General features: G+C 36.9%; 107 protein-coding genes and 14 tRNA genes (2 of these 121 cut by a window edge). 52 read left to right on the top strand and 69 right to left on the bottom strand.

All coding sequences use genetic code 11. The features are described from left to right. Together ODE14_RS00820 and ODE14_RS00815 are read left to right on the top strand one after the other, a co-directional pair. Positions 1-521, top strand: the 3' portion of a protein-coding gene (locus tag ODE14_RS00820) for a patatin-like phospholipase family protein (RefSeq protein WP_263602578.1). The gene continues 1,066 nt to the left of window position 1, outside the view; 521 of the gene's 1,587 nt are visible here — the last part of the coding sequence; the start codon falls outside the window, past its left edge; the stop codon is at positions 519-521. Positions 522-537: 16 nt separating this feature from the next. Continuing rightward, positions 538-912 carry a glyoxalase gene (locus tag ODE14_RS00815; RefSeq protein WP_263602577.1) on the top strand — a complete coding sequence of 125 codons (375 nt, stop codon included), beginning with the start codon at positions 538-540 and terminating at the stop codon, positions 910-912. 160 nt (positions 913-1,072) lie between these two features. On the opposite strand, the gene ODE14_RS00810 is transcribed toward ODE14_RS00815, so the two are convergent. From ODE14_RS00810 to ODE14_RS00780, 7 genes are all read right to left on the bottom strand, one after another. Then, the gene (locus ODE14_RS00810) at positions 1,073-1,621 is read right to left on the bottom strand and encodes a DNA-3-methyladenine glycosylase I (RefSeq protein ID WP_263602576.1); all 549 of its coding nucleotides are present in this window, start codon (positions 1,619-1,621) and stop codon (positions 1,073-1,075) included. A 455-nt stretch (positions 1,622-2,076) separates the two neighbouring features. Beyond that, positions 2,077-3,654 carry a DHA2 family efflux MFS transporter permease subunit gene (locus ODE14_RS00805; protein ID WP_263602575.1) on the bottom strand — a complete coding sequence of 526 codons (1,578 nt, stop codon included), beginning with the start codon at positions 3,652-3,654 and terminating at the stop codon, positions 2,077-2,079. A 565-nt stretch (positions 3,655-4,219) separates the two neighbouring features. Then, a complete protein-coding gene (locus tag ODE14_RS00800) occupies positions 4,220-5,323 on the bottom strand; it encodes an HlyD family secretion protein (protein ID WP_263602574.1) in 1,104 nt (367 codons plus the stop codon). Positions 5,324-5,342: 19 nt separating this feature from the next. Further along, complete coding sequence (locus ODE14_RS00795) at positions 5,343-6,656, bottom strand: TolC family protein (protein WP_263602573.1); 1,314 nt, start codon at positions 6,654-6,656, stop codon at positions 5,343-5,345. Next, complete coding sequence (locus ODE14_RS00790; RefSeq protein ID WP_248394272.1) at positions 6,640-7,266, bottom strand: TetR/AcrR family transcriptional regulator; 627 nt, start codon at positions 7,264-7,266, stop codon at positions 6,640-6,642. The genes ODE14_RS00795 and ODE14_RS00790 overlap by 17 nt, the downstream gene beginning before the upstream one ends. Before the next feature lie 215 nt (positions 7,267-7,481). Next, complete coding sequence (locus ODE14_RS00785) at positions 7,482-7,766, bottom strand: hypothetical protein (RefSeq protein ID WP_263602572.1); 285 nt, start codon at positions 7,764-7,766, stop codon at positions 7,482-7,484. A gap of 60 nt (positions 7,767-7,826) precedes the next feature. Next, a complete protein-coding gene (locus ODE14_RS00780) occupies positions 7,827-8,942 on the bottom strand; it encodes an ATP-binding protein (RefSeq protein ID WP_263602571.1) in 1,116 nt (371 codons plus the stop codon). A gap of 256 nt (positions 8,943-9,198) precedes the next feature. On the opposite strand from ODE14_RS00780, the gene ODE14_RS00775 reads away from it, so the two are divergent. From ODE14_RS00775 to ODE14_RS00765, 3 genes are read left to right on the top strand one after another with little or no spacing between them, the layout of a single operon-like run. Further along, a complete protein-coding gene (locus tag ODE14_RS00775) occupies positions 9,199-10,497 on the top strand; it encodes a hypothetical protein (protein ID WP_248394276.1) in 1,299 nt (432 codons plus the stop codon). A 1-nt stretch (position 10,498) separates the two neighbouring features. Continuing rightward, complete coding sequence (gene lptC / locus ODE14_RS00770) at positions 10,499-11,092, top strand: LPS export ABC transporter periplasmic protein LptC (protein WP_248394277.1); 594 nt, start codon at positions 10,499-10,501, stop codon at positions 11,090-11,092. Positions 11,093-11,096: 4 nt separating this feature from the next. Further along, positions 11,097-12,140, top strand: a complete 1,044-nt coding sequence (locus ODE14_RS00765; protein WP_263602570.1) for an anhydro-N-acetylmuramic acid kinase — start codon at positions 11,097-11,099, stop codon at positions 12,138-12,140. Between the two features lie 26 nt (positions 12,141-12,166). Here the strand turns inward: ODE14_RS00765 and ODE14_RS00760 are convergent, their stop codons facing one another. After that, on the bottom strand, positions 12,167-12,556 hold the full coding sequence (locus ODE14_RS00760) for an SRPBCC family protein (RefSeq protein WP_263602569.1): 390 nt from the start codon (positions 12,554-12,556) through the stop codon (positions 12,167-12,169). 75 nt (positions 12,557-12,631) lie between these two features. Between ODE14_RS00760 and ODE14_RS00755 the strand changes: the two genes are divergently transcribed. After that, positions 12,632-13,207, top strand: a complete 576-nt coding sequence (locus tag ODE14_RS00755; protein WP_263602568.1) for an NUDIX hydrolase — start codon at positions 12,632-12,634, stop codon at positions 13,205-13,207. Here ODE14_RS00755 and ODE14_RS00750 read toward each other — a convergent pair. Further along, positions 13,200-14,471 (bottom strand): UDP-N-acetylmuramoyl-tripeptide--D-alanyl-D-alanine ligase, encoded by a 1,272-nt coding sequence (locus ODE14_RS00750; protein ID WP_263602567.1) that lies wholly within the window; start codon positions 14,469-14,471, stop codon positions 13,200-13,202. The genes ODE14_RS00755 and ODE14_RS00750 overlap by 8 nt on opposite strands. A gap of 63 nt (positions 14,472-14,534) precedes the next feature. Then, positions 14,535-16,130 carry a gliding motility lipoprotein GldJ gene (gene gldJ / locus ODE14_RS00745; protein ID WP_248394281.1) on the bottom strand — a complete coding sequence of 532 codons (1,596 nt, stop codon included), beginning with the start codon at positions 16,128-16,130 and terminating at the stop codon, positions 14,535-14,537. Between the two features lie 164 nt (positions 16,131-16,294). Between gldJ and porU the strand changes: the two genes are divergently transcribed. The 3 genes from porU (at position 16,295) to ODE14_RS00730 (ending at position 24,246) form a co-directional block, all read left to right on the top strand. After that, a complete protein-coding gene (gene porU / locus ODE14_RS00740; RefSeq protein ID WP_263602566.1) occupies positions 16,295-20,191 on the top strand; it encodes a type IX secretion system sortase PorU in 3,897 nt (1,298 codons plus the stop codon). 60 nt (positions 20,192-20,251) lie between these two features. Next, positions 20,252-21,415, top strand: coding sequence for a type IX secretion system outer membrane channel protein PorV (gene porV / locus ODE14_RS00735; RefSeq protein ID WP_263602565.1), 1,164 nt, complete (start codon positions 20,252-20,254; stop codon positions 21,413-21,415). A 548-nt stretch (positions 21,416-21,963) separates the two neighbouring features. Then, the gene (locus ODE14_RS00730; protein WP_263602564.1) at positions 21,964-24,246 is read left to right on the top strand and encodes an FUSC family protein; all 2,283 of its coding nucleotides are present in this window, start codon (positions 21,964-21,966) and stop codon (positions 24,244-24,246) included. Here the strand turns inward: ODE14_RS00730 and ODE14_RS00725 are convergent. Then, positions 24,227-24,841, bottom strand: a complete 615-nt coding sequence (locus ODE14_RS00725; protein WP_248394289.1) for a 4'-phosphopantetheinyl transferase family protein — start codon at positions 24,839-24,841, stop codon at positions 24,227-24,229. The two genes, ODE14_RS00730 and ODE14_RS00725, sit on opposite strands and share 20 nt — an antisense overlap. Before the next feature lie 179 nt (positions 24,842-25,020). Here ODE14_RS00725 and ahcY point away from each other — a divergent pair, with 179 nt between their 5' ends. The 5 genes from ahcY (at position 25,021) to ODE14_RS00700 (ending at position 31,619) form a co-directional block, all read left to right on the top strand. After that, positions 25,021-26,334 carry an adenosylhomocysteinase gene (gene ahcY / locus ODE14_RS00720; RefSeq protein ID WP_248394291.1) on the top strand — a complete coding sequence of 438 codons (1,314 nt, stop codon included), beginning with the start codon at positions 25,021-25,023 and terminating at the stop codon, positions 26,332-26,334. Between the two features lie 204 nt (positions 26,335-26,538). Beyond that, complete coding sequence (yiaA, locus tag ODE14_RS00715; RefSeq protein WP_263602563.1) at positions 26,539-26,931, top strand: inner membrane protein YiaA; 393 nt, start codon at positions 26,539-26,541, stop codon at positions 26,929-26,931. A 228-nt stretch (positions 26,932-27,159) separates the two neighbouring features. Continuing rightward, positions 27,160-28,713: a BspA family leucine-rich repeat surface protein gene (locus ODE14_RS00710; protein WP_263602562.1), complete on the top strand. Its 1,554-nt coding sequence runs from the start codon at positions 27,160-27,162 to the stop codon at positions 28,711-28,713. Positions 28,714-28,734: 21 nt separating this feature from the next. Continuing rightward, positions 28,735-30,117 (top strand): BspA family leucine-rich repeat surface protein, encoded by a 1,383-nt coding sequence (locus ODE14_RS00705; protein ID WP_263602561.1) that lies wholly within the window; start codon positions 28,735-28,737, stop codon positions 30,115-30,117. A gap of 2 nt (positions 30,118-30,119) precedes the next feature. Further along, complete coding sequence (locus ODE14_RS00700; RefSeq protein ID WP_263602560.1) at positions 30,120-31,619, top strand: BspA family leucine-rich repeat surface protein; 1,500 nt, start codon at positions 30,120-30,122, stop codon at positions 31,617-31,619. A 52-nt stretch (positions 31,620-31,671) separates the two neighbouring features. Here the strand turns inward: ODE14_RS00700 and purE are convergent, their stop codons facing one another. Next, on the bottom strand, positions 31,672-32,175 hold the full coding sequence (purE, locus tag ODE14_RS00695; RefSeq protein ID WP_248394300.1) for a 5-(carboxyamino)imidazole ribonucleotide mutase: 504 nt from the start codon (positions 32,173-32,175) through the stop codon (positions 31,672-31,674). 146 nt (positions 32,176-32,321) lie between these two features. Here purE and ODE14_RS00690 point away from each other — a divergent pair, with 146 nt between their 5' ends. From ODE14_RS00690 to ODE14_RS00680, 3 genes are all read left to right on the top strand, one after another. Next, a complete protein-coding gene (locus ODE14_RS00690; RefSeq protein ID WP_263602559.1) occupies positions 32,322-33,230 on the top strand; it encodes a DMT family transporter in 909 nt (302 codons plus the stop codon). A gap of 94 nt (positions 33,231-33,324) precedes the next feature. Continuing rightward, positions 33,325-33,888: a hypothetical protein gene (locus ODE14_RS00685; protein WP_263602558.1), complete on the top strand. Its 564-nt coding sequence runs from the start codon at positions 33,325-33,327 to the stop codon at positions 33,886-33,888. A gap of 6 nt (positions 33,889-33,894) precedes the next feature. Next, positions 33,895-36,018 (top strand): cation:proton antiporter, encoded by a 2,124-nt coding sequence (locus tag ODE14_RS00680; protein WP_263602557.1) that lies wholly within the window; start codon positions 33,895-33,897, stop codon positions 36,016-36,018. A 53-nt stretch (positions 36,019-36,071) separates the two neighbouring features. Here the strand turns inward: ODE14_RS00680 and ODE14_RS00675 are convergent, their stop codons facing one another. Further along, the gene (locus tag ODE14_RS00675) at positions 36,072-37,184 is read right to left on the bottom strand and encodes a 5-(carboxyamino)imidazole ribonucleotide synthase (protein WP_263602556.1); all 1,113 of its coding nucleotides are present in this window, start codon (positions 37,182-37,184) and stop codon (positions 36,072-36,074) included. A gap of 85 nt (positions 37,185-37,269) precedes the next feature. Continuing rightward, on the bottom strand, positions 37,270-37,821 hold the full coding sequence (locus tag ODE14_RS00670; RefSeq protein ID WP_263602555.1) for a DUF1543 domain-containing protein: 552 nt from the start codon (positions 37,819-37,821) through the stop codon (positions 37,270-37,272). A gap of 87 nt (positions 37,822-37,908) precedes the next feature. On the opposite strand from ODE14_RS00670, the gene ODE14_RS00665 reads away from it, so the two are divergent. Then, entirely contained in the window at positions 37,909-38,739 is an 831-nt protein-coding gene (locus ODE14_RS00665) for a sulfite exporter TauE/SafE family protein (RefSeq protein ID WP_248394309.1), read from the top strand. Then, complete coding sequence (locus ODE14_RS00660) at positions 38,739-39,122, top strand: DUF1634 domain-containing protein (protein WP_248394311.1); 384 nt, start codon at positions 38,739-38,741, stop codon at positions 39,120-39,122. The genes ODE14_RS00665 and ODE14_RS00660 overlap by 1 nt, the downstream gene beginning before the upstream one ends. On the opposite strand, the gene bla is transcribed toward ODE14_RS00660, so the two are convergent. The 3 genes from bla to ODE14_RS00645 are packed head-to-tail and all read right to left on the bottom strand — an operon-like array spanning position 39,103 to position 40,814. Continuing rightward, positions 39,103-39,981 carry a subclass B3 metallo-beta-lactamase gene (bla, locus tag ODE14_RS00655; RefSeq protein ID WP_263602554.1) on the bottom strand — a complete coding sequence of 293 codons (879 nt, stop codon included), beginning with the start codon at positions 39,979-39,981 and terminating at the stop codon, positions 39,103-39,105. The genes ODE14_RS00660 and bla overlap by 20 nt on opposite strands. Positions 39,982-39,990: 9 nt before the next feature. Further along, positions 39,991-40,368, bottom strand: coding sequence for a VOC family protein (locus tag ODE14_RS00650; RefSeq protein WP_263602553.1), 378 nt, complete (start codon positions 40,366-40,368; stop codon positions 39,991-39,993). Between the two features lie 8 nt (positions 40,369-40,376). Next, on the bottom strand, positions 40,377-40,814 hold the full coding sequence (locus ODE14_RS00645) for a nuclear transport factor 2 family protein (protein WP_248394317.1): 438 nt from the start codon (positions 40,812-40,814) through the stop codon (positions 40,377-40,379). 109 nt (positions 40,815-40,923) lie between these two features. On the opposite strand from ODE14_RS00645, the gene ODE14_RS00640 reads away from it, so the two are divergent. After that, positions 40,924-42,012, top strand: a complete 1,089-nt coding sequence (locus ODE14_RS00640) for an endonuclease/exonuclease/phosphatase family protein (RefSeq protein ID WP_263602552.1) — start codon at positions 40,924-40,926, stop codon at positions 42,010-42,012. 22 nt (positions 42,013-42,034) lie between these two features. Here the strand turns inward: ODE14_RS00640 and mutY are convergent, their stop codons facing one another. The 7 genes from mutY to ODE14_RS00605 all read right to left on the bottom strand — a co-directional run bounded on the left by mutY (position 42,035) and on the right by ODE14_RS00605 (position 51,415). After that, the gene (mutY, locus tag ODE14_RS00635) at positions 42,035-43,078 is read right to left on the bottom strand and encodes an A/G-specific adenine glycosylase (RefSeq protein ID WP_263602551.1); all 1,044 of its coding nucleotides are present in this window, start codon (positions 43,076-43,078) and stop codon (positions 42,035-42,037) included. A 57-nt stretch (positions 43,079-43,135) separates the two neighbouring features. Beyond that, complete coding sequence (locus tag ODE14_RS00630; RefSeq protein ID WP_263602550.1) at positions 43,136-43,585, bottom strand: hypothetical protein; 450 nt, start codon at positions 43,583-43,585, stop codon at positions 43,136-43,138. A gap of 66 nt (positions 43,586-43,651) precedes the next feature. Next, positions 43,652-45,013, bottom strand: a complete 1,362-nt coding sequence (locus ODE14_RS00625; protein ID WP_248394325.1) for a DUF5458 family protein — start codon at positions 45,011-45,013, stop codon at positions 43,652-43,654. 21 nt (positions 45,014-45,034) lie between these two features. Then, a complete protein-coding gene (locus ODE14_RS00620; protein ID WP_083573216.1) occupies positions 45,035-45,583 on the bottom strand; it encodes a type VI secretion system contractile sheath small subunit in 549 nt (182 codons plus the stop codon). A gap of 155 nt (positions 45,584-45,738) precedes the next feature. Then, positions 45,739-47,838: a M13 family metallopeptidase gene (locus tag ODE14_RS00615; protein WP_263602549.1), complete on the bottom strand. Its 2,100-nt coding sequence runs from the start codon at positions 47,836-47,838 to the stop codon at positions 45,739-45,741. Positions 47,839-48,040: 202 nt separating this feature from the next. Continuing rightward, positions 48,041-50,068 (bottom strand): M13 family metallopeptidase, encoded by a 2,028-nt coding sequence (locus ODE14_RS00610; RefSeq protein WP_263602548.1) that lies wholly within the window; start codon positions 50,066-50,068, stop codon positions 48,041-48,043. Between the two features lie 93 nt (positions 50,069-50,161). Next, positions 50,162-51,415, bottom strand: a complete 1,254-nt coding sequence (locus tag ODE14_RS00605) for a CinA family nicotinamide mononucleotide deamidase-related protein (RefSeq protein WP_248394331.1) — start codon at positions 51,413-51,415, stop codon at positions 50,162-50,164. 114 nt (positions 51,416-51,529) lie between these two features. On the opposite strand from ODE14_RS00605, the gene ODE14_RS00600 reads away from it, so the two are divergent. Beyond that, positions 51,530-52,006 (top strand): hypothetical protein, encoded by a 477-nt coding sequence (locus tag ODE14_RS00600; protein WP_263602547.1) that lies wholly within the window; start codon positions 51,530-51,532, stop codon positions 52,004-52,006. A 57-nt stretch (positions 52,007-52,063) separates the two neighbouring features. Here ODE14_RS00600 and ODE14_RS00595 read toward each other — a convergent pair whose 3' ends face one another. From ODE14_RS00595 to ODE14_RS00585, 3 genes are all read right to left on the bottom strand, one after another. Further along, positions 52,064-52,603, bottom strand: coding sequence for a lipocalin family protein (locus ODE14_RS00595; RefSeq protein WP_263602546.1), 540 nt, complete (start codon positions 52,601-52,603; stop codon positions 52,064-52,066). Between the two features lie 168 nt (positions 52,604-52,771). Then, complete coding sequence (locus tag ODE14_RS00590) at positions 52,772-53,506, bottom strand: LytR/AlgR family response regulator transcription factor (protein ID WP_263602545.1); 735 nt, start codon at positions 53,504-53,506, stop codon at positions 52,772-52,774. After that, positions 53,503-55,278 carry a histidine kinase gene (locus ODE14_RS00585; RefSeq protein WP_263602544.1) on the bottom strand — a complete coding sequence of 592 codons (1,776 nt, stop codon included), beginning with the start codon at positions 55,276-55,278 and terminating at the stop codon, positions 53,503-53,505. Before ODE14_RS00585 ends, ODE14_RS00590 begins: the two co-directional genes overlap by 4 nt. A 136-nt stretch (positions 55,279-55,414) precedes the next feature. On the opposite strand from ODE14_RS00585, the gene ODE14_RS00580 reads away from it, so the two are divergent. The 5 genes from ODE14_RS00580 (at position 55,415) to ODE14_RS00560 (ending at position 60,076) form a co-directional block, all read left to right on the top strand. Beyond that, complete coding sequence (locus ODE14_RS00580; protein ID WP_263602543.1) at positions 55,415-56,800, top strand: vWA domain-containing protein; 1,386 nt, start codon at positions 55,415-55,417, stop codon at positions 56,798-56,800. 113 nt (positions 56,801-56,913) lie between these two features. Next, the gene (locus ODE14_RS00575; RefSeq protein WP_248394340.1) at positions 56,914-57,267 is read left to right on the top strand and encodes a hypothetical protein; all 354 of its coding nucleotides are present in this window, start codon (positions 56,914-56,916) and stop codon (positions 57,265-57,267) included. Between the two features lie 256 nt (positions 57,268-57,523). Continuing rightward, a complete protein-coding gene (locus ODE14_RS00570; protein ID WP_263602542.1) occupies positions 57,524-58,198 on the top strand; it encodes an SIMPL domain-containing protein in 675 nt (224 codons plus the stop codon). A 12-nt stretch (positions 58,199-58,210) separates the two neighbouring features. Further along, positions 58,211-59,407, top strand: a complete 1,197-nt coding sequence (locus ODE14_RS00565; protein ID WP_263602541.1) for a VWA domain-containing protein — start codon at positions 58,211-58,213, stop codon at positions 59,405-59,407. Between the two features lie 288 nt (positions 59,408-59,695). Continuing rightward, the gene (locus tag ODE14_RS00560; RefSeq protein WP_029296622.1) at positions 59,696-60,076 is read left to right on the top strand and encodes an STAS/SEC14 domain-containing protein; all 381 of its coding nucleotides are present in this window, start codon (positions 59,696-59,698) and stop codon (positions 60,074-60,076) included. A 57-nt stretch (positions 60,077-60,133) separates the two neighbouring features. Here the strand turns inward: ODE14_RS00560 and ODE14_RS00555 are convergent, their stop codons facing one another. Together ODE14_RS00555 and lipA are read right to left on the bottom strand one after the other, a co-directional pair. Continuing rightward, on the bottom strand, positions 60,134-61,327 hold the full coding sequence (locus tag ODE14_RS00555; RefSeq protein WP_263602540.1) for an MFS transporter: 1,194 nt from the start codon (positions 61,325-61,327) through the stop codon (positions 60,134-60,136). Between the two features lie 287 nt (positions 61,328-61,614). Next, a complete protein-coding gene (lipA, locus tag ODE14_RS00550) occupies positions 61,615-62,481 on the bottom strand; it encodes a lipoyl synthase (RefSeq protein WP_248394344.1) in 867 nt (288 codons plus the stop codon). Between the two features lie 109 nt (positions 62,482-62,590). Between lipA and ODE14_RS00545 the strand changes: the two genes are divergently transcribed. Beyond that, positions 62,591-63,223, top strand: coding sequence for a hypothetical protein (locus ODE14_RS00545; RefSeq protein ID WP_263602539.1), 633 nt, complete (start codon positions 62,591-62,593; stop codon positions 63,221-63,223). A gap of 84 nt (positions 63,224-63,307) precedes the next feature. Here the strand turns inward: ODE14_RS00545 and ODE14_RS00540 are convergent, their stop codons facing one another. Further along, positions 63,308-63,868, bottom strand: a complete 561-nt coding sequence (locus tag ODE14_RS00540) for an RNA polymerase sigma factor (RefSeq protein ID WP_263602538.1) — start codon at positions 63,866-63,868, stop codon at positions 63,308-63,310. A 300-nt stretch (positions 63,869-64,168) separates the two neighbouring features. Between ODE14_RS00540 and tyrS the strand changes: the two genes are divergently transcribed. Beyond that, positions 64,169-65,464, top strand: coding sequence for a tyrosine--tRNA ligase (tyrS, locus tag ODE14_RS00535; protein ID WP_248394350.1), 1,296 nt, complete (start codon positions 64,169-64,171; stop codon positions 65,462-65,464). Positions 65,465-65,602: 138 nt separating this feature from the next. On the opposite strand, the gene ODE14_RS00530 is transcribed toward tyrS, so the two are convergent. Continuing rightward, positions 65,603-66,055, bottom strand: a complete 453-nt coding sequence (locus ODE14_RS00530; RefSeq protein ID WP_248394352.1) for a hypothetical protein — start codon at positions 66,053-66,055, stop codon at positions 65,603-65,605. A 210-nt stretch (positions 66,056-66,265) separates the two neighbouring features. On the opposite strand from ODE14_RS00530, the gene ODE14_RS00525 reads away from it, so the two are divergent. The 3 genes from ODE14_RS00525 (at position 66,266) to ODE14_RS00515 (ending at position 68,867) form a co-directional block, all read left to right on the top strand. Next, positions 66,266-66,904 carry an alpha/beta hydrolase gene (locus tag ODE14_RS00525; RefSeq protein ID WP_263602537.1) on the top strand — a complete coding sequence of 213 codons (639 nt, stop codon included), beginning with the start codon at positions 66,266-66,268 and terminating at the stop codon, positions 66,902-66,904. Between the two features lie 111 nt (positions 66,905-67,015). Further along, positions 67,016-68,341, top strand: coding sequence for a PDZ domain-containing protein (locus ODE14_RS00520; protein WP_263602536.1), 1,326 nt, complete (start codon positions 67,016-67,018; stop codon positions 68,339-68,341). 1 nt (position 68,342) lies between these two features. Then, positions 68,343-68,867: a hypothetical protein gene (locus tag ODE14_RS00515; protein ID WP_263602535.1), complete on the top strand. Its 525-nt coding sequence runs from the start codon at positions 68,343-68,345 to the stop codon at positions 68,865-68,867. A 213-nt stretch (positions 68,868-69,080) separates the two neighbouring features. Here ODE14_RS00515 and ODE14_RS00510 read toward each other — a convergent pair whose 3' ends face one another. The 22 genes from ODE14_RS00510 to ODE14_RS00405 form a co-directional block, all read right to left on the bottom strand. Continuing rightward, on the bottom strand, positions 69,081-70,106 hold the full coding sequence (locus tag ODE14_RS00510) for a L,D-transpeptidase (protein ID WP_263602534.1): 1,026 nt from the start codon (positions 70,104-70,106) through the stop codon (positions 69,081-69,083). A 306-nt stretch (positions 70,107-70,412) separates the two neighbouring features. Further along, a tRNA-Asp gene (locus ODE14_RS00505) sits at positions 70,413-70,486 on the bottom strand. A 30-nt stretch (positions 70,487-70,516) separates the two neighbouring features. Beyond that, positions 70,517-70,590: transfer RNA gene (locus ODE14_RS00500), tRNA-Asp, on the bottom strand. Between the two features lie 30 nt (positions 70,591-70,620). Beyond that, a tRNA-Asp gene (locus ODE14_RS00495) sits at positions 70,621-70,694 on the bottom strand. A gap of 125 nt (positions 70,695-70,819) precedes the next feature. Beyond that, positions 70,820-71,137 carry a thioredoxin gene (gene trxA / locus ODE14_RS00490; RefSeq protein WP_029296722.1) on the bottom strand — a complete coding sequence of 106 codons (318 nt, stop codon included), beginning with the start codon at positions 71,135-71,137 and terminating at the stop codon, positions 70,820-70,822. Between the two features lie 83 nt (positions 71,138-71,220). Continuing rightward, the gene (locus tag ODE14_RS00485; RefSeq protein ID WP_263602533.1) at positions 71,221-72,396 is read right to left on the bottom strand and encodes a cysteine desulfurase family protein; all 1,176 of its coding nucleotides are present in this window, start codon (positions 72,394-72,396) and stop codon (positions 71,221-71,223) included. A gap of 114 nt (positions 72,397-72,510) precedes the next feature. Next, entirely contained in the window at positions 72,511-73,098 is a 588-nt protein-coding gene (locus tag ODE14_RS00480) for an HAD family hydrolase (RefSeq protein WP_263602532.1), read from the bottom strand. Between the two features lie 61 nt (positions 73,099-73,159). Continuing rightward, on the bottom strand, positions 73,160-73,885 hold the full coding sequence (locus ODE14_RS00475; protein ID WP_263602531.1) for an SDR family NAD(P)-dependent oxidoreductase: 726 nt from the start codon (positions 73,883-73,885) through the stop codon (positions 73,160-73,162). A 5-nt stretch (positions 73,886-73,890) separates the two neighbouring features. Next, positions 73,891-75,207 (bottom strand): FAD-binding oxidoreductase, encoded by a 1,317-nt coding sequence (locus ODE14_RS00470; RefSeq protein WP_263602530.1) that lies wholly within the window; start codon positions 75,205-75,207, stop codon positions 73,891-73,893. Beyond that, positions 75,204-76,091 carry a decaprenyl-phosphate phosphoribosyltransferase gene (locus ODE14_RS00465; protein WP_248394386.1) on the bottom strand — a complete coding sequence of 296 codons (888 nt, stop codon included), beginning with the start codon at positions 76,089-76,091 and terminating at the stop codon, positions 75,204-75,206. The genes ODE14_RS00470 and ODE14_RS00465 overlap by 4 nt, the downstream gene beginning before the upstream one ends. 105 nt (positions 76,092-76,196) lie before the next feature. Continuing rightward, positions 76,197-76,886 carry an OmpA family protein gene (locus ODE14_RS00460; protein WP_248394388.1) on the bottom strand — a complete coding sequence of 230 codons (690 nt, stop codon included), beginning with the start codon at positions 76,884-76,886 and terminating at the stop codon, positions 76,197-76,199. A gap of 41 nt (positions 76,887-76,927) precedes the next feature. Further along, positions 76,928-77,422: a hypothetical protein gene (locus tag ODE14_RS00455; RefSeq protein WP_248394391.1), complete on the bottom strand. Its 495-nt coding sequence runs from the start codon at positions 77,420-77,422 to the stop codon at positions 76,928-76,930. A gap of 127 nt (positions 77,423-77,549) precedes the next feature. Further along, the gene (locus ODE14_RS00450) at positions 77,550-79,226 is read right to left on the bottom strand and encodes a S8 family serine peptidase (protein WP_263602529.1); all 1,677 of its coding nucleotides are present in this window, start codon (positions 79,224-79,226) and stop codon (positions 77,550-77,552) included. A 1-nt stretch (position 79,227) separates the two neighbouring features. Next, positions 79,228-79,845, bottom strand: coding sequence for a WbqC family protein (locus ODE14_RS00445; protein WP_248394395.1), 618 nt, complete (start codon positions 79,843-79,845; stop codon positions 79,228-79,230). Between the two features lie 4 nt (positions 79,846-79,849). Further along, positions 79,850-80,527, bottom strand: coding sequence for a signal peptidase I (gene lepB / locus ODE14_RS00440; protein WP_263602528.1), 678 nt, complete (start codon positions 80,525-80,527; stop codon positions 79,850-79,852). Between the two features lie 5 nt (positions 80,528-80,532). Continuing rightward, a complete protein-coding gene (gene lepB, locus ODE14_RS00435; RefSeq protein WP_248394399.1) occupies positions 80,533-82,206 on the bottom strand; it encodes a signal peptidase I in 1,674 nt (557 codons plus the stop codon). Between the two features lie 267 nt (positions 82,207-82,473). Continuing rightward, positions 82,474-83,175 carry a 4-hydroxy-tetrahydrodipicolinate reductase gene (dapB, locus tag ODE14_RS00430; RefSeq protein ID WP_263602527.1) on the bottom strand — a complete coding sequence of 234 codons (702 nt, stop codon included), beginning with the start codon at positions 83,173-83,175 and terminating at the stop codon, positions 82,474-82,476. 138 nt (positions 83,176-83,313) lie between these two features. Further along, positions 83,314-83,955, bottom strand: a complete 642-nt coding sequence (locus tag ODE14_RS00425) for a DUF5683 domain-containing protein (protein WP_248394403.1) — start codon at positions 83,953-83,955, stop codon at positions 83,314-83,316. Beyond that, positions 83,955-84,845: a ParB/RepB/Spo0J family partition protein gene (locus ODE14_RS00420; RefSeq protein ID WP_263602526.1), complete on the bottom strand. Its 891-nt coding sequence runs from the start codon at positions 84,843-84,845 to the stop codon at positions 83,955-83,957. Before ODE14_RS00420 ends, ODE14_RS00425 begins: the two co-directional genes overlap by 1 nt. A 37-nt stretch (positions 84,846-84,882) precedes the next feature. Beyond that, entirely contained in the window at positions 84,883-85,656 is a 774-nt protein-coding gene (locus ODE14_RS00415) for a ParA family protein (protein ID WP_169232622.1), read from the bottom strand. Between the two features lie 163 nt (positions 85,657-85,819). After that, entirely contained in the window at positions 85,820-86,650 is an 831-nt protein-coding gene (locus tag ODE14_RS00410; protein ID WP_263602525.1) for an energy transducer TonB, read from the bottom strand. A gap of 265 nt (positions 86,651-86,915) precedes the next feature. Next, entirely contained in the window at positions 86,916-88,202 is a 1,287-nt protein-coding gene (locus ODE14_RS00405; RefSeq protein WP_248394410.1) for an adenylosuccinate synthase, read from the bottom strand. A gap of 477 nt (positions 88,203-88,679) precedes the next feature. Between ODE14_RS00405 and ODE14_RS00400 the strand changes: the two genes are divergently transcribed. Both ODE14_RS00400 and ODE14_RS00395 read left to right on the top strand, forming a co-directional pair. Then, positions 88,680-89,267: a hypothetical protein gene (locus tag ODE14_RS00400; RefSeq protein ID WP_263602524.1), complete on the top strand. Its 588-nt coding sequence runs from the start codon at positions 88,680-88,682 to the stop codon at positions 89,265-89,267. Positions 89,268-89,298: 31 nt separating this feature from the next. Further along, a complete protein-coding gene (locus tag ODE14_RS00395; RefSeq protein ID WP_263602523.1) occupies positions 89,299-89,691 on the top strand; it encodes a hypothetical protein in 393 nt (130 codons plus the stop codon). Between the two features lie 172 nt (positions 89,692-89,863). On the opposite strand, the gene ODE14_RS00390 is transcribed toward ODE14_RS00395, so the two are convergent. Further along, a complete protein-coding gene (locus ODE14_RS00390) occupies positions 89,864-91,456 on the bottom strand; it encodes an ABC-F family ATP-binding cassette domain-containing protein (protein ID WP_263602522.1) in 1,593 nt (530 codons plus the stop codon). 252 nt (positions 91,457-91,708) lie between these two features. On the opposite strand from ODE14_RS00390, the gene ODE14_RS00385 reads away from it, so the two are divergent. The 5 genes from ODE14_RS00385 to ODE14_RS00365 all read left to right on the top strand — a co-directional run bounded on the left by ODE14_RS00385 (position 91,709) and on the right by ODE14_RS00365 (position 96,148). Beyond that, complete coding sequence (locus ODE14_RS00385) at positions 91,709-92,263, top strand: phosphoribosyltransferase (protein WP_072884752.1); 555 nt, start codon at positions 91,709-91,711, stop codon at positions 92,261-92,263. A gap of 126 nt (positions 92,264-92,389) precedes the next feature. After that, positions 92,390-92,971, top strand: a complete 582-nt coding sequence (locus ODE14_RS00380) for an adenylate kinase (RefSeq protein WP_123851084.1) — start codon at positions 92,390-92,392, stop codon at positions 92,969-92,971. A gap of 80 nt (positions 92,972-93,051) precedes the next feature. Then, positions 93,052-94,035 carry a GTPase ObgE gene (gene obgE, locus ODE14_RS00375; protein WP_248394419.1) on the top strand — a complete coding sequence of 328 codons (984 nt, stop codon included), beginning with the start codon at positions 93,052-93,054 and terminating at the stop codon, positions 94,033-94,035. Between the two features lie 223 nt (positions 94,036-94,258). After that, complete coding sequence (locus ODE14_RS00370; RefSeq protein WP_248394420.1) at positions 94,259-94,747, top strand: DUF6438 domain-containing protein; 489 nt, start codon at positions 94,259-94,261, stop codon at positions 94,745-94,747. A gap of 90 nt (positions 94,748-94,837) precedes the next feature. Next, positions 94,838-96,148, top strand: coding sequence for a DEAD/DEAH box helicase (locus ODE14_RS00365; protein WP_263602521.1), 1,311 nt, complete (start codon positions 94,838-94,840; stop codon positions 96,146-96,148). Positions 96,149-96,194: 46 nt separating this feature from the next. Here the strand turns inward: ODE14_RS00365 and ODE14_RS00360 are convergent, their stop codons facing one another. The 7 genes from ODE14_RS00360 to ODE14_RS00330 form a co-directional block, all read right to left on the bottom strand. Next, the gene (locus ODE14_RS00360; protein WP_263602520.1) at positions 96,195-96,962 is read right to left on the bottom strand and encodes a TatD family hydrolase; all 768 of its coding nucleotides are present in this window, start codon (positions 96,960-96,962) and stop codon (positions 96,195-96,197) included. Positions 96,963-96,968: 6 nt separating this feature from the next. Continuing rightward, complete coding sequence (locus tag ODE14_RS00355; protein ID WP_263602519.1) at positions 96,969-97,490, bottom strand: DUF4269 domain-containing protein; 522 nt, start codon at positions 97,488-97,490, stop codon at positions 96,969-96,971. Beyond that, positions 97,483-98,442 (bottom strand): GSCFA domain-containing protein, encoded by a 960-nt coding sequence (locus tag ODE14_RS00350; protein WP_263602518.1) that lies wholly within the window; start codon positions 98,440-98,442, stop codon positions 97,483-97,485. Before ODE14_RS00350 ends, ODE14_RS00355 begins: the two co-directional genes overlap by 8 nt. 74 nt (positions 98,443-98,516) lie before the next feature. Next, complete coding sequence (locus tag ODE14_RS00345) at positions 98,517-99,488, bottom strand: polyprenyl synthetase family protein (protein WP_248394426.1); 972 nt, start codon at positions 99,486-99,488, stop codon at positions 98,517-98,519. Between the two features lie 484 nt (positions 99,489-99,972). After that, positions 99,973-101,115 (bottom strand): inorganic phosphate transporter, encoded by a 1,143-nt coding sequence (locus tag ODE14_RS00340; RefSeq protein ID WP_248394427.1) that lies wholly within the window; start codon positions 101,113-101,115, stop codon positions 99,973-99,975. 20 nt (positions 101,116-101,135) lie between these two features. Next, the gene (locus ODE14_RS00335) at positions 101,136-101,774 is read right to left on the bottom strand and encodes a DUF47 domain-containing protein (RefSeq protein ID WP_072884742.1); all 639 of its coding nucleotides are present in this window, start codon (positions 101,772-101,774) and stop codon (positions 101,136-101,138) included. Between the two features lie 151 nt (positions 101,775-101,925). Beyond that, complete coding sequence (locus ODE14_RS00330) at positions 101,926-103,614, bottom strand: DEAD/DEAH box helicase (protein ID WP_248394428.1); 1,689 nt, start codon at positions 103,612-103,614, stop codon at positions 101,926-101,928. A gap of 240 nt (positions 103,615-103,854) precedes the next feature. Between ODE14_RS00330 and ODE14_RS00325 the strand changes: the two genes are divergently transcribed. From ODE14_RS00325 to ODE14_RS00315, 3 genes are all read left to right on the top strand, one after another. Beyond that, positions 103,855-104,520, top strand: coding sequence for a DUF2461 domain-containing protein (locus tag ODE14_RS00325; RefSeq protein WP_248394430.1), 666 nt, complete (start codon positions 103,855-103,857; stop codon positions 104,518-104,520). A gap of 100 nt (positions 104,521-104,620) precedes the next feature. Continuing rightward, a complete protein-coding gene (locus tag ODE14_RS00320) occupies positions 104,621-105,415 on the top strand; it encodes an FkbM family methyltransferase (RefSeq protein WP_248394431.1) in 795 nt (264 codons plus the stop codon). Positions 105,416-105,417: 2 nt separating this feature from the next. Beyond that, the gene (locus ODE14_RS00315; protein ID WP_263602517.1) at positions 105,418-106,896 is read left to right on the top strand and encodes a lipopolysaccharide biosynthesis protein; all 1,479 of its coding nucleotides are present in this window, start codon (positions 105,418-105,420) and stop codon (positions 106,894-106,896) included. On the opposite strand, the gene ODE14_RS00310 is transcribed toward ODE14_RS00315, so the two are convergent. The 4 genes from ODE14_RS00310 to ODE14_RS00295 all read right to left on the bottom strand — a co-directional run bounded on the left by ODE14_RS00310 (position 106,889) and on the right by ODE14_RS00295 (position 111,495). After that, positions 106,889-107,956 carry a hypothetical protein gene (locus ODE14_RS00310; protein ID WP_263602516.1) on the bottom strand — a complete coding sequence of 356 codons (1,068 nt, stop codon included), beginning with the start codon at positions 107,954-107,956 and terminating at the stop codon, positions 106,889-106,891. The two genes, ODE14_RS00315 and ODE14_RS00310, sit on opposite strands and share 8 nt — an antisense overlap. Positions 107,957-108,024: 68 nt before the next feature. Next, positions 108,025-108,879 carry a glycosyltransferase gene (locus ODE14_RS00305; protein WP_263602515.1) on the bottom strand — a complete coding sequence of 285 codons (855 nt, stop codon included), beginning with the start codon at positions 108,877-108,879 and terminating at the stop codon, positions 108,025-108,027. 91 nt (positions 108,880-108,970) lie between these two features. Next, a complete protein-coding gene (aspA, locus tag ODE14_RS00300; RefSeq protein WP_248394438.1) occupies positions 108,971-110,371 on the bottom strand; it encodes an aspartate ammonia-lyase in 1,401 nt (466 codons plus the stop codon). 98 nt (positions 110,372-110,469) lie between these two features. Beyond that, complete coding sequence (locus tag ODE14_RS00295; RefSeq protein ID WP_263602514.1) at positions 110,470-111,495, bottom strand: N-acetylmuramoyl-L-alanine amidase; 1,026 nt, start codon at positions 111,493-111,495, stop codon at positions 110,470-110,472. 137 nt (positions 111,496-111,632) lie between these two features. Between ODE14_RS00295 and ODE14_RS00290 the strand changes: the two genes are divergently transcribed. From ODE14_RS00290 to ODE14_RS00280, 3 genes are all read left to right on the top strand, one after another. Beyond that, positions 111,633-111,717 (top strand) — tRNA-Ser (locus ODE14_RS00290). A 19-nt stretch (positions 111,718-111,736) separates the two neighbouring features. Further along, positions 111,737-111,811, top strand: a tRNA-Pro gene (locus tag ODE14_RS00285). 46 nt (positions 111,812-111,857) lie between these two features. Then, a tRNA-Arg gene (locus ODE14_RS00280) sits at positions 111,858-111,931 on the top strand. A gap of 62 nt (positions 111,932-111,993) precedes the next feature. Here the strand turns inward: ODE14_RS00280 and ODE14_RS00275 are convergent. Next, complete coding sequence (locus tag ODE14_RS00275; RefSeq protein WP_263602513.1) at positions 111,994-112,362, bottom strand: hypothetical protein; 369 nt, start codon at positions 112,360-112,362, stop codon at positions 111,994-111,996. A gap of 151 nt (positions 112,363-112,513) precedes the next feature. Between ODE14_RS00275 and ODE14_RS00270 the strand changes: the two genes are divergently transcribed. The 8 genes from ODE14_RS00270 (at position 112,514) to ODE14_RS00235 (ending at position 113,632) form a co-directional block, all read left to right on the top strand. Continuing rightward, a tRNA-Pro gene (locus tag ODE14_RS00270) sits at positions 112,514-112,588 on the top strand. 16 nt (positions 112,589-112,604) lie between these two features. Then, positions 112,605-112,678 (top strand) — tRNA-Arg (locus tag ODE14_RS00265). A 95-nt stretch (positions 112,679-112,773) separates the two neighbouring features. After that, positions 112,774-112,839 (top strand) — tRNA-OTHER (locus tag ODE14_RS00260). A 92-nt stretch (positions 112,840-112,931) separates the two neighbouring features. Further along, a tRNA-OTHER gene (locus ODE14_RS00255) sits at positions 112,932-112,997 on the top strand. Positions 112,998-113,089: 92 nt separating this feature from the next. Further along, positions 113,090-113,155, top strand: a tRNA-OTHER gene (locus ODE14_RS00250). 95 nt (positions 113,156-113,250) lie between these two features. Beyond that, positions 113,251-113,316: transfer RNA gene (locus tag ODE14_RS00245), tRNA-OTHER, on the top strand. 92 nt (positions 113,317-113,408) lie between these two features. After that, a tRNA-OTHER gene (locus ODE14_RS00240) sits at positions 113,409-113,474 on the top strand. Positions 113,475-113,566: 92 nt separating this feature from the next. Beyond that, positions 113,567-113,632: transfer RNA gene (locus tag ODE14_RS00235), tRNA-OTHER, on the top strand. Positions 113,633-113,790: 158 nt separating this feature from the next. Here the strand turns inward: ODE14_RS00235 and ODE14_RS18705 are convergent. The 3 genes from ODE14_RS18705 to prmA all read right to left on the bottom strand — a co-directional run. After that, positions 113,791-113,943, bottom strand: a complete 153-nt coding sequence (locus ODE14_RS18705; RefSeq protein WP_412059343.1) for a bacteriocin-like protein — start codon at positions 113,941-113,943, stop codon at positions 113,791-113,793. A gap of 220 nt (positions 113,944-114,163) precedes the next feature. Beyond that, the gene (locus tag ODE14_RS00230; protein ID WP_263602512.1) at positions 114,164-115,006 is read right to left on the bottom strand and encodes an SH3 domain-containing protein; all 843 of its coding nucleotides are present in this window, start codon (positions 115,004-115,006) and stop codon (positions 114,164-114,166) included. An 18-nt stretch (positions 115,007-115,024) separates the two neighbouring features. Beyond that, positions 115,025-115,343, bottom strand: the 3' end of a protein-coding gene (gene prmA / locus ODE14_RS00225) for a 50S ribosomal protein L11 methyltransferase (protein WP_263602511.1). It continues 509 nt past the right edge of the window; the window shows 319 of its 828 coding nt (coding positions 510-828); its start codon lies off the right edge, out of view — the gene reads right to left on this strand; the stop codon is at positions 115,025-115,027.

Genomic DNA, 115,343 nt, shown 5'->3' with positions numbered 1-115,343 from the left:
CTGTAAAATATGCCTGGAAATTCTGGATGAATACTACCCCGGAAAATATTAATCCTGCCGGTGTTTTCATTGATGGCGGAAGTATTTCCAATTTCCCGATTGACCTTTTCCATTCCTCAGATATTTTTTATCCGAGAATGCCTTTATTCGGAGTACAGCTTACCAGCGATTCTGATCTTCTTTCAGAAAAAGGAAAAACGGCAGCAGAGGTACTGAAATCTCCCCTCACCTATTCCGGAAATATCATCAGCACTTTAAAAGGGTTTAATGATAAAACATTTCTTACCAAACATACGTTCTATCATCTGTTCAGCATCCAGACCGTGAACTGCGGAAGCAGCAGCTGGCTGAATTTCTTTATGAAAAAGGAGGAAAAAGAAGAGCTTTTTAACCGCGGTTTTCAGGCTGCCCTCGATTTTCTAAGCAATTTCGACTGGAACACCTACAAATGCGAACGCATGATGCTTTCCATGAAAGAAAAAAAGATTCTGAAGGAAGAGGATACAAAAACGGTGGGGTAATATTAAAAATAAAAAAATGCCAGACAAAACAGACCTTAGAGAAAGCTTATCAATTCCAGCATCAGACGATACAGGCCCAATTGAAGTATTTCAGAATCAAACTTTACGACCGATCCTGAAATTACAGAATGAAATTTATCTTATGCTGTTTCAGGATTATGCGGGGTCTAAAATACCAGATTTTAATTCTTTAACAACAGATAAGAAAATAAATTTCATTGAACAGAGTCTCCGGAAGGATCACGCATTGAGAAATATTTTCATCGGAATGACCATCGGAATGTTTACTGCTGATGAGATGAAAACCTATATTTCAGACAAGAATGTTTTTAACAAAAGAATTATGAAGATGCTCACCGAGCGGCTGAAAAGTCAAATGAAATTGATGTAACGTCAGTTCGAGTGTTTTTCGCAGCGCAGCGGAGAAAAATGTATCGAGAACCTCGGATTGGTGCTTTAATTTCTCGATATGCTTTTTTCAAAAGCTACTCGAAACGACGTTACGCAAACATTTATTTAAACCATTAAGGTTTTATGAAGAAGTTAAATTCTCATTCCAGCCACTTCGGATTTTGCTGTAGTACTTTTTCATAAACCGGACATTCTTCCGTGTGAGAACCTTTTAAATATCCGATACTCATCAAAAATTCATTCACAATTTCACCACCTGTAAATTTGAAGGTTTTCTTGAAAAGCTTCATCCATTCCGGCAGTGTTTTCGGGTGATGATATTCCAGCCAATTTTCAAATGAACCAAATTCTTTTTGCAATTCGATAATGGTTTTTGCGTTTTCTATCGCGGCATTGACCTTTAATTTATTTCGGATAATTCCGGGGTCATTCAAGAGTTTTTCACGATCTTCTTCTGTATATGCCGCTACTTTTTGAATATTAAAATTATCATACGCCTTCCTGAAGCCTTCTTCTTTTTTCAGGATCGTTTCCCAGCTCAATCCCGCCTGGTTAATTTCCATCACCAGTCTTCCGAACAATTCATTGTCATCATGTATCGGGAAACCGTAATGGTTGTCGTGATATTTTTTATGCAGTTCCTTCCTGCTTTCGGGCTGCATTCTGTCTATGGCTGCGCAATAACTCATTTACAAATAATTTCGTTTGGTTAAAATTCTATTTACTCTGTAAATATACAACCTGACTGTGACAGATGCATGTCAGGAGACGTTATTTATCACTTCAAACCTTTCAACACAAATTGGAATACGCTTAAGATATATTGTTATACGCCTAACTGTTATATTTATACGCTTTAATATTATAGATATACGCATAAAATATATAGAGATGCGTTTTAGATTAATATATATACATATAAGATATATAATTATACACATAAGACGTCAAATCATATGTCTTAAATATATAAATACCTATCCGGAACGTGAACAGAGGTATCTGCCGGAGATCTTTCGGGGTGAAATAAGCTTCCGTACTGTAAACAATGCAGAGGATCTCATTATAACCGACAATATACCGCTGCAAAACCCGGCCGGATATGAAAAAACCTCCGCGAAGGAGGTTTTTATAAGGTATATACTTAATGCATGGCTTCACTCAGATCAATCTTCTGTTTGCTTTTTCTTTCTTTAATGAAAAGAATAAATGGAATACAGATTAGGAAAATCACACCCAGATAGAGGAATACATCCATATAGGAAAGGACCGTAGCCTGTTTTGTTACTGAAAGATCAAGCATTTTGTAGGCGGCATTCATGGCGGCATCAGGCGTCATTCCTTTTGCCATGAAACTTCCTTTTAAAGCCTGGAGTCGTTGCTGAACAGCAAAATCATTTTCATCAAGATGCGAAATCAGGTTCAGTCTGTATTTTTGTCCGGCATTGGCAATGAAAGTCGTTATCGCTGCAATCCCGAATGATCCTCCGAGCTGCCTCATCATCCCGGTAAAAGCTGCTCCCTGCCCGATTTCCTGTCCTTTCAGTGTACTTAGAGAGAGCGATGTAATCGGGATAAATAATAATCCCAGACCGGCTCCTCTTACAATCAGCATCCAGAAAAAGGCGTCTTTACTTGTATCTGGCGTTAATATTTTGTATCCCCAGAAACTGTAGACAAAGAAGATGAATAATCCTAAAGAAACCAAAATCTGCTGTTTCGCCCCTTTCGATAATAACCTTCCGATGATCGGCATCATAAAAGCGGTGGTAAGTGCTGCAGGAATCATTAATGCTCCTGATTGAAGTGCCGTCCAGCCCAAAATACTTTGTGTATACAACGGAACGATAAAGGTAGAGCCATATAAACCGAATCCTAGTACAAAGGACATGACTGTACCGATCCTTAGGTTGCTGTTTTTCAAAACCCTTAATTCTACAATAGGATATTTGAAGGTAAGTTCCCGCCAGAGGAATAGTATAAACCCTAAAACTGCTGATACGGTAAAGAGTACAATCCATCCGCTTGCAAACCAGTCTTCTTCATGCCCTCTTTCCAAAATATACTGTAACGACCCAACGGTAACAGCCAAGAGAGCGATCCCGATCCAGTCGACATCCGAAACTTTTCTTTTTTCGGCATATTTCGGACTTCTTACAAACTGCAGGGTCATTAAAGTTGCTGCAATCCCGATTGGAATATTGATATAAAAAATATAAGGCCAGCTGAAGTTATCTACAATATACCCTCCAAGCGGTGGTCCCAGTGTAGGACCGATAATTACTCCCAGACCGTAAATGGCCTGTGCCATACTTCTTTTTTCGATGGGATAAGATTCCGTGATGATGGTTTGTGAAGTTACCAGCAAAGCGCCTCCTCCAATTCCCTGCATCAGCCTGAAGAATACCAGTTCCCAAATGTTGGTGGCATTTCCGCACAGGAATGAGAATACGGTAAATATAATAATGGATGCCGCAAAGTAATTTCTTCGTCCGAACTGCTGCGAAAGCCAGCTCGTCATCGGTACAATGATCACGTTCCCGATCGCATATGCCGTAATGACCCATCCTACCTCAGAAAGTGTGGCTCCGAGGTTACCCTTCATCTCGTTGAGGGCTACATTTACAATCGTGGAGTCCACAATTTCAAGCAAAGCACAAAGAATAGCTGTAATCGTGATGATTACTCTTCGGGCTCCATATTCTACTAATGAATCTTGCATGTTTGTTTTAATAGTATTAAAAAAGAGATTATGAGATCCAGAAACTTTATTGAAATCAGAACAAGTTTTAACGAACTAACTTTATTCTTTATTATTAATTTCCGGTTTAATGAAAAAAAAACATCCTTCATTAAACATAATTCTGAATCCCAAAAAATCTTAATTTAAAAAGTGAATTGTCAATAATCTTCTTCATTGTTGTCTGGTGTACAGCTTCATTTCAACATTCATGTTGATCTTCGTCTTCATACAGTGCCACTTCATCATCAGCCTGATTTACATTTCCACAAGGTGGCTGATTTTCATCTTCAAACTTTCACCAGCATGATGATCAAACCTCTTCTATCTTCCTCATCACCAACTGCTCTTGCATACATTGACAATTCTCTTATATTATTTTTTGAAAAGTGAATTGTCAATTGCCTGTCGTCATTATCGCCTTCGCTTTAATTTCTGCATCATAGTCGATCACCTCTACATATACTTTCTTCATTGTGATCGGCAGCGTCTTCATATCTTTCCGTTCCGGCTGCCTCCGCGATTATTGACAATCCACTTTATATTTTTATTTCAGTGAAACTTCTGCTTTTACGTTCATTCCCGTTCTTAATCTTTTGGCAACATCTTTATCAAGATTTACAAAATCAATTTTTACAGGAAGCCTCTGCACCACTTTTACGAAGTTACCGCTTGCATTATCCGGAGGAAGGATAGAGAATGTAGCACCGGTGGCTGGAGAGAAAGAGCTTACTACCCCTTCAAATTCCCTGTCCGGGAAGGCATCAATTTCAATTTTCACTTTCTGCCCTTCTACCATTTTATCAACCTGGGTTTCTTTGAAGTTGGCCACTACCCATTTCTGATCATTTTTAACCAAAGCAAACAACTGTGATCCGGCCTGTAAATACTGTCCGGCCTGAATAGGAACTTTACCCACATATCCGTTTTCAGGAGCTACAATTACCGTATAAGAAAGATTTAATCTTGCATTTTCCACATCCACTTCTCTTTGTTTGGCAACAGAACCTGCCACGCTGATCTGCTGGGAGCTTGCTGCTGTCTGGGAAGAAGCGATATTGGTTTGCTGTGCAATCTGGTTTCTCTGATCGATGAGTACCTGCAACTGTTTGTCCGCAGTTTGTTTTGCTGCCAAAGCCTGCTCGTATTGCTGTTCTGTAATAGAATGGTCTTTTACAAGATTTGCGTATCTTTTTAGATCCTGGGTAGTTTTCCAGACGTTTACTTTTGCAGCTTCAATCTGTGCATTGGCTGTAGTAACCGCGGCCTGAGAAGAGCCAATATTTTTAGAGGTGGCTGTAGTGGATGCCTGCGCATTTGAAATATTACTTTTTGCTGTAGCCAAAGCTGCTTCTGCCTGTTCAAGCACCATTTTCTGATCTCTGTTATCCAAAATAACCAGAGTATCCCCTTTTTTTACGAACTGGTTATCCTTTACTTTTACTTCCGCTACATATCCAGAAATTTTTGAGATTACGGGAGCCATGTTGGAAGCAATCTGTGCATCATCTGTCTCTTCGTGCACCTGTCCGTATGAATAAGTTCTGTATCCATAGATTCCGCCGCCGATTAAAACAACTGCTAAGATAATAGGGAATACTAAACTTTTTTTCTTTTTAGTTTCGGTTACTTGTGTAGTATTATTTTCCATTTTCGGTATCGCTCTTAATTTATTTTGTTGTTAAAGTTCCTGTAGTTTGTAATAGTTTTCTGTAAGCCAGTGCCGCATCTGCCTTTGCATTGATAACGCCTACATTGGCTGCAATCTGGGCTGCATCAGCATCAAGAAGTTCGGTCATCGTGGCAAGACCGTTGTCGTATTTATTTTTTGTTATTCTGTAGTTTTCATTCGCCTGTTCAGCAGATTTTTCAAATACCGCGATTCTTTTTTTGGAATAATCTGTGTTCTGATATTCTCTGTTGACATCCAGTTTGATGTTATCATTTAATAACTCATTGGTGGCTGTAAGCTGCATTTCTCTTGCTCTGGACTGTTTCAGTGAAGAGTTTTCTTTCCAGAGATTTGATAAATTATAGGAAATCCCGACTCCGACATTCACTGCATTATAAATCGTTAAAAACTTAGGAATATCCGCCGCAACATATCCGCCTGTAAAAGCAATAGAAGGAAGATTTTCCGCTTTTGCCGCCTTCGTTCCCAATGCTGCAGCCTGTCTCTGCTTATCCAGCGCCTGAAGATCTTTACGGTTTTCTCTTGCCGTGTTGATATAATAATCTACTGTTCTTATGTCCTCTCCTTCTTCAATATAGTTTTCATCCACTTCAATTTCCGTTGTTTCCGGAATACCGAGCAAAAGATCCATGTTGATATTGGCGATATTGTAATTATTTTTGGCTTCAAGGAGCTGCAGTTCTATGTTTGAGGTCTGAAGATTGGCTTTTAACCTGTCATTTCTTGCGATAAGGCCATTGTTTTCCATTTTAAGGAAAGTTTCATCCCTTTTTTGAGAGGCAGAAAGATTTTCTTCTAATACTTTAATCGACTGATTGGCCTTGAAAAGATTATTGTAAGCCTGTGCAACATTGTAGGCAATGGCTACTTTATCATTTTCAGTGCTTAATTTTGACGCTTCCACCAGATATTTTGCAGATTCGATACCATATTTTATTCTTCCTCCATTGTAGATAGGAACGCTGAGGTTGGCAGATCCGTAAGCCACCTGATGTACTTCAGGACCACCATCTCCGGAAACTCCCGGAAGTTTGATGTTGATATTAGGTTTTAGCGGAAGGTACATATAGCTTCCGGAAACTTTCAGCTCCGGTAACTGTCTGTTTTTTGCTTCCAGAAGGTCTGCCGTGGCCTCTTCGATCTTAGCGGCATCAATCTTCAGATTTTTGCTGTTCTGAATACCCAACTGCACAGCTTCATCAAGAGTGAGTGTTCTTTTCTCCTGTGCATTTGCCTGTGCAATTCCTATGAATAATGCCAGTGCAACAACTGAGTTATTTATTTTCTTCATACCCTAGAAGGTCTTTTAATAAGTATTTTATATGTGTATTAAGCTCTGTGTAATATGTATCGTCAAAAATTTCTTCTTCATCCGTATTATTCAGGAATTCTTTGTACATTTCCTTTGCATTGGATGCATAAAATAAAGTCCCGCTTACGGTGGAATGGAGAAGATAAATTGGCGGATTTTTTGTAAAAATTCCTTTCTTCAGCCCGCTTTCCAATATTTTTGAATACATGGAAATAAATCCCATTTTTGTCTGTTTCAGGAAATCCACAATATGAGGATTCTGCGTATGCAGCTGCTCTCTCTGCATGATTCTATAGAAACATTTCTGATGTCTTACTTTTCCTGCAAACTGGTCTACAATCTTTTCTATTTTCTCCCAATCATTAATATCGGTTCTTTCCAGAATATCTTTTGAAAAAAACTGTCCTTCATTCATCCTGTATTCCACAAGTTTTTCGTACAGCTTTTCTTTTGAACCGAAATAATAGGAGATCATCGAAATATTCACATTGGCTGCTTTGGCAATCTCCCGGATGGAAGTTCCCTCGAATCCTTTTTCAGCGAAAAGCTTCTCGGCAGCAAACAGTATATTTTCTTCTTTTGAAATCATTCTTATGTCCTCATTTTGATGGTGCAAATGTACAACCGTTTTTTAATAAATCAAACGATTGATTGATTTTTATGTTAAATTTAATTTATTTTTAATATTGGTTAATCTAACATGTTGAATTTAGACTTGTTTAGGATAAATAAATAGTCCGTCTCACAATAGTGAAACGGACTATTTTATCCTTTTACCGACCTCAGATCTGAGGCCAATTCTTTTTATTTGTCTTTTTTAAAGAGCATTATTAGCAATATTATTATCCATATTGTTAATATGAAATATCTGAAATAGTCAATATATTTTGTTGATTCATCGATAACAATAGAATTATTTAAAATTAAAAATATAATTAACAGTAGAGAAAAAACTACAATAATTATCATGATTATCTTAAACCATCTATTATTCTTATCTATTTCATTATGCTTTTTCTTTTTTCTGAATAATAATAAAAATGTTATTAATGCTAAAACTGTTTGTAAGTATATTAAATATTTTTCCATTTTTACATCTTACCGCTGTAGTAATAGTTGCTGTGAGAGATAATTATTTACAATTTCCTATTAACCTTTATGAATATAGCGTGATAATTTTATTCCCAGATCGGTCCACACGATTTTCGGGTTTCCGTTTCTGGTGAGATGGAGATCGGCAGTACTGATTTCTTCAAGAATGCTTTCGATATTGGCTCCGCTGATGAATTTTGAAAACCCGAGCCAGTTGAATCCATTGGCATCAATTTTTTTATAAACCAGATCTTCCGACTGGTAATTCTGCAACATGGCAAGCCTGAAAATTTCTGAACAGTAATTGAGGAAGTTTTTTTGCTTTTCCCGGTTCCAGCCGGCAATTTCCCTTGCCCACAAAATAATGCTTTTCAGGAACTCCGGTTTTTTCTTAACCATAAAAGCGTCCCTCACCCACTGAATAAAAAGCTTTTCAAATTCATCACTTTTATTCCCCGATTGCATCAGCTTCAGAGCAGCATTAAGATCTCCTTGTGCCTGATGGATAATCTCTCCTGTTTTATCCTGAGAAATATTGAAATTCTTTTTCAGATATGCTTCGAGATCTTCATTGTTGATTCTCGGAACTTCCACAATCTGGGTTCTGGAAAGAATGGTAGGAAGAATATCGTTGGTACTTTCTGCGGTAAGAATAATAACGGTTTTTGCAGGAGGTTCTTCTAAAAACTTCAGGAATTTGTTGGCTGCTGCAATGTTCATTTTATCGGCACGCCAAACGATGAGGATTTTGGTTCCTCCTTCAAAACTTTTTAACGAAAATTTCTGGTTTTGGTCATCAACTTCATCGGCAGAAATAAAAAGCTGCTTATTTTCTGATTCCAGAAAGGCAGTCCAGTCATCATAGCTCGAATACGGAGAATTGATAATCATCTCCCGGAATTCTTCAAATTTGTTTTTGCTTAAAGAATTTCTGTTATCGGTAAAAACCGGAAAGCTGAAATGAAGATCAAGGTGGTTGAGATGTTCTACTTTTGAAGCAGCATGTTCATTTTCACTGCTTAAAATTTCTTTTGCATATGCCAAAGCCATGGGCAAGGTTCCGTACCCCTCTTTCCCTACAAAAAGCTGGGCATGGCTCACTCTGTTTTCGGCAATACTTTCTCTCAGAAGTTTTTTCAGATTTTCCTGTCCGGCAATGTTCTCCCAATTCATGGCTCAAAGATAAAGAAATTTGTAATTTGTAGAATGTGAATTTTTTACTTCGTAAGCGAATTTTGCGTCGTAAATCAATTCTGAATTTTTATCATGTATATATAAATAATCTACAAAAATCATAAGCACAGCGAATTCACGATTGACCATTCATCATAATTATGTCTATTAATCGTCCTTAACAAACTTTAACCTCTTATAATTTTTACAATTCATTAATATTTAAGATATTTGCGCATTGTTTTAAAAATAAAGAATGAAAAAAATCTTTGTACTATCATTAATATCAGTCGGATACTTCCTAAACGCGCAGAATCTGAGTAATTCACCTTATGCGACCTACGGAATCGGGGATATTAAATATGATAATACGATCGAAACTTCCTCAATGGGAGGTATATCTACAGCTTTTATAAGCGATTTTACCAGTAATTTCAACTTTGCAAACCCTGCAAACAATGCTAATTTCGAGCTTACAAGTATTAAGCTGGAAGCTACCAACGAAAACAATTACTTTAAAACAGATTATAACAATACGAAGTCTACCAAACATTCTACGTATTTATCCAATATTTCCCTGGCTTTTCCATTATCTCCGAAACTGAAAATGGGGCTTTCTTATCAGCCTTACAGTTCCAAGAGCTATGAAATTGTTCATATCGATGACATTACAGACGAAAATGGTGTAGTATACGATAAAAGAGCCAACAGATTTAAAGGAAGCGGAACATTAAATACCGCTCAGATTGCATTAGGCTATAAAGTTAATGATAAATTTGCCGTTGGAGCCAGAGCCAACTACTATTTTGGTAACCTTTATGACCTGAATGAGCTTACTTATGCCAGCGCAGAGCTTATTAACGGTTATGAAACCAAAAACAGCATCAAAAATTTTAACTTTACGCTGGGAGCAAGCTATCAGAACCTAAATACAAGTACCGACAGAAAACTTACGATTGGTGCAACCACTACTTTTGGTAATACCAGTAACATGGCCACTGATTATGTAAACAGTACTTATTTCTATTCTGATGCCGGGCAAACTATAAAAGCCAATGAAAGTATTATTGAGAAAAGAAGTACGGATTCTAAAAATCTTATGCCGTTACAAGCCTCTTTAGGAGTAGGATACGGAGAAGAAAACAAATGGTTCTTATCCCTTCAGGGAGATTATAAAAAGGGAGAAAGCATTGCTTATTTCGGACAGTCCTTGGATCTTCAGGATTCTTACAGAATTTCTGCCGGAGGTTGGTATTTGCCTAATTACAATAACTTCAGAAGTTATTTTTCCAGAATCGTATACCGTTACGGAGCTTTTTATGAAAAGGGAAGCTTACAGATTGCTGGACAAAATATCAATAAATTTGGGGTTTCCGGAGGAGTTCTTCTGCCATTTAAGAACAGCAGCATCACAAGGATGAGCGGTCTTGAACTGGGCCTTGAAGTCGGAAAAAGAGGAACACTTAAAAATAACCTCATCAACCAAAACTATATTAACCTGAGAGTTGGTTTTAATTTTGCAGATAAGTGGTTCAGAAAGACTCTATACAACTAAAATGAAGTTCTTCAGAAACATATCATATAAAAAAAATATAGCATACCTTTTTAGTTGTGCTATATTTTTTATGGTAACATCCTGTGAGGAAGACCTTACCAATAACAAAGGTAAAAACAATAAAAACTTTGCTTCACAGATTATCAATAACGCCAATATTATTCAGCGGGATTCCGGTTTTGTAACGATGCGGGCCAAAGCTCCCATTATTGAAAAATATGAGCTTATCGACAGTCCGTATACCGTGGCAAGAAAAGGAGTGAATATTCTTTTTTTCGATAAAAAAAAGCCAAAAGTACCCGGAACAATAAAAGCAAAATATGCAAAATTCTACGATTACAAGCAATTCTACGAAGCCAGAGGTGATGTAAGAATTACAACGAATGAAAATGAAAGGTTTGCCATGCAGACCGTTTTCTGGGATCAGCGAAAGAAAAGAATCTATACCCGTGATACGGTATATGTAACGATGAAAGACGGATCAACACTGATCGGGGCACACGGAATGACCGCTAAGGATGATTTTTCCGAATATGTTTTTTACCAGAATTCGGGAGATTTTACTACCGACAAACTATCTGAAAAACAAAAATAGCATTATGACTTTCCATGCGATAGGACTGATGTCCGGAACGAGTTTAGATGGTCTGGATATTTGTTTTGTAAAATTTGAAAAAGTTCATTCCTGGAGTTTCAAAATTATAAAAGCTGAAACGGTTTCTTATTCTGAAAATCTTTACAATGACTTAAAGCATGCGATAGATCTTTCCGCAGAAAAACTGCTGGAATTGCACTCTGCATACGGATTTTTTTTAGGACAAACCGTAAAAAGCTTTATTGAAAAGCATGGGCTTAAAAACATAGATCTTATTGCTTCTCACGGCCACACGGTTTATCATCAGCCTCAAAAAAAATTTACCCTTCAGATCGGTGACGGCCGTGCTATCAGGCTGGAAACAGGTATTCCTGTTGTTTATGATTTCCGGAGCCAGGATGTATTAATGGGTGGTAACGGAGCTCCACTGGTGCCAATTGGTGACAGGCTTCTTTTTTCTGAATATCATGCATGCCTTAATCTCGGAGGTTTTTCCAATATTTCATTACAGTCTGAAGGCAGGAGAATTGCTTTTGATATTGCCCCAGTAAATATTGTTCTCAATAAACTGGCTCAATATTTAGGTAAAGATTTTGATGAAAACGGAGATTTGGCAAAAAAAGGAACTATTCATGCAAGCCTTCTTTCATCATTAAATTCATTAGAATTTTACCATCAGCCCCATCCTAAATCTTTAGGAATTGAATGGTGTAATGAAAATATATTTCCATTATTTGAAAACGTGGACCATATTGATGCTATAGCGACATTTACCGAACATACTGCTTACCAGATTGCAGAGGTGATTAATAAAAATCATCTTAAAAATGTCCTTTTTACAGGCGGTGGAACGTACAATCACTATTTAATTGAAAAAATCCGGGATAAAACACAGGCTGAAATTATCATTCCTGAAAAAGAAATTATCGATTATAAAGAAGCCCTGATTTTTGCTTTGATGGGAATTTTAAGGTTGAATAATGAAATTAACGTACTTGCTTCCGCAACGGGAAGCCCGAATGATCACAGTTCAGGAATTATTGCATAAAAAAACCTCCGTTTGCGGAGGTGCTGTTATTTATAAGCTTCGATCTTATCGGTAAGGGTGTTGATAAAGTTCTGAAGAGGTTTTTCCACCATCATTTTAATAAACGGATTAAACTTTCCTTCAAACAACATCTGTACTTCCGTCTGGTTTTCATTAACAGGATGCAAAGCTGCTGTCAGTGAAAAATCAAGACTGGAGCTTGCCGATTTCAAGACTGCCTTATCACTGGTGACTTCATCTATTTTAAGAGCAATTTCCGGCATGCCCTGCAGCCCGAATTTAAATCCGTCTTCTCTCGTTTCAAACTTCTGTAAACCATCCGGCATGAAATCTTTGTAATTTTCAGGAGATTTCAGGATTTCTACCAGGTCTTTAGATGATTTATTCACAATAATCTTTCGTCCTTCTAAATTCATTTTTTATTTTTGTATTAAATTCTTAATTCTTACAAATATATGTATAAAGTTTTTGTGAACGAAAAAAAATTACTGTTGTCTAAGCAATCTGAAAACTTAGAAAAAACGCTTGGATACGAAAACGTCACAAGCCTGGAGATCGCTCTTGATCTTCTTGAAAATACATCTGTAAAGGAATTAAACGTTTTCGGGGAAAATATCGATGAGATCTGGTCAGAATTTCAGAAACTTTTCAGGATAATAGAAGCTGCTGGCGGTATTGTAAGTAATCCTGAAGGAGATATCCTTTTTATCAAAAGACTTGGAAAATGGGATCTTCCGAAAGGAAAAATGGAAAAGGGAGAATCCCGTGAAGAATCTGCGGTAAGGGAAATTGAAGAAGAAACAGGATTGCAGAATGTGGAACTGCTAAGCTTCATCAACACTACTTATCATATTTATATTGAAAGAAACGGTGATAAAGTACTGAAATGCACGCATTGGTTCGAAATGAACTTTGATGGTGAAGATACTTCAAAACCTCAGATTGAAGAAGGCATTACTGAAGTTGCCTGGAAAAATACCCTCCAGATCGAAGAAGAAGTTTTCCCAAGCACATTTAAAAATATCAGACTTATTATCAGAGAATTTTGGAATACAAAGATTAAATAAACTCTATTGCTTTTTCCAGAGCGATGCCTCTTGAGCCTTTCAGTAAAATATTTTTCGAGAAAATTATATTCTTTTTCAGGTATTCCGTTAAAGATGATGTTTCTTCAAAACTTAATGGCGAATGATTGACCGTTCTGAAAATTTTGCCTACCGTGATGATTGCATCAAATCCCAGATCCTGAGCAAGTTTCAAAATTGCCAGATGTTCTCTTTCACTTTCGTCTCCCAGCTCAAGCATATCCCCTATGATGATTGTTTTTGAGCCTTCGAAAGTAATAAAGTTTTTGAGGGAAGCAGCCATCGAACTCGGGTTAGCATTATAAGTATCTAAAACCAGAGTTTTATTTCCTTTTTCAACAACCTGAGAACGCATATTGGTAGGAGTATAATTTTCAATAGCATGAATGACTTTATCAAAGTCAATTCCAAAATAAAGCCCCAGACTTGCCGCTGCACATAAATTGGTAAAATTATATTCCCCCGTAAGTTTTGAAACAGCTTTTTGGTTTTTATATATTAAACCTACAAAATTCTGTTCTGAAACCAATTCAAACTGATAATCCGATTCTGCATTTCCGAATGTAATTTTTCCTGAATACTCTTTTGTTTTCTCAACCTGGATGGGATCATTATCATTCACAAGAATTGTTTTGCCATTATTTTTAAGATAGTCGTATAGTTCAGATTTCCCTTTAATTACACCCTCAACTCCTCCGAATCCTTCCAGGTGCGCCTTTCCGAAATTGGTAATATATCCGAAATCAGGCATTGAGATTGTACATAAAAAATCAATTTCTTTCTGATGATTGGCTCCCATTTCTACTACCGCCATTTCATGCTCAGGTTTAATTGAAAGAATGGTTAAAGGAACGCCAATATGATTGTTTAAATTTCCACGGGTATACTGCACGTTGAATTTTTCGGAAAGTACGGCATGGATAATTTCTTTTGTTGTGGTCTTCCCATTGCTTCCCGTTAACCCGATTACAGAAATCTGAAGCTTTTTTCTATGGTATCTTGCAAGCTCCTGTAAAAACTCTAAGGTTGAAGGAACATAAAAGATATTCTTTTCAGGGTTTTCGTAATCCTGCCGCTCTACAATAACAGCCAATGCCCCTTTGTCGACGGCCTCTTCAGCTAATGTGGCTGCATTGAAATTTTCTCCCGAAAAGGCAAAGAAAATATCATTTTTTTCAATTTTTCTGCTGTCTATTACAACATGTGCAGCTTTTAAAAACAAAGGATAAAACTGTTCTGTATTCATGGTTCAAAAATAAAAAACCTTCCAGAATTCCGGAAGGTTTTTTGAAAATTATTTTGATAAATATTATCTTCTTGTTCTACTCTTATCGTTTGCTCTTGCATCCTGAGCCACACGGAATCCAATCCATCCGTATGCTTTGTTTTGATCTTTATATCTTCTTTGTCCCGGATCCAACCAGTATGCTGTATCCTGCCAAGAACCACCTTTTACAACTCTGACATCATTTGAAACTCCAGAAGTTCTTTCTTTTCTGTCTTTCTGTAATACTACTCTACCGTTCCCATCTACAATAAATCTTGATTTAGGAGAGTTGTACATATCGTATGTTGAAGCAGAATCAGAAGCATTTCTGTAGTCTAAAGAGGACATTCTGTCGCCATCTCTGTAGTTTCTGTAATCAGCAATGGTTTCTCTTTCAAAATGACCCGGAAGGTTTTTGTAAACCAATCTTCCGTCTGCCAAAGTATCATACTTGATGCTGTTTTCATCTACCATCTTGTAAGTACCGTCTCCGTTTCTTACAATAGCCTGAGGCATATTTCCTCTGTAATAGTTGAAGTCGCTGAAGTCTTCGTCAATAATTGGTCTGTATACATCTGCTGTCCATTCTGCAACGTTTCCGTACATACCATAAATTCCTAAATCATTGGAAGGGAATTGTCTAACATCAGAAGTCTGTGCAGAACCGTCGTTTTTCCAACCTGCGATACCGGAATAATCACCAGCACCCATTTTGAAGTTTTCAAGGAACATACCTCTTTCTCTTCCTTTGGTACCTCTTAGTTTTTCAATCTGAGGTGTTTTACCCATGTATTGATTGTACTCTCTGTTTTTAGCCATTCCCAGAGCTGCATATTCCCATTCTACTTCTGTAGGAAGTCTGAATTTTGTTACCATCGCAGCGTTCGGAGCTCTGTTGGCAGCAAGCAATCTTTGGTTTGTTGTTTTCAAACCTGTTTTCTGCTGCATTCTTTTTTCGTTGATATAGCCCTGCATTTCAGGATCATTCGATTTGAATTTATCCATATTGAATGCAGTTCCGCCTTGGTTATTAGATTCGTTGATATACAAATCTTTTGCGATAATACCTGCCTGCATCAAAGCTTTTTCATTAGCTCTGTCTGACAACCATTCGCAATATCTGTTTGCCTGAGTCCAAGATACTCCCACTACAGGATAGTAATCAAACTCCGGAGAACGGAAATACGTCTCGTTGTAATCATTTCTAGATAATTTGTTGTCCCACAATAAGGTATCCGGCAAAGCACCGTTGTAGATTTCCTTAAAGCTTGGATCGCTTGGAGGGAATACATACTTCAACCATGTAAGGTATTCGCGGTATTCGTAGTTAGTAATTTCAGTTTCCCCGATAAAGAAGGAACTTACCTGCATTCTGCGCGGTGAGTTATTCCAATCGTGCATAACATCATCTTTCACTAATCCCATTGTAAAAGTTCCACCTTCTACATATACCATTCCCGGCCAACCCTTTTGTTTTTGTTGCTTTCCTGCAAAAAACCAACCTTGTTTCTCGTTTGGTTTCCAACCTGTTTTGCTGACAAATTTTTTAGTACCGCCGCCATTATTAGATCCTCCGCAACTGGTTAATGCAAGTGTAGAACTTAATGCTATTAATGAAAACAACTTTAGTTTTTTCATAGTCGATATAAATATTTTCAAAGTACAAAGAAAAAATAAATTATTCAATAAATCAAGTAAAGAGTTGATTTTTTTGAAAAACGTTAACAAATTAATTTTATTGTATCACAATTTAATTATAAAATTTTCATTTATTTTGTAATTCAGAAATTTCAACAATAAACATGAAACAAAAAATTTCGCTTTTATTTTTATTAGGCTTCGTATCAACATTCTGGGCTCAGAGAATCTCCATAGAATGGGATGGCTCTAAAATCCGGGATTATGGTGATACCAAACTCAATCTTCCCAATTTTAAAAATCAGGGATTTTCATTCAGCCAAAATAACATTTTTATAACAACCAGACAACAGGTTGGTGAAAAGCAGTTAAAAGTTTCCAATCCTGTATGGGAAAATATCCCTGCAAAAGATTTATATGAGATAAGCAAAGATCTTCTTCCTGATTATGAAATTAAAGACGTTGCCTATTATAATTCTGAAGGAGAGCGTTATGCAAATATTAACGTAGCATTATTTAAAAGAGAAAAAGGACAGGTAAAACGTTTGTCTTCATTTGAAATTTCAGAAACAAATACCTCCAACAGCCTCGGAAACACTTTAAAAGTAGGAACCACTACCAACCCTTTATCAACCGGAAATTTTTATAAGATTAAAGTTGACAAATCCGGGATTTTTAAAATTACGAAACAGTTTTTGCAGGACAACGGCATCAATCCTTCTTCTGTAAATCCTAAAAACTTCAGAATCTACGGAAACGGAGGCATCATGCTTCCCGAATTTAATCAGAATGTGAAATACAGTGCGCTTCAGGAAAATGCCATCCAGGTTGTGGGAGAAGATGATGGTGTGTGGCATGATAGTGATTATGCATTGTTCTATGCACAAGGACCGGATGGGTATAATCTTTACAATACTTCCAACGGAAACGGATTTAAAAGAACAGATACCAGAAGTGACAGAAGTGAGAATGTGAAAAACATTTATGAAGATTATTCTTATTATTATATCAATTTTGATAAAGGTCCGGGAAAAAGGGTTCAGAATGTGGACGTTAACCTTCCTGCTACTCCACTTATTACGAGATTTGATAATTATCAGGTAGTAAATAAAGACCAGAAAAATCTGATGAAAGTAGGGAGATTATGGGTTGAAGACACTCCGTTTACAACCGATAAAGCAGTAACTTTTACTACAGCCTCAGCCATTCAGGGTGGTGATGAGATACGATACAGAGTGCAGGTAATCGGATATAAATCACAGCAAAACAGCATATCCTTTGATATTAATACGCAAAATCCTTTAAACACGGCTATCCCATCTGCAAACTCCGGAGGAACCAATGAGTTTTTCCCATTGAGATATTCCGGGCTAATAACAGGACTGAGCGGAAATCAGATCACATTTAACCTAAAACCGAACATTACGGTAAATCCCAACGGAAATTTTTATGTAGATTATCTCGAAGTACAATATAAGGATAACCTTAGCTTCAACGGTACACAAATGAATTTCAGAGATTTCTCTTTGGTAAGCGGCAGCAATACTACTTACGGTTTCAGCTTATCCAATGCCTCTTCTGCAGAACAGATATGGGACGTTACGGACATCACCAATGCCAACAGAAGAGTGAATAAAGCAGCAGGAAATACAACATTTAATTTTGCTTATACTGCGGCAGACCAAAATTTTAATAATGAATTTGTAGCTTTTAAAGCAGATGCTGCCTATTCTCCACAATTTGTAGGACGTATCAATAACCAGAATCTTTCCGCACTTCAGAATATAGATTATCTGATCATTACCGTTCCGGAAATGATGGGACAGGCGCAGAGACTGGCTAATTATCATCAGACCAAAAACAATTATAATGTACAGATTGTTGATACGGACAAAATATATAATGAATTCGGGAGCGGAAGCAGAGATCTTACGGCAATCAGGGACTTTGTAACAAAGCTTAACACGCCTTTAGGAACCTTAAAATATGTATTTATTTTAGGAGACACTTCATATGATTTTAAAAACAGAGTCTCCAATAATTCCAATGTTGTGACAAGTTATCAAAGTGAAGAATCTTCTGATGTGATAAGATCTTTCGTTACAGATGATTATATTGTAATGACGAAGCCACAAACAACCGAATTTATTACCAACAATCTGCCAGATCTCCCTGTTGGAAGACTTCCTGCTGCTAATGTGACGGAGGCTGCCAATATGATGGATAAAACCCTGGCTTATTACAACAATTTATCAGGACAGTCTACTCCATTCGGAGAATGGAAAATGAAGCTCGACTTTATCGTAGATGATGATAATGACGGCGGAACACCTTTCCATACCGTTATGAATAATTCTTTGGCCACGGTTTTTGAGCAGCCAACGCAGGTACTCAAAGAATACAATGTAAGGAAATTATATCTTGATGCTTTTCAGGCACAGAGTACCGCAGGAGGACAAAGGTATCCTCAGGTAAACCAGGCTATCTCAAATGACATAGGAAACAGTCTGTATATGTTCTATTTCGGACATGGAGGAATCAACGGATGGGCACAGGAAAGAGTTTTAACCTTATCTGAAATTCAGAATGCCAACAATTTTTCTAATGTTTACAGCAGATTTCCTTTTGTGTCGACCATTACCTGTGAGTTTACGCTTTGGGATGAGCCTGATACCTCTTCGGCAGGTGAGCAGTTCCTTAAAATGAAACAGGGCGGTCCTGCCGCTATGATTACTTCAAGCCGTGCCATTGATGTAGGATACGGGGTGGATTTTACCAATCTGTACACCCAGAATATTTTTAAACTAAATAATGATGATTTTCAGACACTCGGAATTGCACATCTGAATGCCAAAAAGCAAAAAGGTTCAGCAACAGACCACCTGAAAGTTAATTTTCTGGGAGATCCTGCGATGAAACTGAGCAGACCACAACGATTACTTGTCATTGATAATATTGACACTCCGGTTCCGGGACTTATCAGAGGTTTGGATTTTGTTAAAGTAACAGGACACATCAATAATCCGAACGGAACGATTAATACAACTTTCAACGGGCGTGTGGTCATTAATATTTTTGACAAAAGATTAAATAAAACCACATTGAATAACGACGGCGGCCTAACCCCTGTTTTACAATACACAGAAGAAGGAAGTGCTATTGTAAAAGCTTCGGGAACTGCAGTAAACGGAGTATTCACGGTAGAATTTTATGTACCTAAAGATATTAACTATGCTGTGGGACAAGGAAGAATTCTTGGGTATGCAGATAATAAAGCAAGCGATGTATTCAATAATCAGGCAGTACAGGTAGGAGATATCAATCCAAACGGGATTAATGACAACGAGCCGCCGAAAGTGAAACTTTATATGAATAACACCAACTTTGCCGATGGTGGTATTACAGATCAAAACCCAATGCTGCTTGCATGTATTACGGATGACAAGGGAATTAATTCTACAGGGTCTGGTATCGGTCACGATATTACTGTATATTTGGACGGCCAAATTATCAATACCGTTGTATTAAATGATTTTTTTGCTTCCGGAGAAGGAAACGGATGCCTGAATCCAAGTCTGGCAGACTATCAGAAAGGGAATGTTACTTATCCTTTCAGGAATCTTTCCACAGGGCAGCATCAATTGACATTTAAAGTTTGGGATATAAACAATAATTCTACAACTGCAACGTTAAATTTTGAAGTTAAGGATGAAGCAGACCAGCATCTGGTGATTAACAGACCGTTAAACTGGCCGAATCCTTTTACCAACAAGACATACATTCAGTTTGAACATAACTGTGATGATATGCTGGATGTAAATGTTCAGATATATACCATTACCGGAAAATTGGTAAGAACTTTATCTCAGCCGGTAGTTGCAGAACCGTTCCTGCAGGGCTTTAGAACGCCGCGTCAGGCTATAGAATGGGACGGAAGAGATGATTTTGGTGCCACAGTAGCAAAAGGTACGTATATTTTTAAGATATTTGCAAAAAGTCAAAATCAAGAAAAATGCAAAGGAAGTGCTACAGCTGTAGAAAAAATGGTACTTTTGAAATAATTTTAAAACAATAACAATAATAATATCAATAAAAAACTGATAATATATAAAAGACAACATATGAATTTAACTACTAAACTGCTTTTAGGAATTGGGTTAAGTGCTGGCTTTTTAGGCTATTCTCAAGATTTAAGCCTTGTAAGACCTGTATTAACCGGAGCTCCTTTCTTAAGAATCGCGCCAGATGCAAGAGCTGGAGGTATGGGGGATCAGGGTGTCGTTACCTCTCCGGATGCTTTTTCTCAATTCTGGAATGCTGCAAAATATCCTTTCAGCAGAACAAGTTCTTCTGTGGGATTAAATTACACTCCGTACATGGGAAAACTTACCAATGATGTGTTTTTATTGTATGGAGCGTTCCATAAATTTTTAGGGCAGGAAGAGCGATCTACCATTTCAGCAAGTATTTATTACTTTAATATGGGTGAAGTGGATCTTACTCAGTTAGTAGGAAATGAAGTAACTTCATTGGGTACTTCCAAGCCAAACGAATTCTCAATTGACGTTGCTTATGCTTTGAAACTATCTGATTCATTCTCCGGTGCTGTTACCGGTAGATTCATCCGTTCAGACTTAGCTGGAGGATTCAATACAGATACGACTTTGAAACCAGCTAATAGCTTTGCTGTAGATGTTTCCGCGTACTATACTTCTCCAAGATTCTCAAGTTTTGGGAATATGGACGGAAAAATAAACGCAGGTTTTACTATTCAGAACGTAGGTCCAAAATTAGACTATACAGGAAACGAAGAATCAAGATCCTACCTTCCTACCATGGCAAGATTAGGACTTGGTTACGACATGTATCTTGATGATATGAACAGAGTAGGCATTAGCTTTGAAGGTTCTAAAATCCTGGTTCCGGGGTCGGAATATGTAGGAACAGATCCCAATACAAGACAACCGATCTATGAAGTTCCAAACGTGGGGCCAATTGCTGGTATCGGAAAATCCTTTAAAAATCCGAATTCTATCATGATGAGTGGAGCCTTGGAGTATTCTTATGACAATGCATTTTCAGTAAGAACAGGTTATTTCCACGAAAGTGAAGAGCAGGGAGCAAGACAATTTGCTACTGCAGGTATCGGATTAAAATACCGTTCTTTCGGTCTTGATATTTCCTACCTTATCAATATGTCGAAAATCAATACTGCATTGGACAACACCCTGCGTTTCGGACTTACCTGGAACATCGGTGAAGAAACATCAAATGTAGATTATTAAGAAATACCATATATCAAACAAAAGTCTCATAAAAATATGAGACTTTTTTATTTTCAGAAGCTTTTTGACTTCGTCGAATTGTAATTAATATTTTTTAAGGAGCAATTTGATTACATCGAAAAGCAATGTATATATTTTATTGGAAGCTTTTTCCCGCTCTCCGCACTTGCTATTTTATTTTTCGGATTGCGGCGGCTTCGCCGCCGCAATCCGAAAAATAAAATGAGCTCAGACAATTGCTGCGATCGGTGCTATATTGCAGGACTGGTGACTTCGAGAACCTCAGTCACCATTGAAAATTCAGACTTTCTTAGCCAGCAATGAGCATTAAAATGTTGAAACTATAAATTCTATAGGTTTTTCATAGGTTTACACTTCTTAAAAATTTATTCAGATGGTTTAAAATTTGCTGATGAATTTCTCAGTATAAAAGAACAGTCATTATACCTATTAATATCTGAGCCGTATGATGAATAAGATCTAAAAAAATTCATATTTACCTTACCAACTAAAACCTGCAATTCACATTTAACTCTTATTTTTGTAGTATGAACTATTCTGCGGAACTCAAAAAATTTGTTACCAGTCAATATGTATATTCTGCCATCAGGATTACGCTGGCTACTGTGCTTCCGTGTCTTGTTCTCGCCCATTTCGGCATTCTTAAAGAATACTTTCTCTTCCCTTTAGGAACAAGCTTTGTAGCACTTACAGATCAGCCGGGTCCTTTTATAAGAAGAAGAAACGCCTTAACATTTGCCATCATTTGCTTTGTATTTGTAGCATTGATAGCAAGTCTTGTGATGAATATCAAAATTCTGGTTTTTGCAGAAATTATAGTTTTCGGAATATTCTTTTCACTTATTGGCGTATACGGACAGAGACTTGCGGCAGTCGGTTCATTATCACTGGTTGTTCTTGCCATCTTTATTGACGGACATTTAACCGGCGCCAACATTCTTAAAAGCCTTTTGATTTTTGCATCAGGATGCATCTGGTTTTTACTGATTTTTTTAATTGTAACAACCATTCAGCCGTATAAGCTGGCCAGCCAGATGATCGGGGAAAATTATCTTCAGCTGGCAGAATTTTTAAAAATCAAGGCCAATTATTATCAGAAAAACCCGGATTTCGATAAACTGACAACACAGGTTATTGCCAAGCAGATTGAAATAAAAAACCTTCAGGAAGAAACCCGTGAAACCGTTTTTAAAACAAGAACTATTGTTAACGAATCTACTACGACGAGCCGGCTGTTAATGCTGATGTTCCTCAATTCCATGGATCTTCATGAAAAGCTGATGACTTCGGAAAGTAACTATCAGAAATTGCAGCAAAGTTTCGAAGACACTACGATTTTAGTAAAGATTCATGATTACCTCAACCTTCTTTCCGAGGAGATTACCAATATAGGGATATCGCTTCAGATTGGCACGAGGGCAAGACCTATTTCCAATCTTGAAGAAGAATTAAAATATCTGAATAATGACTATTTCGAACTGAGAAACAAGCGGATCTCCCCTGAAAACTTTGAAAACTTCATGGTTCTCAGACAGATCCTGATGCGCATTAATGAAATTACCAAAGAAATCAATGAAATTTATAAAGTTTTTTCCCAGAACGTTAAACTGGCCAAGAGTCTTTCTACAGGATTAGACCTCAAAAAGTTTATGCCTAATGAGGAAAAACTCAATATTAAAGTTTTAAAAAATAATATTTCATTGTCTTCATCTCATTTCAGACATGCCCTCAGGATTACGATTGCTTTGTTGATCGGATATCTGTTTTCTCTCTTTCAGCTATTAGGAATCGGGCATACTTACTGGATTTTGATTACTATTGTGGCAATTTTAAAACCGGCCTACTCTATTACCAAGAAAAGAAACCTGCTGAGATTGTACGGTACTATTGCCGGCGCAGTGATTGCTTATGCCATTCTGCATTATATCCAGGTGAACGAATTTCTTTTTGCCATTCTTTTAATGAGCATGATTATGTGCTTCAGCTTCCTGAAAGGTAAGTATTTCTGGGCTGTTTTATTTATGACGATTTATGTGTTTCTGAGCTTCAACTTCCTGAGCCCGGGCAATGTTAATATTATTTTCAGGGACAGGATTGTTGACACCATTGTTGCAGCGGTCATTACTTCACTAGTTGCTTATGTCGTACTTCCGGTATGGGAACATACCCAGAATCTGGATTTAATGAAAAAATCTGCAGAATGTAATCTGATTTATTTTCAAAGCGTAATTTCAAAATTCCTAGAAGAAGGTTTTGATATTCAGGATTATAAAGTAAAACGAAAAAATGCGATTATTTCGCTCGCCAATCTCTCTGATAATTTCCAGAGAATGATTTCCGAACCCAAAAACCAGCAGAAAAAACTGGAAGTTGTCCATCAGTTTGTTGCGACTTCCCATCTTATCACAGCCTACACAGCATCACTTTCACAATATGTAAAGGATGATGAAAAATATCCTGAAATCGATGCCGAAGGATGGAGCCGTAAAATTGAAGCGGAAATGCAGAAAGTCTGCAACCTTTTAAACGGCGATACAATAACGGAAATCCTGAAGATGGAGAGCAGAATCGAACCGGAAGATTCTTCTCTTGATGATCTTATTATGAAAAGAAAAACACAGCTCATAGAAAATGAAACCTATGATCTGAGGGATCCTGATAAGATTTCGCATCTTACAGAGCTTAAAAATATTCATGATATTCTTGAACTGATTTTTGATGTTGCCAAAGAACAGCGAAAAGTAATTGAGAAATATCAGAATGAGACTGAAAATAAAGAAACGCGTAAGATTATTCCTCAACAATCGTAAAGCAATATTCATCGAAAAATTCTACTCTGGCCTTCAACTCATCAGACATTGTATCATCATGCACTCTGCATTTGATATTATGGAGATGCTTCAGTTCAAAAGGTTTTACTTCATAATGCTTTTTTAGTGACCAGTGCTTGGAATGATGGATTTTATACATGCTTTCCTTTACGCTCCAGATAATGGTATAAAACGTTACTTCATTATCAAAAGGAATAAACCCTCTTTCATTTTCATAGGTGAATTTATCAATTACCCTGAGAATTTTAGGATTGAATTTCTCAATATCAATTCCTATTTTATTTTTGGAAATGGCTATAGCTGCAAACGGAAAAGAATGGGTAATGGAGATTTCAGCATCCTTCGGAGAAAGAAACGGCTCTCTTTCCTTATATAAAATTTTAGAGTTGGGTTTAAGGCCTTTCAGGAGTTTTCGGACCATTAAAACTTCTAGCAGTTTTTTGGGATGATAGTCTTTTACTTTCTCTGCATTTTCAGGTTCCAGAAGTTTATGAATATCAAGATCCTCTGTTTCATCATATTTCCATACGAGAATTGTAGCATTATCATCAGAAAAGTCGCGGTAAAGTGGCATTGATTAATTTATTGGTGTAAAATTAATGAAAATTTCTACGCTGAAATACCCTATAATGAATTTCAAAACAAATATGATATTTAGCACTTATTTCAAGTTCGGAAGATGCCGTTTTTATATATTAATTATTAGTTGTAATTTTGCATATTATTATTGAATTAAAACTTATTCATTTACATATGAGTACTACAACACAATATCTTCCTTACAAAGTTAAGGATATCTCCCTGGCAGAATGGGGAAGAAAAGAAATAAATCTTGCAGAAGCTGAAATGCCCGGTCTTATGGCAATCCGTGAAGAATACGGACCCTCTCAGCCGCTAAAAGGAGCAAGAATTGCAGGATGTCTTCACATGACCATCCAGACCGCTGTGCTTATTGAGACACTGGTTGCTTTAGGAGCTGAAGTTACCTGGTCTTCTTGTAATATTTTTTCTACTCAGGATCACGCTGCTGCGGCTATCGCTGCTGCCGGAATTCCTGTATATGCATGGAAAGGTATGAATGCAGAAGAATTCGACTGGTGTATTGAGCAGACTATATTCTTCGGCGAAGACAGAAAGCCATTGAATATGATCCTTGATGACGGTGGAGATTTAACAAATATGGTTTTTGATAAATATCCTGAATTAACCAAAGAAATCAAAGGTCTTTCCGAAGAAACCACAACAGGTGTTCACAGACTTTACGAGAGAATGAAGAACGGAACATTAGTAATGCCTGCGATCAACGTAAATGATTCTGTAACGAAATCTAAATTTGACAACAAATACGGATGTAAAGAATCTGCAGTAGATGCTGTAAGAAGAGCTACAGATATTATGCTGGCTGGTAAGAGAGTTGTAGTTTGCGGATACGGAGACGTTGGAAAAGGTACTGCCGCATCTTTCAGAGGAGCAGGATCTATCGTTACTGTAACTGAAATCGACCCGATCTGTGCGCTTCAGGCTGCAATGGACGGATATGAAGTTAAAAGACTGGATACGGTAGTGGATAACGCAGATATCGTAATCACTACTACAGGTAACTTTAACATTGTAAGAAAAGAACATTTCTTAAAATTAAAGGATAAAGCAATCGTTTGTAACATCGGCCACTTCGATAACGAAATCGATATGGCTTGGCTGAACGAAAACTATGGTCACACAAAATCTGAAGTAAAACCACAGGTGGATATTTATACCATTGAAGGTAAAGAAGTAATCATTCTTGCGGAAGGAAGACTTGTAAATCTAGGATGTGCTACAGGACACCCAAGCTTTGTAATGTCCAATTCTTTCTCAAACCAGACACTGGCTCAGATCGAGCTTTGGAACAATTCTGCAGCATACAAAAATGAAGTATACATGCTTCCAAAACATCTTGATGAAAAAGTAGCCGCCCTTCACCTTAAGAAATTAAGTGTTGAGCTTGAAACTCTTTCCCAGGAACAGGCTGATTATATCGGGGTAAATGTTGAAGGACCTTTCAAACCGGAATATTACAGATATTAATAAGCTCATTGCTTTTAGATATAAAACTCTCCTTTTCAGGAGAGTTTTTTGTTTCAGCGGCGGCTTCGCCGCCGCTGAAACAAAAAACTCTATAAATCAGACTGTTCTTCTTTTTATCATTTTAAACAATAAAATTTCAGAAATTAAGTTATGGTTTGCATTAAATTTAAATTAATATCTTTAGCCTTCTATTAAAACATTAACATGAAAAAACAAAAAGTATCGACTGCATTTGTAGCAGCGTCGTGGATCGCCTTGGGAGCAGGAATGATCGGATTTATTACGGGGCTGGTCAGAGCAGAAATGGAACTTAATGAGAAAGGATATTATTTCACCATTCTTTTATACGGATTATTTGCTGTAGTTTCTTTACAGAAAGCCGTTCGTGACAGAATGGAAAATATTAAAGTTACCGATATTTATTACGGGATATGTTGGTTTGCGACCTTATCATCAATTGTTTTACTGACGGTCGGTTTATTTAATGCAACCATTTTACCCAGTGAAAAAGGGTTCTACGCATTTGCTTTTTTGCTCGCCCTTTTCGGTGCTATTGCCGTACAAAAGAATACACGGGACAATATGATGGAAGATTAAGCAGTCTGTCCATTCAATCATAAGATGCTCATCAAATTTGATGAGCATTTTATTTTACAGTATTTAATTCACAAATTAAAGATATTTATAGAAAAACACTATATTTGCTTTTAATAAGAAATATTCAATAATAACACATTAATTTTAAAAATAAATCAACAATATTTATCCAAATATTTAGATTAATAAAATTATACTTCGTTATTTCTCACTCCAAACTATATAACTATGAAAAAACTATTACTCATTACAATTTGTATTTTTTTCTTTCAGATTACAAAAGCACAGAATGAGTTTATTACTATTTGGCAGCCTGGCCTTGTTTCAAATCCCAGTGTTAATGTAGACGCTCCTTTTCAGGCAAATTCAAATCAAATCTGGTTTCCCGGTAATGGAGAAAATTATACAATCGAGTGGGAAGAAATTGGTTATCCGCTTCACAACGGAATTATGACGAACGTAACCTCTGCCAATCAGGTTTTGATTGATTTCGGAACATCAAGCGGAGATTCTTCCGGTGCAACTTACAGAGTAAAAGTCTCCAACGGAAACGGTGTTTTCAGACAAATAAAATTTGGAACAGCACAATTATTTAATGCTGCAGAACTGGTTATACCAATCTGGCAAATGTTTGGCAGCGCTGATAAAATAACAGAAATAGAGCAATGGGGAAACATCTCATGGATCTCTATGAATTCGGCTTTTAACAATTGCCAGTCCCTGCAACTTACTGCAACAGACAGCCCGAATCTTAACGCTGTTACAGATGTATCTTTTATGTTTTATGGAACTCCGCAATTTACAGGAGCTCCTTCTATGCAAAACTGGAATACGTCCAAAGTTAAGAACTTCAGCTTTATGTTTTCTTGTCTTACAAGCACTTCTGCTATTCCTCACCAGTTCAATTCACCTTTTATAGGAAACTGGAATACTTCTTCAGCTACAGATATGAGCTATATGTTAGCCGGAAGAGCAGTATTCAATCAAAGTGTAAACAATTGGGACGTTTCAAAAGTTACCAATATGGCCTGGATGTTTGGTCAATGTGTAAGCTTCAATCAGCGATTGGACAATTGGAACACTTCAAGTCTTCAGGATATGCATTTTATGTTTCATATGATTCCTGTATTCAATCAGCCTTTAAATATGTGGAACACATCCAATGTTACAAATATGGCACACGTATTTCATGGCTGTATTTCATTCAATCAAAACTTAAACTCCTGGAATGTAAGTAACGTTACAACGATAAATACTTTTTTAACAGAGGCATCAAGCTATAATCAATCATTCGAAAACTGGAATTTATCATCAGTGAGCGATGCTTCAAGTATGATTGTAAATACTGCTATTGATTGCAACAATTACAGTAAAACACTTGTAGCCTGGGCAAACAATCCCAATACGGCAAACAATGTCAATCTGGGGTCTACAACGCCGGCAAAATACGCCTCCAATATTGTCAATGAAAGAGACTTTCTCATTAATAACAAAAACTGGATTATTTCAGGAGACTCAGTTGGAAGCTGTTTTCTTGCAACTTCTGAAATTAAAACCACAAAAGCAGCTTCAATTTATCCTAATCCCGCGAAAGATAATATCCATACAGAACACTTACATGGCGCTGAAAAATACAGAATTGTTGATGCATCCGGAAGACTACTAAAGGAAGGAAAGATAGAAAATGAAATCATCAACATCAGCACTTTATCAAAAGGAAATTACATTTTACAGATCGTAACAAAAGATAAAGTTCAAACTCATAAATTCATTAAAGAATAAAGAACATTGAAAATATTGCTCATGTTAAGATATATCGTAACTTTTTTATGCCTGATTTTTTGTCAAACATTAGAAGCCCAGAATGAGTTTATCACCATCTGGAAACCCAGCAACCAAAGTACTACTGTTTTTTCGGGATCCGGTTCTACGGTTAATCAGATCTGGTTTCCGGGATCTGGAAATAATTTTAACGTATCTTGGGAAGAAATAGGATTTCCTAACCATAACAGTAGCTTTACCGTAACTTCCGCAGATCATTTTCTCATCGATTTCGGAGCTCCTCTTAATCCAAACCCGGGTAGCGCCACTTATAAAGTTAAAATAAGCAATGGCAACGGAAATTTCCAGGCTGTAAAATTCCCTAATGAGGCATTCATTTCTCCAAGCCTTCGTATTCCCACCATTACTTCTTTCAATGGAGATACAAAAAAAATATTAGAAGTTTCGCAATGGGGAAATATCCAGTGGGCCAATATGGAATGGGCATTTTCAGAGTGTACAAATCTTGATGTAACAGCAACCGACATTCCTGATTTATCCTCTGTAAACAGCATGGTAGCCATGTTCTACAATTGCTCATCCCTTATCGGAAATCCTACGTTCAATCTTTGGAACACCTCTTCCGTAAACAATATGAGCCACTTATTTGCCAGCGCAGGAAATTTCAACCAGCCGATTGGAAACTGGAATGTTTCGAATGTAACCAATATGGACTGGATGTTCCACTATCTCCCTAAATTTAATCAGCCTATCGGAAACTGGAATACTTCAAAGGTTACCAGCATGACGCATATGCTTCATATTTGTCTGGAGTTCAACCAGGATATTACGGATTGGGATACTTCAAAAGTTACGGATATGAGGTCTATATTAGAACAGGCCTTTGCCTTTAACTATAGCTTGGGAAAATGGAATTTAAGCGTACTCTCCATGGCTGCAAGAATGATTGCCAGTTCGGGAATTGATTGTACCAACTACGGAGATACTCTGGAAGGATGGGCCAATAACCCTGCTACTCCTTCGGGAATCAATTTATACAGTGTGGCGCCGCTTGTGTACAGTTCATCGGCATCTTTAGCGGCCAGGGATTTTTTAATAAATAATAAAGGTTGGTTAATATCAGGAGATAATTATATCATGGAATGTGAAGGTTTGCTATCTGCTTCAGAAAATCCTTTAAAAAATCAGATCAGTATTTATCCGAATCCTGCGACAGATTTTATTTATCTTAAAAATGAAAAAAATGCTACAGGATATATCATTGTGGATGCATCAGGAAGAATCGTTCTTCAGAATACTTTACGTGATCATAAAATAGATATCAGCTCTCTGACAAAGGGAAATTATGTTTTACAAGTCATGGTAAAAAATCAACTTTTGAATTTCAAATTCATTAAAAAATAAAGATGCTGAAAAAACTATCTTTTTTAATTCTTTTGATAAGTTTAGCCCAATTCCTAAAGGCTCAGAATGAATTTATTACGGTATGGAAGCCGTCTAATATCCAGACTTCTGCTTTACAAACCGGAGTTGTTTCTACAGATACTCAGATTTTCTTTCCAATGAGAGGAACTAATTTCGATGTTGCATGGGAAGAAATCGGATATCCGTCTCATAATGGAAACTTAACCAGCCTTTCTTCGAATCTTAATATCCTGATCGACTTCGGAATGCCATTAAATCCTAATCCGGCTAATGCAACCTACAGATTAAAGGTAACGGGAAGCTACAGCAATATCAGATTTGCCGATACAGATTTATTTCCTCAGACACCTGCAGTTGTAGGCGACACTCAAAAAATCATTAGTGTAGAACAGTGGGGAAATAATCAATGGACAACAATGAAGGAAGCCTTTACTGTATGCAGCAACCTGGATGTTCCGGCAACTGACATCCCGGATTTGTCGAATGTTAACAGTATGGCTAAAATGTTTTCTCAATGTTTTAATTTACTGTTAAATCCAACCATCAATAACTGGAATATCTCTCATGTTACAGATATTTCAAATGCATTTTTCGCCTGTTATATATTCAACCGCTCCGTTGAAAACTGGGATACTTCCAATGTCACCAAAATGGAAGGTACTTTTGGGTTTTGCAATCTTTTCAATCAGCCTCTTGCAAACTGGGATACCTCTAAAGTAACAACCACATCAAGCATGTTTCAGCATGCAACAAACTTCAATCGGCCCATCGGAAACTGGGATATGTCAAAAAATACGGATATGGAATTTATGTTTTTTATGGCTGACTCCTTTAACCAGCCTATCGGAAACTGGGATACTTCTAATGTAATTACCTCTCATTTCATGTTCTTTAGTGCGATAAATTTTAATCAGGACATCGGAAACTGGGATATGGGCAAGATAATACGTACGGAATCGATATTTCAAAATGCAACCAGCTTTAACCAGGATCTTGGAAACTGGAACCTTCAGGCTTTGGTGATGGCATCTTCCATGCTTAACAATTCCGGTTTAAACTGTGTCAATTACAGCAAGACATTAAAAGGCTGGGGAATGAACAACAACACAGCAAATAATGTAAATATAGGCTCTGTTGCACCTCTGTCCTACTCTTCAGATATAATTAGTTATAGAAGCGCTCTTATTGCCAAAGGATGGCAAATTACTGGAGATAATCTCGGAGAATGCAGAATTCTGGCAACTTCAGAAGCAGCTCTTAACAATACTTTTTCTATTTATCCGAATCCGACAAAAGATATTATTTACCTTAAGAATATCAAAGGGATTAAGTGTATCATTTTCGATGCATCAGGAAGAATTGTTCTCCGGCAAGAGTTAAATGACAATAAAATTGATGTTAAATATTTAGCAACAGGAAATTACACAATACAAATTATCACTAAAGATAAAAGGCATCATTTCAAATTTATCAAGCAATAATCATTTGGGGCTCACGATAATCGTGAGCCCCAAATGACTTATCTACCGTATTTTACTGGTCAAAATGATTAGGATGCTTTGCTTTAATATCATCAACTGTTCCCAAAACTTTATCTTTAAGTGCGTCCTGATATTTCTGAAGATTTTCAGCCACCAGATGGTCTGAAGCCGCAATAATTTTTGCTGCTAAGATTCCTGCGTTCAAAGCACCATTCAAAGCAACAGTTGCCACAGGAATTCCTCCGGGCATCTGAAGAATTGACAAGACAGAATCCCATCCGTCGATAGAATTACTTGATAAAATAGGAACTCCAATCACGGGTAATGTTGTACAGCTTGCAACCATTCCCGGAAGATGTGCTGCTCCGCCTGCTCCGGCTACAATTACTTTCAGACCTCTTTCCCTGGCTGTTTTAGCATAATCGAACATCCTTTCCGGCGTTCTGTGTGCGGAAACTACCGTCAGCTCATACGGAATATCCAAAGATTTTAAAAAATTTGCAGCCTGTTCCATGATCGGCAAGTCGCTCTGACTTCCCATAATAATTCCTACCATTCTTCTGTTTATTAGATCCTCAAAGATAAAAAATTAATAAGCTCCATGCAAAAAGGCGCAAAAGTTGTTCCTATCAACGGCATGCGCTGTCTTTAGACGACATTCAATTTTAAATTAAGTATTTTTGCTAACCATACAACCACATTTTGAAAGATTATAAACTTACGCTCGCAATCCTGACTGTTGCCATTGTCTGGGGAACTACTTTTTTATCCATCCGGGTCGCTGTTGAAACTATCCCTGCCTGGTTTGTAGCGGGAATCCGTCAGTTTCTGGCTTCCATCATCATGCTTATGATCCTTTTATACAGAAGACAATTTCAGTGGATCGGCTGGAAAAATCTGGGTTATCAGCTTGTTTTTTCATCATTGATGCTGATTGTTGCCAACGGATTAACAACGGTTGCAGAAGAAACACTTACCAGTAGCCTTACATCTTTAATCAGTGCAACATCACCCATTATCGTATTTCTTGGAAGCGTGGCATTAGGTTTACAGAAGTTTACTTTCAGAGCACTTATCGGCGTATCATTGTGTTTCGGAGGAATAACATTTATTTTCTGGGACGGCATCCATGATCTTGCTATTCCGGAGTATAGATTGGGGATTTTCCTTCTGTTTTGTGGCATTCTGGGTTGGGCCTCCGGAACTATTTTCACAAAAAAGATGAATATTCAGAGTAAAAATATTTCATTAAACCTTTTTTACCAGTTTGCTTTTGCCGGAATTATTCAGATCATCTTCGCATTTTTATTCACCAAAGATTATAACTTCGGGAACTGGTCGCTGAAAAGTGTTTCGGCCATGTTATATTTATCCCTATTCGGTTCCGTAGCAGCTTTTTTTGCTTATCATTATGCCTTAACAAGAGTTTCACCGGTTCAGGTTTCCATCCTGGCGTATGTGAATACTATTATTTCCATATTCTTAAGCTGGTTGCTTCTTAAAGAAGACATTTCTGCTAAATTTATCATTGCTGCAGGTCTGATCATCCTTGGAGTGTTCGTCATCAATTACAACCGGGAAATGTTTAAAAGGCACAAATTGGTTAAATAAAGACTAATGATAAAGATCCCGACGAGTATTTTGAACCTTTAGAATTTCTTATTATCATCATTTTTTATTATATTGTTTAATCCAAAATTACAATATGCTTAAAAACGTACTATTTATTATCATTACGATTTCATTTCTTTTAGTTGCCTGTGACGATAAAAAAAAGGAAACTGATCTTATGATGAGAGAAAAACAGCTGCTGGAAAAAGAGAAGATATTTGCACAGAAAGAATCTGAATATCAATCTCTTTTAAAGATGAAAGACAGTATTTTCTCAAAGAAAGATTCCATAAAAATTACAGTCTGGCCAAAAGAGGTTGCCGGCGCATGGACAGGAAAAGTAATTTGCACAGAATCCAACTGTAACGATTATGTGGTTGGAGATCAGCGTACCGATACCTGGGAATTCGACAGCGATTCTTTACAGCTTTCAACGAAAATTATCAATAATAACAATCTGGTGAGGGTATACTCCGGGAAATTTGAAAACAACGAGATCAAACTCAATTACAAAACAGATTCCACATCAAAAAAACGGGTGGAAATGAATGTCTTGCTGAATGAAATTTCACCAAACAAAATCAGAGGTACAAGAACAATAGCTGTAGATAACTGTATGGCAAAATTCTCTGTAGAACTTATCCGTTCAACCAAATAAACACTTATGAACTTACTGAGCATACATAATCTGAGTTTCCCCATCGAAGATCCGGTGCTGAAGTTTCTTCTTGTGCTGATTATCATTCTGGCAGCTCCCCTTCTTCTGAATAAAATAAAAGTCCCGCATCTTCTGGGCCTCATTATTGCCGGCGCCGTAATCGGCCCGAATGGTTTCAATATTCTGGCAAGAGACAGCAGCATTGTGGTTACCGGAACTACCGGACTTTTATACATTATGTTTCTGGCAGGCCTGGAAATTGATATGGGTGATTTCAAAAAAAACAAGTGGAAAAGTCTTACATTCGGCATTTATACCTTTACGGTTCCTTTTGTATTAGGATATTTAGGTGCTTTCTATATTCTTGGTTTTTCCATGCTCACCTCAATACTTTTTGCCAGCTTGTTTTCATCACATACACTTATTGCCTATCCTCTAGTGAGCAAACTGGGAATTGCAAAAAACCCTGCCGTAAACATTACCGTTGGCGGGACCATGATCACAGATATTCTTGCCTTATTGGTCCTTGCTGTTATCGTTGGCATGTCGCAGGGTGAGGTAGGAACTGAATTCTGGGTAAAACTTTCGGTTTCATTTATTATTTTCGGACTGATTGTATTGTTTATTTTCCCAATAATCGGACGATGGTTTTTCAAAAAGGTTGATGATAAAATTTCACAGTATATTTTTGTACTGGTTATGATATATCTTGCAGCCTTACTTGCTGAATTAGCAGGTGTTGAAGCCATTATCGGTGCTTTTTTTGCAGGTCTAGCCTTAAACAGATTAATCCCGCACACTTCTTCTCTTATGAACCGAGTAGAATTTGTAGGAAATGCCATTTTTATTCCTTTCTTTTTGATAAGTGTAGGTATGCTGATTGATTTTAAAGTCTTTTTTAAAAGTTGGGAAACGCTGGAAGTTGCAGGAATTATGCTCGTTGCATCCATAGGTGGAAAATATCTTTCGGCAGTTGCTACCCAAAAAACTTTCAGACTTTCCGGTGAAGAAGGGAAACTCATTTTTGGTTTAAGCTCAGCCTCCGCAGCGGCAACATTAGCTTCTGTTATGGTAGGATATAATATTATTCTCTCCGAAACTGAAACCGGTGAACCTGTTCGTTTACTCAATGAACATGTTTTGAACGGAAGTATTCTGCTCATCCTTATTTCCTGTACGATTTCCTCCTTTATTTCAATGTCCAGTGCACAAAAAATTGCAGAGCAGGATAATGAAGATACTGTTTCCGGAAACAGTCATGAAGAAGAAAATATTCTTTTAGCTTTAAATTATGAAACTACTGTGGAAAGAATGGTGAATTTGGGAATTCTGATTAAAGCCCATTCCAATACAGAAGATTTATTTGCTTTAAATGTCATTAATGAAGATAAAAATGAATCTTCGGTAAAGAATGCAGAAAAGCTTCTTCACCAGGCGGCAGATACGGCAGCGGCTTCAGACGTGAAAATGCAGACACTAAAGAGATATGATAATGATGTGGTAAACGGAATCAATAATGTTATAAAGGAACAGAATATCACGGATCTTATTATCGGGTTGGAGGATGAAAAAGGCTTCTCCCCCGCTTTTGTGTATAACCTTTATAATGGCTATCTTCAAAACGACGATGCCAATGTGCTTGTTTACCACGCAGCACAACCTTTGTCAACCATTAAGAAATACGCCGTAATGATTCCTGAAAATGCCCATAAGGAAGCCGGATTTTTCCATGCGCTTTTAAGAGTCTGGAATATTGCCAGAAATTCAGGGGCAACTGTTGTTTTTTATGCTGCCGAAAATATTCTGAGCATCCTTCAGAGAATTCTTAAAAAAGCCAATATTGAGGCCGAATTTATCATTATGAAAACCTGGAAAGACGGCGAAGAAACCGCTTCACAGCTGAAGGAAGATGAGGCATTAATCCTTTTTATGGCAAAACGCGGAATGCATTCTTATATTCCAAGAATGAGATTAATTCCGGAGCTGCTGAACAAAAACCTGCCAGATAAAAATTATTTGCTGATTTTCCCTTATTCCGAATTTAATGAAAATAACTCTGAAAAAAGATCGGTAGGGAATCATGATGATTTTATGGAAATCGGGAATATTATTAAAAAGATTTTTAAGTAGATGCTGGAAAGCCCTGACAGAGTTTGGAACTCTGTCAGGGCTCTAGCATAGCATTATTCTGCAATCACTCTTACCATTCCTTTTACCATCACCAGTTTTTCCATCAGCTCTTCTCGGGACTCTGCCAGAACATTGATGTGCCCCATTTTTCTTCCGGGTTTGGTTTCGGTTTTTCCGTACAGGTGAACGTAGGTTTCAGGCAATCTCAAGACTTCTTCCATTCCTTCATAGATTACTTTTCCGGAATAACCTTCCGCACCAACAAGATTCAGCATTCCACTGTAGATGATGGCGTCGGTATCTGCCAAAGGCAAATTTTTCACAACACGATACATCTGCTCAAACTGCGAATTGGCATTTCCTTCCTGGCTTTGATGACCCGAATTATGTAATCTGGGAGCCGTTTCATTTACCCATACTTTTCCTTCTTTATCCAAAAATAACTCAATAGCGAAAAGCCCCGGAGAATTGATGGCATTTAAAAATTTTTCTGTGATGGAATTGATCTGCTCTTCAATATCATCTGATAAAATAACAGGACAAATATTGAAATCAAGAAGATTCAGTTTGGGGTCTGCCACCATTTCCGTTACAGGAAAAGTTTTGGTTTCGCCGTTTTCATTTCTGGCTACAATAACGGAAAGTTCTTTATCGATATCCACCAGCTTTTCAATTACTGAATCCTGTGTCCACAGATTTTTCATATCTTCTGCAGTGCGGATTACCTGTACTCCCTTCCCGTCGTAGCCGCCTGTATTCATTTTCTGTACGAAAGGCAGCGGCATTTTTATTTCGTCGGAACTTCCGTCCATCACTTCAAATTCCGGGCTCGGAATATCGTGGGCTTTATAGAATTGTTTCTGAAGAATTTTCTGCTGAATGGTTTTAATGATATTAGAATTCGGAACTACTTTTATTCCCTGGTTTTCCAGTTCGGACAGTGCATCTGCATTCACATGCTCGATTTCAATAGTCACCACGTCTTTATCCTTACCAAAATTCAGAACCGTTTCATAATCGTTGAAATTCCCTTGTGTAAAGTAAGAAATATTGTGGCATGGCGCATCGGGAGCCGGATCAAGTGTATAAAATTCATCGTCGTATTTTAACGCTTCCTGAATCAGCATTCTTCCAAGCTGTCCGCCACCTAAAATTCCTATTTTCATTTTTACCTTTTATTTTTTCTGTTAGATTTTATTTTATTGAATATTTTAAATAAAGCCCGAAAACTTTCATTTAAAAATATATTATTTACTGGATTTTATCGATCTTCAGATAGCCCAGACTTACGAAATTTTCCTGATTTTCAGCATCTGATCTTACCAGGGAAATTGCATATTTCTGCTTCATTTCCGAAGGAAGAATTTCTTTTACCGGGAAAATATCATCGATATCCACCCCGAGTTTTTCATCAATATGGCTGGTTGCTCCTTTGAAACCCATAGTTTTGTAAAACTCCGTTGCTTTTGCTCTTTTTACAGCTTCTGCCATTGACGTTCCCACTACAAGATGCTGCTCATGAAACTCTTCAAAAAATCCTCTTTTATATCCTCCGAGATTGATGAAATAGAGCTGCTCTTCGGAAGTTTCCTGCCCTCTTTCAACAATCTTCACTTCATATCCGTCTACAAATTTCACTTCCTGATAACAGTCGATATGAATTTTCCCTTTTGCTTCTTTCCAGAAAGCTTTCATATCTTCCACAAGATCTTTCAGGTTCTCTGCGATTCCGAAAAACACATCGTGCTGCTCAATATTTCTTCCGGGTGGTGTCGCTCCGAGAATGACATAAAAAAGTTTCATATTTCAATTTTTGTTTAGGCAAAAATACATCAAATTTATCTTTTTTAAACGTTTGGCAGACTAACGCAATAGTTTTATATTTGTAGCATGTCAGAAATCATTATTCTCTTCCTTGGAGCAATTTCGGCAGGACTTCTTGGGTCACTGACCGGCTTGGGAGGAGGAGTTATTATTATTCCTTTGTTAACACTGGGTTTTGGTGTTCCTATGCATTATGCTATCGGTGCTTCTCTTATTTCTGTGATCGGAACTTCCTCTGGTGCTGCAGTTGCTTTTGTGAAAGAAGGTTTCACCAATATGCGGATCGGGATGTTTCTGGAAATTGCCACAACGGCGGGAGCAATCGTTGGAGCACTGGTTTCCGGAATGCTGAATCCCAATACCATCGGCATCATTTTCGCAAGCATCCTTCTTTTAACGGTTATTTTAAATTTAAAAGGCAAGCCTGACCATCAGGAACCCGTAATTAAGGGAAGCCTTGAAGAAAAACTGAAACTGTATGGAACGTTTCCTGATAAAGGTATTTTGAAAAGCTATTCTGCAAGAAATACGGTTCCGGGATTTTTTATGATGATGTTTGCCGGTGCTATGTCCGGACTTTTGGGAATAGGATCCGGAGCATTGAAAGTTCTGGCGATGGATAATATGATGAAACTGCCTTTTAAAGTTTCCACTACTACAAGTAATTTTATGATTGGTGTTACAGCAGTTGCCAGTGCTCTGATCTATTTTCAGAGGGGAGAAATCGTTCCTGTGATTGTAGCTCCGGTTCTGATCGGGGTTGTGGTAGGCAGCTTTATCGGATCAAAAACACTGATGGTTTCAAAAACAAAAAAGTTAAAGGTATTTTTTGCGATTGTGATTACAATCCTTTCTGTATATATGATGTATAACGGTATCAATAAAAGCTTCAGATAATGAAAAAGAACTTCACAGATGTTGATCTGAACCGTTCGGTGGGAAATTTGCTGAGATTAGGCGTTATTCTTTCTGTTATTACATCATTGATCGGTTTTGTAAAGCTTTTTACAGAGGGTTTTAAAATGCCTAAAAAATACACTTCACTCGATATGGGAAGTTCCTCGGAAAAAGTCTGGGGACATTTTTGGAATTCGCTTTGCAAAGGCGAAGGAATGGCCATCATTCAGCTGGGGATTTTGCTTCTGATCTTCACCCCTTTAATGAGGATTATTTTTGCACTGATCGGGTATTTAAAAGAAAAAGACTACGTCTATGTAGTCATTTCTTCCATCGTTCTAGCTATCATGGCGATCAGCTTCTTTACAGGTTATGCCCATTAAGCTCTTCTGATTTTTTTTCAAGATAATCTTTCTCCAGCTCATCAAGCTGATCAAAATATTCTTTTTTATTCATAAATGCGCCCGGATTGTAAGGATCTTTCGGCTTACGTTTTTCATGAAGGTCAAACTGGCTTGCGTGGGAAGCTACCCAAATATCGAAATTCAGCTTTCTCATTTGCTGTAAAGTGTATTGATAATCTTTTTCAATAGAAGGATAAGCAGCAACTTCCGAGAATTTTTTATCAATAATAATGGTCGGCATATTGGCAATTAAAACCTTATAACTTCTTTTGTTATCTTTAGTTTCAAATATAAAACTGCAGGAACCTTTTGTATGTCCGGGATGATGAAGCATGGTGAGGGTGGTGTTTCCAAGCTTTACAATGTCTTTATTTTTTAAAATATAATCCGGGGTAACCGGTTTAAACGTTACGCCATATTTTCCCATTTCATAATCCGTTTTCCCTCCGCTTTTTAAGACTCCAGCATCTGCGGCATCAACATATAATCTTGCTCCTGTTTCTTTTTTAATAGCTGCCATTGCTCCTAAATGATCGTAATGCGCCTGTGTAAGCAGCAATACCTTGATATCATTATATGTAAAACCCAGCTTTTTAATATTGTTCTTAATTACCGGAAGTGAATCTGCCAATCCTGTGTTAATAAGGATATTTCCTTTATCCGTCACAATGAGATAAGAGGCTAAATCATATGTTCCTACATAATAAAGATTTCCGGCAATCCGGAAGGGCTCATAAGATTGCGACCATTCTTTAGGATGGTTTTGGGGTTCATGGACAATCTGTGCACTATACTGAACTATCATTAGCAGTCCTAAAATGATTACATATTTTTTCATGGTAAATTTTTAAACTTCATAGAATTCTAATGGCAATTGGTCCGGATCCTGGGTAAAGAAGAATGCTTTCTCCGTAAATTCATCAATCCTGATTTCTTCACAATGTAGTCCTTTTTGAATTAATTCTTCCCTTTTTTCATTAATATTTTCTACCGAAAAAGCCAAATGTCTCAGCCCACATGCTTCAGGTCTGGAAGGCCTTGCCGGAGGATCGGGAAATGAAAAAAGTTCAATCATATAATGGTCTCCTATGGCAAGATCCAGCTTGAAAGACTGTCTTTCTTCACGGTATACTTCACGGATGATATTTAATCCTAAAACTTCAGTATAGAATTTTTTTGAAATTTCATAATCTGAACAGATGATGGCGATATGGTGGATTTTCATTTAAAAGTTTATTTTATTTCCTTACAGTTGTCTTTTCTTCTTGTATCAATTAAATACTGGATTTTCCACTCCCCGCTCTGTTGTTTTACCAGTTGAAAGCTGTTTGCTCCGCAATGGGAAAATTTGCCTTTAAAATAAAAAGAATAGGGCGTAAAAACACTCGCCAGGTTTCCGTCGGTATGGATAGCTTCAATAATGATTCTTTCATCAAGATCATTTTTCTGCATCTTTGAAACGGAGGCTATAAAATCATTGATGTCTTCATTTTTCACACCGTCTTTGGTGATGGTCTGCAGAACAGCTGTTTCAGAAAAAACGGATTTCAGCAGCTCGGCATCTGCATTTTTCATCGCAGTAAATAAAGTCCTTACAGGCTGTTCAATTTCCTGACTTTGCCCGAAACATAAACTTCCTGAAAGAAAGAGGAATGCAAAAATTTTGTTCATGGTAAAATGTATTTCGAAAGCTTTAATTGTTGTTAAGAATATGCTTTAAAGATAATTTGATTTGAGCAATAATAAAAAATAAATTAAATTTATAGAATTATTTTAATATATGTGGACAGCTTATCTGATTCTGACTGTATTGTTGTTAATTGTAACCATACTGCCAAAAATTCAACATTCTCACTGGATATTCCGGGTTCCGGAATTTGGTAAAATACAGATCACGGTATTTATACTTTTGACTATTATTCTCGGTTTCGCCGCTCCCGGTAAATCTGAATATTTCTGGTATTATCAGGGACTTTTATTAGTCATGCTCATCCATCACAGCATCATTCTCATTAAATATACTCCGCTGTACCCTGTTAAAAAGTACACGCAAAAATATCAGTCTTCTAATAAACTGCATTTTATCTCTGCCAATGTTTATCAGTTTAATAAAGAATATGAACGCTTTATTCAATTGGTTAAAAAATATAAGCCTGATATGTTCCTTACTATGGAAAGTAACGGCGACTGGGAACAGGCGTTGAAACCTTTGGAAAAAGACTATCCGTACCATCATAAAGTAACGCTAGAAAACACCTACGGAATGCATTTTTATTCGAAAATTAAAATTGAAAGTTCCAGAACGCATTATTTTGTGGCAGATGATATTCCCAGCATTGAAGCGCATTTAAAAACCGAAGACGGATTTTCTTTTGTATTTTTCGGAGTTCATCCTCCACCTCCAAGTCCAACCGAAGAAGAAACCTCGAAAGAACGTGACGGTGACCTGCTAAGTACCGCAAAAAGAGTAAGGGAAATAAAAAAACCTCTTATTGTTGTCGGTGATTTTAATAATGTAGCATGGTCCAAATCCTCCATATTATTTAGAAAAACCAGTCACCTCATCGATCCCAGGATCGGACGCTCATTTGTCTCAACTTTTCACGCAAAATACCGTCTGCTGAGATTCCCGATTGACCTGATGTTCCACAGTGAAGAAATCTTTATTGAAGACCTGAAAACCCTTGAAAATTTTGGTTCCGACCATCTTCCGGTATACTGTGAATTTTTTATTGATCACGAGCAGGATAAAAAGCAGGAAGAACGCATCGACCATGCTACAAAAGAAGAAAAAGAAGAAGCCGAAGAAATGATTGAAGAAGGAAAAGAGGAAGACGGAAACAGAGATGCCATAGTTACGGAAGGGTAACGAATACAGGATTTAATTTTACTTATAAAATCCTGTAAGCTGTGTGATAATTTCCGATATAATTTTCCAGTGGTTTCGGGAAAGATTTTTGGTGAGAGCTTTCATAATCACTGATCATATAATCATTTTCGGCGATAAAATTATTCCAGGCCTCTTCCGAATCCACTTCGACGTTGTAAATTTCAATGCTGAGGTTTTTATGCGTCAGTTTATGATGCACTGTTTTTACACTTTTAATAAAAGGTAATAGTTCATCGGAAATCTGAGGAGGAAATTCAAACAGTTTTTTCCATATAAAATCCTCTTTTCTCTGCTGAATTAAAAATTCTCCGTTCCGGTGTACGAAGTAATATTTCAACTCGAGACCTTCTGCTTTTACTTTTTTTGTTTTAACAGGAAAATTATAGATTTTATTGGTTAAAAAAGCAATACAATCCTGATTTAAAGGACATTCTCCGCAAAGAGGATTTTTAGGTTTACAGACTTCCGAACCCAAATCCATCATGGCTTGATTAAAATCTCCCACATTGTCAGGTAAGATTAAATGAGCCAGATCGGAGAAATAATTAAACGCCTTGGAACTGGAAACATCAAAATCATCCGCAAAAACACGGCTTAAAACCCGGTAAAAATTACCGTCAACTGCAGGAATCTTTCCATTGAAACAGATGCTTGAAACTGCCGCCGCCGTATATTTCCCCACTCCTTTCAGCTTTAGGATTTCTTCATATTCGTCAGGAAATATTCCATCATAATCATTCATGATCTGCTGTGCCGCCTTGTGAACGTTGATTGCTCTTGAATAATACCCCAATCCTTTCCAGTAAAGTAAAACTTCATTTTCATCGGCTTCTGCAAGCGTTTTTACGTCGGGAAACCGTTCAGTAAAATTGGTATAATGACCGAGCCCCTGACTGATTCGTGTCTGCTGAAAAACAATTTCGCAGATCCATATTTTATACGGATCTTTTGTCTGTCGGAAAGGAAGATCTCTGGCATTTTTTCCGTACCAGGTCAGAAGTTTGCGACCAATGTGTTTGAAGTCTGGAGTGACCGTATTTTTCAAACTTTTATTATTTATTTTAATTAAACCTTCAGGATTGTATATTTGGCAAAGGTAAAATTATTTATCCGCTTTTACAGAATAAACCGGCGCCGCTTTCAGCCATTGATATTTTAACTTCATATCCTTTGCGATAAAACGGTAACCTTCCAGTTTTTTAAGATAAATATATGACAAAGAATCTTTCTTAAATGCAAGCTGTTGGTCAGAAACAAACTGAAAAGGGAAATTCACTATTGAATCTCTTGTTGTCTTCAGCACTTCACCCGAAGTAACCCTGTAAATAAAAATAGATTTTCCGCGTCCTGACGACTGATCTATCAGCTTTAAATTTCCGGAAGCAACTACCATATCACTTTCATCAAAACATTCCTGAGGTTTCATGACATACGCTTTTCCTTCCTGTCTTTCATCTGCGAAAAGATCAACTATCTGCTTACCCTTAATCTGTTTTTCTTCACAGCTTAAAACCAAAAAAATCAATGGCAAAAATAATAATCTGCCTTTCATAATAAATATTTTACTGATTTTGATAAAAAAAACCGATGAACAAGCACCGGTTTTATCTTAATATTTTTACTCCTGGGCGTATTCTGCATCCCATTCATTTCCGTCGTCTCCTTTATGACCGTCCAATTTGATTACAAAACTTTTCGTAGGGAAATACGGTGTTAGGCGGATGTCCAGCCAAACCCGGTCTTTATTAACCCTGTCCTGTTCAAAACGAACGATTTTAAATTTTTCAATCAACTTATCCGGGCCTTTAATATTATCCAGGAACTGAACAATTTGTCTTCTCAGATCATCTTCATTCTTGGCATTCCAGTTTTCAAAAGCTCTTCTGTTGAGGAAGTCCAATAAAACTTTGGTTACATAGTCGAATACACGAACTACAGAATACGTCTGTAATCCGATATTGTCTCCCGTGAAAAGGGTTTTTGCGGAGAATGCCATGATCTTTCCATATTCATTGACCATCGGAACAAGCCCCATTTTTTCAAGCTGTGAAATCTCGCTTTTCTTCAATTCAAATTTTACGGCATCCACTTCGTTGATATTTCCGTGTTTTTTTCCTGCTGCCACCTGAGACATGAGGGTTTTGTGGATCTTTCCTGCGAGTGAAGTGGACGGTGGAAGTTCTACATTTTCTTCCTCTCCCACTTCTTCAGCTTTGCCACGGCCAACCAACCAGTTACACGTCATAATGACATTACTTCTGTGCAGTTCTCCACCGGTAAGATTTGCGGAATGAAAAAGATCTACCACATCATCCGGTTTGTCGAGGTTGGCGAAATCGGTAACCATCATTACTTTATTTTCATTACAGATTTTTGCCCATTTCTCAATTACTTTATTAGAACCGAGATATCCCGGAATTGCTAAAATAGAATAATTGTCGCGAAGATCCAGACGGTCATAATAATTCTTGAACTCTTCTGCAATAGCATCGATGAATAAAGGATTATCAAGATCTGAAACCTGGTCTAAACTGGCATTAACAATACTTACATTGTCTACTTTATCAAGTTCCGTATTTTTATAAAACTGAGCGACTGTTCTGTAGTTCGTTTCCAGCTGGCGTACGGCATCCAGTGTATTTTTCAGGTTTGATTTTAAACTCTGATCCGCAGACTGCGCTTTTGATTTGCAGGTTTCAGCCATTTTATCAGCTGAATCGTTGCTTTCAAGAAGATTCACCCATAGGTTTATTTTCTGAAGAAGCTCTTTCCGTTCTTCTTCTTTGTTGCTGTCATTAAGGAATATTTCTTTCCTTGCTTTTCTTGTAGGGTTCATGTTGGCAATACCGTCTACAACGGATTCTACAAAACCGAAACCTCCTATTTTATTAAGTTCGGCAAGCGGATTACCTTTCGGCTGACCTGCATGTTGCTGCTGCCCCTGGTGTTGGTTTTCAGCTGGCTGTAATTTACTATCCATGATACGTGTAAAGTCTTTAGATTATTTTTCAAGTTCCTGTGCCACTTCCTTCAATACCTCGATAAACGCAGCTCTGGTCTGATCGTTTTCCAGCATATTGCGCAGAATTTTATTGGTTTTCAGCTGGCGTACAATTTTGTTGTATTGCTCCTGCTCCATGCTTAGTTGCTGGAGGTATGCTGATTTCTGGGTAAGGTTTTTGGGGGTAAAATCTGCAAGATTCTGAAAACGGAATTCTTCTTCTACTACAGTGCCATCTTCTGTCTCGTGCTGTACGTTTACAGAAGGCTGGAAATGCCTGAAGACGTCTTCCACCGTTTTTAATCCTGTTACAATTTCAGGAACATAAGACTCTTCTGAAGTAAGCTGGCTCACAATCAATGACTTATTCTCCTGTATGTTCTGGATAGCTTCATTGGCATCCACTTTCACTTCGTTTCCGCCAACGCCATAATTAAACATTGCCATATTATTGTTATTTTGAGATTTTTTATTTTGGTGTGAATCGTATTTATCAGCATCAAATAGCTGACCAATCCAATGTTTAAATTTAAAAAAAAACTGTAACATACAAAATTTTGTTAAGAATTTTCTTTAATATTTAACTTAAACAATTAAATATTAATCAAAAATCAACATTTTACGATATCACTAAGCTATGAAAAAATAAATAAAAAAACGCATCATTTCTGATGCGTTTCTCTTTTCTAACAATTTTTGGCTGTTTACCAAATTTTTATTCTTTCTTCCGGAGCTTTATACATTTTGTCGCCCGGTTTGATATCAAAAGCTTTAATGAATGCATGCTGATTTACCAACGGACCAAAAGCCCTGAAAACACCCGGAGAATGCGGATCTGTTTTTACCTGATTGATCATATACTGATCAGTAGATTTTGTTCTCCATACTGTTGCCCAGCTCATAAAAAACCGCTGATCCTGTGTGAAACCGCTGATCAGTCCCGGATTTCCATGATCTTTAAGGTACATCTGAAGCGCATCATAAGCAACTGCCACGCCTCCAAGATCTCCGATATTTTCGCCGCTTGTAAATTTACCGTTTACGAAACTTCCTTTCACCGGTTCGTAGGCACTGTACTGTGCACCAAGCTGTGCCACTTTCGCATCAAAGTTTTTACGGTCTTCATCTGTCCACCAGTTATTAAGATTCCCGTCACCGTCAAATCTTGAACCGCTGTCATCGAATCCGTGGGAAATCTCATGACCGATTACGGCTCCGATTCCGCCGAAGTTTACTGCCGGATCGGCCTTCGGGTTATAGAAAGGAGGCTGAAGAATTGCTGCCGGGAAAACAATTTCGTTATTAGAACCGCTGTAATAGGCATTTACCGTTTGCGGAGTCATTCCCCATTCTGTTTTATCAACCGGTTTCCCGATTTTATCAAGACTTCTCTGATATTGCCATGCAGAAACATTCTGAAGATTAGAATATAGTGTAGCACCGGCTTTCGGAGATTCTACTTTCATTTGAGAATAATCTTTCCATTTATCCGGATAAGCAATTTTCACTGTGAATTTAGACAGTTTTTCCTGTGCTTTTACTTTTGTAGCCGGAGACATCCAGTCCATATCATTGATGTGTTGCTTGAAGGATTTCAGGATATAATCAATGTATGTTTCCATCTGAGCTTTGGATTCCGGGGTGAAATATTTTTCAACATACAATTTTCCAAAGGCTTCGCCTAAAACACCATTCACTAGGGAAAGGCCGCGCTTATTCATCGGGCGCTGTTCTTTTTGTCCCTGAAGATATTTTGAATAAAAATCAAATCTGATCTGTTCCAGATTTTCATCCAAATTGCTTGCATTTCCATTAATCAGATGATATTTCAGATAATCTTTTAACAGTGGAAGATTTTTCTGGGTAAGAAAAGAATCCATATTCTGATAATATTTCAGCTCTCCGATGATGACTCTGTCTGTGTTGACACCTGCATTCTTAAGATAAGTCTGAAGATTTACGTTTTTAACAAGAGCCGGAAGCTCGGAAACATTTTTCGGATTGTATCTTAGATTGGCATCTCTGTTCTGTTCCAGGGTTAATAAATAATTAGCCAGCTGTTTTTCAAAATCAACTACATTTTTTGCAGCTCCCTCAGAATTTTTATAACCTAAAACTCCGAACAATTTACCTACATAAGATTGATATTCTGCAAGTGTTTTGGTGTTGGCCTCATTTACTTTTTGATAATAATCTCTTCCCAGCCCGAGATCCGGACCGCCAAGATACACGGCATTCATTTTAGAATTTTTCAGATCTGCACCTACTCTCCAGCCATAAAATGAGTTATCACCCAACTTTGTGGCTTCAAGAAGATATTTCTGGAGGTCATTCAGGTTTTTGATCGCATCAATTTTAGCCAGATCCCCTTTTATGGGAGCCAGCCCTTCTGCATTTCTTTTATCCGTATCCATAAAAGAAGCATATAGATTCTGGATTTTTTCACCTTCTGAACCTGCAGAATATGATTCTGATAAGATTTTATTTAAAATATCTAAAGAAGCATCATCTACATTTTCTCTCAGTGCATTGAAAGATCCCCAGCTCGCTTTATCTGAAGGGATCTGAGTGGTTTTCACCCAGTTTCCGTTTACGTAGCTAAAAAAATCATCCTGCGGACGCACCGATTTATCCATGTATGCTAAATTGATTCCTTCTTCTTTCATTTCCTCTTTTTTCACCGGTTCTGCAGCAACCTCTCTCACTGTTTCGGGTTTCTGAGTATCTGCTGTTTTAGCCGTACCACACGAATTTAAAAATACAAACCCAGAAAAGGCAAGTATTCCGATATTTAGCTTTTTCATTAAAAATATTTTTTGATTGTACACAAACTTACCAAATATACATAATTTATTCATAAATGTTTATGGTTTGAAATGCAAAGTTGGTGAGAAGTAAAATGTGAGAAGTGAAAAGTGAGAAGTAAGAGGTGAGAGGTGAGAAGAGAGTTCTTTAATAAAAAAACCGCTCATTGCTGAACGGTTTCTATTTGAATAAAAATATTTATTACCAGATTTTGATTCTTTCTTCCGGTTTTTTGTAAAGCTTGTCACCTTCTTTCACGTCGAATGCTTTGTAGAATGCATCAACATTGGTAAGAGGTCCGAAACTTCTGAAATATCCAGGAGAGTGCGGGTCTGTTTTCACCTGATTGATCATGTATTTCTCGCTTGATAATGTTCTCCAAACGGTTGCCCAGCTCAGGAAGAATCTCTGATCCTGTGTGTAACCACTGATAGGCCCAGGATTTCCTTTGTCTTTCAGATACATTTGTAGTGCATCATAAGCAATATTTACCCCACCTAAGTCGGCGATGTTTTCACCATTGGTAAAGGTTCCGTTTACGAACGTTCCTTTTACCGGCTCATATTTATCGTATTGTGCAGCAAGAGCTTTTGTTGCTTTTTCAAAATTAGCTTTATCCTCCGGAGTCCACCAGTCTACAAGATTTCCGTCTGCATCAAACTGTGCTCCCGAGTCATCAAATCCGTGGCTCATTTCGTGACCGATCACAGCTCCGATTCCACCAAAATTAACAGCTGCATCTGCATTAGGATTAAAGAAAGGTGGCTGAAGAATGGCTGCCGGGAATACAATCTCGTTGTTTACAGGGTTGTAATAAGCATTCACCGTCTGCGGAGTCATTCCCCATTCTGATTTGTCAACAGGTTTTCCGATTTTAGCTAAATCTTTATTGTACTGCCATTCTGTAATATTCTGAAGGTTTGAATATAGATTTCCTCCTTTAGATTCCGGAATGATTGTTAACTTAGAATAGTCTTTCCATTTATCCGGATAAGCAACTTTTACCGTGAATTTGTTTAATTTCTGCATTGCCTTTTCCTTTGTAGTAGAAGACATCCATGCTAAATTATTGATATGTACGGCAAAACTTTTCTTCAGATAATCGATCAGTTCCACCATTTGGGCTTTGGCTTCTGCAGGGAAATATTTTTCAACATATAATTTCCCGAAAGCTTCTCCTAAAGTTCCGTTAATCAACTCATATCCTCTTTTGTTTAAAGCTCTCTGCTCCTGCTGACCTCTTAAGTATTTACCATAGAAAGCAAACCTCATGTCTCCCAGTTTTTCACTTAAATAAGAAGCGCTTCCGTTGATCATGTGGAATTTAAGATAATCTTTTATTACAGGAAGATTTTTCTCATTTACCAATTTATCGAAATCTTTATAATAACCGATTTCTCCGATGATTACTTTATCCGTATTTACGCCCACCGCTTTAAGATAAGCAGGAAGATCAACCCCTTTTACCAATGTCTTCAATTCAGCCATTGTTCTTGGGTTGTACTGTAGCGTATTGTCACGGCTCTGCTCATTGGTAAGATAGGTTTTAGCAATGCTTTTTTCGTATTCTACAATACTTTTTGCAGCTGCATCAGCATTTTTATATCCTAATTCTTTCAACATAGAAGCTACATATTTTGTGTATTCTGTAATAGCTTCCGTGTTTTTGTCATTCACTTTCTGATAGTAGTCTCTACCTAATCCAAGTGATGCATTTCCTAAATAAACGGCATTCATTTTAGAATCTTTCAGATCTGCATCCACTCCCCAACCGTACATAGTATTTTCACCTTCTTTCGTTACGGAAGTTAAATAATTTTGAAGATCTTTAAGATTTTTAATCGCGTCGATTTTGTTAATATTAGCCTGGATTGGCTTGATTCCGTCTGCATTTCTTTTCTGGATATTCATATAAGTTGCATACAGATCCTGGATTTTTCTACCTTCTGTTCCATCTGCAAATTTATCTTTCAAAAGAGAATTCAGAATAGTCATTGAATTATTGTCGGTATCTTCCGCCAGCTTGTTGAAACTTCCCCAAGTCGGCTTATCGGAAGGAATTTTAGCGGTTTTCATCCATGTTCCGCTCACATAGCTGTAAAAATCGTCCTGAGGACGTACTGATTTATCCATCAGGCTAAGGTCTAAGCCTTTATCTGTCGCCTGAGCGTTCACCATCTGTGAACATATTCCTCCTAATAAAAGCAGAGAAAGCGTTAATTTTTTCATTATAATTACAATTTATACAATAGGTATATTTTATTTACAATTTGTTACTTAAAAATTTACTATTTTTAATAGTCCCGATTTATTTTTTAGAGCTTATTTTTCTGAAATTAAGATTGCTACCACATCCTGAATAACTTTCTGTGAAACGAAATGCATAAAATCAAGTCTTTCGAGATGCGGCATGTATAATTTTGAAGTAACCGCCTGATTTCCTACTCTAATGGTGTAAAAAACTGTTCCCACTTCTTTTCCGTCCTCGCCTTTTCCAGGCCCGGCCACACCGGTTGTTGATAAAGCAATATCCGTATTAAATAATTTCTGACAACCTGCCGCCATTTCACCGGCAACCTGCTCGCTGACCACTGTAAATTCTTCTACCGTTTCTGATTTAACTTTCAAAATATCAATCTTTTTCTCCGTTGCATAAGAAACAATTCCACCCGGAAAATACGCTGAACTTCCCGAAACAGAAGTAATCATTTTGGCCAATTCTCCACCGGTGCAGCTTTCTGCTGTTGAAATTGTCAGTTTTCGTTCCGTTAAAATTTCCGCAAGAATTTTTTCAATTTTATCTTCGGAAGTTGCAATAACATGATCTTTAATCAAAGGCAACAATTTCTGTATTTCATCTTCCAACTGCTGCTGAAGGAATGTCTCATTTTCTCCGGTTGCAGTCAGCCTCAACTTTACCCTAGTCCCGACAGGGAGATAAGATAATGCTAAATTTCCAGGTAAAGCCAGTTCCCAGTCTTCTATCATATCTGCTAAGATACTTTCGGGAATTCCAACTACAGAAACAATTCTTGTGGTGATATAATTCAGGCTGAATTTTTCATGCAGATACGGTACAATCTGGTCTTTGATCAATGGTTTTACTTCATAAGGAACTCCGGGAAGACTGAAAAGCAGTTTGCCGTTTTCTTCCATCATCATACAGGGCGCAGTTCCGTAATGGTTCTGAAAAACTTTTGATTTGGTGGGAACAAATGCCTGCTCTCGATTTCTTTCAAGAATTTCCAGCCGGCCCCGCCTTTCCATATATGCTTTCAGATGATTAAATGTCACCTCATCCAGCGCAATTTCGTCATTAAAAAATTCTGCAATAGCCTTTTTGGTTTTATCATCCCGGGTTGGTCCCAAACCTCCTGTGGTAATGATAAGATCCCCGATTTGAAAAGCAGAATCAATGGCCTTTTTAATGGTTTCAATCTCATCTGAAATGGTAAGAATCTGAGAGACTTTAATCCCTATATTTTTAAGTTCGGTTGCTATGAAATTAGAATTGGTGTCTACGGTGTTTCCGGATAGGATTTCGTCACCAATGGTAATCAGAACGGCATTTTTCATAAAATAATTGTCGAAAAAATTTCTACGCAAATGACGGAAAATTCTCTCTTCCGGGCAATATAAATTGATTTTTTCTATTTTTGACTGAAATTGTTTAAAACTATAATTATAAATATGTCTAAATACGACGATGCTTCATGGCATTACGGCAGCGATTTCCCTGAAGGGCTTCCTGAGAAAAACGGAGCCACCCACACCGGAATGTTCCTGAACTGGTGTATTCACAAGGATGTTATTTCTGATGAACTGAAAGAAGGCGCTGCTGAAGAAATTAAAAAATTGAAACGCCGAGAAATTACGGGAGCAGAATTTCTTATGGAGGTAATGGATGGAAAATTCTCAGAATATGACCTGAATGCTATGGGAAATGCTTTTGCACAGGACTATTATAAAGATGAAACTGATTTTGGCAACCGTTTCAGCTCATTTGCTGATGATTACGTTAATCTTTTTGACACCAAAGCAGAAGAAAATGATTATGAATATGAAACATTCTATCATATTGAAGATACTTACGAAAACTATGATCTGATGAAACAGATTGTTGATTACCGCTTTGATGAATGGAAGGAGTATAAAAATCTGAATTAATAAAAAACCTCACAGGTTTTGAAACCTGTGAGGTTTATATTTTAAAATTTATCATAATTAATTGTGCTTAACCCAGATTAATTCATCGGTCTTATAGCCTACTCTTTTTGCTTTTTCCAGGAATCGCTGTCTTATACTTTCCGGAAGTTCTTTGGTGCGGGAAAGAATCCAGAGATATTTTAAATTATTCCCCATGACTAAGGAATACTGGTAATTATCATCAATATCTACCACGTTGTAACCTGCCCAAATGGGTTTAAAGAAAGAAACTTTTAAACGGGCTTCCGTTTCTTTATTCACGAATCGGGCTTCTCCTACAGACTGTTTCCATTCTTTTTTCACGTAATTGTAGCCTTTATTGTCTACTTTAATCGTTCCGTCCTGATTTTTGGAATAGGTTGCGGTAACATTATCCATATCTTTCTCAAATTTATAATCGAAACGTGCAATTTCGTACCAGGTTCCAAGATATCTGTCGGCATTGAAATTCTGAACTGCTGTGGCGCCTTTCGGAATTCCCACAGAGCATGAACTTAAAACAAGAAGTCCTAAAACACCTAAAGAAAAGGGGATTGCAATTTTCTGAAAAGTCTTCATAATAGATTTTTTTGTGGTATCCTAAATTCTTCAAAAATGATGCCTGAACGAGATTAATTTCCTCCCGGAAATTGTACTTATGCCATAGATTGTTGCAGCCCGACTTGAGCGGAGCTCTTTTTGTGAAACAAAAAAGCGGGAGCGGAAGGCGGAAAAGCTGCCCAAAAATTAAGAAAAAACTTTCAGGAAATTATCTTTAAAACTTCCGGAAATTTCAATTTCGGTATTGTCGGAAAGTGTTGCTGTACCGCTTTTGTGATAAGATTTCACGAAACTGATATTGATAATATGGGAACGGTGAACCCTTACAAAAGGATGTTCCAGCAGATCATCGAAATGCTTCAGAAACCGGCACACCATTTTTTTGGAGCCATCCGTAAGAAACACCTGCGTAAAATTTCCATCTGCCTGAAGCCTTAGAATATCCTCCGTTTTCACCACATCAAATCCCTGCAATGTCGGGAGAATCAGCTGTTGCTTTTCGGGTTTTAACTTTAAGTTTTCAAGGAGAATTTTATTCCGGTTGAAATCTTCTTTCTTCTCAATGCTTTCTGCCACTTTGTTGACTGCCAGAATTAACTCCTGAATATCGATCGGTTTTAAAATATAATAACTCGCCGATTTATTAAGTGCCTGCAGCGAGTATTGTGAAAAAGCTGTGATGAAAATTGTTTCGTAGGAAAAATCTTTCGTTGCTTCCAACACATCAAAAGCATTTCCGAAAGGCATTTCCACATCCAGAAAAACCAGTTGCGGCTGCTTTTCGGCAATGAGCGGAACCGCTTGCTTAATATTTTCCGCTTCACCCAAAATCTCTATCTGCGGACAATATTTGTTGAGGTAATTCCTCAAAACTTCTCTTGCGATCACTTCATCGTCTACGATGACGGCTTTTATTTTCATTTGTTCACCAATTTATATCTGATTTCCACAAGAACGCCCTGTGTATTTTGTTTATCTGTAATATTGCACTGAATTTCCTGATGATAGAGATCATTCAGCAGAGCAATTCTTTCCAGAGTATTTTTCATTCCGCGGCCTTTTCTTGCTTTCTGATGTTCTGTTTTTTGTTTTTTGCTTTCTTCAATCCCGATGCCATTGTCTTCAACAGTAATTTTTAAATATTGATTGTCTTTTTCAAAATTCAGCTTTAAAAATCCTTTTGTGGTTCTGTAACGAAGTCCGTGCCAGATGGCGTTCTCAAGAAACGGCTGCACCAGCATTCCGGGAACTTTCAGGCTTTGGGTATTGAGGCTTTCATCCACTTCAATTTCATAATCGAATTTATCTGAAAAACGTGTTTTTTCTAACGCAAGATAGTTCTGAAGCAGATCCAGTTCCTGCTGAAACGGGATAAAATCTTCGGTGGAATTTTCCATCACGCCGCGCATCAGCTTCGAGAATTTGGTTAAATATTGATTGGCTTCCAGTTCATTGTTCGTGGCAATGAAATGATTAACCGAATTTAAGCTGTTAAAGATAAAATGCGGATTCATCTCACGGCGCAGCGACTGCAATGCAATTTTCTTATTTTTTATCTGAACTTTTTTTAGGGTCCTGAAAATAAAGATGATGAGTGCGGATAAAACCAGTAAAACTCCGATTAAACTGTAATTGAATACATTTTTCTTGCGAATAAGTTCATCTTTCAGCTGTTTTTCTTTTTCCAGCTGGGCAATCCGCTGTTCTGTGTCTTCCAGGATTTTCTCATCAGCAAGGCTTTTATCTTTTGACACCAGATCCGGCAGTTTTCCTAAAAAATCTCTGTAGAGCCGTACAGAAGCATCGGTATTTTCAGACATATTGTAGAGGCTGTCGAGTTTTTTCACACTTTTCTGTGCTTCAAGCGTATGCCCTTTTTCCAAAGCGATTCCGTACGATTTTTTTAACAGATTGATGGCTTCCCCGATATCATCTTTTTTAATATAAATATCTGCCAGCTCCTGAATCTGCTCTACTTCCTTTTTAGAATTATCTTTAACAAAATCCTCTTTTAAAACGGTTTTTTTGGCTTCGATGGCTTTGTCGTAGTTTTTATTTTCAACATAAAAGTCCGTTAATTTCTGATTAATTTCCAATGCCTGTTGCGGCGCTTCCTTTTTAGAAATTTTATAAGCATTCTTGAGGTTTGCTTCCGCTTTAGGAATATCATTCTGTTGAATATTCACATCTGCCATCTGGCTGTAACTTGCAGCCAGATCTCCTTTATCATTATCTTTTTCATTAAGCTGAATATTGTTCTGAATCGCCTCTTCCTTCGCTTCGGGAGAATTGACGGAAAGCCTGGTAACATCATTGGTATTAAGTGCCCGGTTTTTTTGAGGAGCAACTTCTGCAGCGCGGCTGTAATTGCTGATTGCCGGTGTTATTTTATTCTGCTTTTCCTGGGACTGGGCCAGTTTCCGGCTGGCTTTTTCAATATTCGGTTTATCATTCAGTTTTTCGTAGATGTTTTTTGCTTTGGTGTAATATTCTTCGCTTTTCCTGAAGTTTCCGTCATTAAAAAAAGTCTCACCGATATTGTAATAAGAATCTGCCTGCGCGGATTCATCTTTTGTATCCACCGCTTTTTTTAGCCTTTTGCTCTGCACCTGAACATCTTCCACAACCCTGCTCTGGGAATATGCCGTATTCCCGAAAGCCATTACAAAAAAAAGTACAAAAAGCTTTATCATTTTCATAAAACAAAGATATACATATATATAGTCCGGCAAAAACTATTCACCAAGTGAAATTCGCTATTCACCAAGTTTAGTATTTTCTGCAGAGTTTACAGGATTAAGTTTGCAGTATAATTCAAATATAAACATCATGAAAAATTCATCCATCTTCAACAAAAGCACCCTAATTTACCTTTTCTCTTCGATATTTATCTTTAATATCTCAAAAGCTCAGTTCGGAGTTTCGTCAGGTTCTGTTTCACATACCGTAAGCAACGGACTTTCGAGTGCAAATGAGCGTGGATTTCTTAATGAAAACACGATAATCGTGGAAGATTTTATGAACTACCACAAACATCAGATTAAAATTCCAAAGAAAAATGAAGTGGCATTGAGCATTGATTATGACAATACCATTCTTAACTCAGACGACAGTTTTTTACTTCAAATTGGTCTTGCAACACAAAATGTTTCAGACAGGCAACATTCAAACAAAGTAAATGTTTCTCTGGTTATCGACAATAGCGGCTCTATGGGTGGCGGTAAACTTGATAAAGTAAAAAATGCACTTAAAGTTTTTGTAAAAGGATTAAAACCTGAAGATATCATTTCAATTATAAAATTTGATGATACGGCCAATCTGGTTTTAAAATCATCAAAAATAAAAGATGTTGCCGGAAATCTGGATCTGATTATCGAAAGTATTTATCCGGCAGGCTCCACCAATATTCATTCGGGGATGATGATGGGATATTCGGAAGCACAAAAACACAATACCAAAGACTACAATAGTAAAGTAATTCTTCTTACCGACGGAATGACGAATTCAGGAATTACAGATCCTGAGACGATTTTAAGACAATCAAAAGAATTCAACGATAAAGGAATTGACATCAGCACCATCGGAGTCGGACAGCAGCTGGATTTTGATTTATTACGGAGAATTGCAACGTACGGAAGAGGTTCCAATTATTTTATAGGAGATGCTGAAAAAGACATTCAAAAAACATTTAAGGACGAATTAGAAAGCCTTTTATATAATATTGGGAAAAAGCCGAAACTAACGATCAACCTTCCTGAAGGCATGAGAATCAATAAATTTTACGGATATCAGCCTACTTATATTTCCAATCATCAGATTGAAGTAGAACTTGAAAATCTGGATTGCGGACAAACCCAAATTTTCCTGATGGAAGTTGAAAAAAATGACTTGGAAAGCTCTTTAATTTCAGCTTCATTGGTTTATGAAAAGAATGATAAAATAAAAAATATTTCGTCAAAAAAAGAATATGATGCAATGACGGAAACAACGCAACAGGAGTTAAAGAAAAATTTTCAGATTGCTAAAATGGCTACGGAACTCAAAAAAGCAGCGAAGGATTTTTCACAGACGAATATCGGAAATACCAGAAAATCCATGCAGGACATCATCAATTATTATCAGTCGTTCTGCGATAAAAAAGACGAAGACCTGAGGAGAATTTATGATATTGCCTTAAAATATTCACCTAGGCAAAATACAAGGTCTTATGAGTAAACTTTCAAGTCTTTATCACATTTTTATATGAAAAAATGGTAACATGAAAATTGAAATTCCGTTAACAGTCAACCATTTAGCATTTATTACATTTGTTAAAACCAAACATAACTATGAAAAAACAGCTTTACATTTTTCTTTTGCCTGTATTATTCCTGCAGAGTTGTTCGTTTCTTGAACAAAACAACTTCATTGAAACCAAGATCATTTCCAGCGATCTCAATGAAAAAATTGTTTACAAGTTTTATCAGACCGGGCTTCATGATTACAAAGTAGATTTTTACTCGGTGGATCAGTCCGGTTCTACCAAACTTTTTGAACATGATCTCGACGATGCGTTTACAACTTCCGAAACGTATACTATTTCAGAAAATGACGATGAACTCATTATCCGCACCAAACTTTTTTGTGAAGTAAAAAAACTCGTCACCCGAAACGGAAAATCAATTGTTCTTACCAACAGATAAACAGTTCTTCTCAGGACTGTTTTTTTATTTGAAGCTAATCCCGCTTTCCACTGTATCTTTTTGGTTACGGCTTCCGCTTCGCTCCAGCCGCAACCAAAAAGGATGTCGTTGCAATCGGGGCTAGAGTTACAGTCATTCATTTTAAACAAATTCCCCAATTCACCAAGTCAAACCTTCATTTCACCAAGTCTCGCGATTTTCAGTTTTAAATCTGGGTAATTTTACTTCAGAAGTTTAAAATTAAAAAAAAGAAATTATGAAACTGAGACATTTTTTACTGATCGGATTATTCTTTATAACAGGACTGATCAACGCACAGGAAACAAAGAAAAATTTCATTGAAGTAACCGGAATTGCAGAAATGGAAGTGGAGCCGGATGAAATTATTTTCAATGTAGGAATTAAAGGTGATAACAAAAACCAGCTTGCCGACAATGAAAAACAGTTGTTTGAAATTCTTAAAAACAATGGGGTAAAAAACGAAGACATCAAATTCAAATCGATGTACCAGAATATCTATTCCAAAACGAAAATTTTCACCAAAAATCTTCAGTTTAAAGTAACCAAGAAAACCGATATGGCAAATCTTTTTGAAAACCTCAACCAAAAATGGATTACCAGCATCAATATCGATGAGATCAGGAATACAAAAATTGCAGATTACAGAAAAACCGTTAAAATAAACGCTTTAAAAGCTGCGAAAGAAAAAGCAGACTATCTGTTGGAGAGCATGGCAAAAAAAACAGGAAATCCTCTTGAGATCGTGGAAATCGAAGACTACACCAGCGATACGGTATTGCCGATGAATTTCAGAGCGAAAACGGCAAATATCCAGCTGGAAGCTGCCGATGCCAATGTTGATTATTCATTCGACAATATTGATAATATCAAGCTGAAATACAGCATTAAAACAAAATACGAAATTCTTTAAAAACAGAAAATCATGACAACTTTTAAAATTTTAACACTGACGATAGGAACTTTAGCTCTTTTGAGTGCACAGAATTCCGGGGAATACTTAATGTGCAGCAAAGGCAGACGGGTTGCTCCTACTGAAAAAAGATTGGCTGTAAGTGAGCCTTCAAAAATTGCAGCTAAGGAAAATAAAATTCAGGTAGCTCTTCTTCTGGACACTTCCAACAGTATGGACGGACTGATTGACCAGGCAAAATCAAGGCTCTGGAATATCGTGAATACATTAACGACTTTAAAGTACAATGGAAAAGCGCCGGAAGTGGAAATCGCATTGTACGAATACGGAAATGACGGAATTACTGATGAAAATTACATCCGTCAGGTCACTCCTCTCACCCAGGACCTGGATCTGGTTTCTGAAAAGCTTTTTGCCCTGAGAACCAACGGCGGAAATGAATTTTGCGGAGCGGTAATCCGGGATGCTTCGATGAACCTGAGATGGGACAGCAATGAAAAAAGCATGAAGCTGATCTATATTGCCGGAAACGAACCTTTCGATCAGGGAAGAGTGAGCTATAAAAATGTGATTACGGATGCAAAAAGGAAAAATATTTACACCAACACTATTTTTTGTGGAAACCGAGATGAAGGAATCCGTACTTTCTGGCAAAACGGAGCATCACTGGGAGAAGGCAGATATTTCAATATCGACAGCGATCAGAAGGTCATTTATATTGAAACTCCTTATGACGTAAGAATTTCTGAGTGCAATGCAAAACTGAATGATACCTATATCTATTACGGAAGCCACGGTTCAGAATTCAAGAGCAAACAGATGCTTCAGGATAAAAATGCGGAAATACAGTCCGCTTCAAATGCAGTAGAAAGAACAGTGGCCAAGTCTAAGAAAAACGCTTACAAAAATGATCATTGGGATTTGGTAGACCGCGTGGAAAAAGACAAAGATTTTATATCAGAAGTAAAAGAATCTGAGCTCCCGGCAGAACTGAAAGGAAAAAGTAAGGAAGAAGTTAAAAAAGCAGTTGTTCAAAAGTCTGCTGAACGGGAAAAAATTCAGAAAGAGATTGAAGCACTTTCAAAGAAACGTCAGGAATATATTGACAAAGAAATGAAAAAACGTGGAAATGCTGATGCCGACGATTTAGGGAAAGCAATTGAAAGTTCCGTTATAGCACTGGCAAAGAAAAACGGATATCGCATTTAATGAATTTTATTTTCCTGTAAAAATTCCAAAGATCTTAATATTCAAAGTGATAATCAACAATATGAATCATAGTTCGTAAGATGTGACGAATGAAAGTCGCAGTATATTTTGTGTTAGGCCGCGGCTGATAGCCGCGGCCTTTTGTTTTTTCCGGCGGCTTCGCCGCCGGATAAACATCTTAAGATGTAAATTAAACTTTAAACAATTAAATGCTTTATTAACCCAATATTAAATATTGGTTTACTTTTTGTTATCAACCTAAAACTAAACCACAATAAATATTACAATATGATAACGATTATTCCAGAAGCTCCGGAGAATGTTGCGGCTTTCAATGCAACGGGAGAAGTAACAAAAGAAGATTTTGAAAACCTGGTAATCCCAAGAGTAAAGCAAAAGGTCGATCAGTTTAATGAACTGAATTACCTATTGTACCTGGATACAGATCTGGATAATTTTACCATGGGAGCCTGGCTGCAGGATGCGCTTTTAGGATTAAAAAACTTAACAAAGTGGAACAGAACCGCTATTGTTACGGACAAAGAAGGAGTGCAGAATTTCACGGACATTTTCAGTGTATTGATGCCGGGAGAGTTTAAATCTTTCCCTAAAGGAAACCTTTACAATGCCCTTTACTGGTGTAAAAACGGTAATGAAGTCGAAGCGTAATAAGCTTATTATAAAAACAACAGAAAGACCATCTTTTTAAGATGGTCTTTTTATTTATTATTTTTCACACGAAACACAATCCGCTACTGTTTGCTGATCTTCTGATGCATAAAGATATTTGTACCGTACACTAATGATGAGTCCTATCAGCGTCATCCCAACTCCCACCAGTGAAGGATAATTGAATGCATAGCCTTTTTCCAAAGGAATCCCTCCAAGAAATGCTCCCATGGCATTGGCAATATTGAAGGCCGCCTGCATAAATGCGGCTGCCATCATTTCACTTTTCGGTGCGGCTTTCATCATCATGATATTAATCGGTGCGGCTACAGACATAGACAATGCTCCGCATATAAAAGTAAGAGTAAGCGAAATGTTACGGTATTCCGATAAGAAAAATACACCGGCCAAAGAAATCATCATTAAAAACAACAGCAAAGAACATGTTTTTTCGGGACTTAGCCTATCGGATAAATATCCTCCGGCCAGATTTCCGACCACCATCCCGGCTCCGGCCAAAATCATTACGTAAGCCATATAACCTTCCGGTATTCCTGAAACAATCGTCATAAGCGGCGTAATATAGCTGAACCATGTAAACAGTCCGCCAAAACCAATCGCCGTAATCATTAAAACCAGCCAGGCTTGTCTTTTTTTAAGGAACTTTAATTCTTCCATAAAATGGGTCTCCTTATCAGACTTTACGTCCGGAAGCCATAGTTTCAGAAACAAAAGAGCCAGCAAACCAATTACCGACACAATGGCAAAATACCATCTCCAGTGAAAGCTATGGCCAATATAGGTTACAAGGGGCACCATAGCAAGATTGGCAATGGTGAGTCCTGTAAACATCAATGAAATATTGAATGCCTCTTTCCCTTTTTCAGCCATTCTTGCCGCAACTACGGTTCCCACTCCGAAAAACGCACCATGGGGAAGCCCCGAAAGAAAACGGATCATCATCATGGTAGTATAGTCTGGTGCTATAGCTGAGAGTGCATTAAATAATGTGAAAATTACCATTAATGCCATCAGTACTTTTTTAGGAGAAAATTTAACCGAATATCCAATGAGAATTGGTGCTCCCACCACTACTCCAAATGCATACGCAGAGATAAGGTGTCCTGCTTCGGGGATGCTGATCTGTAAGCTTTTTGCCATATCCGGAAGCAGTCCCATAATCGTAAACTCCGTTGTACCGATTCCCAATCCTCCAATGGCGAGAGGTATTATTTTTTTATCTAATTTCATTATATTTATTGTAAACGTGCAAAATTCGGCACAAATAATCATTTATGCATTAACCAAAATGACATAAAGTTCTTCTATATTAACCTATTGATATCAAATACTAAATATGATTTTTTTATAAGAATAAAGTTGATTCCGAATTAATTTTAATTATGCCGGGGAATCCTTTTTAATTGTACACCGTTTAAGCTTAGTTATTGAAGATATATGTATTGCTGAAGAATTGAATTATAAGCAGGAATAATAAATGGTCAAAAAAATCGCTTCAAAACTGAAGCGATATATGTTTAATGAATGTGTTTTTCTGCGTGATAAGAACTTCTCACCAACGGTGAACTTTCCACATGCCTGAATCCCAAGCTTCTTGCAAAATCTCCAAATTCATCAAACTCTTCAGGAGTAATGAATTTTTTTACAGGAAGATGTTTCTTGGTCGGCTGCAGATATTGTCCTAATGTAATGACATCTACATTTGCATTTCTGATGTCTTCAATGGTCTGAAAAACCTCATCTTTAGTCTCTCCTAAGCCGAGCATTACCCCGGTTTTGGTTCTTCGCTGGCCGGCTTCTTTCAGATATCTCAGGACATCAAGACTTCTTTCATATTTTGCCTGAATTCTTACTTCTCTGGTAAGACGCTTTACCGTTTCCATATTATGGGAAATTACTTCAGGAGCAACATCAACCAGGCGGTCAATATGTTTTGTGATCCCCTGAAAATCCGGAATCAGTGTTTCCATAGTAGTTCCCGGAGAAATTCTTCTTACGGCATTTACGGTTTCCGCCCAAAGAATGGACCCCATATCTTTCAGATCATCACGGTCTACCGAAGTAAGTACAGCATGTTTGATCTTCATTAATTTGATAGAGCGGGCAACTTTTTCAGGTTCGTCCCAGTTTACATCAAGCGGTTTTCCGGTTTTCACTCCGCAAAATCCGCAGCTTCTCGTACAGATATTCCCGAGGATCATGAAGGTTGCCGTACCTTCGCCCCAACATTCGCCCATATTCGGGCAGCTTCCGCTCTGGCAAATTGTATTTAATTTATATTTATCAACCAAAGTTCTCAGCTCTCTGTAATTCTTACCGGTAGGAAGTTTTACACGGATCCATTTTGGTTTCTGAACGGTTGTATTTTGAATTAAATCCTCCATGTATATCTCAAATTGAAGGTTCAAAGTTAGTGATTTTTTTATCGAAACAATCAAAGACAGAGATTGATGAAACATATAATTTTGTAATTTTAAATATAATTATCATCTCATGAAATCTATCTTATGCTTTTTAACGGTAACATTAAATATATTGTGTTTTGCTCAAAAAGAATTTCAGCCGCAAGGTGCTACAGTTATTGAAACGGTTGACGGAGACCTTGATGGTGACCATATTCCTGAAAAAGTAATTGTTTACAATACAAAAGATACCACTGATTTTGGCAACTTCCGTGAAATCCAGATATTAAAGAGAGTAAATCAAAAATGGACAATCCTGGAAAAGTCAAGGAATGCTATTCTAAAAAGCAAAGATGGCGGTATGATGGTCGATCCCTATCAGAGCACCGAAATTAAAAATGGAATTTTAATGATTACCCAGGCCGGAGGAAGCAGCTGGAAATGGGGCTATACGGACAAGTATCGATTCCAGAACGGGCACTTTGAGCTGATCGGATATTCATCCGACAGTGGAAAGCCTGAAGAATACTGGATCGACGTTGACTTTAACCTGTCCACAGGACAACTTATTTTTGAAAAAGAAGTTGAAAATACAGAAGAATACGGAAATTCTAAAAGAGAAGTTTTCATTAAAAAAGGAATGAAAATAAATTTGCAAAACAGAAATCAGGAAAAACAAAGAGAAATCTTACTTCCAAAAACAAAAGAGAAAGTTTATTTATGATTATGAAAATGGAATTATTCGATTTTGAGGTTAAGCATTATTTAGATTCTACAGATGACAGTCTGAACGAATAATTTTATATCGTTAATTATCTTCAAATTCATTGTTTTTTAACAATTCGGCCAATACTTTTTTCGCGCGCATTACCCGGACCTTGGTATTGGCAACAGATATACCGAGTTCTTCTGCTATTTCTTTAATACTTTTTTCCTCAAAAAACCGCAGCTTGATGATATCCTGGTAATTGGCATCCAGCGATTCAATAGTCTTAATGATTTTTTTCTGTTCTTCTTCAGAGATCATCAACTCTTCCGGAGATTTTGCATATTGATTTTTTACTTCTTCAAGATTTTCGGTAGGATCCTGATTTTCCCTGCTTTTTCTTCTCCAGAAATCGATGATGGTATTCTGAGCAATGGTAAGCACCCATGTTTTAAACTGAAAGTGAGGATCATACATATCAAGCTTTGACAATACTTTTGAAAAAACATTGACTGTTATTTCGTCTGCATCGTTTTCATCATGAACTTTTTTCATTATAAAAGAAAAAACATCAACCCAGAAAATGTTGATGAGCCTGGTCTGCGCCTTCTGGTCTTTTTCCTTTGCTTTTGTAATAAGCTGGAATAATTGTTCTTCGTTCATTATAAACAAATATACCGATTTTGGCTAAAAATACAAAGCACGGCATCCATGAATTTCGTTCCAGTAATTGTATTTCCGACTGGAGTTTAGCCCTGATCGCAGCAATTGTCTGAGCTCATTTTTTTCTTTCGGCAGCGGCCGAAGCTGCCGCCGAAAGAAAAAAATAGCGAGTGCGGAGAGCAGGAAAAAGCTCCTAAAAAAGAAATTAAAAGTTTAGATAATTATAAATGACAAATTCTTCCCTTCGCCTTATTTCCCTGAAATGATTATCTTTGCACCTAAATTTTAAAGTTAAAAATAATGAACTCTTTTATTGAAGAATTGAAATGGCGCGGTCTTTTTGCAGACATGATGCCCGGAACGGATGAACAACTGAATAAGGAAATGACAACAGCCTATATCGGTTTTGATCCTACTGCGGATTCTTTACATATTGGAAGTCTTATTCAGATAAAAATTCTTGCCCACTTTCAACAGCACGGTCATAAGCCCATTGCTTTGGTAGGAGGTGCTACAGGAATGATTGGAGATCCTTCGGGAAAATCTTCAGAAAGAAATCTTTTGGATGAGGAAACACTTCTTCATTATGTAGACTGCCTGAAAAATCAGCTGTCAAGATTTCTTGACTTCTCAGGAAGTGAGCCTAATAAAGCTGAGCTTGTCAATAATTATGACTGGATGAAGAATATTTCTTTCCTTGATTTTGCAAAAAATGTGGGAAAAAATATTACCGTCAATTATATGATGGCCAAAGATTCCGTAAAAAAAAGATTTTCGGGGGAAGCCGGAGCAGAAGGAATGAGTTTTACGGAGTTTACGTACCAGCTGATCCAGGGGTATGATTTTCTGCATTTGTACCAGAATAACAATGTGAAACTTCAGATGGGAGGTTCCGACCAGTGGGGAAATATCACTACCGGAACGGAACTGATCCGCAGAAAAGCACAGGGCGAAGCGTTTGCATTAACGGTTCCTTTGATCACCAAAGCCGACGGTTCCAAATTCGGTAAATCCGAAAGCGGAGAAAACTACTGGCTGGATAAAAAGAAAACTTCTCCTTACAAATTCTACCAGTTCTGGCTGAATGCGACGGATGATGATGCAGAACGATTCATTAAATTCTATACATTCCTGGGAAAAGAGGAAATAGAAAACTTAGTTGAAGAACATAAAACAGCTCCTAATGAAAGAAAACTTCAGAAAAAACTGGCTGAAGAGGTGACGGTTTGGGTTCACGGGAGAGAAGAATATGAAAAAGCATTAAAGGCTTCTGAAATTCTTTTCGGACGTTCCACTGCCGAGGACATGGTAAGTCTGGATGAAGCAACTTTTCTTGAACTTTTCGACGGCGTACCACAAAAAGAAATCGCAAAATCTGATGCTTTAGGAATTAACATTATTGATCTTCTTTCGGAAAAATCGGGTTTTCTGAAATCTAAAAGTGAAGCCTCTAGAGAAATTAAGGGCAATGCAATTTCCGTTAACAAGCAAAAAGTAAATGATACTTTTATGGCAAATGAAAGTGATCTTATCGACGGTAAATTCCTCTTGCTTCAAAAAGGAAAGAAAAATTATTTTATTGTAAAAGCGATTTAATTTATTTCTTATAAAAAGATTCGGGCGCGGGATTTTCAATCCCGCGCCCGAATCTTTTTTATGTCAAGCTTGATATTTCAGATTTACTCATAAAAAAAGACCGCCTAAGCAGTCTTATATATTATTAATATTATATTCTTATAATTCTAAAAAGCTGTAATATGTAGAAGCATTTTTCTCTCCAGATCCTACTACTTTTTTCGTTTTTGCAAGTTCTCCGTCAACGTAAATATTCACGATCAATTCTGAATCTGCATAAGGAAGAACTGCATTAGCTGCAATGCTTACCTGAGACTGACTTGAGCTTACAAATTGGTCTCCTGATGACCAGACTAATCCTGTTGGGTTAAAAGTTGTCTGAGGACTTGTTCCTATCTGGGTAACAACCGCTTTAAAATTCACAGTAGGAGGTGTTGTAGGAGGAGGAGTTGGGCCTTTTACATTTATTTTTGCCTCAAGCTGAATAATATGATCCGTGAACTCGTCTTCGTCATCATCTTTACAAGAGTTAAGAACAGAAATTACCGAAAATAGTACGGCGAATAAAAAAGAAAGCTTTAGTAAACTTTTTGATTTGTAAAATTGCTTCATTTTTTCCAAATAGATTTTTAATGTTTCAAATATAGGTTTTTTATCAATATAAAAATAGGTTTCGTGAAAATTTTCCAATAAAAATTTCTAAAAAATATCGATTTAATAAATCTTATTTGTAATATAAAGACAGTTTGTCATTCCATTTAAGATGGTCTCATTTTTACTTTATGAAATGATCATTAAACCTTTATTAATTATCTTTGCCCAATGAATTTAGATTATATTGTAAGAGAGCCGGAACATATCACTTCAGAAACAACGATCCTTTTTATGCTTCACGGATACGGAAGCAATGAACAGGATCTCTTCAGCTTTCGGGAAACCCTTCCGGCAGACTGGATTATCGTAAGCTTCAGAGCTCCTAAACCAACACAGTTTGAGGGATATTCATGGTATAATATCGATTTTAATAATCCTGAACACTTTGTAGATGTTCAACAGGCAACAGAATCCCTAAACAGTATTTTGGAAAGCATTCTGAATATCATCAACCGTTACGGCATTACGAACGGAAAAACACATCTCTGCGGTTTTAGTCAGGGTGGGATTCTATGCTATGCACTTGCCCTGAAATATCCTGAAATGTTTAATCTGATTGCATGCTTAAGCAGTTATCCTGAAGAAAAACTGCTGGATAATATTGTGAAAGACAAGAAAAAACTTGAAAAACTTCGCTTCTTTATTTCTCATGGAACAGACGATGCTATCATTCCGCTGGATTGGGGAAGAAAGGCTGCCGATCTACTGTATGACCTCGGGTGCTACTTTTCGTTCAGGGAATATATGAGCGGTCACGGTGTAAACCAGAAAAATTACATGGATCTTATGGATTTTTTCTCGAAATAATTTTACAATTATTCATCCTTTTTTTTAATTGTTTAAAAATATTCAGGCGTTCTCTTCTATTGAGAATGCTTTTTTTTATTAAAATTCAGATAAAATGATTAAATTCAATACATGAAACTGATTTACTTTTTCTGGATTTTTTTCTTAAGTATTTTTATCAATGCCCAGAATTCTTTTGAACTCAGGGATGCAAAAAAAACAGTTATTCCATTTAAATTTATCAACAATCTGATATTCATCCCGGTTAATATTAACGGTGCAGAGCTTACATTTTTGCTTGATACAGGAGTCGCTGAAACATCCATTTTCAGTCTGGAAAATAAAGAGCTAAAACTTATAAACGTTGAAAAAATAAAGTTTTCGGGATTAGGGGGTGAAAGAAGCATTGACGGATTCCGGTCGGAGAATAATTTTGGGAAAATCGGAAAAAATTTCGTGAATGATTCCATGACCGTATATATCATCACAGATCAGGATTTCAATATTTCTTCCCATGTAGGAATTCCTGTGAACGGAATCATCGGTTATCATTTTTTTAAGAATCATCCGGTGGTTATTGACTATATGTCTAAAAAGCTTACCATTTATAATGATACAGATCTGTTCAGAAAAAAGATAAAAAGCTTCAGTGAATCGGATATAAGTATTGAAAAAAATAAACCTTACATTTTTGCTGATGTGGAAATGACCAGGGAAAGGAAAAGTTCAAAACTTCTTATTGATCTGGGAAACAGTGATCCGATATGGCTTTTCCCCAAACTCATAAAAGATTTTGTGTATAACAGACCCAATATTGACGATTTTTTGGGAAGAGGTTTTAATGGTGACATCTATGGAAAAAGAAGCCGTATTCATAATCTCTATTTAGGCAAATTTAAATTTGAAAAACCGCTTACGGCAATGCCCGACGAATATTCCATACAACACGTAAGCCTTGTTGAAAACAGGAAAGGTTCTGTAGGTGGAGATATTATGAGACGTTTTACCGTAGCCCTGGACTATCCCCATGAGAAAATATACCTCAAAAAAAACCGCAATTTTTATGATCCTTTTCATTTCAATATGAGCGGCCTTGATTTTAAACAGGATGGAATGGAATGGACAAAAGATATTGTAAATCTTCCCACGAAAAGCCAAAGCAAATCTTCAGGTGGCACAGAAATATTCAGCAGCAGCGTGCAATATAATTTCATTCTTAAACCCATCTTCTCAATTGCGGGGGTGCGGAAAGATTCTCCCGGAGCAAAAGCAGGATTGCAGAAAGACGACCGGCTCATTACCATAAATGGCAAGAAAACTGCAGATATGACTTTACAAAAGATTTTAGAACTCATGAAGTCTGAAGAAGGCCGTACCATAGAAATGGTTATTGAACGAAAAAACAGAAAAATGTCTCTTCGTTTTACTTTGGAAGACCCTATACCTTATCAGGAATAATATGAAAACAGAAGAAACAACCATAGACAAAATAAGAACCAGACCACGTTTTAAGATGTTTACCGATCTTACTAAAGAGGAATATGCAGAAAATCTTAAAAAATATCTGGCAGAACATACAGACGAATTTTCCGGGAATATCAACAAAGAAGTAGCGACAATTTGTGTAAAAACCGAAGATGAAGGCTATTGGAAACCCAGATTATCGTTACGGATAGAAATTGAGGAAGATGAGACGACAATACGAGGTATCTTTGGCCCAAGTTCGGCGGTCTGGACTTTTTTTATGTTCCTCTATTTTTCTTTTTCGATTCTTTGGATGGTCTTTTTTTCTATGTACTATGTAGAAAAGCAAATTAACAGCCATGATTTTCCATGGGCACTTAACGCTTCATTTGTAATGCTGATATTTATTGCTATTACGTATGCCGCAGCAAGGTTCGGGCAACATAAAGCTAAAGATGAAATGCTGAAACTCAGAAGATTTGCCGAAGAATCTACTTTACAATTTGAAAAAATAAATTAAAAGCAAAACCGAAAATCAGAAACAAAGTTAAACCTTATAAAAACACTGTTTCCGGCATCCTTTAAAAAAGCTGCGCAGGTTTAATATGAAAGGTGCTTAGCTTTTGATTAAAAGGTGCGCAGGTTTTACATTAAACCTGCGCACCTTTTGTAATACTTCAAAGCATCAGCTTCTTGCATTGAAAATATTGAGTAAAAATTTAATCCGAGTTATCTAAGGTTCAACAGTTTTTGTGGTTTGTGGCATTTGTTCCAAAACCGCTTTCGCCGCTTTTATTGAATCTACTACCCTTTCTCTGTTGTCCTGTTCTTTGAGTATTTTTTCAATATTGGGTTCGATCATTTTTGTCATTTCTTCAACAGAAATATTATTGGAATTTGGGTCATTAAGCAATTTTCTCCATGGCTTACGTTTTCCCCACGGGTAATCTCCATACACAAGAACTGCCGTTCCTTTTGCTTTGGTTGTTGCTCCTCCCGGATTGAGAACCCAGGTATCTGCATAATTGTACAGCCATTTTGCATCATTCATCAATAATCGTAAACAGGAGTGTGACGCAGGATATCCTGGCAGATCATACTGATGCCACCCGATTCCGTCCAAATTAAAAATATTAAAATTATAAGGAAGTTTCCATTCGCTGCTTACGGTGGAAATAGCCAATTTTTTCTTCCAGTTGGCAAACGTAAGTCCCGTTTTTGTTTTAGCTGCCTTTTTTCCCATACTTGTCGGACCCCATTTTACCAGACTTCCGTTGGAATAAACACCGTATGCCTGAATTGGGTACGAGAAGACAACAAATTTTTTCACCGGACTTAAAACATCCAGCTGCATGGGAAACGGAGAATATTCCATTAACGTAGTATCAACCTTAGCAGGGACTACCAATGTATCTGCATTCCACTTATTTTTTGAATCAAGTCTGTTTAAAGCGAGAATCGCGTAACGTTCTTTTTCCGTAAATTTTTTATTAAATAAAGCAAAAAGAGAGTCTCTCACTTTTTTATCTTTAGGAAAAATATAGGCATTATAAAAACCATATTCCTGCATTGCAGGAGGTAATGACTGTTTCTGTACAACAGAATCTTTTTTTGCTGCCGATGAATCTTCTTTTTTAGAATCTTCACTGATGGATGAAGATGCATCATTGACTTTGTCGTTAATTTTTTCGATTTCCTTTTTACAGGAAACTACCGTTAAAGCTATAAGTAATGTGAAAAGAAATGATTTTTTTTTCAATATGTTTTTCATAAATAAGTACCCGAATCGTTTTGCAATTCAGTACAAATATCAGACCTAAATCCGAATAATAAAAATCAGAATTTAAAATACCGTAAAAATACGGGGCAGCTGTAAGACATTTTTAAATTCTTGATGATTCCAGGAAAGATATTTCTTCAGAAGGAATTTGATGCATCACAGAACAACCTGTTCCGATATAGAGATAACAAACTATTTTGCTTTAAAATACTTCATTTTCATTATGTGGGAATCCAGTTTAAAATAAAAAAGTCACCAAAATTAATTGATGACTTATAATTGCTGCGATCCGGACGGGACTCGAACCCGCGACCTCCGCCGTGACAGGGCGGCATTCTAACCAGCTGAACTACCGGATCAATTTTTTAAAGAAACTGATAAAACTTCTGCGATCCGGACGGGACTCGAACCCGCGACCTCCGCCGTGACAGGGCGGCATTCTAACCAACTGAACTACCGGATCAATTTTTTAAAGAAATTGATAAAACTTCTGCGATCCGGACGGGACTCGAACCCGCGACCTCCGCCGTGACAGGGCGGCATTCTAACCAGCTGAACTACCGGATCATTTTTTAAAGAACGTTGTTTCTTTTTTGTGATTGCAAAACTACAACTTTTTTCCTTTCCTGCAAATTATTTTTGAAAAAAAAGCCTTCCAAAAGTGGAAGGCATTCATTATCAAACTTATTATTTTACAAGTGTGCGCTTAATTTTTGAGCGATCACATCCTTTGGAGCTACACCAACTAATTTATCAACAACTTCACCATTCTTAAAAATAAGTACTGTTGGAATATTTCTAATCCCATACTGCATTGAGATTTCCTGGTTGTTGTCTACATCTACTTTTCCCACTACCGCTTTCCCTTCGAAATCTGTTGCAACCTCTTCGATAATTGGTCCCAACGTTCTACAAGGTCCGCACCATACTGCCCAAAAGTCTACCAATACAGGCTTATCTGATTTTAAAACCGTTTCCTGAAATGAGCTGTCTGTAATTTCTAAAGCCATTTTTAATTTCTTTTATTTAATTAATATTATATTCTTGTTTACTTATAAACTATCACCAAAATTACGCCATTTGAGTAATAGAGTTATCTATGCTCAACATTTGTATTTTCTATAACAAAATCTCTGGAAATTTCATGCAAAGCATCCGCTAAGGCATCAATATCTTCGGTAGTAGTCATATGGCTAAATGAGATCCGTAAAGGAGTACAGTGGTCCATTTCATCTTCAGAAAGTACCATCATCATTACCATAGATGGTTTGGATGCTCCTGAAGAACATGCGCTTCCCTGAGAAATTGCTATTCCCTTCATATCCAGCTGAAGACCAATTAAAGGATTTTTATATGGTAATAATGCGCTTAAAACAGTATAAAGACTGGTGTCTTTTTCTGCGCTTCTTCCATTAAATTTAATTCCGGGAACGGTTTGTGTAAGCTTTTCTACAGCATATGCTTTAATATTCTCCATATGAGCTGCATATTCTTCCAAGTGATTCAGAGAAAGTTCCAATGCTTTTCCCAATCCTACAATTCCGGCTACGTTTTCTGTTCCGGCTCTCAGGCTTCTTTCCTGCGGACCTCCGGTAATAATTCCTTTTAATCCGCTTGATTTTCTTATAAAGGCAAAACCTATTCCTTTCGGCCCATGAAATTTATGCGCACTGCATGATGCAAAATCTACCTGAATATCGGAAAAGTCAAGCTGCATATGTGCCATGGTCTGTACCGTATCCGAATGGAAAAGTGCATTATTGGCTTTACAAAGTTCTGCCACCTTTTTAATATCGGTAAGATTTCCGATTTCGTTGTTGGCATGCATCAGGCTTACCAATGTTTTTTTATCTGAAGATTTCAGTAATGCTTCCAGCTTTGTAAGATCAATGTCTCCTTTCTCATCAGGACGGATGTAGTTTACTTCTACCCCTTTTCTGTTTTTCATATCCAGGATACTCTCGGAAACACATTTGTGTTCCAAAGGAGAAGTGATAATTCTCTGTACTCCAAGATGATCAACGGCAGATTTGATAATCATATTATTTGATTCCGTCCCGCAGGATGTGAATATGATTTCGGCCGGAGTAACATGAAGATAATCTGCAACCTGCCTTCTTACGTTTTCGATAAGAATTTTTGCTTCCTGTCCGAAACTGTGTGTTGAAGACGGGTTTCCAAAATTCATTTTCATGGTATCTACCATTGCATCGATAACTTCTTCTGCAAGAGGCGTTGTAGCAGCGTTATCTAAGTATATTTTATTCATTTTACTTTGAAGATTTTATTTCTACGGAATCAGTTTATTACCGAAAACAGCAGGTTAAGGATTTATTTTTCAGCTTTAAAGCCTAATCCTCATGCTGAATTTCATTTCCCAAAATTAGTGAAAAAATTGATAATGTCCTTCATTTGCCCATTGAAGCATCTGCCTGTCTCCTGAGGTATCTCCGAAAGCAATGATTTTATCATATTTACGGTTGGTAATTTCCGCCTGTATGCGAATAAGTTTTTCTTTCCCGTTACAGTTTTTTCCTAAAAAATTACCCGTGAAAACCCCGTTTTTAAATTCTGCTCTTGTTGCTACAAGCTCCATCTGGAAAGCATCTGCAAAGGGTTTTGCCCAGATATCCAATGAAGCGGTTACCAAAAGGCTGTGTGTATGCTCACGATCAATATTGCTGATAAAATCCAAGGCATTTTCGCGAATAATTTTCGGGTAGTAATGCTCAAAAAACTGGTTGGATTTTTTTTCTATTTTTTCCTGCGTCTGGCCTTTAAGAATAGAACCTATAAAACTTTTTTTCACCTTTTCGGTATCGGCAAGTTTTAATTTAAGTAAAACAAATAGCGGAATATGTTTCAGAAACTGCAATCTGAATTTTACAGGATCATAAAACCGCAGGTACATAAACATGGTGTCTTTGTAGGTAAGTGTCCCGTCGAAATCAAAACAATACAATTTCTTCATTGAATTTTCTTTAATGTATCTTAACGCAAATGTCGGAAAGATATTTTTAACTGTACATAATTTAGAGCTTAAGCTTTTTAAATATAAATTCCGGAATATTCCTGATGATGAGCATAATCACTCCCCACACCGGCAAGACGTACATTATATTTTTTCTTTTTTTATAGGCTTTGAAAATATATTCAGCAGCCTGATCAGGACTCGCTGTAAGTGCGGGATTCAGGGGAAGCCCTTCGGTCATTTTAGTAGCCATAAATCCCGGTTTCACAGTCATCACGTGCACTTTTTTATCTGAAAGATAATTCCTGAGACCGCTCAGGTAAGCCGTAAAAGCTGCTTTTGCGCTGCCGTAAATAAAGTTGCTCTGTCTTCCACGATCACCGGCCACCGATGAAAGCCCGATAATTGTTCCGGATCTTCTGCTTTCAAATTTCTGTGCAAAATAATTAAGTACCGGAACAAGTTTCGCATAGTTGATGTCGATGATTTTTCCCGTATTCTTATTATCGTATAATCCCTCTTCGGTTCCTTCGCCCAAATATCCTACGGCACAAAACAAAAGACTGGAATTGATCTGTTCAAATGCATTGTAATCTGCTTCTTTCATCAGATCCATTCCGATTACTTCCGCCTGCTGAAGAAATTTCACATCAATATGCCTTGCAAATCTTTCTGCGGTTTCCACATTTGAGGTAATAAGATAAATTTTTTCAAACTTTTCTCCCTGTTTCAGGGCTTCTTCCACAAATGCCTGTGCTACTTCCGATGTACTTCCTAAAACGATCATCTGTGTTAACTATTATTTATGATTCTTTTGTGCTGTAAAGACACAAATTTTGAACTCTGAACATTCTTGAGGTAATTAGTAAGCGATGATCTGCTCATGCTATCTTTCGTAAGATAAATCTTTCCATGATATTCTTCTACGATATCATCCAGCCTGTCGATTAACTTTCTTAGTTTTGAATTTACTTTAAAATCTAATGCTAATGAATAGCCTTCAAAAGGAAAAGAATTATAAGCCTGTGGATTTTCTTTTCCGTACAGCTTTAACACTGCCAGAAATGAACCGTTTCCGCTATTGGCAATTGTTTCAAGGATTTTTCTCATCCCCTCTTTACCTTTTTCTTTGGGAATCATCATCTGGTATTGAATAAACCCAGATTTTCCATAGATCCTGTTCCAGTCTTTTACAAAATCAAGAGGATAAAAAAATGTTTCGTAATCAATAAAGTCTGTTACTTCTTTTTTAGATTGCTTTTTAAAGTAAAAATAATTAAAGATCTTTACGGTAAAAGCATTTAAAACAAATCCCGGAAAATAAAAAGGGACTTTGGGTTCAAACTTTTTTTTAAGCCTTAGAGGCTGATCTCTGAATTTTTGAGGCAGTTCATGCTGAAAAGCGTGTTCTCCTCTCATCAAAATACTTCTTCCAATATTTTTACCTTTTTGAAGACAGTCGATCCATGCTACATTATAGGTCCAGCTTTCACTTTCTTCGAAGAGTCTGAAAATTTCATCAAGATTTTCCGCTTTAATACTTTCCTGACGAATATATGCCGTCTGAATATTTTTAAGCCTGAATTTTGCAGTAAGAATAATTCCCGTAAGTCCCATGCCTCCAATGGTAGACCAGAATTTTTCAGAGTTTTCCTCTCTTGAGCAGGTAATAATATCGCCGTTTTCAATCATTAATTTAAACTCAATGACGTATTCTGAAAAACATCCTTCGCTATGATGATTTTTACCATGAACATCTGATGCAATGGCTCCTCCTACCGACACGAATTTTGTTCCCGGAGTGACATACAGGAAATATCCCTGTGGTACGGCAATTTCCAGGACATCAGAAAGCAAAACTCCGGATTCGCATTCGATAATTCCGTTTAACCGGTCAAAGCTTATGAATTTATTGAGCTTTTTTGTTGAAAATATATATTCTCCCAGTGAAGCATCTCCGTAGCATCTTCCGTTGCCTCTTGCGATCACTTCATTATGGGTAAGCACAAACTCTTTTATTTTCTGGAAACTGTCTTCAGATCTCATTTCCTTTTCCACAATGGGATAATTTCCCCAGTTGGTTACTTTCTGTACAAAATCCGGCTTCATTTTTTAAAATATATTTGAATTAAAAATGCAGCTACCCACAATAATAAAGTAACCTGAATATATCTGTCACGATACACAATTTTGGTGGGAGATTCTGTTCTGTTATAAACCAGCGTCTGCTGTAAATATCTTAAAAAAGCAAAAACAACGAAAATTACTGTAAAAAAAACGCGCTGATGAAATTTTGCCTGCACTTCCGGTGAAAGCGTAAACATCAGATAACATACTATAGCAAGCGTTACAGAAATAGAAAGTGCAATATCTGCAAACTGAACATTATATCCGTCCAAAGCTTTTCTTGTTTTACCCGAGATCTGTGCATTGATGAGTTCCCCTCTTCTTTTACCTATAGCCAATACAAGGGCAAGTACGAAAGTCAGTAAAATAGCCCACTGAGAAATACTGATCCCGGTAATATATCCTCCTGCTAAAACCCTGAGTACAAATCCCAGAGCAATAATGGAAATATCAATAATAGGAACGTGCTTCAGCCTGAATGTATAAGCAAGATTCATCAAAAAATAAGAAGCGATGATGGTAGCAAATTTCCATAGATTTTGTTGAAAATAAGCCTGCGAAAAAAACACCAACGCAATATCTGCTGCAATAAGCCCAATAAAAATTGCTATTGCCTGAGATTTTGAAATGGCCCCGCTGGCCAAAGGTCTTCTTCTCTTTTCGGGGTGTTTTTTATCTGCTTCAATATCATTATAATCATTCAGGATATAAACGGCACTTGCTGCCAGAGAGAAAATAATGAAAGCGAAAATACTTTTGGAAAGCAGATCGATATTTTTAATATTACCAGAAAAAAATAGCGGAACAAAAACAAACAGGTTTTTTACCCATTGCTCTACACGGAGCAGTTTAAAATATTTCTTCATTTATGTTATTTCAAATACAAAAATAATAATTTTAAAGAAAGCCAGCATAAAAATACAAAAATAACCGCAAAAGCGGTTATTTAAGAAAATATTTATATGTGATTACTATTGTCCGTTCTGTGCGTCATTGATCATCTTTTCATTCGCTGTGATCGCAAATTCAACCCTTCTGTTTTTTGCTCTTCCTGCATCCGTATCATTAGAAGCTACCGGCATTGCTTCACCTTCTCCTTTAGCAAATAATCTGCTGGAAGCAATTCCTTTTCCCATCAAATAAGATTTTACAGAGCCTGCTCTTCTTTCTGAAAGTGACATATTATAGGAATCCGATCCTTTGCTGTCCGTGTGTCCGTAAATATTGATGTTCGTATCCGGGTTATTAACAAGTACCTGTGCCAGCTTATCAAGGTTGGTTTTAGCAGTAGTTGTAAGGGCAGATGAGTCGAAATCAAAATTAACAATACTTTCATTTAAAGTAATTTTGATACCATCTCCCACTCGTTCAACCTCGGCTCCAGGTAAAGTTTCTTTAATTTCTCTTGCCTGCTTATCCATTTTAGAACCGATTACATTACCGGCTACACCGCCAATAACACCTCCTAAAACAGCACCGATAGCTCCATTTCCTCCTCTTCCTACATTGTTACCGAGAATACCTCCGATTACAGCTCCTGATGCTACACCTACTGCAGTACCTCTCTGCTGATGGTTAGAATTCTTTACAGCTTCACAACTTGTAAGCAATAAAGCTGAAGATAAAAAAAGGCCCCCTATATATGTTTTTGTAAATTTCATTTCTCTTTATTTTAATGTTAATATTAATTCGGCAGTACCGATTATTTCATTCCTGTTCTTTCGAAGTTATATACAATCCTTACATTTTCTCCGTCTGATGGAATATTCTGTTCCAGTGAAAACTGATCTGTGGTTTGGCTTGTAAGCGTAAGGGTGTATCCGGCCGTATTTTGTTTGGCTTTCGTACCTTCGGCAATTTTTTTAAAGCTAAAAGTATTCCCGTTTGCCACATCAATTTTAATCGGCTGTGTAAAACCTGCTCCACAAGTTCCGCCCCCATTAACAGTGTAAGCACCAGTCCAATTGTTAGGAATCAATCTCCAGTGGCTTCCTACGAAACATTGTGCATCAATTCCATCATCAAACGGCTTTACTTTGAATTGTTTATCATAATTTACACTGACAATTTGCCAGTCTCCTTTCATTTTAAGAAATTCTGATCTTTGGTTTTGAGCCGTTTTCGCATTTTTAACCCCGGAACAAGATACTGCAAAAACTGAAGCTCCCAGCATCGCTGTAAATAGTAACTTTTTCATATTGTAGTTTATTATTTTTTGTTAAAATAAAATTACAAAAAACCGTGCCAAAAATATAAAATAGCAATAAAAAAAGTCCGAAAATTTCGGACTTTATATGAATTAAGGCTTAATATAAGCAGATAAACTATTTTTTAACAGTCTTTTTTATGGATTTTGTAGCCTTTTTAGATGAACCGGATTTCCCGTTATAGAAATTGGTATATGCATATTCCGCAGCTTTTTTCAGGTCGATAACTCCACCAGCTTCAGAATAGGTACCAAACTCATTTGACGTGCTCGGATTGCTTGATTTAACTAAAGATTCAATAACCTGAGCCGGTGTAAGACCAGGCATATAAGCTAACAGAACAGCTGCTGCACCTGCTACTACCGGAGAAGCCATTGATGTTCCCTGAAGATATTTATATTCGCTGTGAGGAACGGTAGAATAAATTTCCTGCCCCGGTGCAAATACATTTACCATTTTTTTATTGTAATTGGAAAAACTTGCTCTTAACGCGTTATTGTCGTTGGTACTTGCTCCTACTACCAAAACATTATTTACAAACGGCTTATCATCTGTTACATTTTTGAAATTTGTAGGATAAGCAAGATGTTCTGCAACGTCTTCATTTTCATTACCAGCTGCTTTCACTAATAAAACGCCTTTATCCTGAGCATATTTGAATGCATCCCAAACTACATTTTTACCGGGAGAAACCGGTTTTCCGAAGCTCATATTTAATACTTTCGCTCCGTTGTCTACAGCATACCGAATCGCATTGGCTACATCTTTATCCCTCTCATCACCATTAGGAACGGTTCTTACAGACATGATTTTGGCAACTTTTGAAGCTACTCCATACTGTGTTTCATTTCCGTTTGGTAATCCTGCAATAATTCCGGCAACGTGTGTTCCGTGTTCTGCATCAGGGCCTTCGTAATGATTGTTTCCATATTTTTTTTCGGAATAATCATCATAATTATCGCCTACGATTTCTTTTCTCGGATCGTAATCAAGATTATACTGCTTTTCCTGTGGACCGAAATAATCTAATGCTTCTTTAATTTGTCCGCTCATCGCCTTTTCGAATTCTGCGGCAGATTTGCCTTTAAATTCCGGGCTTTGTGCTACCTGAGCCAAGACCTGTGCAGCCATTGCTTCTTTTTGATCAGCAGGTTTTATTGTCGCCACATTTTCAGGAGTAACAGGTTTTCCATTCAACAGCTTTACCATTGTAGGAATTGCTTCATTGATCATTGTATAAGTTTGGAAACCTTGTCTTGCCTCCATACTTTTTTTGGTGAAGATATCCTTCGATTTCATATACATCGCAAATTCTTCCGGCATTTTTGCCTGGTTTGCTTTGTTTTTGGCAGAATCCTCACCTTCGAAAACAGGTTTGTATTTAGCAACAACGCGTGTTACTTCCATATTGTCGATATCAATATCTCCGTTTTTTCCACCGATGAAATTCCATCCGTGAACATCGTCAATGTATCCGTTTCCGTCATCATCTTTACCGTTACCAGGAACTTCATTCGGGTTGCTCCATACATTTTTAACAAGCCCGGGATGATCTACCTGGACACCGCTATCTAAAACACCTACAACAACGGTTTTAGGTTTAAGCCCTTTGGATTCTAAATATTTATAAGCATTGTCTGTGTTAACTCCATAAATTTTTGTAGTAGCAAAATCTTTATGATACCATGTCATGAGATCCTTATCTTTCATCGGATCAGAGTCCGCTTTGGCTTCCTGCGCGTGCGAGAAACCTAATCCCACTAAAAAAATAGCGGCTAATAATACCTTTTTCATGTTAGTATGATTGTTTAATATTTTTAATATAAGTAAGAGATTCGGGTCCTTTGTTACAAATAAGATCTAAAATTGATAAATCTTTTAAGAATCCTGATTTATCGGAAAATGTCTGATAATATTCTTCCATCTCAAATTCTGAATTTTTTTTTGCTGAAAATTTTTCCCTGAAATTTAGTTCTTGAGGATTTTTGATGTATTCTACATTCAAAGAGTATGCCTTTTCGGTTTTAAGAATCTGCTGAATGATTTCAAGTGCTTTCAGATTAAAGTCCAGCAGGTTTTTTTCTTTAATTTCAAAAATTTTCCTAAGCTTATCTTCATAGAACTCAAAATACGGAGAACTTTGATAAGCTGTTTTAATAGATTTCCAGTGGAGGTTTTGCCAATCTTCCCGGTACGAAATTTCAATATCTTTATATTCTCTTTTCCCGTTATGGGAAATAGGTATAATTAAAGATAGTTTACCATTTGCTCCGTATATATTGGCTCTGTTTCTGTAGGTCTGCTTCGGAAAGCTTTCAAACTGTTCAAATATAATTTCATTTTCAGAATTCAGAAAAGCTGAAAACCATGAGATAGGTGGTAAATAAAATACCGGTAATAATATTGTGTTCATAATTTTAATTTTTAGGATAAATAACGCTTCCCGTTATTTCACTTTCATCAACAAATCCAATAAACCTTGAATCCAGACTTGCATTTCTATTATCTCCAAGAAAAAACACTTTTCCCGGAGGAATCGTAACCGGTCCGAAATTATCTGCCGTCCAATCTTTATGGTAAATTTTCACAATATCCTTATCTTGATTGGGATTTATGAACCTTTCGTAAAAGAAGTGGTCACTAAGTTGATTTTCGCTTAGATTAGTCAGGAAGTAGTTATCATCGATCTGGTAGAATTCATTTTCAGAAACTCCTTTTAACATTAAATCATTAACAAAAGCTCTGTCAATTTTATATAAATGTTTTAAACGAATTCCCTTATCAGCCAATCCGTTATTTACAAATAGATTACCATTTTTAATCTGGATCTTATCTCCCTCTGTACCTACTAGTCTTTGAATATAGACACCTTTAACAAATTTTTCTGAGTTTTGATTATACGTCAATAATTTAAATTTTTCATAAGGAAGGATATTGGTAACAATCACAAATGAACCTTTTTTTATGTTTGGTTCACAACCAGCCTGGGGTACATAAGCATATTGCAAAACTCCGGAGAGTTTTGCAATAATTAAAAGCGTAATAATAAAGCTTCCTGTAAGGAGAACTCTATTGTAAATTTTATTTTTAAACATCAGATTTATTCGTCGTCTGTTTTTTTCTTTCTGAATAATTTCACAAAATATTCCCATCCGAAGAATAAGATAAGAATCATTGCTGCGATCCACCAGTAAGAAGTTTTGTTGGCTTCTCCGGTGTTTGTTGCTTTGAACATTCTGTCCCAACGAATTGTTTTTCCAAAGAACCATCCTTTATTTGCCTGATAGGAAGAACTCGCATCAGAGAAAGCTCCCTCTATACTTAACCAGGTAAACATCGGTTTCCCGACAATATTTTCTTCAGGAACAAAACCGAAGAACCTTGCATCTAACGATGCATCTCTGTTGTCTCCCACCATCATATAGTAATCCTGTTTGATGGTGTACTGATTGGTTTCTTTCCCGTTGATAAAAATTTTACCGTTTTTATTTTCTAAACTATTGTGTTCGTACTCGGAAATGATCCACTGATATTCCGGCAGTGTTTCCTGATTTAAAGTAACCACATCGCCTTTTTTAGGAATCCTCAAAGGACCGTACCAATCCTGATTCCATGGTTTATTGATTGGAAAAATAGATTGAGTGGTATCAATACTTTTTGTATAAGCGCTTTTATCAGCATTAAGTTTATAAGAAATTGTTGCCGAATCTTTAGGATTAATATTTTCTTCAATACTAATCACATTAGGCAAAGCTTTAATATCTTTAGCCGTTTGATCCGTAAGCCCCTGAAACATGTAGGTAAATCCGCCTTTTTCATTCTGCATTTCTCTTACAGGCAAAAATCCGTAAGTATTATACATACCCGGAATATCAAGCTGGGTTCCTGTGTTTACTGTATAGGCATGCTGAATTTCCTGATCTCCTAAAATAGTCTCCGGTTTTCCGTTGACATATAATCTTCCACCTCTCATTTCAAAAGTATCGCCTGCAACAGCTACACATCTTTTTACGTAAGGATCTTTTCTGTCGATCGCCGTGTGTACTGAATCCTGAGGATAATTGAAAACGACCACATCATGTTTCTGCGGTTTATTAAACTGTAATATTCTTTCGTAAGGTAACTTTACTCCATCAACGTATGACTTTGGATCGTCTTTAGGATTCCCTTTTTCACCGGCATCGAAAATTGTTCCCTGAAGAAAAGGTATGGCCAATGGACGCATCGGAAGTCTGTATCCGTAGCTCCATTTATTAACGAAAAGGAAATCTCCCACGAGCAACGTTCTTTCCATAGATCCTGTAGGAATCCCGAAAGGCTGGGTAACGAAAACGTGGATGATCGTTGCAAAAACCACTGCAAAAGTCACCGACCCCAGGAAAGAGTCTTTCTTCTTTGCTTCTTTCTCTTCATCTGTAAGAAACAATTCATTTTCATCTTCCAACTCTACATCTTTACCATAATTAACGGTTGCCATGTATATAAAAGGAAGGATTACCGTAAGAAGCTGATCCTTGAAAAGCGTTTTGCCGAACTTTTTCATCAGGTATAAATGAAACACTGACATCATAATCGGTCCTACGATCGGTAAATACGACAGTATAGCCCACCATTTCGGGTGTTTGGTTTCCTTTAAAATAATAAAATAGTTGTAGAAAGGAATAAAAGCGAAGAGTGGATTATACCCGAGCTTTTTGAACAGTTTCCAGGTTGAAATTCCCATCAATACAGATAAAATGAGAACGTAAACTGTATAAGTTAAAAAATAATTCATAAATTTTTGTGCCTAATCTATAATATAAGTAATGTTTAATGGGCAATGAGTAATTTTTTATTGCTGATCATTACACTAATTAGTTTGCAATGTAGGAATTTTGTTACAAATTAATTTGATTATCCGTTATTAATCATCATACTTTATTTAACGAAAGCTCACATTTTTTTTAAAATGCTAATCTTTTTTAAGATCGCAAAGCCGTTTCACTCATCTAAGACCACAATAGCTTTTTCAATTATGACAAATTACGGACATTCATTCAAATTAAAGCCCCAAAACATCTTTCATCGTGAAATTTCCTTTTTTACCCTTAATCCATTCTGCAGCAACCACGGCTCCGAGAGCGAAACCATCTCTATTAAAAGCGGTATGCTTGATCTCAATTTCATCTACCTCACTTCTGTAAAATACGCTGTGTGTTCCCGGAACTTCGTCTTCTCGAATTGCAAAGATTCCCAACTGATTTCCATGGGTTTCTTCCAGCTTCCAGGAATTGAATTTCGGATTATTTTTGAAAATGCCTTCCGCAATGGAAATAGCTGTTCCGCTGGGTGCATCTTTTTTATGGACATGATGAATTTCTTCCAGCTGACAGGAATATTCATCAACGTTTTTCATTAAATCTGCCAGTTTTTCATTTAAGGCAAAAAATAAATTCACGCCCAGACTAAAATTTGAACCATATAAAAACGCCGCATTATTCTCAACAGCCAGCTGCTCAATTTCAGGCTTTTTCTCAAGCCATCCTGTTGTTCCGCAGATTACGGGAATTTTATTCTTAAGACATGCTTTGATATTTTCGTAAGCCACTTCAGGCAAAGAAAATTCAATAACCACATCCGGATTATTAAGATTTTCAGCAGTTGGAGTTTCTTTAAGTCTGGCAACAACTTCATGACCTCTTTTAGTAGCTATTTCATCAATGATTTTACCCATTTTGCCGTATCCAACAAGTGCTATTTTCATATTTTATTTGTTTGGCTGCTTGTATTTTTAACGCAAAGATCGCAAAGTTTTTGTTCAAAAATCGTTCTTTATATTTTCGTTCGCAAAGGCGTTTCACTCAGCAAAGGCGTATTTAATTAAAGCAGTTTTATATTTTTATTAAAATTTATAACTTAAACTGATCCCTGTTTTGGGAGGTGCAATTCCGTACTGATCCTGGATTACAGAAGGAGCAAATGAAAGATCCGGATCTTTTCGGCTTTCATAAAGATGTGCATCTACTACGGCATCTACAATATTCAGAATATAAATTAATGCTGTTCCGGCGATAGCATAATCTCTCTGTCTTTTGGCGCGATCCTGTGCATTTCCCAACGCTACTTTATCCAGCCAGGGATGAGAATCAACAAACTCATTGGGTGTACCATTGAGTTTTGCGATATAATATTCCCTGTATTTCCGGTATTGATTATCGTTCCAGACGGCAATTCCTACCCCGGCGCCAACAGCTCCCCAAACGATGGGAACTTTCCAGTATTTTTTGTTGTAGAATTGTCCTAACCCAGGAAAAACGGCAGAATAGAGCCCCGCTCTTGTAGGATTAAGCTTAAGCGTATTATTAGTCGGTCCGTTTGCTTTTTCAAGATCCGAAACAACATTTTCTTCTGTCTTGGTATTGTTGTTTTCTATGGAGATACTGTCTTTCGGGTGATATTCTACCCTGATGGTATCATTAGGATTAACCTGAGAAAAGGCAATTACGGAAAGACACAGAAAAAAGGTGAAAAGTATTTTTTTCATTATTTAATATGAGATAAAATATATTCAAGCTCATCTTCATTTTTGAAGTCAAGAACAATTTTACCTTTTTTACCGTTTCCGGAGGTTTTAATTTCCACTTTTACATCCAGTATATCCGCGATCGTTTTTTGAGCCCTCTTGTAATTATTGGAAAGCTCTGCCTTCGCTCTTTTTGCGGCAGGAGATTTTGGATTTTTTAAAGCTGTAGCAGCATGTTCAGCCTGGCGAACATTAAGTTTTTCTTTAATAATAAGATCAAAAAGAATCTGCTGATGTTCTTCATTTTCAAGACTGATAATTGCTCTTCCGTGCCCTGCAGAAATTTCTCCGCTTCTGATGGCATTCTGAATATCCGGATTTAACCTTAATAATCTGATGGAGTTGGTAATCGTACTTCTGTCTTTCCCCACTCTCTGGCTGAGATTCTCCTGCGTAAGACCGATCTCATCCATTAATCTTTGATAGGTTAATGCAATTTCTATAGCATCAAGATCTTCCCTCTGGATATTTTCAACAAGAGCCATTTCCAGAAGTTCCTGATCATTTACCAGACGAATATAGGCAGGAATCGTTTCCAAACCGGCTAATTTACTGGCTCTGTAACGTCTTTCTCCCGATATGATTTCAAACTTCTCTCCATCCTTTCTTAACGTAATCGGCTGGATTACCCCTAAGTTTTTGATAGACTGGGCAAGTTCGTTTAATGCCTTTTCGTCAAAATATGTTCTTGGTTGGGTCGCGTTCGGATAAATATCTTCTATTGAAATTTCAACGATATTTCCTACAAACTTATCTGCTCCTTCATCGGTTGCAGAGTTGATCGTTGCCTTGGATTCTGCACTAAGAATAGCGCCCAATCCGCGTCCCATCGCTCTTTTTTTATCCTTCATATGTTCTTAGCTTTTAGCTTTTTTGGCTATTGGCCTTTTAATTCTTTACTAATTTTTCATTTTTCAACAGCACTTCTTCTGCAAGCTGGATGTACTGAACCGCTCCTTTACTTTCGGCATCGTAATTCAGGATACTTTCCCCGAAACTTGGCGCTTCGCTTAAACGTACGTTTCTGCTGATAATCGTTTCAAAAACCATTTCCGGGAAGTGTGCATTCACTTCTTCCACCACCTGATTGGATAGTCTCAATCTGCTGTCATACATCGTAAGCAGTAAACCTTCGATATCAAGGTCTTTATTGTGAATTTTCTGTACATTTTTAATGGTGTTCAGGAGCTTTCCCAAACCTTCCAATGCAAAATATTCACACTGGATCGGGATAATTACAGAGTCAGCAGCCGTAAGAGCATTTACGGTGATCAGACCCAAACTTGGTGCACAGTCAATGATGATATAGTCATAATTATCTCTGACACTCTGCAGGGCTTTTTTCAGCATGTATTCTCTGTCTTCCTTGTCTACCAGCTCAATTTCTGCTGCTACAAGATCGATGTGTGAAGGCACGATGTCGAGATTTGGTGTTGCCGTCTGCTTGATGCATTTTTCTGTTTCAACACTGTGCTCCAATAAGTTGTATGTAGAATACTGAACATCATCCACTCCTAAACCGGAAGTTGCATTGGCCTGAGGATCAGCATCAATGATTAATATTTTCTTTTCCAATACCCCTAATGCCGCGGCTAAATTAACAGCTGTTGTTGTTTTTCCAACACCTCCTTTCTGATTAGCGATACCTATGATTTTTGCCATTCTTAGAACTTTAAGTTTCAAAAATACACATTTTTCCGTGCTCTGAATGAACCGATAAAACGGAAAATGAGTTAAAATATTGTTAATAAGCCTTTTAACCCTAAAAAAAATTATCCACAAAAAAAAATATTTGTGGATAACTGTTCAAGATCTGTTGTTATTTTTAATTATCGAACTTCATGGAAATAGGGAATTTAAAGTAACTTCTTACAGGTTGTCCGTTTACTTTCGCAGGCACCCATTTCCCTTTAATGCTTTTAATAGTTCTCATCGCTTCGCTATTAAAATCCACATCTTTTCCATCAGCTTTGATTCCCGAAATAGTACCATCTTTCTCTACAATAAAAGTAACCATCGTCTTCATTACTTCACCGGAATCAAATCCTGATCCGTCAAAGTTATTCATTACTTTATTTCTAAAAGAATCCAGACCTCCTACAAAACTTGCTTCTACGTCTACAACTGTTTTAGGAGAATTATCTTCCTTTGGCTGCACTTTAGGTTGCACTACCTGTTGTGTATTTCCTCCACTAGTAATAGGAGGTGCTATTGGCACATATTTTATAGTAGGAACTTCTTTTCCTTCTGATGTCTGTATACCTGCAGCTGCATTTTGCTCATCCTTAGGAGTTATTACTTTTTTCTCATTAGTAACAATTGCTTTTGGTTCAGGAACAGTTTTATCAACCGTTTTTATTTTCTCAGGAACAGGTTGAGGTTTTATTGGTGCAGGCGGATCTTTTTCAGGGGTTATAACCGGTTTAAAAATATGCCCTCCATCGTAAATAGGTTCCTTAATAGGTTCGGATTTAAAAGCATTTGCAATTAAAGGCGTCAAAGAAATCGCCGCTAAAATGCTCACCCCTATAAAAAGTGCTTTCGTTAAAATTCTGTCTGATTCATTTCTTAAGACATAGGCACCGTATTGCTTGTTGCGGTTCTCGAAAAGAACTTCGTTGAAACGAAATTCCTGATTCTGATGCATGTGTTTCATCCTTTTTGATATTAAATTGTTAAATTGAGATTATCAGGTTGTCACCTTTAATCCATGGTTATTATTTCAATATCAAAATTTTTGCCATTTTATTGTTAAAAATACACCATTTTTAAAAATTAACTGCCAGTTTTAAAATTTAACTATGCTTTAAATAACAATCACCCACTAATTGCAATTACATTTTTTTGATTTTCAGCTATTTAGAATAAATAAAAAAAGACCATCTTCCGACAGTCTTTTTCATTATGATAATATAAATATTTTAGAATAATTCTTTTCTGATAATATTCTGGCTTCTTTCAGGACCTACAGAAACCAAATAAACGTTGATTCCTAAATACTTTTCAATAAACTCGATGTATTCCTGAGCCGTTTGCGGAAGTTCATCATAGCTTCTTGCCTTTGTAATATCTTCTTTCCAACCCGGAAGATCCTGGTAAATTGGCTCGTAGTTGTATAATTTCTCTGTTGAAGAAGTGAAATAATCGATGATTTTGCCGTCTTCTGTTTTATAATGCGTTACTACTTTCAGGTTTTCAATCCCCGTAAGAACATCCAGTTTGGTAATTACTAAGTTATTGATTCCATTGATCATACAAGCATGTTTCAACGAAACAAGGTCTAACCAACCCGTTCTTCTTGGTCTACCTGTTGTTGCTCCGAATTCACCTCCGATCTGTCTGATGCTTTCTCCTAATTCATTATCCAATTCTGATGGGAAAGGTCCATTACCCACTCTTGTACAGTATGCTTTAGCCACACCGATTAAGTTTTGAAGAGAAGTTGGCGGAACTCCCGCTCCCGAACAAACACCTCCTGTAGATGGAGAAGAGGATGTTACATACGGATACGTTCCGAAGTCGATATCCAGCATTAAAGCCTGCGCTCCTTCGAATAAAACATTTTTACCGTCTCTGATGGCTTCATTCAGTTCCAGTTCCGTATCTACGATTCTATCCTGAAGCTGTTTTCCGATTTCTAAATATTCGTTGTAAATTTCTTCAACGTCCAGTGTAGGTTTATCGAAATATTTTTCAAAAAGAGAATTTTTGATTTTTAAGTTTTTCTCGATTTTGTCTCTTAAAATCTCAGGGTTCAGAAGATCGATCATTCTGATTCCCACTCTGGCAATTTTGTCTTCGTAGCAAGGTCCGATCCCTTTTTTAGTGGTTCCGATCTGCGTTCCTCCGTGCTCTTCTTCACGGTACGTATCCAAAAGAATGTGATAAGGCATAATGACATGCGCTCTTCTGCTGATGAAAATATGATCCGTTCTCAAGCCTTTGCTTTCGATCTGATTCACCTCCTTAATGAAAGATTTAGGGTTTACCACTACTCCGTTGGCAATGATACATTTCCCTTTGCACTGAAGAACTCCCGACGGAAGAAGGTGCAATACGAATTTTTCATCGCCTACATATACGGTATGACCTGCGTTGTCTCCCCCCTGGAAGCGCACCACATAATCCGATTTTGCCGATAAAACATCCGTGATTTTTCCTTTCCCTTCATCTCCGTACTGAAGACCTACAACTACGTAAGTTGACATATTTTACTTTTATTTTAGATTCATGCAAAATTACTTTTAAAAAATTGGGTGGGCAAATTTGTGTTGAATTTATTTTTGGGATGGGTGAAAATCATGTGGTTGCATTAGATTAATTATATTTGCTTACTTAAATAAGCGCAATCTTTATAGGCTCATTAGTAAGGATATATTTACAAATATTTTTAATAAGCTATCATTCCAAATAATTATATCTTTACATTCATATGAAAATAAATATAATCAACGAATTAAAAAAAGGTGAAAAATCAGGATTTATTACGAATTTTAACCTTAAAGAATTTCTGGAAAAGCTACACCAAAAATATCCAAATAAACAATATTTCTTTTAAGAATAAACACCCATTCCATTTTACAAAATCGATCTCAACAATAAAGAAATTAAAATCATGAGACTTCTTCATCAGACGGATATTCCTTCAAGATCAAATGACTAAATTTCAACTAATAAAATTAATCATGTATAAACAATTAAAATCACTAATTTTCCTTTTACTACCCTTCTTCTCGTTAACTGCACAAAATAAGGTAACAGAATATCTAAACATTCCGGGCCCCATCACCATTGATTCCAAAACATATCATTTAGCATGGAGTTCACACCCGAATAGCAATTATTACAAACAGGAATATTTAGGTCCCAATGACAATATAGAAAAATACAATACGCTTATCATGATCGATTTTGTAAAAGGAGATTTTAAACTGGAAGATGCCATTAATCAAAAAATCAGTGAACTTGAGAAGATGAAGCAGTCAAATCCTGTTATCAACTATACGACGTACGAAAACAAGGGAGAGTATATTCTGGACTTCATTATCAGCAAAAATTCAGCTAACGGAAAAGAAATCTTAATTGCTGAAAGAAATGTTTACCGCTATAAATTAATCTCCGATAAAAATAATAATGGGATTTTACTTTTTGGCGTAAGTGAAAGGGGCTATCAAGAAGATATTGATGCCTTTTTCAAAAATCTTAAGGAAAACTCTACAAAGATGGTTGAAGTTGTCGGAAACTACCAATTACCTGAGATCAAATTAAAATAATCATCAGGAAATCAATATCAGATTCCAATCCATGAAAACAACCATTAAACTCATTTTCTTATTGCTGTTCATTAATGTATCGGCAATTGCACAAAATAATAAACTCAAAAAAAATCAATATCAATTAACAGGAAAGATTGTCAATGATTTTAAGCTACCGGGTAATTGTGGTTATATTGCGTATGCTTTTGTTTTAGAGTTTGAAATCATTGATACATCTCTGAAGAATTATGAGAATAAGCAAATTCCGATTATTGTAAGATGTCCCAAATTTTTCGGAGAAAACTTTTTTGAAAAGAATAAAACATATACATTGACTTTTACTGATCAATATAAAAAAAATTTTGACTGGACCATTCCTAATATAAATGTTTTAAAAAAATATAATCTTAAAAAACAGTATTGGTTAATAGATATTAAATAAAGACCTTGAAGGTTTTAGCCTACATATGAACTACAGATTTATTCAAACCTCACAGGTTTTGAAAACCTGTGAGGTTAATAACTCTACTAATTCTTAAAAACAGTATTGATTAGTGGATATTAAAAACTTTGTTAGAAAGACTTCTGTAGAATGACAAACTACATTAATATTATTACAACTCCAGCAACACCGCACTCACAATCCCAATCTCCTCCAAAAACACCCCATCATGCGAAATCATCACCAACGTTCCATGATAATCCTTAATAGAATTCGTCAGAATTTCCACATTCTGAAGGTCTAAATTATTCGTCGGTTCGTCAAGAATAATCATATCGGGAGCTTTATTGCTGATGGAAAGTCCGCACAGCAAAAGCCGTAAACGTTCGCCGCCGCTTAACACATCACATTTTTTATCCCAGGTTTCCTTTCCGAATAAAAATCTTGACAATAAGGTTTTCACTTCCGATTCCGACATTGCGTGATCGTTGAACTGTTGGGCAAATTCATACAGGGTCGCCGTTTTATCAAGTAAAGAATATTCCTGATCAATATAAATCGTATTGAAATCCGACCTCGAAACACTCCCGGAAGCAGGCAGCAGATCTCCCAATAGCAATTTAATCAAAGTCGTTTTTCCGGAACCGTTCGAACCTTTAATGGCGATCCGGTCACCGCTTCGGATTTCAAGATGGAGATTTTCTTTCCAAAGATTTTTATCATGATATCTAAAATTCATATCCTCAACTGAAATCAGAATTTTCCCGGCATGCAAATCAGAATCATTAAAGTTCACCTTCATCTGATCCAAATTTCTCACCGAGGAACGCAAATCCCGCAAATCCCCGGAAATATCATTAATTTTCCCGGCATGAACCGCTTTCAACTTCGAAGAATTTTTCTCGGCATTATTTCGCAGCGTATTCATCATAATCCTGGCGACACTCGATTTTTCCTGCTTTCCTCTTCCTCTCGTATCAAGCTTCTGCTTTCGTTCCAGCGTTTCGCGTTCCTTTTCTTTGGCCTTTTTCAAAGCTCTTTCTTTAGCATGAATGTCATTCTGCAGAGCCTCATTTTCAATCGCTTTCTGTTCAGCATAAAAATCATAATTGCCGCCATAGCTGGAAATCCCCTGGTTGCTGAGTTCAAAAATTGTATCAGCGAGATTCAGCAAAGTCCGGTCGTGACTGACCATAACAATTGTTGCATTTGATTTCTCAATAAAATCATACAGCAGATTCCTGCCTTCCAGATCAAGATGATTGGTCGGTTCATCCAGCAAGATAATTTCGGGTTGATTAATCTGAATTCCCGCCAGGAAAACTTTTGTTTTTTGTCCGCCGCTCAGGCTTTCCAGTTTTTGATTGAGATCTAAATTTTCAAGCTTCCAATACTGTAAAGCCTGTCGACAACGTTCTTCGATATCCCAATCGTCGTTCAATGTTTCAAAATAAATTTCATCTACTTCCCCATTTGTAATGTTTTGAAGGGCGTTAAGTTTATTATCAATTTTAAGACATTGCGCAATGGTTAGTTCATTAAAGTTTCCGAACATTTGCGGAACATAAAACAGTTCTCCTTCTGCATTGATATTTCCCTGCAAAGGTTCCGTTTCTTTTGCCATGATCTTCAGAAGTGTTGATTTCCCCATGCCGTTGCTTCCTACCAAAGCGGATTTTGAATGAGATGGTATCGTTAAAGTAATAGAATTAAAAAGCAGATCTCCTGCAGGAAACCCAAAAGTTATATCGTGTAAAAAAATCATGATTTCTTTCTTTATTAAAGTTGAAAATGCAATAACGCATCTGTTATTGTCGATTAAATCTGAAAGAAACTGTATACTACATCCTGATATTATGGGTTTTGTGAGTGGCAAAGATAAGGAAAATATTTCGTCGCCAGGCTTTCAAGGTTTTAAAAACCACGAAGGTTCAATGTCATCATAAAACCAATCACTCTTCCACCCATTGAAAACTTTCATCAAAAATCATTAACTTTGCAGCCTACTAAAATTTTTATGGAAAGTATTAAAGTTCACGACAAAACTTTCGTTCCTTATCTGGAGGACGCCGAAATTCAGGAAATTGTAAAAGCAACCGCTTTAAAAATTTATGAAGATTACAAGGATGAAGTTCCTGTTTTCATCGGAGTATTGAACGGGGTGATCATGTTCTTCTCGGATCTGCTGAAGCATTACCCGGGTCCTTGCGAAATTGCTTTTATCCAGATGAGCTCTTATGTAGGAACGGAATCTACGGGAATCGTTTACCAGAAAATGGAATTGACGAAAGACGTGAAAGACCGTCATATCATTTTGGTGGAAGATATTGTGGATACCGGAAATACAGTGGAAAGCCTTTTCAAATACTTCAAGGAAACACAACGCCCGAAATCGGTAAAGCTGGCCTCATTCCTTCTGAAACCGGAAGTGTATAAAAAAGATTTCAAGCTGGATTATATCGGAAAAGAGATTCCAAACAAATTTGTTCTCGGCTACGGACTGGATTACGATGAATTGGGAAGAAATTTACCAAATCTGTATCAACTGGAAGAAGGACAAATCAACCACTAAATTGCTATTAGCTTCTAGCTTTTGGCTATTAGCTTTTAAAAATTATATCTAAATAAAAAGTAATTATTAATTTAAAAATGCTAAGAGCAAGAAGCCAACGCCAATTGCCAAAAGCGAAACCACATTATGATAAACATTGTTCTGTTCGGCCCTCCGGGAAGTGGAAAAGGAACTCAGGCTCAGAACCTGATTAAGAAATTCAATTTAAAACAGATCTCAACAGGTGACCTTTTCAGATTCAATATGAAAAATGATACCGAGCTTGGGAAACTGGCAAAATCTTATATTGACAAAGGAGAGCTGGTTCCGGATCAGGTAACAACAGATATGCTGATTGACGAGATCAGAAAACCTACCGATGCGGCAGGATTCATTTTCGACGGATATCCGAGAACTGCCGTGCAGACGGAAGCCCTGGAAAAAATTGTAAAAGAAGAATTAAACGATGAGATCGATGTTTGTCTTTCATTGGTAGTTGAAGATAAAATTTTGGTTGAAAGACTTTTAAAGAGAGGTGAAATCAGCGGAAGATCAGACGACAGCAATGTAGAAATCATCGAAAACAGAATAAAAGAATACTACGCAAAAACAGCAGAAGTTGCCGAACTGTACAAGCAGCAGGGCAAATATGTGGAGATCAACGGTGTCGGAGATATCGACGAGATTTCTGAGAAACTTTTTGCTGAAGTAGAAAAGGTTCAAAAATAAAAATTTTTGATTCAAGGTTCAAAGTTCCAAATTCAAGGTTAAAACTTTGAACCTTCAACATAAAACCTTGAATTAAAATTATGTCAAATTTTGTAGATTACGTAAAGATTCATTGTAAAAGCGGCCACGGAGGTGCAGGTTCTGCGCATCTTCGCCGTGAGAAATATATTCCAAAAGGTGGACCGGACGGTGGTGATGGTGGTCGCGGAGGCCACGTTATCATGAAAGGAAATGCCAACGAATGGACTTTACTGCCTCTTCGATACACCCGTCACGTAAAAGCAGAACGCGGTGAAAACGGAGGAAAAAATCAACTTACAGGTGCTTACGGAGCCGATGTATACATCGAAGTTCCGATCGGGACGATTGCGAAGAATGAAGACGGCGAAATCATCGGGGAAATTCTGGAAGACGGACAGGAAATCATCCTGATGGAAGGAGGAATGGGCGGAAAAGGAAACGAGCATTTCAAATCATCCACTAACCAGACACCAAGATTTGCTCAACCGGGAATGGACGGCCAGGAAGGCTATGTAACTTTTGAGCTTAAAATTCTTGCCGATGTAGGGCTTGTAGGATTCCCGAATGCCGGAAAATCTACTCTTTTGGCTTCTGTTTCTGCAGCCAAACCAAAAATTGCAGATTATGCCTTCACAACCCTGACTCCCAATCTAGGAATTGTAGATTACAGAAATTACAAATCTTTTGTAATGGCGGATATTCCGGGAATTATTGAAGGTGCTGCGGAAGGTAAAGGTTTGGGACACCGATTTTTAAGGCATATCGAGAGAAATTCAATCTTATTATTTTTAATTCCGGCCGATTCTGAGGATCATTTTCAGGAGTTTAAAATATTGGAAAATGAATTAAAGGAATATAATCCCGAACTGCTGGATAAAGATTTTATTGTTTCTATTTCAAAGTCAGACCTTCTGGATGATGAGCTGAAAAAGGAAATCTCGGCAGAATTCCCCGAAAACAAACAGCCATTATTTTTCTCCGGTGTTACGGGAGAAGGCCTTACAGAGCTGAAAGATGCGATCTGGAAACAGCTTCATGGATAATAAATTTCTTAATACTTCATCGGTATTTTCAGAATAAAAGAACCTTGGGAATTAACCCGAGGTTCAGCTTTTTAGAATATAAGTGCCAATTAAATCTTATTCGATGGGTTATATTTAAATAAATTTAATTCTGAATATTTTTCTTTGTTAAATTTATGTTATCGCCTTTCAATACTTGTTTTTCGGAATAATTATTGAATAATTCAATCCAAATTTTAAAATTATGAAATATATATTCGGCCTTTTTGCTTTTATCGTTTTATTTTCATGCAATTCCCAGAAAATGAATTCAAAATATTCTACTATTGAATATGAAGCAACGCCCTGCTTTGGGTTTTGCCCGGTTTTTAAGATGACCATCAATGCCGACCGAACGGCTGTTTTTGAAGCGGAACATTTTAATTTCAGCGACAGGCCTTCAAAAGATGAATTCTCGAAACCGCGCGAAGGAACATTCAAAGGAACGATTAAACAGGAAGATTACAATAAGCTTATCTCTATGCTTGACGGACTGGATGTAAAAAACCTGAATGATAATTATGGTGAAAAGAATGTAACTGATCTTCCCTCTTCCCATCTGAGAATAAAATTTGCGGACGGAACTTCAAAACATGTGGAAGATTATGGTAAACACGGAAGTGAAAAACTATCTGAACTGTACAAATTTTTTGAGGATCTGAGAAAGAACCAACAGTGGACGAAAGTGAATTAATACCATTAAAAATATTTAAACTACCTTTGCAAAATATAATTCCTTCAAAATGAAGGAATTTTTATTGTAATTATAAAAAAAACAATTCATTTGAATTTTACAGATCTAAATTTAATAGAACCTATTGCCAAAGCAATTCAGGAACAAGGATATACCAACCCTACCCCAATCCAGGAAAAATCGATTCCGGAAATTACGAAAGGAAGGGATTTTTTAGGATGCGCACAGACAGGAACAGGAAAAACGGCTGCTTTTGCCATTCCTATTCTTCAGAATCTTTCTCAAAATAAATTTCCAAATAAACATATCAAGGCTTTAATTTTAACGCCCACAAGAGAGCTGGCTATCCAGATTGAAGAAAACATCAAGGCTTACGGAAAATATTTACCGCTGAAGCATCTTGTTATTTTCGGAGGTGTAAAACAGGGAAACCAGGAAACTGCTCTGAAAAAAGGAGTTGACATTCTTGTTGCTACTCCGGGAAGATTGCTGGACTTTATTGCCCAGGGAATCATCAGCTTAAAAAACCTTGAAATCTTTGTATTGGACGAAGCCGACAGAATGCTGGACATGGGCTTTGTACACGATGTAAAAAGAATTATTAAACTATTACCACAAAAAAGGCAAACCTTATTTTTTTCTGCCACCATGCCTGCAGAGATACAGAAACTGGCAGATTCTATCCTGAACAATCCTGTAAAAGTGGAGGTAACGCCTGTTTCATCAACTGCAGATACCATAAAGCAGTCGGTTTATTTTGTGGAAAAGGACAATAAGCTGAATCTTTTAACGCATATTCTGAAGAATGATATTTCCGATTCTGTTCTTGTTTTTTCGAGAACAAAACACGGGGCCGATAAAATTGCAAGAAAACTTCAGAAAGATCAGATCACGACAGAAGCAATTCATGGTAATAAGTCGCAGAATGCACGTCAGAACGCATTAAATAATTTTAAATCCGGCAAAACAAGGGTTTTAGTGGCGACTGATATTGCGGCGAGGGGAATTGATATTGATGAGCTTAAATTTGTGATTAATTTCGAGCTTTCCGATGTTTCTGAAACGTATGTTCACCGAATCGGAAGAACGGGAAGAGCCGGCGCAGAAGGAACTTCCATATCTTTTGTAGACGGCCTGGATTTATTAAACCTGAAAAACACAGAAAAGCTGATCGGAAAGAAGATCCCTGTCATCAAAGACCATCCTTTTCATACCGATGATCTTGTGGTCCAAAAGAGGGATTCTAACAACAAACCTTTTAACCCCGGTTCAGACAAGCCAAAACCTGCAAGATCCGGCAGCGGTGCTCCAAGGTCGAAAAACAGGAATAAACCCGATTCTGCAGCTGCTCCTACGGGATTTAAAAAGCCAAAAAATAAGAATTTTACAAGGAAAAAATAATAAAAAAGCCTTCCGGAGTGGAAGGCTTTTTTATAGCTTGCTGATATTAAACTTGTTTAAATAATATCTTTGCATTCTCCGTCGTAATCCTGTCAATCTCCGAAAAATCAGATTTATAAATATCCACCAGTTTTCCGGCGACAAGGTCAAGATACGAACTTTCATTTCGTTTCCCACGGTGCGGAACGGGTGCAAGGTAGGGAGAATCTGTTTCAAGAACGATTTTATCTAAAGGAATTTCATTCAGGAACTGATCTATTTTTCCGTTTTTAAAGGTCACTACTCCACCAATTCCCAAGATAAAATTCAGATCTATGGCATGCTTTGCCTGCTCCAGGTTTCCTGAAAAACAATGGAAAATCCCCCTCAGTTTCGGGTGTTTTTTTCTTTCCAGAACTTCAAATGTTTCATCAAAGCTTTCGCGTGTATGAATTACGATCGGCAGATCTTTTTCGATGGCCCAGTCAATCTGCTGTTCAAAAGCTTTAATTTGAATATCGAGCGTTGTTTTATCCCAGTACAGATCAATGCCAATTTCTCCGATAGCGGGAAAATTTCTTTTATCCAGGTAATTTTTAACGATTTCCAATTCTTTTTCCCAGGTTTCAGGTTTCACATAACATGGATGGAGGCCCATCATGGAAAAAATCCGGTTCGGATATTCTGTTTCCAGCTGAAGCATTTTTTCGTGCGATTCTGAGTCGATGGCAGGAAGATAGAATTCGGTTATTCCTTTATCTAGTGCTCTTTGAATTGTTTCTTTTCTGTCGTCATCAAATTCTTCTGCGTATAAATGGGTATGGGTATCAATCATTTTTCTTTATAATTTTAACAGGTCCTCATAAGGATTTTCAAGTCCCAGAAGCATCCCAAAAGCCGGTTCCGTCTTCATTCCCTGCTGTTTTAACTGTATTATTTTTTGTTTAAAATCTTCTCCTTTTTCCTGAAGTATTTTGTATTCCGCAATCATATGCCGGTAAGCATTCTGCATTGTTGAAGGTTTATTCTGTCCGAAAATTTCGATAGGAAATTCTTCCAATCCAAAATTAACAGTAATACATTTTTCACCATTAAGAACAGGATATTCCACCTTAATTTCTGCATCGTGAGGAATACAGCTCAATACATCATTCAAAAAATTTTCTTCAAATTTAAGATCAACTTTACAGATTATATCAAGATCACTACCTTCAATATCAATTTCAATAGGAATTGTTCCGGCTAAAATTGGGGAATATGCTTTTAATTTCTCAAAGAAGCAATGTTTTGAAAGAAGCTGATAGGCTTTTTGCTGTCTTTCATTTCCTGATTTCAGATATTCAATTGTGGTAAAATCAGACATCTGAAAAGATTTTATGTTTTACTTTTTGTCGTTGTACTTCAATTTTTTGATTTAATTTTTCTTTAAATTCGATATATTTAGGATCTTTTTCGTCGCCGGTTCTGTGTTCCAGTGCTTTATTGATCTTAAAATTTTCTTTGATAAATTCTTTGGTTTCATCAGTAAAATAAGCATTCCCGAATTTCTCAAAGATATAATTTACCGCCTGAGTATTCGGATGTATCATGTCTTCTTTGTAAAAACGGTAATCCCTCAAATCGTCCATCAGGATTTCATAGACCGGAAGGTAATGGCAGTTTTCAAACTGTTGAATGGCCTCATGAACAGCCGTAATCAGTTTTGATTTACTCAGTTGATTTTCAATCATTCCGTCTTTTGTATGCCGAACGGGTGACACTGTAAAAAGGATCTGAACGTCATCCTTACAAATATCATTGAGATTTAATATCGTGTTATAAATGGCATCTGTAATTTCGTGATGGCTCAGCAATTTTTTTTCGAAGAATTTCTGCGGAATTTTGTGACAGTTGGCGACCAGTTTCTGTTTGGGAAGAAATTCGTAGATGAAAGACGTTCCGTAGGTAATGATTACCCAATCGGTTTCCTGAAGAAAAGAATTTCCTTCTTCTAGTTTAGCATTAATTTTATTTAATGTCTGATGGATATATCTTGTATCAAAACCGGTATGGTGATCAAGAGAAATAAATTCGTCATTAAACGTGATTAATTCTTCCTCATGATAAAATTCCGCATCATGAAGCCTTTTTACCGAATTGCTGATTGAAAAGGGGTTAAAAACAGTTCCGAAAGGATTATTCAGTGCCTGAAGCTGCCCCTGGGAAAACAGATCCGACATTTCAGAAGCAAAGCAAGAACCGATTGAAAATATTCTATCTTCAAGCGTGATCTTATTCTTCGATTCTATGATATCAACTTCTGTCCTGAACTTCATTGCATTCGAAATTTGGAAATTTGAAAATGAAACAATTTAGAATTTTAAAATTATCTCATTTTCAAATTAGCACATTAACTTTCTCTTCTTAATAAGTAATTGGCCAATTCTGCGAATGGCTTTTTCTTTTCATCCGGAATATCAATTTTCTGGAGATAGCTCTGCCCGATTTCGTTGTGCTTTTCGATCAGTCGTAACGCTTTTTCGTCTACTTTTGTTCTTCTGAAAATTTTCTCTACTCCGTAGACTTTATCGATATTGTCCGTTTTTTTAGAATACCAGTAATCCAGTTCTTTTCTTTCTTCTTCTGTTGCGTGCTCTCTTGCCATCAGATAAAGAACCGTCTTTTTATTTTCGTAAATATCTCCGGCATGTTTTTTTCCGAATTGTGCCTGGTCTCCGAATACATCGAGATAATCATCCATGATCTGAAAGGCAATCCCAATATGTTTTCCGAAATTGAAAATTGCTTTGGCATCTTTAAAGTTGGCCTTGGCAATCAATGCTCCGATCTCAAAAGAAGAAGCACTCAAAACACCGGTTTTATAGGTAATCATTCTGATATAGTCATCAAAAGTTACATTTTCCTGGGTTTCAAAATTAATATCATATTGCTGACCTTCACACAAAAGCAGCCCTGTATGTGTAAATATTCTGATACATGCTTTGAATGTTTCAGGCTCCAGGTCTTCAAAGAATTTGTAGGCTTTTAACATGAGTCCGTCTCCTGAAAGAATACCTACATTGATTCCGTGTAGTGTGTGAATCGTTGGTTTATTTCTTCTTAGCGGGGCTTCGTCCATGATATCATCATGAATCAAGGTGAAATTATGGAAAAATTCAATGGCAAGAGCAGGTTTGATTGCTTCAGTCAGATTACCGCCAAAAAGGTCGCAAGCCATAAGAACCATAATCGGGCGGAGTCTTTTACCGCCATGTGAAATGATATAGTTCATCGGTTCGTACAACTCCGTCGGCTTGTCCTTAAAAGTATATTTGGCAATAGCATCTGCAACAATCTGCTGGTATTTGTCTAAAAATTCCATAAATTCTAATAGTTTGAACAAAAATACAATTTTTCCGGGGCTTTTTAAAGTAAAAATCCTTACTGTTTACTGGTGAAGATTTAATTTTTCCGGAATAATAACCCTGTCTGCCTAATTTCTGATATTTAAAGCCTAGCCCTGATTGAAGCATCTGTCTGAGCTCATTTTCATGTTTCGGCGGCGCTTGCCATGCCGCTGAAACATGAAAATAGCGAGTGCGGAAAGCAGGAAAAAGCTTCCAATAAAATATATATATTGCTTTTCGATGTAATCAAATTGCTCCTTAAAAAATATTAATTACAATTCGACGAAGTCAAAAAGCTTCCAATAAAATATACATATTGCTTTTCGATGCGATCAAATTGCTCCAAATGATAAAATAGTATATAGTTTTTCGATGCAATAACTCCGAATGTTTAGTCCATTATACATAAAAAACTTTGCCCGTATGAGCAAAGTTTTTTGTAATATATAAAATTGTTTTTTATGACAAGAAAGTAACCACAAGATACATAATCCCCGCAACAATTGCAGAAATTGGGATGGTAAGAACCCATGCCCAAAGAAGGCTTACGGTGATCCCCCATCGTACGGCAGACACTCTTTTTGTAAGACCAACTCCGATGATGGACCCTGTTATGGTGTGTGTTGTAGAAACAGGAATTCCGAAGTGATCCGTAATAAACAGAGTAATCGCACCAGCAGTTTCTGCGCTCACCCCTTCAAGGGAAGTTACTTTTGTAATTTTGGTTCCCATTGTTTTGATGATCTTCCAGCCTCCACTCATGGTTCCCAAACCAATTGCCAAGAATGACACCAACGGAACCCAGATATAATGTTCAGCGAAATAATCAAAACGTCCGGCAGCAGGAATAGCGAGATAGACAGGATCCTGAAGCATCTCCACATGATAGTAAATCAATGCGGCTCCGATGATTCCCATTACTTTCTGCGCATCATTCAGACCATGGCCTAAGCTGAAAAGTGCTGAAGAAGCCAGCTGTAATCTTTTGAATGACTGATCTGCTTTATGCGGATTTGATTTTTTATAAAGATGAACGATAATTAAAGTAATAATGATAGAGATAATCATCCCGATAATCGGAGCCATGAAAATGAACAGGAAAATAGGAATTACCTTATCAAATTTCACAACACTCTGCTGCGTTACCTGGCTTGCCGCTTCTTTAATGGTATCCCACATCCCCAATTCCGGATGAGCTGCGACAACACTATGATAATCCATCATAAAAGCATGCATTAAGGCTGCCCCGAGAAATCCTCCGATCAGTGTGTGAGAAGAAGAAGATGGGATCCCGAACCACCATGTAAGGAGATTCCATGCGATGGCGGCTACAAGCCCGGAAAATATTACTTCGAGGGTGATAAAATTTTCATTAACAGTTTTGGCAATCGTGTTACCGATTTTAAATTCGCCAATAATATAAGCAGCGATAAAGAACGCCGCGAAATTCCAAAGAGCTGCCCAAAGTACAGCCTGGAAAGGTGTTAAAACTTTTGTAGAAACAATAGTCGCGATTGAGTTGGCTGCATCATGAAAACCATTAATGTAATCGAAAATCAGAGCCAAAGCAATAATAACTATAAGTAAAATCGGAAATTCCATTGTTTAATTATAATTATTAATTAAGCGTATTTAATCATGATGTTCTCAATGGTATTGGCAACATCTTCTGCTTTGTCGGTCACGACTTCAAGATAATTAAGTACAGATGAAACTTTGATGATGTTAATGGCATCATTCGTTTCGAATAATTCCACCATTGAATTGGAAAGAAGATCGTCTGCTATATTTTCAATAGAGTTCACTTTAATACAAGCTTCTTTTACCTGTTCCATATTTTTGAAGCCTTTAAGATTCTTCATAGCATTCTGGATCTCAAGACATGCTTTGTGAATCAATAATGAGAAATCGGAATATGCCTTCATCTCAGGAGATTTATACAGGAAAATGTACTTTGTTGAGGCATAAATATAATCTGCAATATCATCCAGCCCTGTTGCAAGGGTATGAATATCTTCTCTGTCGAAAGGTGTAATGAAGTTTTTTCCCAGTTCTACAAAGATCTCATGAGTAAGTTCATCATTTTTATGTTCGAAGTCGCTCATTTTTTTCAGCATGGAATCATCATTAAGATCAAAATCTTTAATTCCTGCATTGAATTCCTCAGACATTGCTACAAGGTTTTCAGTTACTTTTTCGAACAGTACGAAGAAGATTTTATCTTTTGGTTGAAAAGCGTGGAAAATATTACCAATTCCCATTTTTAAGTATTTATAATTCGTGTGCAAATTTCTTAAAAAACGCCCTTACCTGAAACAATACAACATTAAGTTTTGTTAACATTGCATTACAGATTGATTATCAAATAAAAAAACCGGCCATGCAGCCGGTTTTCAGTATGTTTTAAGGAGTTTAGTTGGCTACTTCAGCCCTCATTTCCTTTCCTTTGAATTTCATGGATCCGATGTTGCTCAAAACATTGTCTTTGAATGATTTTTCAACTTCGAAGAATGAGAATTTCTCAAGAATTTCGATATCCCCGATTTCAGCTCTTTTCTTGCTTTTTCCGGAAGTCGCTTTGTTGATAATATCCAATACATCCAATTTCTTCAGCTGATCTTTTTTACCCAGATTAAAGAAAAATCTTACCATATCTTCATTTTTTCTTCTTGGCTTTCCGCTACGCTCGCTTCTTTCGCCTCTGTCACGATCTCTTCCTCTGTCTCGGTCGCGGTCTCTTCTGTCCCTTCTGGAACCTCCGTCATCATCTCTGCTGCTCAGTTTCTGATCAATAAGATCATGTCTGTCTTTATAATACATTGCAAGATCTTTCAGCTGAAACTGAAGGAGTTTGTGAGCAAGCTCTTCTTTTGTGAATGCCGATAAATCAGGAATCAGGGAGTCATCAAATTCAAAGAAATCTTCGTGAATTTCAAAAAGACTTTCAAAAACGCCTCCCACCTGAGCCTTGATAATATCTTCTCCGGTAGGAATTTTACCTTCTTGCATTTCAATTTTAGTCACCGATTTAATCTGCTTCAGCTTTCTGCTTTCTTCAGGCTTGATCAGGGCAATAGAAATACCGTCTTTTCCTGCTCTACCCGTTCTTCCGCTTCGGTGAACGAAAACTTCAGGATCATCCGGAAGAGAATAATGGATAACGTGAGTCAGGGAATTTACGTCTAATCCTCTTGCGGCAACGTCTGTAGCCACAAGAATATCGATATTTTTAAGCCTGAATTTCTTCATTACCGTATCTCTCTGTGCCTGCGAAAGATCACCGTGAAGCGCATCTGCGGCGTACCCGTTCTGCATAAGGAAATCTGCAACCTCCTGGGTTTCCATTCTCGTTCTGCAGAAAATAATAGAATACTGATTCGGATTGGAATCGATAAGACGCTTTAAAGCTTCTTTTTTCTGGCGATAACCGATCACATAATATTCATGCTTGATGTTTTTCTTAACCTCATTGATAGAACCTACAGAAATCCTGTGTGGTTTTGTGAGGTAGCTTTTAGAAATTCTTTCCACTTCCTTGCTCATTGTTGCAGAGAAAAGGAAAGTTTGTTTCGTCTCAGGAGTTTCACTCAAAATTGTTTCCAACTCATCTTTGAAACCCATTGAAAGCATCTCATCTGCTTCATCCAGCACAAGCCAGTGAATCGCAGAAAAATCCAGTGCTTTTCTGTTAATAAGGTCAATTACTCTTCCCGGAGTTCCCACAATAATCTGCGGTTTGTCCTTAAGAGACCTGATCTGATCCATAATACTGCTTCCACCATAAACGGCTGTCGTTTTGATGTCTTTCATGTATTTGGAGTAGTTTTTAATGTCTTTCGTAATCTGAAGACATAATTCCCGTGTCGGACAAAGGACCAATAATTGGATTTTGCGACTCGTATCGTCAATCATATCCAAAATCGGAAGCGAAAACGCTGCTGTTTTGCCTGTCCCTGTCTGCGCAAGTGCGATCAAGTCGCGAATATCTGAAAGAATAAAAGGGATAGTCTGTTTTTGGATTTCTGTCGGGCTTTCGTAACCCAGTTCGCCAATAGCCTTAAGAATATCAGGACTTAAATTGGTTTCCGTAAATAAATTCATTAAATATTTTAAAATTTTTGCAAAGATACGATTATTATTTGAATTACATTTTAACTATTATTACAGAAACAATAATTTAATATTTAAAAGTGATAATGCTTTTATAATTTCCGCAGAAAAACTGCCATATTTTTAATTTTAATTTAAATACCATTTATGGTATGGACTCTGTCGTAGGCAGGAAAAATGTATTTCCGGTATTGCCCGAATTTGATTAATTTTGGTTGAAAATAAAAAAATATGCCAGCAGCAGTTTCACCAAAAGTTTTTGATTTTTTAAGACAACTTGCCGAAAATAACAACCGTGAATGGTTTACAGAGAATAAAAATCTCTATACCGAATCTCAGGAAAATATTGTAGCATTTCTTGAAGACCTGATTGCAGAGATGTCTGAATTTGATTCTGAGTTGGGAAAAATTGATGCTAAAAAATCCCTGTTCAGAATTTACAGGGATACTCGTTTTTCAAAAGATAAAACACCTTATAAAACCAACATCGGCGCATCGCTTGGAATGGGGAAAGGCAGCCAGAAAGGCGGATATTATCTGCACCTGGAGCCGGGAAAATCTTTTATTGCCGGAGGAATCTACATGCCGGAATCTTCAGTTCTGAAAACCTTGAGAAAAGAAATTTCACTGTATGGGAAGGAATTTTTAAACATTTTAAACAATAAAGAATTTAAAAAATATTTTCCGGAGCTGGATCAGGATGATAAACTGAAAAAAGTGCCGCAGGGATTTGAAAAAGAAGATCCTATGGCTGAATACCTGAAACTGAAAAGCTTCATTGTAGTATATAATCTTTCGGATAAGGAAATTTCGGATAAAAGTGCTTCAAAAAACCTGGCAAAAATCTTTAAAGTGATGAAGCCCCTGAATGATTTTCTGAATGCACCCTTTTTATAGTTTTAAATTATATTCGTTGATAGCCAGAGACTTATAATTTGACTGTTTTAACATTAATTTAACATTTTTGCGTATATTTGCTCGTGTCAAAAGCAAAAGCATGTCTATATACCAAAGAATTGCTGAAAATCTGCAATATATAAGTCCCGGTTTTTACAAGAAAAGATTTTTTAAAAATTTAAACAATCTCAGTAAAGATAATTTCTCTGCAAGAAACGTAGAACCCGAATTGGTATGGATTAAAGAATTTCTCCCTAAAAAAGCCGTTATTTTTGATATAGGTGCCAATGTAGGCACATTTTTATACCAGCTGGAAAATAAGCTGGATCATGAACAGATCTATGCTTTTGAACCCAATAAAAAATTGTACAGAAGGCTTAAAAGACTATTTCCGCAAATGCGCATTTTTCCGTTGGCTCTTTCGGATGAAAACACGACAGCCGAATTTAAAGTACCCATAATCAACGGTAAAACAATTGCTTCCAGGGGAACCCTAAACACCTCTTACAAAGAAAAAGGTGAGGAAAGAAGCTATACCGAAAAGGTAAAGGTTATACGTCTTGATGACTGGGCTGCCATTGAAAGTATTCACAGGCTGGATTTTATCAAAATAGATGTTGAGGGAAATGAAATGAAAACACTTTACGGAGCCCGTGAAGTAATCTGTAAATTTTTGCCGGTACTGATGGTGGAAATGGAGCAAAGACACCATGACCTCCCGATCTGGAAAGAAATCTCTGAAGTAGAATCCTGGGGTTATGATGCCCATTATCTTAACAGAAATACTTTCGGGCTGGAAAAATTATCGGAAGACATTCTACTGAAAAATATAAGCGACGAAAAAAATAAAAAAGAATACATCAACAACATTATCTTTATTCCTAAAAGTCAATAAAAATGAGTGTAGTTGCGAGACAAGGGTTTAAGTATTCTATTATTGGCTATGTAGGTTTTCTCCTGGGTACCGTTTCCGCGATTTTCATTTTCCCAAATGATTTTGAATTTTACGGAAAACTGAGATACAGCATGCAGACCGCAGAGATGCTGGTTCCTTTCGTAGTTTTCGGGATTTCATATGCGAATGTGAAATTTTTTCACAGCGTGCAGCAAGACGGAAAAAACCAGAATATGCTTTCCCTGTCACTGCTTGTCATCTTCATCAATTTCCTGATTTTCTGCGGAGTATTTTTTATACTTCCCTATTTTTATCCTCAGTTTTTAAAGACTCAGGCGTGGAACATCAAAGGAATTATTCTTCCTTTGATTTTGGTTTTGTCGCTGTGTGCCCTATTCAATAAATACACATCCAACTATAAAAGAATTGTTGTTTCCAATATTTTTGACAATCTTTTTCCTAAAATTGCCAACCTCGGTGCATTCTGTCTTTTTTTTTACTTTGCATTTTCGCAGAAGACGGCATTGGCATTTTTCTTCGGAATTTTTGCGCTGATGCTGTTCGGTTATATTTACTATACGAATAAGCTGGATAAAATCAACTTCGACTTCAGTACCGATTATTTTAAAAAAGACGGGTTCTGGAAGGAGTTTATGAATTATAGTTTTTTCGGTTTTCTGGGGACTTTCGGGAATTATCTTGCGATCAACAGCTTTATGATCGGCGAATACATGGGAATGGAGGAAAACGGGATTTATTCTACATTGTATGCATTGATTTCCCTCATTTCGATTCCGCAGCTGGGATTATTTAATATTTCAGCCCCGATAATCAGTAAAAATCTTGCAGACGGAGATATGGAAGGACTGGATAAGTTTCATAAGAAAACTTCGCTCACCCTCTATTTTTTAGGTGCCGTTTTGTTTTCCTGCATTATGGTAGGATTCCCTTATCTGACTTATTTTATGCCTAAAAACGGGGTTTTGCTGAGAGAGTACGAACCGGTAGTCTGGATCTGGGGATCAGCAGTGTTAATTGACCTTGCCACAGGTTTTAACGGAAATATCATTTCACTTTCAAAGTACTACAAATTCAATATTCTCGTAATGCTGCTGCTTGCAGGCCTAACTATTTTCCTGAATTTATATTTCCTGAAAAATACGGATTTGAAACTGATCGGTATTGCGTTATCAACAGCCATCTCGCTGATTACCTACAATGTGGTGAAGATCGTATTTAACTATTTTGTATTTAAAGTTTCCCCGCTTACTATTGAAATGATTTTCGTCTCAATTATCTGCACACTGGCCATAACCGTGGCAATTGTCCTTCCGAATTTCAGCAACAATTTCATCAATCTGGTTTACAAACCTGCTGTGGTCCTGCTTTTGATTTTCATCGGAAATTATTTCACGAAGGTTTTTCCGATTGAAGATTATTTAAACAAAAACTTTATTAAAAGTATCTTTAAATTCAAGTAGCCATTAAACTGTTCAAAAGATTTTCGAGCTTTTGTCTGACTGCTTTTTTGTTGTATTCCTTCTGAAAATCGAATTTCAGATCTTTAAGCTCTTCAAACTGCTGGGTGAGATCAGATTGTTCCGGAAGAATAAAATCCAGCGACGATTGATAATTCTTTGGGAATACAGCAAGCTTCCCGAATTTTATGGAATCCCCAATATTTCCGGTCATCTTTGTTTTGCCATATATTTCTTTCTGGCTGAAAAACTCTGTTTCCTCCTGAATCGGACACCACAAAACATCTGCTTTCCGCATCCAATTCTCAAAATTTTCCGGCGGAACCCTCTCCGAAAAATAAGTAATATTAACATACTGTAAAGAATGTTGCAGATCAGTAAGCTGCTTCAGTTCGGCATGATCAGCCTTACCTAAAAAAACAAATTCTATCAGTATTTTCTTAAAATCGGGATGATGATATAAGTCTTCAATTTTTTTTATTTCTGAAAATACTTTTTTATAATCCCTTCTTTTTTGGGAAACACCACCCGGAATAACAACTGTAAGAATTTTATTCTGAATTCTTTCTGAATATTTTGTATAAAAAATAGGTAAAAAACTAAAGCATTCTGAAATCAATGCTTCATCCAGAACCAAAAGTTTTCTGGCTTTCCGGTAAATTTTTGAAGAACCCAGTAATCCTTCTTTCCATAAAAGTTTTAACCGGTAAATTCTATCTTTTTTGAATATACTTTTAAGAAGACTGAAATTTGAAGTCCTGATAAAGTTGATATTGTGAACAATAACTGCCGTATTATATTTTTCGGCAATCGTGAAAAATGTATTGAAATACCGATGAACAGTTCCGATAATAACAAGGTCATACTTTTTTAATGTCAACTGATCCAAGATCATGGAACTGTCTGAGAGAAATATGTTTTCCCCATTTTCAGCAATGTGATCTTTAACCCTTTTTGAAAAATAATAGTCCACTGAAAAAGAACCCGTCCCATTCATAATATCCATGAAAGACTGGGCAATTTCAGCGTGGGTATCAATTTCTATGTAAGCAATTCTTTTCAAGTTTTAAATTTAAACTAAGAGTATTTCTTGTTTATTTGTTAAAGGTAAAGATATTATGTGAATGCAAATTACATTTTCAGCCATTTTCTTTTAAGCATTTCCCAACGTTGCCGATTGATGATTTCACGCTCATTCTCAGATATTTTTAATTCCAGTTTACGATTACGACAGTTTTCATAAGAGCCGATAATTTTAAAAAAGAAAGATATTGATCTGCTTTTCACCGCTTCTTTACAAGATGCCACATATGCCAAAAATCTGTTTAAGCCTAAAAAATAGAAATATTTACCGTAATATTCGGCTGGTCTAATGGTGTAATCTGCTCCTTTTACTTTAATTAAACGAACGTGCAGCTCCGGAATAACGACTTCTTTCCATCCTAGATTCTGAAGAAGGATTGCATCAATATTATCCCAACCTAAAGTTTCCCTGATGCCATTCATCTGCATAAAACTTTCTTTTCGGTAGGCTTTTACTGGTCCCCGTACATGATGTCTATTAGAATTTCCTTCATATACCCAATCTCCGTTTTTCTCAACATATAAAAGGCCGCCAACAAGTCCGTAATCAGGATGTTTCTTAAACGTTGCTCCGATTTTTTCAAGATAATTTTCAGGAAATATGACATCAGAATCAAATTTACAAATGACGTCAAAAGCATCTACGTCCTGAGTTTCAAGTCCTTTTTTAAAAGCATGAACCACCTTTGATCCGGGCTGATGTAAAGATTTCTGCAGATCCACGGTTTCAAACCTGGCATCCAGATCAGTGTATTTCCTGATTACCTCCGCCGTATTATCTGTAGAACCGTCGTTTACGATTACTGTCTTAAAGTCCTTAAAGCTTTGCCGCTGTAAAGAATCCAGTGTGAAAGAAAGATTATTTTCTTCGTTATGCGCAGGAATTATAATTAAAAACCTCACGTTAATGTATAAATGATGAATGATAAGTGATAAAGAAACCAATAAGACAGACTATCTTCAATACGCTTTATCACTTATCAATTGTTGTTTATTATTTGTTATGCGGCTTCAGCATGTTTCTCGGATCAAGGATTTCATCCAACTTTTCCTGGGAAAGAATACCTTTCTCCAATACGAGATTATAAACACTTTTTCCGGTTTCCAGCGCTTCTTTTGCAATTTCCGTAGAATGTTTGTAGCCTATGTATGGATTCAGTGCGGTTACAATTCCGATGCTGTGTTTTACCATATTGAGGCATACTTCACGGTTTGCCGTAATTCCTACGACACATTTTTCACGAAGCGTATCCAAGGCATTGCAAAGAAAATGAATATTTTCCATAATAGCGTGTGAAAGTACCGGTTCCATTACATTAAGCTGTAGCTGTCCTGCTTCCGCAGCAAACGTTACGGTAAGATCATTTCCGAACACTTTAAAGCACACCTGATTGACAACTTCCGGAATTACCGGATTTACTTTGCCGGGCATAATAGAAGATCCCGGCTGCATCGGCGGGAGATTGATCTCAAAAAGTCCGGCCCTTGGCCCTGAAGAAAGCAGCCTCAAATCATTACAGATTTTTGAAAGCTTTACGGCAAGCCGCTTCATTGCAGACGAATAAATAACGTACGATCCTGTATCCGGTGTTGCTTCTACCAAATCGGGCGCTGAAACTACCGGGAAACCCGTAATTTGAGCGAGGTTTTTTGCACATAATGTGGCATAACCGACCGGAGCATTTAATCCTGTTCCGATAGCAGTAGCTCCCATATTCACCTCCACGAAAAGGTCGGCATTGTTATTTAATTTTGAAATATCTTCTTCCAGAGTTGCAGCGAATGCTTCAAATTCCTGTCCCAGTGTCATTGGAACAGCATCCTGAAGCTGTGTACGTCCCATTTTAATAACATCATGGAATTCTTTTCCTTTTTCCCTGAATGCCTCAACAATTTTTCCAAGTTTTTCAACAAGAATTGCATTCATCTGCAGCAACCCCATTTTGATAGCGGTTGGATAAGCATCGTTGGTTGACTGCGAAAGATTAACATGATCATTCGGCGAACAAAACTGATACTCTCCTTTATTTTTTCCTAATTTTTCTAAAACCCGGTTGGCAATAACTTCATTGGCGTTCATATTGATGGACGTGCCTGCCCCACCCTGGATCATATCCACAGGAAACTGTTCGTGGAGCTCCCCATTGATAATTTCATCACAAACTTCAGCGATACTGAAGTACAATTTTTCATCAAGAAGCCCAAGCTCATAATTCGTTTTTGCAGCTGCTTTCTTTACGTAAGCCAACCCTCTGATGAACTGAGGATAAGAAGACAGCAGCTGTCCTGAAATTTTAAAATTATTAATGGCTCTTTGCGTCTGTACTCCATAATAAGCATTGATCGGGACGTTTAATTCCCCCAATAGATCGCTTTCTTTTCTGAAATTTTCCATAATTTATAATTGATATAACAATTTATCAATGTAACAGTGTACCAATATAGTAATAGAATTTAGACATTGTTATTTTGATAAATTGCTACATTGTACATTTATTTTAACGGATATTTTAATACTAAAGCCTGTAATATTGCATATGTTTCAGGATCCATGATTCCGTCATAATTCTGCGGTCTGAAGTGATACTGGAAAGCTTCTATTGTTTTCTTGGTAGCATCATCCCATTTTCCGCTCAGATCCAGCGCGTACCCGAATTTCTGTAACTGTGTCTGAACATTAAAAATAAATGTTGAATCATTATATTTAGATGGGAAATCCGCAGAAACGGCAAGGTCATAGTAATTTTGTTTAGCAGCATCATCATACCACATCCCGATCTGATATTCATCATACAATCTTTTCCACGGAAACAAAGGTCCCGGGTCCTGTTTTCTTGTAGGTGCAATATCGGAGTGCGCAAGAATATTTGTTGCCGGAATCTGATATCGGGTTGCAATATCTTTTACCAAAGCGGCTACTTTTTTTATCTGTGCTTCATCAAAAGGAGCAAAAACTCTTTTTCCGGAAGCGTCGGTTATATATCCTGTATTTACGATTTCAATCCCAATTGAAGTATCGTTAAGGTTTTTATCCGTTCTCCATGCACTTATTCCGGCGTGATAAGCACGTTTATTTTCATCTACCAACTGGTAAATTTCATTATCTCCTGTATTGTTTACAAGATAATGTGCACTTACGGCCTGCTGTGAAAGGACAGTAATAGATTTATCATCCGGCAATGCCGTGTAGTGAAGGATAAGATATCTTTGTCTGAAATTCTGTGCAATGGCCGGAAAATAGTCTTTTACCACTTTATAGCCGGCAGGTTTTGCAGAAACAATGGATCCGTAACTTGCGGTATTATCATTTTTTGTTGCATCGGCAATATTGGTTGTGAAAAAATCGACACCATGCTCTGTGGAAACCTTTGGTTTTGGCTTCTCATCCGTTGCTTTAGCAGTCGTTTTCGGCTGTACTGACGGGGTTTTCGGGATATACTGCCTTTTTTTTGCATTTCGTTGTGAAGTACAGGAAAAAACGGCAACGCTTAATCCGATGATATATAATGTTTTACGCATTTGTCTATTTTTTTTACCAGTTTATTACCTCAAAAATACGCAAATATTTCTTGAAAAATATTTGGTAAATAAAGAAATCTATTCTATATTTGCACTCGCAATAAAGGAACAACGATCATTAAAAAACGAAGATAACAGGAGGGTTGCCGGAGTGGTTAACGGAGCAGTTTGCTAAACTGTCGACGCGAAAGTGTCGCAAGGGTTCGAATCCCTTACCCTCCGCTTTTCTATATATCTTTTTCGGGGCGTAGCGTAGTCCGGTCATCGCGCCTGGTTTGGGACCAGGAGGTCGCAGGTTCGAATCCTGCCGCCCCGACTTTTTTAAATGCTTAAGGATCATTAAGCAAGAATCAACTTTTAATGGGTGCGTAGCTCAGCTGGATAGAGCATCTGCCTTCTAAGCAGACGGTCAAAGGTTCGAATCCTTTCGCGCTCACAGAAACCTCATAGCTTTTGTTATGAGGTTTTTTGTTATATAAATCCTTGATCTTTATTTAATTAGTTGCAAGTTTGAAATCCTGTAATGCTGAATACTGATGTAACAAAATTATAATCTACATCTATTCTCAGGCATTTTTTTTCATTACTGATGTTAACAGCTTTATTCTGAAAGAAATATACATAATCTCTCCTTACCTCTAATTTGCAATTATGCATACCCATTTTAAGTAATTCATACTGCAGATTTTCGCCGATATTTTCAAGTCCGTGTGTATAAAAATTGATATTAGAATGATGTTCTAAATATTGCAAGTTTTCTGGTTCTATTTCCGAAAATGCAGTGCTAAGGTTTTTCTCGATATAATAATTAAAAGCGACTGAAATTATTATTAATGAAAATAATAAAAGTAAAATTTTTCTGATCATAAGTTTTTATAAAACAATGATTATTAATCGGGTAAATTTAATTAAATATTATTGTTAAAAAATTATTAGTGTTTTATTTTTATAATTCAAAAAAAGTATCTATATTTGCACCCACAAAAAACAAGGTAATTCTTGTTAAAGATGACCTCTTCGGGGCGTAGCGTAGTCCGGTCATCGCGCCTGGTTTGGGACCAGGAGGTCGCAGGTTCGAATCCTGCCGCCCCGACTTAAATTTTATTTTAGGGTGCGTAGCTCAGCTGGATAGAGCATCTGCCTTCTAAGCAGACGGTCAAAGGTTCGAATCCTTTCGCGCTCACACAAAAACCTCATAGCTTTTGTTATGAGGTTTTTTGTTATATCAATTTCCATACTTTTATTTTGCTATTTATTTGATAAAACAAAAGGCTTCTCGAAGCTCAGCTGGATAAGCATCCCGATTTATCGGGACGGTCAAAGGTTCGAATCCTTTCGCGCTCACAGAGCCTCATAGCTTTTGTTATGAGGCTTTTTGTTATATCAATTTCCATACTTTTATTTTGCTATTTATTTGATAAAACAAAGGGCTTCTCGAAGCTCAGCTGGATAAGCATCCCGATTTATCGGGACGGTCAAAGGTTCGAATCCTTTCGCGCTCACAAAACCTCATAGCTTTTGTTATGAGGTTTTTTGTTATATCAATTTCCATACTTTTTATTTTGCTATTTAGTTGATACAGCAAAGGTTTCTCGAAGCTCAGCTGGATAAGCATCCCGATTTATCGGGACGGTCAAAGGTTCGAATCCTTTCGCGCTCACACAAAAACCTCATAGCTTTTGTTATGAGGTTTTTTGTTATATCAATTTCCATACTTTTTATTTTGCTATTTAGTTGATACAGCAAAGGTTTCTCGAAGCTCAGCTGGATAAGCATCCCGATTTATCGGGACGGTCAAAGGTTCGAATCCTTTCGCGCTCACAAAACCTCATAGCTTTTGTTATGAGGCTTTTTGTTATATCAATTTCCATACTTTTTATTTTGCTATTTAGTTGATACAGAAAAGGTTTCTCGAAGCTCAGCTGGATAAGCATCCCGATTTATCGGGACGGTCAAAGGTTCGAATCCTTTCGCGCTCACAAAACCTCATAGCTTTTGTTATGAGGTTTTTTGTTATATCAATTTCCATACTTTTTATTTTGCTATTTAGTTGATACAGCAAAGGTTTCTCGAAGCTCAGCTGGATAAGCATCCCGATTTATCGGGACGGTCAAAGGTTCGAATCCTTTCGCGCTCACAAAACCTCATAGCTTTTGTTATGAGGTTTTTTATGCTCTCTATATTCTCATATTTTCAATCAAATGTGGTATAGTCCGGTACAATTTGACGCATTTAAAATTTATCACAAAAAAAGACCATCAATTAGATGGCCATTCATTTTTTTATTCAATTTATTTATGCACACAGTTCATTATCCGGTATACATACATAAGGTTTTCCTTTGATACAGCATTTTCTATATCCTTGAAAACAATCTTGAACACATCTTTCAATTCCTCCCTGAATTCCTTTTAACCCAGATCTTGTAATTTTCCTTAAGTTTTCCATAATATTGGTTATTAGTATTTTATGTAATTGTGAATTTAAACAAATATTTTGAATAAAACAAGGATCAAAAATATTTAAATTGTTGTTATTAATACTATTTCGAAAAAAAAATTCGCTTTGGTTTTCTCCTGTAAATTAAGTTGTTTAAAAACTTTTTTGATTAATTTCAATTATTTAATCTTTATTTTGTATAAACATGTATTTAGTTTACCTGAAAAAATTATTTAAACCTGTAAGAATTACCATCCCAAACATACGTTTTCGAAGATCTTTTCTTTTTTTCACGATCGTTATCATCTTTTTCCATTTCTTCCATCTTAAAAATAAAAGCATCTGGAATTCCGCCTTTATCGTTTGGGAAAACAAATTTTTCGGAATGATAATAAACACCGGCATCACTCACATTTATTAACTGCGGCAGGGAAATCAACTTTTTGCTTTTCAATAGAATATACTGGTCATAAGTCGGAACACCGCAGGCACCACCGGAAGTGGTTGCTTTTAGCGTAAGCTCAGCATCTTTCAGCTCATGGCCGCTTTCAATGCTAAAGCCTGCAAAATTTAAGTTTTCACCGGAGCCTGTTTCAAAAGAAACTTCATCTAAAAGAACATTTCCTTTCAACATCTTTACAGAAGCATAATTCTGTGGGACCGAGCCATCAAAATCAGGACTTTTCTTATTTAATGTTTTTGTTAAGCCAAAAAGAAAATCGTAGCCGTTTTTATTTCGATATCCTACTGCTAAATTTCCGCCCCAAACGTAACCTTCAGAAGTCTTATCACCTTTCTGATATGATATTTTGTACCAATTGGCTCTTCTTTCGCCGAGTTTCAGGATCGTTTCATCTTTTTTAAGAATCAAAACTTGCCAGTTCGTCTGTAAAGAATCTAAAATCTGAGCATTGACGTTGGGAGATTGCCGGATTCTCGTCCAATCGGTAAATATTTTCTGTGTTTTGTTTTCTTCAAATTGAAAAACTCCGTTTGCATAATCATAATTACCTTCCTGCGCAGAAAAAATCTGAACAGTGAATAGAAATAAAATTGGGAGTAAGGTTTTCATATTAATATTTTGCAGTGTTTATTTTTCAAGCAATAAACTTACCCATTCTTCGCGCTGAAGCTGTTTTTTAAGCTCTAAACCGTTTTCTCTGCAAACCTCCAGAATGTCATCCACATCAAAGAAACACAATCCGGAAAGCAGCAGTTTTCCGCCTTTATTCAATACCGAAACATACGTCGGGATATCTGAAATTAGGATATTCCTGTTGATATTCGCCAAAATAATATCGTAATGTTCTTTACCTAAATTTTCAGCCGTTCCCAGTTCTATATCCAGTTCCACATTATTTCTTACTGCATTTTCTTTGGAGTTTTCAACGGACCATTCGTCGATATCA

This window comes from Chryseobacterium sp. PET-29 (genome assembly GCF_025736815.1).
Taxonomy (GTDB): Bacteria; Bacteroidota; Bacteroidia; order Flavobacteriales; family Weeksellaceae; genus Chryseobacterium; species Chryseobacterium nepalense.
This window is presented reverse-complemented; position numbering and strand designations above follow the sequence as displayed.

Excerpts from the sequence above, each read along its gene's own strand:
- ODE14_RS00815 (WP_263602577.1), top strand. The coding sequence starts at position 538 with ATGCCAGACAAAACAGACCTTAGAGAAAGCTTATCAATTCCAGCATCA.
- ODE14_RS00810 (WP_263602576.1), bottom strand. The coding sequence starts at position 1,621 with ATGAGTTATTGCGCAGCCATAGACAGAATGCAGCCCGAAAGCAGGAAG.
- ODE14_RS00805 (WP_263602575.1), bottom strand. The coding sequence starts at position 3,654 with ATGCAAGATTCATTAGTAGAATATGGAGCCCGAAGAGTAATCATCACG.
- ODE14_RS00800 (WP_263602574.1), bottom strand. The coding sequence starts at position 5,323 with ATGGAAAATAATACTACACAAGTAACCGAAACTAAAAAGAAAAAAAGT.
- ODE14_RS00795 (WP_263602573.1), bottom strand. The coding sequence starts at position 6,656 with ATGAAGAAAATAAATAACTCAGTTGTTGCACTGGCATTATTCATAGGA.
- ODE14_RS00790 (WP_248394272.1), bottom strand. The coding sequence starts at position 7,266 with ATGATTTCAAAAGAAGAAAATATACTGTTTGCTGCCGAGAAGCTTTTC.
- ODE14_RS00785 (WP_263602572.1), bottom strand. The coding sequence starts at position 7,766 with ATGGAAAAATATTTAATATACTTACAAACAGTTTTAGCATTAATAACA.
- ODE14_RS00780 (WP_263602571.1), bottom strand. The coding sequence starts at position 8,942 with ATGAATTGGGAGAACATTGCCGGACAGGAAAATCTGAAAAAACTTCTG.
- ODE14_RS00775 (WP_248394276.1), top strand. The coding sequence starts at position 9,199 with ATGAAAAAAATCTTTGTACTATCATTAATATCAGTCGGATACTTCCTA.
- lptC (WP_248394277.1), top strand. The coding sequence starts at position 10,499 with ATGAAGTTCTTCAGAAACATATCATATAAAAAAAATATAGCATACCTT.
- ODE14_RS00765 (WP_263602570.1), top strand. The coding sequence starts at position 11,097 with ATGACTTTCCATGCGATAGGACTGATGTCCGGAACGAGTTTAGATGGT.
- ODE14_RS00760 (WP_263602569.1), bottom strand. The coding sequence starts at position 12,556 with ATGAATTTAGAAGGACGAAAGATTATTGTGAATAAATCATCTAAAGAC.
- ODE14_RS00750 (WP_263602567.1), bottom strand. The coding sequence starts at position 14,471 with ATGAATACAGAACAGTTTTATCCTTTGTTTTTAAAAGCTGCACATGTT.
- gldJ (WP_248394281.1), bottom strand. The coding sequence starts at position 16,130 with ATGAAAAAACTAAAGTTGTTTTCATTAATAGCATTAAGTTCTACACTT.
- porU (WP_263602566.1), top strand. The coding sequence starts at position 16,295 with ATGAAACAAAAAATTTCGCTTTTATTTTTATTAGGCTTCGTATCAACA.
- porV (WP_263602565.1), top strand. The coding sequence starts at position 20,252 with ATGAATTTAACTACTAAACTGCTTTTAGGAATTGGGTTAAGTGCTGGC.
- ODE14_RS00730 (WP_263602564.1), top strand. The coding sequence starts at position 21,964 with ATGAACTATTCTGCGGAACTCAAAAAATTTGTTACCAGTCAATATGTA.
- ODE14_RS00725 (WP_248394289.1), bottom strand. The coding sequence starts at position 24,841 with ATGCCACTTTACCGCGACTTTTCTGATGATAATGCTACAATTCTCGTA.
- ahcY (WP_248394291.1), top strand. The coding sequence starts at position 25,021 with ATGAGTACTACAACACAATATCTTCCTTACAAAGTTAAGGATATCTCC.
- yiaA (WP_263602563.1), top strand. The coding sequence starts at position 26,539 with ATGAAAAAACAAAAAGTATCGACTGCATTTGTAGCAGCGTCGTGGATC.
- ODE14_RS00710 (WP_263602562.1), top strand. The coding sequence starts at position 27,160 with ATGAAAAAACTATTACTCATTACAATTTGTATTTTTTTCTTTCAGATT.
- ODE14_RS00705 (WP_263602561.1), top strand. The coding sequence starts at position 28,735 with ATGTTAAGATATATCGTAACTTTTTTATGCCTGATTTTTTGTCAAACA.
- ODE14_RS00700 (WP_263602560.1), top strand. The coding sequence starts at position 30,120 with ATGCTGAAAAAACTATCTTTTTTAATTCTTTTGATAAGTTTAGCCCAA.
- purE (WP_248394300.1), bottom strand. The coding sequence starts at position 32,175 with ATGGTAGGAATTATTATGGGAAGTCAGAGCGACTTGCCGATCATGGAA.
- ODE14_RS00685 (WP_263602558.1), top strand. The coding sequence starts at position 33,325 with ATGCTTAAAAACGTACTATTTATTATCATTACGATTTCATTTCTTTTA.
- ODE14_RS00680 (WP_263602557.1), top strand. The coding sequence starts at position 33,895 with ATGAACTTACTGAGCATACATAATCTGAGTTTCCCCATCGAAGATCCG.
- ODE14_RS00675 (WP_263602556.1), bottom strand. The coding sequence starts at position 37,184 with ATGAAAATAGGAATTTTAGGTGGCGGACAGCTTGGAAGAATGCTGATT.
- ODE14_RS00670 (WP_263602555.1), bottom strand. The coding sequence starts at position 37,821 with ATGAAACTTTTTTATGTCATTCTCGGAGCGACACCACCCGGAAGAAAT.
- ODE14_RS00665 (WP_248394309.1), top strand. The coding sequence starts at position 37,909 with ATGTCAGAAATCATTATTCTCTTCCTTGGAGCAATTTCGGCAGGACTT.
- ODE14_RS00660 (WP_248394311.1), top strand. The coding sequence starts at position 38,739 with ATGAAAAAGAACTTCACAGATGTTGATCTGAACCGTTCGGTGGGAAAT.
- bla (WP_263602554.1), bottom strand. The coding sequence starts at position 39,981 with ATGAAAAAATATGTAATCATTTTAGGACTGCTAATGATAGTTCAGTAT.
- ODE14_RS00650 (WP_263602553.1), bottom strand. The coding sequence starts at position 40,368 with ATGAAAATCCACCATATCGCCATCATCTGTTCAGATTATGAAATTTCA.
- ODE14_RS00645 (WP_248394317.1), bottom strand. The coding sequence starts at position 40,814 with ATGAACAAAATTTTTGCATTCCTCTTTCTTTCAGGAAGTTTATGTTTC.
- ODE14_RS00640 (WP_263602552.1), top strand. The coding sequence starts at position 40,924 with ATGTGGACAGCTTATCTGATTCTGACTGTATTGTTGTTAATTGTAACC.
- ODE14_RS00630 (WP_263602550.1), bottom strand. The coding sequence starts at position 43,585 with ATGAAAGGCAGATTATTATTTTTGCCATTGATTTTTTTGGTTTTAAGC.
- ODE14_RS00625 (WP_248394325.1), bottom strand. The coding sequence starts at position 45,013 with ATGGATAGTAAATTACAGCCAGCTGAAAACCAACACCAGGGGCAGCAG.
- ODE14_RS00620 (WP_083573216.1), bottom strand. The coding sequence starts at position 45,583 with ATGTTACAGTTTTTTTTTAAATTTAAACATTGGATTGGTCAGCTATTT.
- ODE14_RS00615 (WP_263602549.1), bottom strand. The coding sequence starts at position 47,838 with ATGAAAAAGCTAAATATCGGAATACTTGCCTTTTCTGGGTTTGTATTT.
- ODE14_RS00610 (WP_263602548.1), bottom strand. The coding sequence starts at position 50,068 with ATGAAAAAATTAACGCTTTCTCTGCTTTTATTAGGAGGAATATGTTCA.
- ODE14_RS00605 (WP_248394331.1), bottom strand. The coding sequence starts at position 51,415 with ATGAAAAATGCCGTTCTGATTACCATTGGTGACGAAATCCTATCCGGA.
- ODE14_RS00600 (WP_263602547.1), top strand. The coding sequence starts at position 51,530 with ATGTCTAAATACGACGATGCTTCATGGCATTACGGCAGCGATTTCCCT.
- ODE14_RS00595 (WP_263602546.1), bottom strand. The coding sequence starts at position 52,603 with ATGAAGACTTTTCAGAAAATTGCAATCCCCTTTTCTTTAGGTGTTTTA.
- ODE14_RS00590 (WP_263602545.1), bottom strand. The coding sequence starts at position 53,506 with ATGAAAATAAAAGCCGTCATCGTAGACGATGAAGTGATCGCAAGAGAA.
- ODE14_RS00585 (WP_263602544.1), bottom strand. The coding sequence starts at position 55,278 with ATGATAAAGCTTTTTGTACTTTTTTTTGTAATGGCTTTCGGGAATACG.
- ODE14_RS00580 (WP_263602543.1), top strand. The coding sequence starts at position 55,415 with ATGAAAAATTCATCCATCTTCAACAAAAGCACCCTAATTTACCTTTTC.
- ODE14_RS00575 (WP_248394340.1), top strand. The coding sequence starts at position 56,914 with ATGAAAAAACAGCTTTACATTTTTCTTTTGCCTGTATTATTCCTGCAG.
- ODE14_RS00570 (WP_263602542.1), top strand. The coding sequence starts at position 57,524 with ATGAAACTGAGACATTTTTTACTGATCGGATTATTCTTTATAACAGGA.
- ODE14_RS00565 (WP_263602541.1), top strand. The coding sequence starts at position 58,211 with ATGACAACTTTTAAAATTTTAACACTGACGATAGGAACTTTAGCTCTT.
- ODE14_RS00560 (WP_029296622.1), top strand. The coding sequence starts at position 59,696 with ATGATAACGATTATTCCAGAAGCTCCGGAGAATGTTGCGGCTTTCAAT.
- ODE14_RS00555 (WP_263602540.1), bottom strand. The coding sequence starts at position 61,327 with ATGAAATTAGATAAAAAAATAATACCTCTCGCCATTGGAGGATTGGGA.
- lipA (WP_248394344.1), bottom strand. The coding sequence starts at position 62,481 with ATGGAGGATTTAATTCAAAATACAACCGTTCAGAAACCAAAATGGATC.
- ODE14_RS00545 (WP_263602539.1), top strand. The coding sequence starts at position 62,591 with ATGAAATCTATCTTATGCTTTTTAACGGTAACATTAAATATATTGTGT.
- ODE14_RS00540 (WP_263602538.1), bottom strand. The coding sequence starts at position 63,868 with ATGAACGAAGAACAATTATTCCAGCTTATTACAAAAGCAAAGGAAAAA.
- tyrS (WP_248394350.1), top strand. The coding sequence starts at position 64,169 with ATGAACTCTTTTATTGAAGAATTGAAATGGCGCGGTCTTTTTGCAGAC.
- ODE14_RS00530 (WP_248394352.1), bottom strand. The coding sequence starts at position 66,055 with ATGAAGCAATTTTACAAATCAAAAAGTTTACTAAAGCTTTCTTTTTTA.
- ODE14_RS00525 (WP_263602537.1), top strand. The coding sequence starts at position 66,266 with ATGAATTTAGATTATATTGTAAGAGAGCCGGAACATATCACTTCAGAA.
- ODE14_RS00520 (WP_263602536.1), top strand. The coding sequence starts at position 67,016 with ATGAAACTGATTTACTTTTTCTGGATTTTTTTCTTAAGTATTTTTATC.
- ODE14_RS00515 (WP_263602535.1), top strand. The coding sequence starts at position 68,343 with ATGAAAACAGAAGAAACAACCATAGACAAAATAAGAACCAGACCACGT.
- trxA (WP_029296722.1), bottom strand. The coding sequence starts at position 71,137 with ATGGCTTTAGAAATTACAGACAGCTCATTTCAGGAAACGGTTTTAAAA.
- ODE14_RS00485 (WP_263602533.1), bottom strand. The coding sequence starts at position 72,396 with ATGAATAAAATATACTTAGATAACGCTGCTACAACGCCTCTTGCAGAA.
- ODE14_RS00480 (WP_263602532.1), bottom strand. The coding sequence starts at position 73,098 with ATGAAGAAATTGTATTGTTTTGATTTCGACGGGACACTTACCTACAAA.
- ODE14_RS00475 (WP_263602531.1), bottom strand. The coding sequence starts at position 73,885 with ATGATCGTTTTAGGAAGTACATCGGAAGTAGCACAGGCATTTGTGGAA.
- ODE14_RS00470 (WP_263602530.1), bottom strand. The coding sequence starts at position 75,207 with ATGAAGCCGGATTTTGTACAGAAAGTAACCAACTGGGGAAATTATCCC.
- ODE14_RS00465 (WP_248394386.1), bottom strand. The coding sequence starts at position 76,091 with ATGAAGAAATATTTTAAACTGCTCCGTGTAGAGCAATGGGTAAAAAAC.
- ODE14_RS00460 (WP_248394388.1), bottom strand. The coding sequence starts at position 76,886 with ATGAAATTTACAAAAACATATATAGGGGGCCTTTTTTTATCTTCAGCT.
- ODE14_RS00455 (WP_248394391.1), bottom strand. The coding sequence starts at position 77,422 with ATGAAAAAGTTACTATTTACAGCGATGCTGGGAGCTTCAGTTTTTGCA.
- ODE14_RS00450 (WP_263602529.1), bottom strand. The coding sequence starts at position 79,226 with ATGAAAAAGGTATTATTAGCCGCTATTTTTTTAGTGGGATTAGGTTTC.
- ODE14_RS00445 (WP_248394395.1), bottom strand. The coding sequence starts at position 79,845 with ATGAACACAATATTATTACCGGTATTTTATTTACCACCTATCTCATGG.
- lepB (WP_263602528.1), bottom strand. The coding sequence starts at position 80,527 with ATGTTTAAAAATAAAATTTACAATAGAGTTCTCCTTACAGGAAGCTTT.
- lepB (WP_248394399.1), bottom strand. The coding sequence starts at position 82,206 with ATGAATTATTTTTTAACTTATACAGTTTACGTTCTCATTTTATCTGTA.
- dapB (WP_263602527.1), bottom strand. The coding sequence starts at position 83,175 with ATGAAAATAGCACTTGTTGGATACGGCAAAATGGGTAAAATCATTGAT.
- ODE14_RS00425 (WP_248394403.1), bottom strand. The coding sequence starts at position 83,955 with ATGAAAAAAATACTTTTCACCTTTTTTCTGTGTCTTTCCGTAATTGCC.
- ODE14_RS00420 (WP_263602526.1), bottom strand. The coding sequence starts at position 84,845 with ATGAAGGATAAAAAAAGAGCGATGGGACGCGGATTGGGCGCTATTCTT.
- ODE14_RS00415 (WP_169232622.1), bottom strand. The coding sequence starts at position 85,656 with ATGGCAAAAATCATAGGTATCGCTAATCAGAAAGGAGGTGTTGGAAAA.
- ODE14_RS00410 (WP_263602525.1), bottom strand. The coding sequence starts at position 86,650 with ATGAAACACATGCATCAGAATCAGGAATTTCGTTTCAACGAAGTTCTT.
- ODE14_RS00405 (WP_248394410.1), bottom strand. The coding sequence starts at position 88,202 with ATGTCAACTTACGTAGTTGTAGGTCTTCAGTACGGAGATGAAGGGAAA.
- ODE14_RS00400 (WP_263602524.1), top strand. The coding sequence starts at position 88,680 with ATGTATAAACAATTAAAATCACTAATTTTCCTTTTACTACCCTTCTTC.
- ODE14_RS00395 (WP_263602523.1), top strand. The coding sequence starts at position 89,299 with ATGAAAACAACCATTAAACTCATTTTCTTATTGCTGTTCATTAATGTA.
- ODE14_RS00390 (WP_263602522.1), bottom strand. The coding sequence starts at position 91,456 with ATGATTTTTTTACACGATATAACTTTTGGGTTTCCTGCAGGAGATCTG.
- ODE14_RS00385 (WP_072884752.1), top strand. The coding sequence starts at position 91,709 with ATGGAAAGTATTAAAGTTCACGACAAAACTTTCGTTCCTTATCTGGAG.
- ODE14_RS00380 (WP_123851084.1), top strand. The coding sequence starts at position 92,390 with ATGATAAACATTGTTCTGTTCGGCCCTCCGGGAAGTGGAAAAGGAACT.
- obgE (WP_248394419.1), top strand. The coding sequence starts at position 93,052 with ATGTCAAATTTTGTAGATTACGTAAAGATTCATTGTAAAAGCGGCCAC.
- ODE14_RS00370 (WP_248394420.1), top strand. The coding sequence starts at position 94,259 with ATGAAATATATATTCGGCCTTTTTGCTTTTATCGTTTTATTTTCATGC.
- ODE14_RS00360 (WP_263602520.1), bottom strand. The coding sequence starts at position 96,962 with ATGATTGATACCCATACCCATTTATACGCAGAAGAATTTGATGACGAC.
- ODE14_RS00355 (WP_263602519.1), bottom strand. The coding sequence starts at position 97,490 with ATGTCTGATTTTACCACAATTGAATATCTGAAATCAGGAAATGAAAGA.
- ODE14_RS00350 (WP_263602518.1), bottom strand. The coding sequence starts at position 98,442 with ATGAAGTTCAGGACAGAAGTTGATATCATAGAATCGAAGAATAAGATC.
- ODE14_RS00345 (WP_248394426.1), bottom strand. The coding sequence starts at position 99,488 with ATGGAATTTTTAGACAAATACCAGCAGATTGTTGCAGATGCTATTGCC.
- ODE14_RS00340 (WP_248394427.1), bottom strand. The coding sequence starts at position 101,115 with ATGGAATTTCCGATTTTACTTATAGTTATTATTGCTTTGGCTCTGATT.
- ODE14_RS00335 (WP_072884742.1), bottom strand. The coding sequence starts at position 101,774 with ATGGGAATTGGTAATATTTTCCACGCTTTTCAACCAAAAGATAAAATC.
- ODE14_RS00330 (WP_248394428.1), bottom strand. The coding sequence starts at position 103,614 with ATGAATTTATTTACGGAAACCAATTTAAGTCCTGATATTCTTAAGGCT.
- ODE14_RS00325 (WP_248394430.1), top strand. The coding sequence starts at position 103,855 with ATGCCAGCAGCAGTTTCACCAAAAGTTTTTGATTTTTTAAGACAACTT.
- ODE14_RS00320 (WP_248394431.1), top strand. The coding sequence starts at position 104,621 with ATGTCTATATACCAAAGAATTGCTGAAAATCTGCAATATATAAGTCCC.
- ODE14_RS00315 (WP_263602517.1), top strand. The coding sequence starts at position 105,418 with ATGAGTGTAGTTGCGAGACAAGGGTTTAAGTATTCTATTATTGGCTAT.
- aspA (WP_248394438.1), bottom strand. The coding sequence starts at position 110,371 with ATGGAAAATTTCAGAAAAGAAAGCGATCTATTGGGGGAATTAAACGTC.
- ODE14_RS00295 (WP_263602514.1), bottom strand. The coding sequence starts at position 111,495 with ATGCGTAAAACATTATATATCATCGGATTAAGCGTTGCCGTTTTTTCC.
- ODE14_RS00275 (WP_263602513.1), bottom strand. The coding sequence starts at position 112,362 with ATGATCAGAAAAATTTTACTTTTATTATTTTCATTAATAATAATTTCA.
- ODE14_RS18705 (WP_412059343.1), bottom strand. The coding sequence starts at position 113,943 with ATGGAAAACTTAAGGAAAATTACAAGATCTGGGTTAAAAGGAATTCAG.
- ODE14_RS00230 (WP_263602512.1), bottom strand. The coding sequence starts at position 115,006 with ATGAAAACCTTACTCCCAATTTTATTTCTATTCACTGTTCAGATTTTT.